Origin of the sequence: Micromonospora sp. NPDC050187, assembly GCF_044459745.1 — a bacterium.
In the GTDB taxonomy this organism is placed as follows: Bacteria; Actinomycetota; Actinomycetes; order Mycobacteriales; family Micromonosporaceae; genus Micromonospora.
This window is the reverse complement of record NZ_JBITJH010000005.1, coordinates 111,548-222,861: the sequence shown is the minus strand read 5'-3', so window position 1 is coordinate 222,861 and position 111,314 is coordinate 111,548. Positions and strand designations below refer to the sequence as shown.

Below are 111,314 nucleotides of genomic sequence, written 5' to 3'. Positions count from 1 at the left end.
CCAGCAGTGCGACAGCGCCAACCCGCGCCGCCGACACTCGGTTACGGAAGATCATTGAGGTGTTCCCCCATGGAAGACGGGAAAGAATGCGTCCGGGCGCGACGTTCACCCGGCACCGCCGACCGGGACGTTAGCGGTCCACGGTCGCCCCCGCCACCCCCTCGGGAGACCCGGGGTGAGCTGCTCGGCTAAGAATCACTTAAGGATTGTCCGAATTGATGCGCTTGCGGGGCGGAACCGCAGGTAACACTGGCCCCAATGGTTACCGCGATCAGCCCGCCCGCCGGACAACCATTGCCCGTTCGGTCGATCCTGCAATAACGACGATGATTACCGACCGTTTACTGAACATCCACCAAAGGCAGTGAACGGCCGACTCCGCCGCCCGGAATCGCGATCGACGAGAAGTGCGAGACGACACGGTCGTCGGTCGGGTCGTCGGCCGGCGTACGGTGCACCGCCAGGTGGCGGTAGAGGGTGTCCCGCTGGGCCGGGATCCGGTCGGCCGAGCGGATCATCGCGATCAGCTCGTGCAGGTTGGAGCGGTGCCGGGCACCGGCCGAGGAGATGACGTTCTCCTCCAGCATGATCGAGCCGAGGTCGTCCACCCCCATGTGCAGGGCGAGCTGGCCGACGTCCTTGCCGGTGGTCAGCCAGGACGCCTGGAGGTGCGGCACGGTCTCGAAGAAGAGCCGGGCCACCGCGACCAGGCGCAGGTACTCCAGGGTCGTCGCCTGGGTGCGCCCCTTCAGGTGGTTGTTCTCCGGCTGGTACGTCCACGGGATGAAGGCGCGGAAGCCCTTCGTACGGTCCTGGACGTCGCGGATCATCCGCAGGTGCTCGATCCGCTCGGCGACGGTCTCGCCGGTGCCCATCATCATGGTCGCGGTCGACTCGACCCCCTGCCGGTGGGCCAACTCCATGACCTCCAGCCAGCGCTCGCCGGACTCCTTGAGCGGTGCGATCGCCCGCCGCGGGCGCTCCGGCAGCATCTCCGCCCCGGCCCCGGCGATCGAGTCCAGCCCGGCGGCCTTGATCCGCGTGATCGCCTCGGCCAGGCCGACGCGAGAGACCTTCGCCATGTGCAGGATCTCGCTCGGCCCGATCGAGTGGATGGCGAGCTGCGGGTACGCCTTCTTGACCGAGGAGAACAGCTCCTCGTAGTACTCCACGCCGTAGTCGGGGTGGTGGCCGCCCTGGAGCATCACCTGCGTCGCGCCCAACTCGACCGCCTCGCCGCAGCGGCGCAGGATCTCCTCGGTCGGATGGGTCCAGCCCTCCTTGTGCTTCGGCGCGCGGTAGAACGCGCAGAACTTGCACGCGGTGACGCAGACGTTGGTGTAGTTGATGTTGCGGTCGATGAGGTACGTGACGATGTTGTCCGGGTACCGCCGCCGCCGCACCGCGTCGGCCGCCTCACCGAGAGCGTGGAACGGCGCCTCGGTGTAGAGCAGCAGCGCCTCCTCGGGCGTGATCCGCCCGCCGTCCGCGCCGCGCTGCAGGATGTCGTCGATCTCCCGGCTCACACTCACACCTGCGAGCCTACGTCGGTCGTTCGATCACCGGCACGCCCCTCCGACCAGGTGACGCAGACCGCACCAACGGGCGTACGACATCGCGTAACCAAGCGGCGGGCACCTGGCGTGGTCCGACCTGATCTGCTGGACCGCCCACCTCCGCACCGACGAGCTGGTCGCCGAAGCGCACCGGGTGGGTGTCCAGGGAGGCCCGCACGCGCGCCCCGACTGACACCTGTTCCACCAAGGCATTGATCGATTACGATCGCCGGCATGCCTGCCGAACGATCCGCAGCCGCCCGTCCCGCTCCTCCCGGCCGCCGTTGCCGACCGTCAGCCACCGGCGGAACCGCCCCGATGGACGTGGCCTGATGGCGACCATTCCCTGGCTCGCCGACGTGCTCCGCGCCGCCGGGGTCCGCGTGGTCGAGCACGGCAACTGGCTCGACCGGGTCGCCGGCAGCTCGTTCAACCCGATCGGCGTGCTCTGGCACCACACCGCGGCGACCTCCAGCGCCAGCAACCCGCACCCCGCGCTGAACATCTGCATCAACGGGCGGTCCGACCTGCCCGGTCCGCTCTGCCAGGCGCTCGTCGACTACCACGGTGTCTTCCACGTCATCTCCGGCGGCCGGGCCAACCACGCCGGAGCCAGCCGGGGCAGCGGACCGATCCCGGCCGGCGACGGCAACACGATGCTGGTCGGCTGGGAGATCGACTACAACGGGGTCAACCAGGCCATGACCCCCGCCCAGTACTCCGCCTCGGTGCTCGCCACCGCCGCCGTGCTGCGGCGGCTCGGCCGGGACGCCAGCCACGCCCGGGGCCACCGGGAGACCAGCACCAGCGGGAAGATCGACCCCTCCTTCATCGACCTCGACTCGATGCGCGCCGACGTGGCCCGTCAGCTCACCGGTAACCCACCCCTCGACCTGTGGAAGGACGACATGAAGCTGATCCAGTCGCCCGGCCGGGGCATCGCCCTGGTCGGTCCGGGCTACTTCCGGCAGTTGCGCAACGACGAGGAGGTGCACGCCGCCGTCGCCCTGGCCGGCAGCCCCCTGGTCGGCAACGACCGCCAGTTCGACCTGTGGCGCAGCATCGCCTACGACGGCCAGGTCAAGGCTCCGAGCTGACCGACCCGGCCGGAGCGCGGGGCTCCCTTCGCCACGGTCGACCCGACGCAGCGGGTCCCGACAGTCCCCTCACCCCCGACTCGTCGATCATGGTGTTGTGGCGCCTGACTAGTGGCGATTGTGAGGCTTGAACGGTGCCCAAAGTCCATGATCGACGGGGTGGGCGGGTGGGGGCATAGCAGGGGTGGGGGTGATCAGGGGGTTTTCCACAGGGGGCGGAGTTGTCCACAGGTGGAACGTGGCGCCGGTGACCGGTCGGCGGCAGGCGATTTGGCCTCAGGCGTCGTAGTCGACGACGAGTTGGTCGGTGGTCGGGGAGGACTGGCAGGTCAACACGTAACCGGCGGCCACCTCGTCCGGTTCGAGGGCGTAGTTGCGAGCCATCGACACCTGACCCGAGACCACCTTCGCCCGGCACGTCGAGCAGACCCCGCCCTTGCAGGCGTACGGCAGTTCACCGCGCACCTTCAGGGCGGCGTCGAGCACCCGCTGCTCGCGGCCCATGGTGAAGGTCGACGCCCGGCCGTCCAGCAGGATGGTGACCTCGGCACCGGTCCCCGGCGCGTCGGCCGGTCGGCGCGGCGGCTCCGGCGGCGCGTCGACGTGGAACAGCTCGGTGTGCACCGCCGACGCCGGGACGCCCCGGTCGGCCAGCACCGCCTTCGCGTCGACCACCATCGCGTACGGGCCGCAGAGGAACCACTCGTCGATCGCCGCCCCGGGCACGACCGTGTCGAGCAGCCGGCCCAGCCGGTCGGCATCGACGCGGCCGGAGAGCAGGGGCGACTCGCCCGGCTCCCGGGAGAGCACGTGCACCAGGTGCAGCCGGGTGGGATGACGGTCCTTCAGGTCGGCCAGTTCCTCGGCGAACATCACGGTGTTCGCCGTGCGGTTGCCGTACACCAGGGTGAACGTGCTGGCCGGTTCGACGGCCAGCGCGGTCGCGACCAGCGCGAGCACCGGGGTGATCCCCGACCCGGCCACCACCGCGCCGTAATGGCGGACCCGGTCCGGCGCGAACGCCGTGGTGAAGTGCCCCAGCGGTGGCAGCACCTCGACGGTGTCGCCGGAGCGCAGCGCGCCGCAGGCGAAGGTGGAGAACGCCCCGCCGGGGACTTCGCGCACGCCGATCCGCAGCCGGCCGTGCCGGGCCACGTCGTCCGGCGTCGAGCAGATCGAGTACGACCGGCGCACCTCGGTGTCGTCGGCTCCGCCACCCGGTAGCCGCACGGTGAGGTGCTGGCCGGCACGGAACGCGAACGTCGCGCGCAGTTCCTCGGGCACGGCGAAGGTGATCGCCACGGCGTCGTCGGTGAGCCGGTCGACGGCGGCGACCGGCAGCGGATGGAAGACCGGCCGACGACGGACCGGTCGGGTGATCGTGACAGTCACAGCGCCTTCAGGTGGTCGAAGGGTTCACGGCAGGATCGGCACCGCCACAGTGCCTTGCAGGCGGTGGAGCCGAACCGGCTGACCTGCTCGGTCTCCGGCGAACCGCACTGCGGGCAGCGGACGGCCAGGGTCAGCGGCACAGCGTCGGCGGCCCGGGTCGGGGAGGGCGGGGCGATGCCGGCGGCGGCGAGCTTGGCCCGCCCGGCCTCGGAGATGAAGTCGGTGCTCCAGGCGGGGGTGAGCACCGTCCGGACCTCGGCGTCGGGGTGTCCGGCGGTGACCAGCGCGCGGCGGATGTCGGCGCGGATGACGTCCATCGCCGGGCAGCCGGTGTAGGTGGGGGTGATGGTGACCACCACCCGGCCGGTGGCCGGGTCCTCCTCCACCGAGCGCAGGATGCCGAGGTCGTCGATGGTGACCACCCGGATCTCCGGATCCACCACCGCCGCCACCGCCTCCCGCGCCCTCAACGGTGTCGCCTTCCGTTCGCGACTGCGGGGCTCCGCTGCGCTGCACTCCTCGCGCTCACCAGAGCCGCCTTCCGTTCGCGACTGCGGGGCTCCGCTGCGCTGCACTCCTCGCGCTCACCAGGTCGCCCCCGGGTGGGCGCGGTGCAGCACCTGCATCTCGGCGAGCAGGTAGGACAGGTGCTCGGTGTGCACGCCGTCGCGACCGCCGGACGGGCCCCAGCCGTCCGCCGGGCGCTTCAGCGTCGCGTCGGCGAGCACCGCCTCCACCGTCTCCAGCCACTGCTCTCGCAGAGTCGACGGGGCGACGGCCAGCCCGGCCGCGTCCAGCCGGGCGGTCAACTCGTCGGCGGCGAACAGCTCGTGGGTGTACGGCCAGACCTCGTCCACCGCGACCTGCATCCGCCGGTGCGACTCCTCGGTGCCGTCGCCGAGCCGCCGCACCCAGAGCCCGGCGTGGTCGAGGTGGTACGCGGACTCCTTGCGGGCCTTCGCGGCGATCGCGTGGATCCGCTCGTCGGTGGACGCGACCAGCCACTCGTAGAGCAGGTGCTGGTAGGCGGCGAGGAAGAGCAGCTTCGCCATGGTCACCGCGAAGTCGCCGTTGGGCAGCTCGACCAGGAGGCAGTTGCGGAACGCCCGGTCGTCACGGAGAAACGCCAAGGCGTCCTCGTCCCGCCCGGCACCCTCCAGCTCACCGGCGTAGGTCAGCAGCAGCCGGGCCACGCCGAGCTGGTCGAGGGCGATGTTGGCCAGCGCGACGTCCTCCTCCATCTCCGGCGCGCGGGTGCTCCACTCGGCGAGGCGCTGGGCGGCGACCAGGGCGTCGTCGCCCAGCCGGAGCGTGAACTCGTGCAGGTCGCGGTTCACAGGTGGGCCACCCCGTCCGGCACCTGGTAGAAGGTGGGGTGACGGTAGACCTTGTCGGCCGCCGGGTCGAAGAAGGCGTCCTTCTCGTCCGGGCTGGACGCGGTGATCGCGCCGGCCGGGACCACCCAGATCGAGACCCCCTCCTGCCGCCGGGTGTAGAGGTCCCGGGCGTTGCGCAGGGCCACCTCGGCATCGGGGGCGTGCAGGCTGCCGACGTGAGTGTGCGACAGCCCGCGCCGGGCACGCACGAACACCTCCCACAGCGGGGACAGTTCCTGGCTCATGCCGCGATCCGCTCCTTCTTCCGCTCCGCCTGCTTGGCCGCGTACGCCGTGGCGGCCTCGCGCACCCAGGCCCCCTCGGTGTGGGCGCGGCGGCGGTGTTCGATCCGCTGCCGGTTGCACGGCCCGTCGCCCTTGATGACCCGCATCAGCTCGGCGTAGTCCGGCTGGGTGAAGTCGTACGCCTGCCGCTGCTCGTTCCAGCGCAGGTCGTCGTCGGGCAGGGTGAGGCCGAGGATCTCGGCCTGCTGCACGCACATGTCGACGAAGCGTTGGCGCAGCTCGTCGTTGGAGAAGCGCTTGATCTTCCAGGCCATGGACTGCGCGGAGTGGGTGGAGTCGCCGTCCGGCGGACCGAACATGGCCAGGGACGGATACCACCAGCGGTCGACGGCGTCCTGCGCCATGGCCTTCTGCTCCGGTGTGCCGTGCGCGAGGGTGTGCAGGATCTCGTAGCCCTGCCGCTGGTGGAAGGACTCCTCCTTGCAGACCCGGATCATCGCCCGCGCGTACGGGCCGTAGGAGCAGCGGCACAGCGGCACCTGGTTGACGATCGCCGCGCCGTCCACGAGCCAGCCGATCGCGCCGACGTCCGCCCAGGTCAGCGTCGGGTAGTTGAAGATCGAGCTGTACTTCTGCCGGCCGGAGAGGAGCATCTCGACCAACTCGTCCCGGCTGACGCCGAGGGTCTCGGCGGCGGCGTAGAGGTAGAGCCCGTGCCCGGCCTCGTCCTGGACCTTGGCCAGCAGGATCGCCTTGCGCTTGAGCGAGGGGGCGCGGCTGATCCAGTTCCCCTCCGGCTGCATGCCGATGATCTCGGAGTGGGCGTGCTGGGCGATCTGCCGGACCAGCGTCTTCCGGTACGCCTCGGGCATCCAGTCGCGGGGCTCGATCTTCTGGTCGGCCCCGATCACCTCGGCGAAGTACGCCTCCAGGTCGGTCCCGGGTGGGGCACCGTCGGGACGCCCCCGGGCGGCGGCCTCCCGCAGGGCCGCCTCCGCCGCCTCGACCTGATCGAGCAGACCCCCGCCGGGGGCCTCGTCCGGGTTCGCGAAGTCGTTGCCGTACACGGTCCAAGTGTTACAGCTCCCCGCAGTGGGCGCTAGAGGGATGTAACAGCGATCAGGATCGGGCGACAGTCGACCGGCCGACCACCTCCAGCGAGATCCGGTGGGACGACCGCCAGACAGTGCGACATGTCACACTCAAGAACCTGGGCAAGGCGGGCCAATGCGTCGTATGTCCTAGTTTTCCGGCGCGCCGACCGACGACGGATTCTGGCGCGTCCCGGTTCCGGACGTAGACTTTGCCGGTCACACCGATCGGCTCCGGGCGATCGCCGTTTTCCCCGACCGGCCGCATCCCCCGGCCCGGCCCCGGCCGCCCCGCCGACGTACATCGGAAAAGCTGGTCCCCCGGCCCTGACTTCTGGGAGTTCGCCCGCTCATGCGTCCCCGCGTGACCCTGGTGCTCGCCATCCTGGCGGTGCTGCTCGGCGCCGGCATGCTGGTCCCCGCCGCGTACGTCCGTCTCGCCAGTGACAGCAGCAGCTCGGGCGACGACCCGGAGAGCGTCGCGGCCCCGCCGCCCGTCGCGCCCCAGCCGCCCACCCTGACGAACACCGCCGTGTCGGTGCCCTTCGACGGCAGGTACTTCTCCTGGGCGCTGATGGACCGGGAGACCGGCACCATCTCGGGCGCGGAGAACCTCACCACCACCAACTCCACCGAGTCGATGATCAAGGTCTGGATCGTCGCCGACTACCTGCGCCGCCTCGGTGACAAGCCCCTTCCCGCCGAGCAGCGCAAGCAGGCCGTCACCGCCATCCGGGACAGCAACGACACCGCCGCCCAGTCGCTCTACCGCGCCGGCGGCAGCCGCGCCGTCGTCGAACGGCTGATCAAGATGTGCAAGCTGACCGACACCCGGATCGACCCGCAGGGCTGGGCGTACACCCAGATGTCGCCCCGGGACGCGGTCCGGATGGGCGACTGCATCGCCGACGGCACGGCCGCCGGCCCGAAGTGGACGTCGTTCCTGATGAAGGAGATGGCCAGCGTCCGGGGCACCACGGCCCCCGAGGACCAGCAGCTCAAGCAGGGCGGCGGCCGGTGGGGGATCATCGACGGCCTGCCTCCGTCGATCACCGCCCAGGGGCCGGTCGGCATCAAGAACGGCTGGACGATGCTCTGGGCCGACCTCCAGTGGCACCTCAACTGTCTGGCCGTGACCGACAAGTGGAGTCTCGCGGTGATGATGCGGTACCCGAAGGACCACGGGCTGGACTACGGCGCGCAGGTCTGCCAGAGCGTGACCACCCAGCTCGTCACCCCGCAGCCGGGGGCCGCGCTCAAGGTCCCGCAGCCGATGGCGAAACCCTGATGGCGGGCAACCGCCGGGCCAACCGGTCGGGCGGCGGCGATCCCTCGCCGCTGCGGTTGATCGGCGTCGCCGTCGTCCTGATCGGGCTGGTGCTGGTCGCCCTCCGGCTGCTGCCCGGATCGCCGTTCGAGTCGGACGTCGCCGCCCGCTGGGGCGCCAGCAGCGACCCGGCCGCCCGGGTCGCCGACGGGGCCACCGACCGCAGCACGCGTAGCACCCCGACCCCGACCCCCTCGCCCGAGCCGCCGCCGCTGCCACTGCGCGCGACCGAGGTCACGCTGGACGCCGAGGGCTGGTGGAGCTGGAGCCTGCTGGACACCCGGACCGGCGAGATCGCCGGCTCGGCGAACATGAGCGAGACCAACACCACCGCCTCGCTGATCAAGGCCTGGATCGTCGCGGACTACCTGCGCCGGGCCGACGAGGCCGACCGCACGGTGAGCGAGGCGAAGCTCGCCGACGCCACCAAGATCATCCGGGACAGCGACAACACCCGGACCCAGCAGTTCTACAACACCCTCGGCGGCGAGTCCTCGATCAAGCGGCTGATCGCCACGTGCAAGCTGACCGACAGCAGCCCGGCCGCCGACGGGGGCTGGAGCCGGACCAACCTCTCCGCACGCGACACCGCCCGGATGGGGGCCTGCATCGCCGACGGTCGGGCCGCCGGCCCGGAGTGGACCGACTGGCTGCTCAAGGAGATGAAGTTGGTCCGGGGCGCCGGCGACTTCGGCATCCGCAAGGCGTTCCCGACCGCCGAGCAGAAGCAGATCGCCATCAAGAACGGCTGGGTCGACCGGACCCGCGAGCAGGAGATCCATGTCAACTGCCTGGCCATCGGGGACGGCTGGACCATGGGTGTGATGGTCCGCTACCCGATCGGCCTGGGCTACGAGTACGGCATGGACAACTGCGAGAAGGTCGCCGAGCAGCTCCGGACAGCCGCCACCTGATCTCGTCGGGTCAGCCGGCGAAGAACTCCGGGCCGCCGGCCGGCAGCGCCGGGGCCTCGCCAGCCTCGGCAGCGCGGCGGGCGAACTCCCGCAACCCCGCGACCTGGCGCTCGCCGAGAGAGAAGTCCAACACCCGGAAGTACGACGCCAGCGTCTCCGCGTCGAACGGCTCCCACCGGGCGGCGGAGGCCGCGACCTCGTCCAGCTCGGCCAGGCAGAGGTCACGCGAGCGCAGGAACGCCTCGTGCACCTCCTTGACCAGACCCGGGTGGGCGGCGGCGAAGTCCCGGCGTACCGCCCAGACGGCGAAGACCATCGGCAGGCCGGTCCACTCCCGCCAGGCCTGCCCGAGGTCGGTCACCGCCAGTCCCCGGCGCGGGGCCTCGTAGAGGGCGCGCAGCGCCACGTCGCCGATCAGCACCCCGGCGTCGGCCTCCAGCAGCATCTGGGTCAGGTCGGGCGGGCAGCGGAAGTACTCGGGTCGCACCCCGTACCGTTCGCCGAGCAGCAACTGGGCCAGCAGCACCCCGGTCCGCGAGGTGGAGCCCAGCGCCACGCGGCGGCCGTCCAGCTCGGTCAGCGGGCGGGTCGAGACCACGTTGACCGAGAGCACCGGGCCGTCGCTGCCCACCGCCAGGTCGGGCAGGAGCAGCAGGTCGTCGGCGTGGCGCAGGTACTCCACGTGCGAGATGGGACCGATGTCCAGGTCACCGGCGACCAGCGCGGCGCTGAGCCGGTCCGGCGAGTCCTTGTGCAGGTCGACGTCGATCAGCGCACCGGAACGCATCAGGCCCCAGTAGATCGGCAGGCAGTTGAGGAACTGGATGTGCCCGACCCGGGGGCGTGCGACGCGGTCAACCATGCCCCGACCGTATCCCCGCCGGGACCGGACGGCTCACCGGGCGGGGGTGGGAGTGGCCAACCCCGCATCGGCGGCACCGTCCCCCACCTCGCCGGCCGGGTCCGGCACGGCGACGGGCGGACCGCCCGGGACCGGTCGGTGCCGCCGGTCGGCCCGCACCGCGCGGGCGACCGGCACCACGAAGACGGCGACCACCAGCAGGCCCGCCACACCGCAGGCGGCGACCAGCGGACGGGGCGTGGCCACCTCCATCGCCAGCCCACCGATCAGGTAGCCGACCATCGCGGCACCCTGGGTGGCCCCGCCGAAGACCGCGAAGGCCCGGCCGCGGGCCGCCTCGGGCACCCGGCGGGCCAGCAGGAGGTTGTTCAGCACACTGTCGCCGCCGTTGGCCACCCCGCCCAGCAGCCAGCACGGCACCACCAGCAGCGCGACCGGCATCACCGCCCCGACCAGGACCATCAGGCAGCAGCCGGCCAGCAGGACCAGCCCACCCCAGAGCAGCGTGGCGTCGTCGGTGAGCCGGGAGGCCAGCCGGGCCAGCAGCCAGGCCCCGGGCAGGATGCCGAGCGGCCAGGCTGCGGTGACCACGCCGAACACGGTCGCGGACGCGTCCAGGGTCTCCCGGAGGTAGAAGACCTCCACCACCCCGAGCGCGCCGAGCGCGCCGACCACCGCGGCCATCGTGGCGACCATCGCCACCAGCAGCGGATCGCTGCGCAGTCGCCAGGCCGGTGCCGGACGGCCGCCGCCGGACGTCGCCGGCCCGGCGACCCGGGAACCACCCCGGCGGGTACGGATCATCAGCCCGGCCAGCACCAGCGCGAGGTAGCTGGCGGCGTCGACGAGCAGCGGCAATCGGGTGCCGAACTGTCCCACCAGCAGCCCGGCCAGGGCCGGCCCGCCGAGCATCCCGATGGTGGCCGCGGTCTGGTTGAACGCGCTGGCCCGGGGCAGGTCCTCGGCGCGGACCATCGCGGGCAGCAGCGCGGCCAGCACGGGCTGGGTGACCGCGAGACCGCTGGCGAGCAGCGCCACCAGCGTGACGATCACGACCGGATGCTCGGCGTACGCGAGCGCCAGACAGACGGCCGCCTGGGCGAACCCGGCACCGACCAGCAGGGTGCGGCTGTCCACCCGGTCGGCCAGCCGCCCGGTCAGCGGGGCGAGGAGCACCAGCGGCAGGGACGCGGCGAGCAGCAGCGCCGACACCGCCAGCCCACCGGCCCCGGCGGACTGGAGCGCCAGGGCCAGCGCCGTGGCGGCGAGGAAGTCCCCGCAGGTGGAGACGGATCGGGCGACGGTCGCGAACCCGACGTCGGACCACCGGGAGGCGGGCGGGCAGGCCGGCAGGGCGGAGGCGGAGGGCATTTCGCGGAACGTAGTTGCGCGCCTCCGGCCGGCACAACCGGTTAATCCACGACGGTCTGCCGGCGCCACGGGCGAAATATCGGCCGCCGTGCCGGGCGGCGGGGCGTAAACTCTTCGTTCCCGCCTGACGGCCGCGGTGATCGAGCACCGCAGCGGACGTCCCGCGCCGGCCCACACGGTCGGAAACGCGAGCGGCAGTGTCTTCTCCCCCGTGTCGAGGAGTACGTCGGATGTCCCTGCGCGCCCCCGTGTCCCTGGCGGACGAACTCGCCGCCGAACAGTCCCACCTGGCCGCGTCCCGCACGGCGCTGCGCCGGATGCGCGAACGCGCCGAGGTCCTCTTCGCCGGTGGCGACAAGGTCGCCGGTGACGCCTACACCGCTGAGCAGCTCGGGCGGCACATGGCCCGACGCGTCGCGGAACTCGCCGACGACCCCACCACCCCGCTCTTCTTCGGCCGGCTCGACTTCGGCGAGACGGCCGACGGACAGCACAGCGGCGAGGCGGCCGACGGACAGCACAGCGGCCGGGCGGCCGACCCGGACCATGCCGGGCACCGCTACCACGTCGGGCGGCGGCACGTCACCGACGAGGCCGGCGAGCCGCTGGTGCTGGACTGGCGGGCCCCGGTCTCGCGGTCGTTCTACCGGGCCAGCGCCCGCGACCCGCAGGGCGTGGCGACCCGACGCCGGTTCGGCTTCAGCGGGGGAACGCTGACCAGCTTCGAGGACGAGCACCTCGACCGGGGCGAGGAACTCGGCACCACCAGCCGCATCCTCACCGCCGAGATCGAGCGGCCCCGCGTCGGCCCGATGCGGGACATCGTCGCCACCATCCAGCCCGAGCAGGACGAACTGGTTCGGGCCGACCTGGCCGACTCGATCTGCGTGCAGGGCGCGCCGGGCACGGGCAAGACGGCGGTCGGCCTGCACCGGGCCGCGTACCTGCTCTACCTGCACCGGGAACGGCTGCGCCGCTCCGGCGTCCTGATCGTCGGGCCGAACCGGGCCTTCCTGTCGTACATCGCGGCGGTGCTGCCGGCGCTCGGCGAGGTCGAGGTGGAGCAGGCCACCGTGGAGGACCTGGTCGACCGGGTCGCCGTCCGGTCGGTCGACGACCCGGCGGTGGCGACGCTCAAGCACGACGCGCGGATGGCGGAGGTGCTGCGCCGGGCGGTCCGGTCGCACGTGGGTGAGCCGACCGAGCCGATCGTGGTCTCGGACGGGTCGTTCCGCTGGCGGATCGGGCTGGATCCGTTGCACCGGGTGGTCGAGGAGACCCGCCGGGAGGGGCTGCCGTACGCCACCGGGCGGGAACGGGTCCGGGCCCGGGTGGTCGGGCTGCTGCAACGGCAGGCCGAGGCCCGGCGGGCCGAGTCGCCCGGCGACGCCTGGCTGCGCCGGATGGGGAAGGCCCGGTCGGTCACCGCGTTCCTCGACGCGGTCTGGCCGGCGCTCACCCCGGAGGGGCTGGTGCACCGGCTGCTCGCCGACCCGCAGCTGTTGGCCGAGGCGGCCGACGGCCTGCTGTCCCCGGTCGAACAGGCGCTGCTCATCTGGACGAAGCCGGCCCGGACCCCGAAGGCGACCCGGTGGAGCGCCGCCGACGCGGTCCTCGTCGACGAGGCCGCCGGCCTGATCGAACGACCGGCCGGCTACGGACACGTGGTGGTCGACGAGGCCCAGGACCTCTCCCCGATGCAGTGCCGGGTGATCGCCCGGCGCAGCGAGCACGGCTCGATCACACTTCTCGGCGATTTGGCCCAGGGCACCGCCCCATGGGCCGCCACGGACTGGCGGGAGAGCCTGGCCCACCTGGGCAAGCCGGACGCGGCGGTGGTCCCGCTGACCGTCGGGTTCCGGGTGCCGGCCGTGGTGGTGGCGTTCGCCAACCGACTGCTCCCGGCGCTCGCCGTGGACGTACCGCCGGCCGAGTCGCTGCGCCGCGACGGTGCGCTCGACGTGCGTACCGTGACCGATCTGGCGGCGGCGACGGTGGCCGAGGTGCGCGCGGCGCTGGCCCACGACGGTTCGGTCGGGGTGATCGCCGCCGACGACGCGGTCGACGGTCTGCGCGCCGCCCTCGACGCGGCCGGCGTGCCGACCGGCGGCGCGGACGACGTCGAGGCCGCCGCGAGGGTCACCGTCGTCCCGGCTACCCTGGTCAAGGGCTTGGAGTACGACCACGTGGTGGTCGTCGAGCCGACGGCGATCGTCGCCGCCGAGCCGCGTGGCCTGCACCGCCTGTACGTGGTGCTCACCCGGGCGGTCTCCCGCCTCGCCGTCCTGCACACCACCCCCCTGCCCGTGCCCCTCACCGAAGCGGCGTAGCGCGCGGGCGTTCTGGCCGGTTCCCCGGACGAGGCGCGCCCGCCGGTGTGAGGATGCCGGCAGGGCGTGCCGCCGGGGTACGCCCCGGCGAGAGGGGGTCCGGTGCACGGCACCGTTCCGCCGGGTACGCCCTGCTGGACCGACCTGGCCACCCCCGACCTGGCGGACACGCGGCGCTTCTACCCGGAGCTGTTCGGCTGGACGGCGCACGTCTCGCCGGAGCCCGACGCGCACGGGTACACGATCTTCCGGCACGACGGCCGGGCGGTCGCCGGCGCGGGGCCGCCGGCCGCACCCGACCAGGTGCCGATCTGGTCGACATACGTGGCCACGGACGACGCGGACCTGGTCGCGGGGCGGGTCACCGCAGCTGGCGGCCGGGTGTTCGTCCCGCCGTTCGAGGTATTCGACCAGGGCCGGATGGCGGTCTTCAGCGACCCGGCGGGGGCGGCGCTGTCGGTCTGGCAGCCGATGGCGATGCCCGGCGCGGAGCTGCTCGGCGCCCCGGGTGCGATGGCCTGGAACGAGCTGGTGACCCCCGACCCGGAGGCGGCGAAGGTCTTCTACGAGCTGGTCTTCGGCTGGCACCCGGAGGAAAAGCCGACGGACGGTCCGTACACCGGCTGGCGGCTCGGGGACCGGATCGTCGCGGGGATGATGCCGCCGCTGGGGGACGGCTTCCCGGCCGGCCTTCCGGCGTACTGGGCGGTGTACTTCGCGGTCAGCGACGCCGATGCCGCAGCCGACCACGCGGTACGGCTCGGCGGGGAGGTGCTGGTGCCGCCCCGGGACAGTCCGTCCGGTCGGTCCGCCGCCCTCCGCGACCCGCAGGGCGCCCTCTTCTCCGTCGTCGCGGCGGCCGGATGACCGTCAGGGCGTGATGAAGGGGCAGCTGCCAGAGCGCGGTGGACGGATGGCTGTCAGGGCGTGGTGGACGGATGGCGGATGGGACGGACCGGCACCACCAGCGGACCGTGGGTGCCGTCGACCACCCGGACCCGGGCCCGGTAGTGAGTGGCGAGCAGTTCCTCGGTGAGCACCTCGCGCGGGGTGCCGGTGGCGACCGCCCGGCCGTCGGCGACCAGCACCAGCCGGTCGGCGTACTCGCCGGCGACAGTCAGGTCGTGCATGGTGGCGAGCACGGTCAGCCCGTGCGCGTGCCGGAGCTGGTCGACCAGCTCCAGCACCTCCTGCTGGTGACCGATGTCCAGGGCGCTGGTCGGCTCGTCGAGCAGCAGCAGCGTGGCCCCCTGCGCCAGCGCCCGGGCCAGGAAGACCCGCTGCCGTTCCCCGCCGGAGAGGGTGGCCAGCTCACGGCGGGCGAAGCCGGCCAGGTCCAGCCGGTCGAGCACCTCGTGCACGGCGGCCAGGTCGGCGGCGGACTCCCGGCCCAGGGGCGGGATGTACGGGGTACGCCCGAGCAGCACGTAGTCGAAGACCGACATGCCGGCCGGCACCGCCGGGGACTGGGCGACCGTGGCGACCACCCGGGCCCGGTCGCGGCGGCGCAGGGCGGCGCTGGGCGTACCGAACAGGGAGATCGCGCCGGACGCGGACAGCAGGCCGCCGACGGCGCGGAGCAGGGTGGACTTGCCCGCGCCGTTCGGACCGATCACGGTGACCCACTCCCCGACGGCGACGGTCAGGTTGACGCCGGTGAGGATCGGGACGCCGTCCAGACTGACGTGCAGTCCCCGGATCTCGACGGCGGGGTCGCCAGCGCCCGCCGCGTGGTGGGCGGTCACGTCAGCACCCGGACGGTGTGCGGTCACGTCAGCACCCGCCGGGCGGTGCGTAGCACCAGCACGAAGAACGGGCCGCCGAGCAGGGCGGTGACCACGCCGATCGGCACCTCGGCGGGGGCGGCGGCGGTCCGGGCGACCACGTCGGTCAGCGCCAGGAACGCCCCGCCGAAGAGCATCGACAGCGGCAGGATGGCCCGGTAGCTGGAGCCGGCGAGCAGCCGTACGGTGTGCGGCACGATGATCCCCACGAAGCCGATCAGGCCGGAGGCGGAGACTGCGGCGGCAGTGCCGAGTGAGGCGGCGGCGACCAGCAGGTACCGGGAGCGCTGCGGGTGCAGGCCGAGGCTGCTCGCCTCGTCGTCGCCGAGGGCGAGCACGTCGAGTTCACGGCGGTGCAGGAGCACCACCCCGGCGGTCAGCGCGAAGTAGGGCAGCACCAGCAGCACGTCGTGCCAGCCGGCGGTGGCCAGCCGCCCGAGCAGCCAGGAGTAGACCTGCTGGATGTCGTCGGAGTTGCGTTGCAGCAGGTAGGTCTGGCCGGCGGAGAGGAAGGCCGAGACCGCCACCCCGGCCAGGATCAGGGTCGCCGGGGAGCGGTCGCGTCCGCCGGCGGCACCGAGCAGGTACGTCATCGCCACCGCCCCGAGCGAGCCGACGAACGCGGCCAGCGGGATGGTGAACGGCAACTGGCTCAGCACGCCGTCGGTGCCGCCGAGGGCGATCACCGCGGTGACCGCCAGACCCGCGCCGGCCGCCACCCCCAGCAGGTACGGGTCGGCCAACGGGTTACGGAAGACGCCCTGGTAGCAGCCACCGGCCAGGGCGAGCAGCCCACCGACGAGCAGGCCGAGCACGGCGCGGGGCAGGCGCAGCTCGGTGACGATGGCGATCTCGCGTTCGGTGAGCCCGCTGTCGAGGCGTACCCCGGGGACGAGGTTGAGCAGTTCGATGGCGACGCTGCCGGGTGGCAGGCTGACCGCGCCGAACGACACCCCGGCGATGAGCGCGACGAGCACCGCGAGGATCCCGGCGGCCAGCCAGGGCAGCCGCAGTCCGGCCGGCCGGGCCCCCGCCCGACCGGCCAGGGCTGTTCCACCCGCCCCGCCCAGGTGTGAGGAGGGGTCCCCTGTTACCGCTTTTTGCATAGGAGGGGACCCCTGCTACCAACTCGGCACGGTCACGCGACCGGGGCCTTGGCGACGGCGTCCACGATCGCGCGGAGCAGGTCGACCACGCGCGGACCCCACCGGGAGGCGACGTCGTCGTCGAGCGGGACTACCTGGTTGTTCTTCACCGCGGTGATCCCGGCCCAGCCGCCGCGCGCGCCCACCGTCTGCGCGCTCTGCTGGCAGCACTTGGTGTCGGCCAGGAAGATGAAGTCCGGGTCGGCCTTGACGATGATCTCCTGGGAGAGCTGCGGATACCCGCCGCTCTTGCCGTCGGCGTCGGACGCGTCGGCGATGTTCTCCAGCCCGACCAGGGCGTACAACGAGCCGATGTACGTCTTGCTGGTCGCGGTGTACAGCTCCGGGCCCAGCTCGTGGTAGTAGGTGAGCTTCTCGGCGCGCTTCGGCAGGTCCGCGACCAGCTTGGTGATGTCGTCCTTCATCCGCCGGTTCAGGTCGGCCGCCCCGTCGACCTGACCGGTGAGCTGGCCCAACTCATCGATCTGCCGGTAGGTGTCGTCGAGCGTCTGTGCCGCCGGAACGAGGTGGACCGGGATCTTCAGCGCGGTGAGCTGGTCGACGATCTTGTTCCTGTCGTCGGAGAGCACGACCAGGTCCGGACCCTTCGCGGAGATCGCCTCCGCGTTCGGCTGGAAGCCGGACAGGTCGGTCTTGGGTGCCTCCGGCGGGTGGTTCGACTGCTCGTCGACGGCGGTGACCTGCGAGCCCGCACCGATGGCGAAGAGCATCTCGGTGGCAGTTGCGGAGAGCGAGACGATCTTCTCAGGCCGCTTCTCCAGGGTCAGTTCGCCCACCGTGACCGGGAACTGGCCCGCCGCGCCGCTCGCGCCGGGGGTCGGCTCGTCGTCGTCCGGGTCGGCGCAGGCACCGAGCGCGAGCGCGGTGACCGCGAGCGCCACGGTGAGAAGTCGAGGGGTGCGTCGTGTCATCTGGCCTCCTGTCGGTCGAGGAGTGAGCTTCGCCGACAGGGGCCACGGCCCGACCGCCCGCGAGGCGCCCTTCCTCGAGAGCGCGGGTCGCGACCCTCCGCAGGCGGCCTGGCTCGTCCTCCCGCCCGGCTCGGGCCGGTGACCCGGCGTGGAGCGGCGCCCCGGCCCGGGAGGCCGGAACGCCCCCGGCCGGAGGGCCGGGACGGAAGGCGTCACAGTTGCGGGACAGCGCCGGGTTCGGACCGGCTTCGCTGCGGGTGGTCCGGGGGAACGGTAGCGCAACACAGACGGTGAGGGCGGACCGGTGGTCGGCCCGCCCTCTCGACGTCCCTGGTCAGAGCGTCACTAGCAGTAGGTGCCCTGCTTGCCGATCGCCCGGTACGGGCAGTCGGCGTACTCGCTGAGCAGCAGGACCGCGTCCTTGTTCCGGGTGGTCTCCCGGCCGATCACCTCGTCGGGCGGGTAGAAGCCGCCGCCGGCGGCACCACGCGGGTACATCTCGAAGGTGTACGCCCAGATCTTGTGCTGCCCCCACATCCAGTCGATGCTGTCGCCGTCGGTGATGTAGAGGTCACTGGACTGCTGCGGGGTGTAGCCGTTCAGGTTCGCCATCTGCTGGCCGATGGTGGCGAAGGTGTTGTACTGGTCGGCGGTCATCCCCGGGGCGGTGTTGTTGTACGTGTAGCCGAACGGCCAGAGCACCAGCTCCGAGTACGAGTGGAAGTCGATGTTCGCCTTGATCTGCTGGACCCCACCGATCACCCGGCTGTTGACGAAGTTGCGGAACGCCGCGGTCTCCGGGGCGGAGAACGCCGACGGGCCCCGGTAGGTGTCCGACGAGGGCGAGCCGGACGAGCCGCCGCAGCAGCCCCACTGGAAGGCCCAGTTCCGGTTGAGGTCGGTGCCGACGTACCGCGAACCGGTGTTCGGCTGCCGGTTCTTCCGCCAGGAGCGGTACGAGCCGGTGGCGATGTCGTACTCGCTGCCGTCCGGGTTCACCGTCGGGATGATCCACAGTTCCCGGCTGTTCACCACGTTGGTGACCCGCGAGTCGCTGCCGTAGCTGTCGGTGAAGAGGTTGAGCAGGTAGATCGCCATCTCGACGGTCAGGTGCTCCCGGGCGTGCTGCTGGGAGTTGAGCACGATCTCCGGCTCGTTCTCGTCGGTGCCGACGTTGTCGGAAATCTTGACCGCCATCAGGTCACGGCCCTCGTACGACCGGCCGATGCTGATCTTGCTGGCGATGGTCGGGTGGTCGGCGACCACCTTGTTGACCACTGCGGTCAGCTCGGCGTAGTCGTGGTAGTTCGAGTCGGCGGGCGGGAAGGCGGCGGGGCCGACGTCCGACGAGTCGTGGGAGTGGTCGTGCGGGTCGGTCACCGGCGCGAGCGTGAAGCCGAGCTTGGTGATCGCGGCGGCCTCGGCCGTCGTGGCCGAGATGATCAGCCGGCCGTGGTCGACGTCGTCGATGGACGCGCCGGTACGGGCCACCGCCGTGCGATCGGCCAGGGTGCGCGGGCCGAGCACCTCGTACTGCGCGGCGGCCGGTTCGGACCGGTCCGTGCGGGGTTCCGCGGACACCGGTCCGGAGACGACGGCGAAGAGCCCCACCGCGGCACTGACGGCGAACACCACCCCACGACGGAGTGTGACGGATTTTCGGAAGGCCATGCCAACCTCCTGACGACGCGGAGTGTCTCCGCTGGTGGATCACACTTCACCACCGGCTACATGGTCATATCAATATTGACAGCGATCTCTTTCATGCCAAGCGCATCCTCGCATCGGCAAAAATTTTCCCCGCACTGGACATCTGGCGAAACTTCCCACCGAACGGGATAGTGAAAGTTGACGATGCACCATCTCCTACCAGCAGCGGAGCTTCCATGGCCGGACCACGTCTGCGCGCGGTCGCCGTCGTCGGCGTCACCGCGTTCGCCCTCCTCGCCACCACCGCCACCGCCACCGTCGCGTCCCCGGGTTCCGACCGGAAGGGCCAGTCCACCCACGACGAACAGATCACCTGGCAGGACTGGACCGGCCGGGGCGAGTGGCGGCGGGGCACGACCGCCGGCACGGTCGTCGCCCCGGCCGGGCTCACCCTCGGCAGGCCGGCCGGCACCACCACCTACCAGGATCCGCACACCGGCGTCACCCGCACCTGGGCGTACGGCACGTGGACCTCGCCGGTCACCCGGATCGGCTTCGACGCGAGCGAGATGATCGCCTCCTGGAACGCGGCGACCCCGGCCGGCACCTGGATCCAGGTCGAGGTGCAGGGCCGCTACACCGACGGCGTCCAGACCCCGTGGTACGTCATGGGTCGCTGGGCCTCGGGGGACGCCGACATCCGGCGGACCACCGTCGACGACCAGGGGGACGGGCGGTCCGACGTCTGGACCGACACCCTCTCCGTCCGGAACAAGACGGCCGGACCGTTGCTGCGCGAGTACCAGCTCCGGCTGACCCTGTACCGGGCGACCGACCAGTTGGACCCCCCGGTGGTCCGGATGGTCGGCGCGATGAGTTCACACGTCCCCGACCGGTTCACCGTCACCCCGAGCGCCGGGGGCATCGCCTGGGGCGTCGAGCTGCCGGTGCCCCGTTACTCGCAGATGGTGCACTCCGGCCACTACCCGGAGTACGACGGCGGTGGTCAGGCATGGTGCTCACCCACCTCGACCGAGATGGTGGTGGAGTACTGGGGACGCCGCCCCAGCGCCGAGGACACCGCCTGGGTCGACCCGACGTACCCGGACCCGACGGTCAACCACGCCGCCCGGTCGGTCTACGACTACACCTACTCCGGGGCCGGGAACTGGCCCTTCAACACCGCGTACGCGGCCAGCTTCCGTGGTCTGGAGGGGCGGGTCACCCGGCTGCACTCGCTGGACGAGCTGGAGCGCTTCATCGCCGCCGGCATCCCGGTGGTGACCAGCCAGTCGTTCCTCGCCAGCGAACTCGACGGGGCGAACTACGGCACCTCCGGCCACCTCTTCGTGGTGGTGGGCTTCACCGCCGACGGCGACGTGATCGTCAACGACCCGGCGTCGTCGAGCAACGACGTGGTGCGCAACGTCTACAAGCGGGAGCAGTTCGAGCAGATCTGGCTGCGGACCAAGCGGACCACGGCCAGTGGTGGCGTAGCCGGCGGCCCGGGGGGCGTCGTCTACCTGATCAAGCCGGTGGACCGCCCCTGGCCGGACCGCCCGGCCGGCTCCACCAACTGGTAGTCCGATCCCGTCGTGACCGGGGCCCCGTCCGGTCCGGTTCGCCGGTCACCGACAGGGCCCCGTCCGAACCGGCCGGTAGGACACCGACGGCGTCCCCGCCGGTACGCGTCAGCGGCGGGGCCCGTCGGCGGGCGGGGCCTCGGGCCCCGGCGCGGCGTCGGTCTGGTCGTCGCCGGCCAGGGCGGAGCGGAGCCGCTCCTTCTCGGTCTGGCGGCGATCGGCCGCGACCGCCATCTCCTCGGCCATCTCGTCCCGCCAGCCCCGCAGCAGGAAGAAGGAGAGCGCGGCGGAGAAGGCCAGCGCCACCATCAGCTTGATGAAGATGTTCAGCTCGACCGGCCAGAGGGCGAGCAGCACGACAGCGAAGAGCCCGATCCTGCCCAGCGTGTACTTGACCGCCGCGCTCACGTTCCCACTCCGTTCTCCCGCGCCGGACGGGCGCCCGGCGAGAGGTCTCGGCCCGTCCGCCGGGCCGGTGTCCGGGCCGCCCGACGGGCCAGCTGTCCAGCCCGCACGCGGGCCGGCGGTCAGCCCGTCCGCCGGGCCAGCCAGTGCACGCCGTTGAACCAGACGGTGGCGTAGACGACGGTGAAGACCGTCGCCGCCAGGGTGCCGGAGGCCAGCGGCGGCAACCCGTCGGCCAGCCCCGCCACCAGCAGGCCGCAGGCCACTCCCAGCAGCACGGCGACCAGCGCGGCGGCCGCCCGGGCGGCCCCGAAGCTCCAGGCGCGGAAGTCCTCCAGGAAGAGCCAGGCCGGCAGGATCACCGCGAGCCAGCCGTTGGCCTGGCCGAAGTCCCCGGAGCCGATCAGCTCGAACGTCCAGTCGAACAGCACCAGGGCCAGGGCCCCGATGACCACGCCGGCCAGGGTCACCCCGAGCAGGTCGCCCAGGGCGACGACCCGCCCCTCGGCGTCCCGCCGGGGAAAACCGCCCGGTGTCTCGTTGCGTTCGCTCATGACGCTTGCAGGGTACGTGAGCAGGCGGACCGCCCGACGGCGACCGGCCCGGCGCCGGTCAGGCCCACACCTGCTGCGGCTCGGAACGCCGCTCGGCCAGTGACGGAGCCGGATCGTACTCCTTGACGACCTCGTAGCGGGTGTTCCGCTCGACCGGGCGGAACCCGGCGTCCCAGATCAGGTGGAGCAGGTCGTCGCGGTGCATGGTGTTCGGCGTGCCGTAGCTGTCCGCGTCATGGGTGATCTTGTATTCGACGACCGAGCCGTCCAGGTCGTCCACGCCGAAGTTGAGCGACAGCTGCGCCACCGAGAGCCCGTGCATCACCCAGAAGCACTTCACGTGCGGGACGTTGTCGAAGAGCAGCCGGGAGACCGCGAACGTCTTCAACGACTCGGCCGGCGAGGCCATCGTCGTCCGCTCCTGGATCCGGTTACGGATCTTGCCGTCCGCCGAGTCGACGAAGTCGTGCTGGTAGCGCAGCGGGATGAAGACCATGAAGCCGCCGGTCTCGTCCTGGAGTTCGCGCAGCCGCAGCACGTGGTCGACCCGGTGCCGGGGCTCCTCGATGTGGCCGTAGAGCATGGTGGACGGCGTCCGCATCCCCTTGCCGTGGGCCAGCCGGTGGATCCGGGACCAGTCCTCCCAGTGGCAGGCGTGGTCCACGATGTGCTGCCGGACCTCCCAGTCGAAGATCTCCGCGCCACCGCCGGTCAACGACTCCAGCCCGGCGTCCATCAGCTCGTCGAGGATCGCGTCGGCGGGCAGGCCGCTGATCTTCTCGAACCACTGCACCTCGGTCGCGGTGAACGCCTTGAGTTTGACGTTCGGCAGCGCCGCCTTCAGCTCGCGCAGCACCTTCGGGTAGTAGCGCCAGGGCAGGGTCGGGTGCAGGCCGTTCACGATGTGCAGCTCGGTGAGCTGCTCGTCCTCCATCTCCTTGGCCTTGCGGACGGCCTCGTCGATCCGCATCGTGTAGGCGTCCTTCTCGCCCGGCTTGCGCTGGAACGAGCAGTACGCGCAGGAGGCGGAGCAGACGTTGGTCAGGTTGAGGTGCCGGTTGACGTTGAACATCACCCGGTCGCCGTTGAGCTCGGTACGCCGGTGGTGGGCCAGGCGGCCCAGCCAGGTGAGGTCGTCGCTGTCGTAGAGGGCGATGCCGTCCTCCCGGGTCAGCCGCTCACCCGCGTACACCTTGGCTTCGAGCTCGCGCTTGAGTCCGGCGTCCATTGAAAAGCCCGTCCCTTCCACCTCGGTCCGGGTCGAGCCTACGTCGCGGCCTCCCCCCACCGTCGAGGGCGGGCATCAGCAGCGACGTACTTCACCGGACTCTCAGGCTGTCGTTACCACCGCACCATCGACACAGCCGAAACATTGAGGTAAGACAAAGTAGGACGTGCAACATGGCGTCCGGACGCCGCGCTCCGGGAGGGCGCGGCTTCACCACGCCGGCCGGGGAGCGGGATGACCGACAGCAAGCGCACGCGACAGCCGCGACGGAGGACACCGCTGGTTTCGCCGGTCCTGCGTCCCAAGCTCTGGTCCGCGCTGCTCGGCATGGTCGCCGCGGCGGCCATGGCCACCCCGGTCTTCGCCGACCCGGCCCTGCCCCAGACCGTTCCGGACACCGGTGCCCGTCCGGTCCTGGCCGGGCCGCTGCACCTGCCCGGCGGGGCGCCCGGCGGCAACGGCCCGCTCGGCACCACCCCGATCGCCCCGGTCGGCACCGGCCCGCTCGCCGCGCAGATCGCCGCCGCCGAGGCGCAGGTCGGACTGCTCGGGCAGGAGCTGCTCAAGCTCGAACAACTGCAGGCCGAGGCGAAGACCCAGCTCGCCACCGCCGACCGCGACCTGAAACTCGCCCGGGACACCCTCACCGTCGCCCAGCGGGAGGCCGACGCCGCCGCGGCCGAGGCGATCAAGACCGCCGCCAAGCTGCCCCCGGGCGGCCTCGCCGCCGACCTGCACGGGCTGAGCGTGCTGGAGCGGATCTACCGGGGCGAGGAGGTCGAGGGCACCACCACCGCCGCGACCGGCGAGCTGAACCGGGCCCGCACCACCGAGCAGGCCGCCCAGCAGGCCTACACGGCGGCGGAGGGCCGGCTGCGGACCGCGACGGACCAGTTCACCGCCACGCAACGGACCTACCGCACCCAGGAAGCGGCCCTGCTCAAGCTGCGGCAGGACAACGCCGCCCAGCTCGCCGAGATCGAGCGGCAGCAGGAGGCTGCCGAGCAGCAACTCGGTGAGCAGTACATCCAGGGCGCGACGGCCAACGGGCTCACCTCCCACCCGCGTGCCATGGCCGCCGTCCGGTACGCCCTGGCGCAGCTCGGCGACCCGTACCTCTGGGCGGCCGAGGGGCCGGACCGCTTCGACTGCTCCGGCCTGGTCTGGGCGGCCTACCGGTCGAAGGGCGCCGACTACTCCGGCCTGCCCCGGGTCTCCCGCGACCAGTACAACGCCACCAGGACCAGGACCGTCAGCCGGAGCGCCCTGCTCCCCGGCGACCTGCTCTTCTATGCCTCGGGCAGCAGCTGGACGACGATCCACCACATGGGCATGTACATCGGCAACGGCAAGATGGTGCACGCCCCGACCACCGGCGACGTGGTGAAGATCTCCACCGTCCGCTGGTCGCGGCTGTACGCGGCCACCCGGGTCATCGACGCGGTGCCGGCACCCGGGGCCACCCCGTCGCCCACGCCGACCCCGACCAAGTCGCCCACCCCCACCAAGTCGCCCACCCCGAAGCCGACCAACTCGACCACGCCCAAGCCCACCGGCAGCGCGACCCCGAAGCCCACCGGCAGCACGACCCCGAAGCCGACGGGCACGCCGTCCACGACGCCCGACCCCACGCCGTCGGCCACCCCGACGCCGAGCACCACGAGTCCGGAGCCGAGCACCAGCAGCACCGGGGGTGGCGAGCCGAGCGCCTCGGCCAGCGGCACCGGCGAGCCCAGCGGCAGCCCGGCACGGAGCGGGTCGGCGAGCCCGAGCACCGGTGGCTGACCGGTAACCCAACTCCGGCTGTGCGGCCGGACCGGAATATGGCACCGTGAGAGCCAGGCACTCCCGGCGCGGCGCCACGGGTCCGGGTGCGAGCACGGAGGACGAACATGGGCGAGCAGCAGGGTCCGGCTGAGACCGTCGAGCCCGGTGCCGGGTCCCGCCCGCTGACCGGTCCGCCCGGTGCCGGCGACACCGCGCCGGGCACGTCCGCCCCGGCCCGGGGGCGGGCCAGTATCACCAGCCCGTCCGGGGGTACGCCGGACACGCCCGTCGTCCCGGCCCAACGCGGTCCCGCCTCGCCGGCCCGGGCCAGCGCCACCGTGCCGGGCCTGCAACGGATGTCGCCGCAGGAAGCCGGGATCGCCGCCGGAGTGCGCACCGGTGGGGCGAAGGTGTACCGGTCCACCGAGTCCACGCCCGCCGGGTCCACGCAGACCACGCCGTCCACGCTCCCCGAAGCCCCGTCTCCCCGGCAGCCGGAACCCGCCGCGCCACCCGTACCGGCAGAGCCGCCACCCCCGCCGGCCCCGGCCCCGACGCCGGTCCCGGAACCACAACCCGAGCCGCTACCCGCTCCCACCCCGGCCCCGGAACCGCGACCCGAGCCGTTGCCGGAACCCCCGGTGCCGTCGCCGACACCGCCCCTGCCGAAGCCTCCGGCACCCGTCCCGCCCGGTCCGGCCCCCACTCCACCGGGTCCGGTACCGCCGACGCCGGGTCCGCCCGCGCCGCCGCCCGGCCCGCCGGTCCCCTCGCCGCCACCACCGCCCGGGCCGATGCCGGCACCGCCGTTCCCGCCGCCCCCGGCCTCCGCCGCTCCGGTCTCGGGTGCCCCCGTCCCCGCCGTTCCGATCCACGACGGCCCGCCCTCCGGTGTCGCCGGCAGCGCCCCGGTCTTCGGCGGTCCGGTCTCCGCCGCCACGGCGTCCGCTCCGGTGCCGGCCCGGGTCACCGGCAGCGCCGCCGTCCCCGGATCGCGCACGCCGCCCGTCGCTCCGGCGACCGTCGATCCGGCTCCACCGACCTCCGGTCCACCCGCTCGGTGGACCCCACCGACCTCCGGACCGGCGGCCACCCCGGCCTCCGGTCCACCGACGGCACCCTTCACCACGCCGACCTCCGGACCGGCGGCCACCCCGCCCTCCGGTCCGCCGGCACCGTGGGCCACCCCGAACTCGGCGGCGGCATGGGCCTCGCCCGCCCCCGGAACGTCGGCACCGCCGGCCGCCCCGACCTCCGGCGCAGCGGCACCGCCGGCCGTCCCGGAGCCGGCCCTGCCGACCTGGCCGCCACCGACCGCGCCGGGCGGAAACGCCGGAAGCGACCCGGGTGGGCGGCCGGCGCCGGCCGGACCGTCACCACTCGCGCCCACCAGCGGCGGGCCGGTGCACAACCTGCCGTCCAACGCGATCCCCGCCGCGCTGAGCACCGGGCACGACGTCGGTGCCGACGACCGTCCGGGCATGTCCGCCCGCTCCGGGACGGTCTACGGAGGCTCCGTCACCGAGGGGCCCGGCTTCGCCACGGTCGCCCTGCCCACGGGGAACCCGGTGGAGAACACCGGCTCCCTCACCGGGCACATCCTCGCCCAGGGCTGGGCCGACACTCCCGCCGAGCGGTCCCGCACGACCCGGGTGGTGATCGTGCTGGTCGCCTCGCTCGGGCTGCTGGTGGCGATCAGTGTGGTGGTGGCGCTGATGGCGAACGACGCGATGGGTGGCCTGATGGAGAACCTGCTCAACGGGTGAGCCGCCGTTCCGGCGCCGGCACCCGAGCCGACCGGGCCGGGGTGAGCCCGCCCACTACCCCGCCGCGGCGCGGTTGCCGACCGTGCGGGTCGCCGTACACTGTTATTGATCACTGACCCGGTGCGCGTCGTCGCGTGCCCATGGGCGATCTTGCGGGCGAACCGGCGGCGTCACCTTCCGCGGCGGGCCATCGCGAAGATGCGCCCCGCTGGAGAGGTATTTCTTGACGACCTTTGCTGACCTCAGCACGTTCCCGTCCGCCATCGACACCCCGCTGGTGACCACCGGCGACCAGACCGCCGACGGCGGCGAGCACGTCGACTTCGCCACGCTGGGGCTCCCCCAGCCGCTCGTCCGGGCCCTCGCCCGGCAGAACATCACCACCCCGTTCGAGATCCAGCGGGCCACCATGCCGGACGCCCTCGCCGGGCGGGACGTCCTCGGCCGGGGCCAGACCGGCTCCGGCAAGACCCTCGCCTTCGGCCTGCCGCTGCTTGCTCGGGTCGCCGACGGTGGCCGGGCCCGGCCGCTGCGCCCCCGGGCCCTGGTGCTCGTGCCCACCCGGGAACTCGCCATGCAGGTCAACGACGCGCTCGTGCCGCTGGGCAAGGCGGTCGGAGTGTTCCTCAAGACCGCCGTGGGCGGGGTGCCCTACGACCGTCAGATCGACGCCCTCCGGCGCGGTGTGGAGATCATCGTGGCCACGCCGGGGCGGCTCGGCGACCTGATCTCCCGGCAGGTGTGCCACCTCGACGACGTCGAGGTCACCGTCCTGGACGAGGCCGACCAGATGGCCGACATGGGCTTCCTGCCGGAGGTCACCGAACTGCTGGCGAAGACGCCGGCCGACGCCCAGCGGCTGCTCTTCTCGGCCACTCTGGACAACGACGTGGACTCGCTGGTCAAGCGGTTCATGACCGACCCGGTCACGCACTCCACCGCCCCGGCTACCGCTGCCGTCTCCACGATGGACCACCACCTGCTGCTGATCCCGCCGCACGACAAGTTCGCGGTGGCGGCGTCGATCGCGGCCCGCCCCGGCCGGACCATGATGTTCGCCCGTACCCAGCTCGGCGTGGACCGGCTGGTGGAGCAGCTCGGCGCGGTGGGCGTCCGGGCCGGCGGCCTGCACGGCGGCAAGACGCAGCGGATGCGTACCCGCACGCTGGCCGAGTTCCGCGAGGGACGGGTGAACGTGCTGGTGGCCACCGACGTGGCCGCCCGTGGGATCCACGTCGACGGCGTGTCGCTCGTGGTGCACATCGACCCGCCCAAGGACCCGAAGGACTACCTGCACCGGGCCGGGCGTACCGCGCGAGCCGGCGAGTCCGGCGCGGTGGCCACGCTGGTCCTGCCGAAGCAGCGGCGGACCACCCTGGCCATGATGGAGAAGGCCGGTGTCGAGCCGGGCGAGCTGCGGGTCCGGGTTGGTGACCCGGAGCTGACCGAGCTGACCGGTGCCCGGCAGCCGAGTGGGGTGCCGGTGTCGAACGAGCCGCAGGAGCCGCGCCGGTTCGGCGACCGTCCCGGCGGGCCCCGGCGGTTCGGCGACCGCGACGCCCGGGGCGGCCAGCGGTTCGGCGACCGCGACGCCCGGGGCGGCCAGCGGTTCGGCGACCGGAGCGGACAGCAGTTCGGGGGCGACCGGACCGAGACCCGGTACACCGGGCGCGACGAGCGACGCTTCGGTGACGAGCGCCCGGGCCACCACGCCCGCACCGACGAGCGCTCCGGCTACCGCAGCCGGAGCGACGACCACCGGGGCCACCCGGGTCGGAGCGACGACCGGCGCGGGTTCGCTGGCCGGAGCGACGACCGGCGTGTTGGGTACGGCGGCCGGAGCGACGACCGGCGTGTTGGGCACGGCGGACGGGCTCCCGCGCGTACCTACTGAGGCACATGACCACTGAGTCAACCGGACGCCGCCGTGGTGCACCTCTGTCACCACGGCGGCGTCCGTGCGGTGGCGGTGGCCGTGGCGGTGGCCGTGGCGGTGGCCGTGGCGGTGTCCCACGACCCGGGTGCCGGCGGTGCTGGCCTGCCGTAGTGTCCGGCTCATGCCGACCATGCCGAAGTCGCTGTTCTGGAACCGCACCGACACCGCCGGCTGCGAGCACACCCTGCTGGACGACACGAACGGCCTCACCGCCCGAGGCACGGCACAGGCCGTCGACACCCTCCCGTACACCTGCCGGTACACCCTGACCACCACGCCCGAGTGGGCGACCGCCCGGCTGGAGGTCGAGGTCGAGGGGGCGGGCTGGTCGCGTGGGGTCCGGCTGGAGCGGCAGCCGGAACGTTGGCGGGTCGTGACCAGCGAGCAGGGCGACCTCGACGCCGCGCTCCGCGCGGCCGGGCGGCCACCGGTCGGGCTGCCCGGCACCGACGACCCCGACCGCCTGGTCGACGCGGTCGACGTCGACCTGGGCGGGTCACCGCTGTTCAACAGCCTCCCGGTACGCCGGCTCGGGCTGCGCGACGCCGCGCCGGGCACCGAACGGCGGATCGAGGTCGTCTGGGTGCTGGTGCCGAGCCTGCTGGTGCTGCCCGCCGAGCAGACGTACACGGCGCTCGACGGTGGTCGGGTCCGCTTCGCCAGCGGCGACTTCACCGCCGACCTGGACCTCGACCCCGACGGCTACGTCCGGCACTACCCGGGACTCGCCGACCGGGTCGTCCGGGAGCGCTGACCGGGTCACCCCGTCACGGCCTAGTCGACGGGCCACACCCCGGTGCTCAGGAAACGCTCGACGGTGGCCAGGTGCGGGGCCAGGTCCAGCCCCTGCGCGGCCACCCAGTCGTCGGCGTAGTACGTGTCGACGTACCGGTCACCGGCGTCGCAGATGAGCGTCACCACCGACCCGGTCCGCCCCTCGGCGAGCATGGCGGCGATCAGCCCGAAGGCACCCCAGAGGTTGGTGCCGGTCGAGCCACCCACCCGTCGGCCGAGGACCGCCGAGCCGGCCCGCATCGCGGCCAGCGAGGCGGCGTCGGGGACCTGCACCATCCGGTCGACCACGCTGGGCAGGAACGACGCCTCGACGGTGGGCCGGCCGATCCCCTCGATCCGGGAGCCCCGGCCGGTGCGGACGGACCAGTCGGCCGCCTGCCACGCGGGGTAGAACGCGGAGTTCTCCGGGTCGACCACGCAGAGCTTGGTGGGCAGCCGGCGGTACCGGGTGAACCGGCCGATGGTGGCACCGGTGCCGCCGGTGCCCGCACCGACCACGACCCAGGCGGGCACCGGGTGCCGTTCCAGGGTGAGCTGGGCGTAGATCGACTCGGCGATGTTGTTGTTGCCCCGCCAGTCGGTCGCCCGCTCGGCGTAGGTGAACTGGTCCATGAAGTGTCCGCCGGTGTCCTCGGCCAGCCAGCGGGCCTCCACGACCACCTTGGCCGGGTCGTCGACCAGGTGGCACCGGCCGCCCTGGAACTCGATCTGGGCGATCTTCTCCGGGGAGGTGGAGGCGGGCATCACCGCGATGAACGGCAGCCCCAGCATCCGCGCGAAATACGCCTCGGAGACCGCGGTCGACCCGGAGGACGCCTCGATGATCGTGGTGTTCGGGCCGATCCAGCCGTTGCAGAGCCCGTAGAGGAAGAGCGAGCGGGCCAGCCGGTGTTTCAGCGAGCCGGTCGGGTGCACCGACTCGTCCTTGAGATAGAGGTCGATGCCCCAATCCCTGGGGAGTGGGAACGGCAGCAGGTGGGTGTCGGCCGACCGGTTCGCGTCAGCATCCACCGCGGCGATCGCCTCGGTCACCCACGCCCGGACAGCCTCGTCGCACCGGTCGAGATGAGTCACGCCGAGAAACTAGCAATCTTCGCGTCCGGACGGTACCGACCGATTCACGTACCGTCGACCCGCCGGCGCTGGCGGCGCTGCCCGGCCCGGCCGACGGCGCGGACCAGCGGGGCCAACCGGAGGGCCAGCCCCGGCAGCGCGTCGAGCAGCCGGACCTGCGCGCCACGCCAGCGGGGCAGCGTGACCACCGGTCGGGGTCGCCGGGCCAGCCGGGCGGCCTGCCGGGCCACCCGCTGCGGTGACAGCAGCGTCCCGGTGAAGGACGCCACCGCCCCGGGGTCGTCCAGCCGGTCGTGCAGCATCGGCGTCCAGATCCCGTCCGGGCAGAGACAGGAGACGTGTACGTCCCGGTGCCCGGCCAGCCGCAGGTCGGCGAGGGTGCCGAGGCTGAAGGCGAGCAGGGCGTGCTTGCTGGCGGCGTAGACGGTCTCGCCGGGCGGGGCGACCAGCCCGGCGAGCGACACCACGTTGAGCACGTGCCCGCTCCCCTGGCCGCGCATCACCGCCAGCGCGGCCAGGGTGCCGTTCATCGCGCCGAGGGTGTTCACCTCGACCACCCGACGACGGGTGGCCGCGTCGTGACTCCAGGACGGGCCGGTGACCAGGAGGCCGGCGTTGTTCACCCAGAGCCCGAGGCCACCGGCGCGGGTGGTGGCCTCGGCGGCCACCGCCGCGCAGGCCGCCTCGTCGCGGACGTCCAGCGGTCGGGACCAGCCACCGAGCGGACCGGCGACCGCGGCCACGGCCGCGGCGTCCAGGTCGGTGAGGAGCACCTGCCAGCCGTCGGCGTGCAACGCGACGGCGATGGCGCGACCGAGCCCGCCGGCCGCACCGGTCACCACCGCCGTCCCGGGAGCCCGATCCACCGCCGCACGGTACCCCGCTCGGCCCGGGTAAGCGGGGCGGCTCAACTGCGGGCGGGGCGGCTCAACCGATGGGCGGGGTGCCCGGCTGTGGGCGGTTCTCCCACTTCGTCGACAGGGCGATGCCGGTGCGGGTGGAGGCCACCCCGGGGGTGCGGTTCAGCCGGACGATGAGCCGCTCCAGCTCGGCGATCGTGGGCACCCGGGCCTTGAGCAGAAAGGACTCCACCCCGGCCATGAAGTAGCAGGACTCGATCTCCGGCATCTGCCGCAGCGCGTCCAGCACGTCGTCGGTGTCGGCGGCGGAGTCCTCGACGATACCGATCAGGGCGGTGACGGCGAGTCCGATGGACTCGGGCTCGACCTCCGCCCGGTACGCCCGGATGACTCCGCCCGCCTCCAGCTTGCCGACCCGTTCGTGTACGGCGGGAGCGGAGAGACCCACCTGCCGGGCCAGTTCGGCGTACGACAGACGGGCGTTGCCCCGCAGCAGCTCCACGAGCCTCAGGTCGATGGCGTCCACGGACTGTAGACCCTAGTCGTCGAAGGGTGCCCGGAACCGGCGGGCGTCCGGCATTCTGGCCTCACGTGTCCGTACGGCAATCGCAGGCGTCGGGCGGCCTCGGGCGTCCCACCGGTCCTCCGTTCCCAACCAGTGCTTTTTTCGCGTTTGGCGGACCGCGTCACCTCGCCGGTGCTGTAATTGCCATACGTCCCTCATGACGGCTCTGGGCTCGCACCGGCCGGGGGCAGTGTGGTTCAGCCGAGGGCTTCGTCGACGCGAGGAGGGGGCTGTGGACACTGGAGATCGCCTGCTGACACCGGGCGAGGTGGCCGCGCTGTTTCGGGTGGACCCGAAGACCGTGACGAGATGGGCGGCCGCTGGCCGGATCGGCAGCATCCGGACTCCAGGCGGGCATCGCCGTTTTCGGGAATCCGAGGTGCGGGCGCTGCTCGAGGGGGAGGGGATGCTCGACGAGGGCGAGGACGTGGCGAACCGGCCACGCAACGTCGGACCGACGGCTTCCACCGGCCCGGGTCCGGCCAACGCCGGCATGTACTGACGGGTGACGGGTCACGCGGACCGGGCGCAGGACGCCGGTCCGTGTCCCGTCCCACGGACGTCGGTGGGTCAGTTCAAGGTCGCGCCGAGTTCCCCGGACCACCGGCGGAACAGCGTGTGCGGTACGCCCAGCGCGTCCAGCACCTTGCCGGCGACGAAGTCGACCAACTGTTGGGCGGAGGCGGACGCCCCGGCACCGTAGAAGCCGGGGCTGGCGGGCAGCACCACCGCCCCGGCGTCGTGCAGCGCGATGAGATGTTCCAGGTGGCTGCGGGTCACCGGGGTCTCCCGGGGCACCACGACCACCGGCCGCCGCTCCTTCAGGTTGACCTCGGCGGCCCGCTGCAACAGGTCCTTGGATAGGCCGATGGCGATGCCCGCGCAGGCCGCGGTGCTGGCCGGCACCACCGCCATGCCGCGCACCCGGTAGGAGCCGCTGCTCGGGCCGGCGGCCAGATCACCGGCGGACCAGTACCGCAGGTCCGCTCCGTCGAGGTCGCGCCCGAGCCAGTCACCCAGGTCGTCGCGCCAGTGCCCGTCCCGGAACGGCCGGCCGGTCTCGTCGAGGACGGTCAGCCGGGCCGCCCGGGAGACGATCAGGTCGACGGCCGCCCCGGCGTCGAGCAGCCCGCGCAGGACCGCCGCCGCGTACGGCGTACCGGAGGCTCCGGAAACCCCGACCACCCATGGTTCGCGCATACCGACAAGCGTGCCTGCTCGCCCACCCGGAGTGTCCACCGCCCCCGGCTGCCTTGGTTGCAGGGGTCCCCTGCTACGCAAAAAGCGGTAGCAGGGAACCCCTGCAACCACATCAGCCCCCGCTCCACCGCCGGGGCCGGATGCCGGGAGAGCGTTTGCACCTGGCATGCTGCGGGTGCATAACGTACAGCGGGGAAGGAATCGGTGATGACCGGCGGATCCCTCGGATCGCCACCGTTCGACTGCCCCGTTCCGCCCCGGCTGTCGCCGCACGCCGACGCGACGCAGGAGTGGCTGTCCTCCTGGGTCGCCCGGTTCGACCTGCCGCTGGACCGGATCGCCCTCGAACGGCTGGACCGGGCCGCCATCGCCCGGTACGCGGGCCGGATCTACCCGGACGCAGGCGAGACCGACCTGCGCACCCTGGCCGCCCTGTTCACCTGGTTCTTCCTGGTCGACGACTTCTGCGACGGCCCGCGCCGCTCCACCCCAGAGGAGGTCGACGGGCTGCGGCAGGGGGTGCTGAGGCTGCTGCGGACCGGGCCGCGCTCGCGCCACCCCGGTTTCACCGGTCCGCTGCGCCGGATGCTGGTGGACGCCTGGCGGGCGCCCCGGGCGCGGATGCCCGCCCGTTGGCGGATCCGCTTCACCGACGCGATGGCCCACCATCTAAACGGAGCGTGGCGTGAGGCGGTCAACAAGGCCGCCGGCCGGGTGCCGACGGTCGACGAGTACGTGCCGCTGCGCCGGGCCACCTCGGCGGCGTACGTGTCGTACACGCTTGTGGAGTTCGCCACCGGACAGGTCCTGCCGGACGCCGTCTACCACCACCCGGCGCTGGTCCGGATCGCCGAGACCGCGAACGACCTGCTCTCCTGGTTCAACGACGTGATCTCGCTGGAGCGGGACCGGGCCGGTGCCGGTGGGCACAACCTGGTGCTGGCCACCGCCCACGAGCGCGGGGTGCCGGTCGAGACCGCGGTCGCCCTGGTGGCCGACCGGTGGCGGGAGACGATGGACCGGTTCGTGGCGCTGCGCGCGGCGGTGCCGTCATTCGGCCCGGAGCTGGACGGGGCGGTCGCCGTCCACCTGGACGCGATGGCGAACTCCGTACGCGCCACCATCGACTGGTCCCGGGAGAGCGCCCGTTACCCGGTGCCCTGACCGGCCGTGGCGGTTTGCTCAGGCCCGCAGGTCCAGCCGGAGCACCAGGTCGAGCAGGGCGAAGAGGAAGAGGGCGATGCCGACGAACCCGTTCGCGGTGAAGAACGCCCGGTTGACCCGGCTCAGGTCGGTCGGGCTGACCACCACGTGCTGGTAGCCGAAGGCGAGCGCGGTGAGCACCAGTCCGGCCCACCACGGCCAGCCGAAGCCGACCAACGCCCCGAACCAGACGAAGAGCGCGAAGGTCACCACGTGCGCCACCGTCGAGGCGTGCAGGGCGAAGCGCAGCCCGTACCGGGCCGGGATGCTGCGCACGCCGATCTCCCGGTCCACCTCGGCGTCCTGGCAGGCGTAGATCAGGTCGAACCCGCCGATCCACAGGCCCACCGCGACACCGAGCAGCCAGGCCGGCCAGGAGCCGGCGAAGGTGCCCGTGACGGCGAGCCACGCGCCGACCGGCCCGACCGCCTGGGCGACCGCGAGGATCGCGTGCGGCCAGTCGGTGAACCGCTTGCCGTACGGGTAGACGACCAGGGGCACCACGGCCAGCGGCGCGAGCACCAGGCAGAGCGGGTTGAGCAGCGCGGCGGCGGCGAGGAAGACCACCAGCGCGACCACCGCACCGGTCCAGGCCGTCCGCACGCTCACCGCCCCGGTCACCAGTTCCCGCCCCGCGGTACGCGGATTCCGCGCGTCGATCCGCCGGTCGATGATCCGGTTGGCGGCCATCGCGAACGTCCGGGCCCCGACCATCGCCACCGTGATCAGCAGCAGGTCGACCCAGCGCACCCGTCCCCCGTCGACCCGCATCGCGGTCAGCGCGGACAGGTACGCGAAGGGCAGCGCGAAGACCGAGTGCTCGATCGCGACGAGCCGGAGGAACGACTTCACCCGACCGGGCCGTTCGGTGACCACGGTCATCGGACGCCGTACTCCTTCCAGCGCTTGTCGACCAGCGCGACGACCTCGGGCGACATGGTCATCTCCTCGGGCCAGCCCCGGGTGTAGCCCTCGGTGGGGAGCTTGCGGGTGGCGTCGACGCCCGCCTTGCCGCCCCAGAACTGCTGGTACGACGCGTGGTCCAGGTGGTCCACCGGCCCCTCGGTGAGCAGCAGGTCACGCGAGTAGTCCACGTTGCCAAAGGCCCGGAACGCGACCTCCTGGTAGTCGTGCACGTCGCAGTCCTCGTCGACGATCACGACCAGCTTGGTCAGCGACATCATGTGCGCGCCCCAGATCGCGTTCATCACCTTCTGGGCGTGCTTCGGGTAGCGCTTACGGATCGACACGATCGCGCAGTTGTGGAACACGCCGGCCGAGGGCAGGTTGTAGTCGACGATGTCCGGGATGAGGAACCGCAGCAGCGGGGCGAAGATCCGCTCGGTGGCCTTGCCGAGGCCGTGGTCCTCCTGCGGCGGCTTCGAGGTGACGATCGAGTGGTAGACCGGGTCGCGCTGCATGGTCATCGTCTCGACGTGCAGGACCGGGAACGGCTCGACCGGGGTGTAGAAGCCGGTGTGGTCGCCGAACGGTCCCTCCGGCAGCCGCTCGCCGGGCTCGATGTAGCCCTCCAGCACCACCTGCGCGTGCGCCGGCACCTGGAGCGGCACGGTCAGACAGTCGACCATCTCGACCCGTTCCCCGCGCAGGAACCCGGCGAACAGATATTCGTCGATGTCGGCGGGGAGCGGGGCGCTGGACGCGTAGCTGACCACCGGGTCGCAGCCGATCGCGATCGCCACCGGCAGCCGCTGCCCGAGGCGCTCGGCGACCGCGTGGTGCGCGGTGGAGTTCTTGTGGATCTGCCAGTGCATGCCGAGCGTGTTGTGGCTGTGCTGCTGGAGCCGGTACAACCCGAGGTTGCGCTTGCCGGTCTCCGGGTGCTTCGTGTGGGTCAGTCCGAAGTTGTGGAAGATCCCGCCGTCACCGGGCCACACCTGCAACCCCGGCAGCCGGTTCAGGTCGACGTCGTCGCCCCGGTAGACGACCTGCTGGCAGGGGGCGGTCCGGACCTTCTTGGGCGGCATCGACTTGAGCTGCATCACCTTGCCCAGGCCGCCCATCATGCCGGAGAAGCCGATCGGCAGTTCCGGCTTGAGCATCTCCCCGATCCGGTTGCCGATCTCGTCCAGCGACTCGACGCCGAGCGCCATCGCCATCCGCTTCTCGGTGCCGAAGAGGTTGACCGCCACCGGCATCTCGCCCCGGGTGGGCCGCTCGAAGAGCAGCGCCGGCCCGTCCGCCCGGACCGTCCGGGTGACGACCTCGCTGATCTCCAGCGTCGGGTCCACCGGCACGCTCACGCGCCGCAGTTCCCCCTCGCGCTCCAGCGTCTTGAGGAAGTCCTTGAGATCGGTGTACGGGAAGCCACGAACCGCCATACCCCCAGTCTCCCGCACCAACCTGGGTCCCCTACCACCCGGTCCCACCGGACGCCCTCTCGTGATCCACTCCTCTTCGGCGATATCGCGGTATCCAGTTCGCGGGACACCGCCGTATCGGCGAAAGTCCGACGGCGTCGCCGGACATCAGGGCCGGGCCGAGGGAAGCCGGCGCGAGTTCGGCCGGTACTGCCGCCCGTTCCGCACGGGCGTCCCGTGCTGAGCGGGTGGCGCGTTCTGGATGGGCGGCACGTTCCGGGTGGGCAGGGCGGGGCGGGGTTGCGGCACCACCCGGAGCCCGGCCCACTGGACGAAGACGCTCCGACAGGTGTCGGTCCGGCGTGACGTACGCAGCGGGCATCTGTCTGGCCAGGAACTCGGTCAGGATGTCGAGTGCGCCCCTGGTAGCGGCAGCGGCTCGACGACCGCGCCCTCAGCGGGGACGCCGTACTCCCTGGTGTGGAACTGCCTCGCGCCGCGCGGCCGTTCGCGGAAGTGTCGGAACGCCATCGGGAGGCCTCGGGCGACGGAGAGATCCTGGGTCTCCATGACCTGTATGTGCAGATGCGGCTCGGTCGAGTTGCCGGAGTTGCCACAGGCCGCCACGTGCTGCCCCGCCGTCACCTCCTCCCCGGGGGTGACCCGGATGGAACCGGCCCGCAGGTGGGCGAGAGCCACGAACGCGCCGCCGGGGAGCGCGATGATCAGGTAGTTGCCGGCCACCGCACGCACGCCCTGCCGGACCCGGGCCGCCTGGCCCAGCGCGTACGGCACGAGAGCAAGCTGTGAGCGCCGCCCGGCGTGGTCGATCTCGCCGTCGTGCACCTCGACGACGGTGCCGTCGGCGGGGGCCAGGATCGGTCGGTCGTAGGCGAAGAACCGGTCGGCCGGTTCGGTGGCGAGGAAGGTCCGCCAGTCGCGGCGGTCGGCGGTCCGGCGGCGCTCGTCCACCCCGACGAAGTCGATGGCGTACCGCTCGCCGAACAGGTCCGTGCCGTGACTCGGGATCCGTCGGGCCGGACTGTTCCGGGCCAACCACAGTCCCGTGAACGGCAGCGAGAGCGTGACCTCCGGATGCACCGGACGCCCCGAAGACCGCTGCTCGCCCACGAGGCGAGCCTAGCCAGACCGCGCCAGGTCTCTTCCGCTACTGACCACCCCCCTCGCGTCGCACCGTCCCCATAGGATTCGGTCCGCCGCTCGGGCCGGGCAGTCCGACCGGATCATCCTCCTGAAGGAGTCCCATGACACCTGTACGCGTTACCCGCACGTTCCAGGTCGGCGCGGCGGCACTCGCGGCGGCAACCCTGGTCGGCCTGGCGGCGAACCCCGCATCAGCGGAGGACGATCCCGGCTGGGTGCATGGTTGGCTCAACGACACCACCATCGGTGCCGCCGGTGCCCCCGGCCGGACCACTGTTCTCAGCCTGGTCAGCAACGGAGCGACCAATCCCCGGGTCGTCCTCGACCTGAGCGGACTGGCCGGAGTCGCCACCGCCACCTTCCCGGATTGGTGTGTCACCGCCGGCGCCGGGGTCACCTGCCCGATGCCGCCCACCGCCACCCCGGACGAGCTCGGCATGCTGAACGGCAGCGTGCCCGTCGTGCTGCGGGCCGTCCCCGGCGCCGCCGACGGCGCGGTCGGGACGATCGGCTACACCGTGCTGGCCGACGGCGACAACGACGGGGCCCAGCAGGCCGCCGTCTCGGTGCACGCCGGGCCGGACGCGGTCAGCCTGGTCGACGAGTCCGTCGACGGCGTCGACACCGGCGACACCCTCGCCATGCCGGTGGCCCTGATCAACGCCGGCAACATGTCGATGTCCGGTCTCCGGCTCACCATCCGGTTCCCGGTCGGGCTGGAGCCCGCCGCCTACCGCAACTGCCGCTACGGTGCCGGCGGCCAGCTCAGCACCATCGCGGTCTGCGCCTTCCCGGGCACGTTCTCGCCCGGGCTGAGCTACCACGTCCCGGGCGGCTTCGCCACCACTGTCGGCCCGGCCGCCCTCGGCGCCAAGCAGATCGTGCAGACGGTGGAGCCGGCCACGACCGCCGGCCCGCCGCCGGCGGGCGTGGTGCTGGAGCGGCGTCCCGCCGACCGCACCCTCCGGCTCCGCCAGGTGGGCGCCCCGGTCGACGTCCTCGACGCCGACCACCAGTCCTCGTCCGGCTGGTACTACCTGCGCGATGTCCCCGGCGCGTTCGACGTGGTGACGCTCGGTGCCGCCACCACCGGTTCGGTGGGTGACACGGTGACGGTCCGGGTCGGCATGCGCAACGACGGTCCCGGCGTCCCGGACAACACCATCTCCGGTGGGGATCCGGGTCAGTTCGCCTTCGTCCCGCCGGCCGGCACGGTCGTTGCCAACTGGCCGACGGGCTGCTCGTCCACGGGCGGCGACGACGGCTTCGAGGGGCCGGTGACCTGGTACTGCACCAAGCCGGGTGGCATCTTCGCGGCCGGCGAGAACTTCCTGGTCGACTTCGACCTGCGGATCGACGGTCCACTCGGCGCCCCGGGCGAGGTCCGGATCCCGTACAGCTACCCACGGACGGACGACGACCCGACGAACGACAGCGCCCCCGTGACCATCTCCTGATCCCGGAACGACGCGACCGCCGGCTGCCCGTCAGGGTGCCGGCGGTCGTCGTCCGCAGGGGGCGGGGTGGGGTCAGTCGAGGCCACCGTACGAGTGCAGGCCCTCGAAAAAGATGTTCACGCCGAAGAGGTTCATCAGCATGGTCAGGAAGCCCAGCACGGCGATCCAGGTGGCCACGTTCCGCTTCACGCTCGGGGTGGCCCGGGCGTGCAGGTAGCCGGCGTAGATCACCCAGGAGATGAACGACCAGGTCTCCTTCGGGTCCCAGCCCCACGGCCGGCCCCAGGACGCCTCGGCCCAGATCGCCCCGGCGATGACCGCGAAGGTGAAGACCGGGAAGGCGAACGCGTGCAGCACGAAGGTGAGCCGCTCCAGGCTCTCCGCCGCCGGCATCCGCTTCGCCAGCGTGTACGGGAAGCTCCGCTTGCCGCGCTCGTACCCGGCGCGCATCAGGTAGGTCACCGCCGGCACCGAGCCGAGCAGGAAGAGACCGGAGGCGAAGACCACCGTCGAGACGTGGATGACGAACCAGTACGAGTTGAGCGCCGGCACCAGCGGCACTACCGGCACGTAGAGCACCAGTTCGGCGGTGGCCAGCAGGAGCACCATGACCAGCGTCAGGAACAGCCCGAGGCGGCGCAGCGACGGGCGCTTCCAGAGCACCGTGAGCCAGCCGACGACCCCGATGAGCGAGACCGTCAGCACGTACTCGTACATGTTGCCCCAGGGCATCCGGTCGGCGGCGATGCCCCGGGTGACCAGGCCCGCGAGGTGCAGCAGGGTGGCGACCACGGTGGCGACGACCGCGACCCGGCCGGCGAGCCGGGCCCGCCCGTTCGGGCGTGCCGGCAGCTTCGCACCGGTGTCCCCGCCAGCCGGGGCGTCTCCGCCGACCAGGGCGTCCGTTCCGGCCGGGCTTCCGCCGGACCCGCCGACCCCCGCGCCGACCAGCTCGCGGGCGGGCGTCGCGGCCACCGCCCGGGTGCGGGCGTTGCCGAGGGCGTACTCGACGGCGTGGCAGATCATCGCGACCAGGTACGCGAGGATCGCGAAGGTCACCAGCTGATCGGAGAGCGCGGACATCACTCGGTCCCTTCTCGCGAGCCCGGGGCGGCCCGGCCGGCGGCACCGGCCCCGCCGGTGCCCCGGATCTCGTCGACGAGCTGCGCGAACTCGGCGGCGAACCCGGGGTACTCGGTGCGCGGCAGCCCACCGGCCTCCACCAAACTACTACCGTCCGTCGTGGATGCACCGGCCGGGTCGGCGGCAACGCCCGGGACCACCCGGAACCACACCCGGCGCCGCCGGCCGAAGAGCGACCCCATCAGGCCGAGCAGCAGCACCCCGCAGCTCACCAGCATCAGCGTCGAACCCGGGTCGTACCGGACGGAGAGCGTGATGAACGGCTCGGTGCCGAGGAACTCGACCGTGGTGCCGTCGTCGAGCGTCCACCTCTCCCCCGGCTTGAGCAGCTTGGCGTCCCCGAGCTGGGTGAGCTTGCCGTTGCGGACCTGCCGCTGGTCGAGCTGGTACACCGAGCCGGGGATGCCGGCGTCCATGCCGAGGTTCCCCCGGTACGCGATCAGGAAGACCGCCGGGTTCCGCTCGGTCGGGTGTTGCGACCGCACGTACGGCGGCGCGTCCGGCGCGGTGGGCAGGTAGAGCCCCTCGAAGGCGATCTGGAGGTTCGGGTCCCGCTTCCCGGTCGCCGGGTCGACGTTGATGTCCGGGAACAGCGCCACGCCCTCACCGGTCAGGGTGTTGTCCGTGGTCAGGAAGGGCACCGCCGAGGTCTGCGAGTCGCCGTTGCGGTCGGTGTACCGGATGATCGGCGCGTAGCCGTGGCCGAGCAGGTAGGCGTTCGCCCCGTCGAGCCGCAGCGGCGAGTTGACCGAGAACTCCTCCCGGCGCGGCTGACGCCCGTCCTCGGTCACCGTCACCGTGGCGTTGTAGAACTCCGGCTGGCCGGACTCCAGGAAGCGGGCCTCGAACTCCTCCAGGGTCATGCAGAACGGGGGCAGGTCCGGGCTCTGCACCCGGGAGCCGAACTTCGACTCGGCGTACTGGAACTGGGTGTTGCAGAAGGCGTTGTCCGCGCCGGCCACCAGGAGGCGGTTGCCGGTCCAGCCGTACCACGAGCCGACGGCGACTCCGATCAGCACGGCGATCATCGAGGTGTGGAAGAGGAGGTTCCCGGTCTCCTTGAGGTACCCCTTCTCGGCGGAGACCTCGTTGTCCCGGACCACCACCCGCCACCGGCGGCGACGCAGCACCGCCGCGATGGCCTCCGGGCCGCCGTCGTGGTCGGTCAGGACCGCGTGCTGCGGCAGCCGTTCCAGCCGCTTCGGCGCCGCCGGCGGTACGGACCGCAGCGCGCGCACATGGTCGCGGAGCCGGGGCACGATGCAGCCCACCAGCGAGGTGAACAGCAGCAGGTAGATCGCGGAGAACCAGACCGAGCCGAAGACCTCGAACCCGCCGATCCGGTCCACCACCGGGGCCAGGTCGGGGTGCTCGACGAAGAAGTCGTCCACGTCCTCCGGGTTGACCCCGCGCTGCGGCAGCACCGAGCCGGGGACGGCGGCGACCGCGAGCAGGAAGAGCAGCACCAGCGCGGTACGCATGCTGGTGAGCTGCCGCCACGAGTTGCGCAGCAGGGCCAGCAGCGGGTTGGGCCGACGCGGGGTCGGTGGGGACGGCGTCGCGGGCCGGTCGTCGACGGCCGTCATCAGATGCTCACCTCGCCCACCCCGATGGTGGTCTGCAACCAGATCACGAAGCTCCGCCAACCTCCGGTGACCAGGGCCAGGCCGATCAGGAGCATCAACGCCCCGCCGGCCCGGGTGACCCAGCGGCTGTTGCGCCGGATCAGCCGGAAGACGCCGAGCAGCCGCTGGAACGCCAGCCCGAACACCACGAACGGCACGCCCAGCCCCAGGCAGTACGCCACGGCGAGCACCACCGCCCGGTCGGTCTGGCCCCCGGCGGCGGCCATGCCGAGCACCGCCCCGAGGGTCGGCCCGGTGCAGGGCATCCAGCTCAGCGCGAAGACCGCACCGAAGACGGGTGCGCCGAGCAGGCCGGCCGACGGCAGCCGGTGGATCCGGAACTCCCGTTGCAGGCCGGGCAGCACCCCGACGAAAGCCAGCCCGAGCACGATGACCAGGGTGCCGATGCCGATCTCCAGCGCCCGCTCGTACGCGAAGAGGACCTTGCCGACGCTGGCGAAGAGGATCGCGGTGGCGGTGAAGACCGCGGTGAAGCCGCCGATGAACAGCAGCGTCCCGGCGAGCACGCGCCCCTTGACGGCGGCAGTCGACGCCCGCTGCCGCTGCCGCACGGCGAGCGCCGTGCCGCCGCCGGCCGGGGTGGTGCCGCCGTCGGCCGTGCCCACGCCGGCCGGGGTGGTTGCAGGGGACCCTTCCTCGGCAGAATCCGGTAACAGGGGTCCCCTGCTACCACCTCGGCCCTCCAGGTCGGCGCCGGCGAGGCCGGTGACGTAGGAGAGGTAGCCCGGGACGAGGGGCAGCACGCAGGGCGAGAGGAAGCTGACCAGCCCGGCGAGGGCCGCCGCGCCGATCGCCAGCAGCAGCGGACCGCTCTCGGCGAGAGTGCGGAACGTCTCACCCATCAGCGGGCGTCCTCGGCGGCGATCCGCTCGACGACCGGTTGCAGGGCCTCCTGGACGACCGCGCCGCGACGCACCACCGCCACCCGGCCCTCCCGGTCGAGGACGATGGTCGCCGGGATCGCGTTCGGCGCGATCTCGAAGTCCAGGGCGGTACGGCCGGGCGGGTCGAAGAGGCTCGGGTAGGTGACCTTGTAGGTCTTCTCGAACGCCTTCGCCTTGTCCCGGCTGTCGGTCACGTTGATGCCGACGAAGGTCACCCCGGCCGCCTTGGTCGCCTGGTAGGTGTTCTCCAGGTCGTCGGCCTCGGCCCGGCAGGGGTTGCACCAGGAACCCCAGAAGTTGATCACGACGACGGTGCCCCGGTCCCGGGCGACGTCGTAGCTGCTCCCGTCGAGCAGTTCCCCGGAGACCTTCGGTGCCGTGCCCCGCTGGTCGGGGGCGCACTCCAGGAAGCCGTCCCGGGTCACGCAGCGCTGCTCGTCGCCCCCGGTGGTGCAGCCGGCCAGCGCCACCGCAGTGACGGTGGCGAGCAGGGCGGCGGTCCACCTCCGGGCGTTCATCAGGCTCCCTTGGCTGTCCTGGCGGTCGGCGACATGGCGATCAGGTGGGCGGCCGGCTCGGAGTACCCGACGCCGACGATCTTCGCCCCCTCGAAGTGGAACGAGGTGAGGCTGGCCAGCCCGCACTGCCGGCGACGCGGGTCGTGCCAGAGCCGCTTGCGCTCGACGTGCCGGCGCAGCGTCCAGATCGGGAGCTGGTGGGAGACGCAGACCGCCTCGCGCCCCTCGGCGGCGACCCGGGCGGCGTGCAGCGCGGCGAACATCCGCTCGGCGATCGTCCGGTACGCCTCGCCCCAGGACGGGGTGACCGGGTCCCGCAGCACCCACCAGTTGCGCGGGTCCCGGAAGGAGCCGTCACCGGGCGAGACCTTCTTGCCCTCGAACCAGTTGGCGCTCTCGATCAGCCGCTCGTCCACCCCGACCGGGAGGCCAAACTGCGCGGCGATCGGCTCGGCGGTCTGTTGGGCGCGCTCCAGCGGGCTCGCCACCACGTGCACGACGTCCCGGTCGGCCAGGCCCTGGGCGGCGGCCTTGGCCATCTGCACGCCCAGTTCGGAGAGGCGGAAACCGGGCAGCCGGCCGTAGAGGATCTTGTCCGGGTTGTGCACCTCGCCGTGCCGCAGCACGTGGACCACCGTCTTGCTGCTCACCGCACCTACCCCCCGTGGCCTGCCGCTGCCGCCGCCTTCGCCGCGCCCGGCAGGGCAGCGGCGATCTGCTCACAGGCGGCGTCGTCCAACGCCGCCGACACGAACCATGCCTCGAACGCGCTCGGCGGCAGGTAGACCCCGGCGGCCAGCATCGCGTGGAAGAACGCCGTGAACGCCGGCACGTCCTGGGTGCGGGCGCTGTCGTAGTCGCGCACCTCGGCGTCGGTGAAGAAGATCGAGAACATGTTGCCCGCGTACGACAGCCGGTGCGGGACCCCGGCGGCGGCCAGCGCATCGCCGGCCAGCTTGCCCACGACGGCGGCCGTCTCGTCGAGCCGGCGGTAGACGGCGTCGTCGGCCAGGCGCAGGGTGGCCAGGCCGGCGGCGCAGGCCAGCGGGTTACCGGAGAGGGTGCCGGCCTGGTAGACCGGGCCGGCGGGGGCCAGTCGGGCCATGATCTCCGCGCGCCCGCCGAACGCCGCCGCCGGAAGCCCACCCCCCATGACCTTCCCGTACGTGAACAGGTCGGCGTCGACCGCGTCGAGGCCGTACCAGCCGGAACGGGAGACCCGGAACCCGGTCATCACCTCGTCGACGATCAGCAGCGCGCCGTGCGCGTGCGCGATCCGGGCGAGCTGGGCGTTGAAGTCGTCGCGGGGGGCGATCACGCCCATGTTGCCGGCGGCGGCCTCGGTGATCACCGCCGCGATGTGCGGTCCCTCGGCGGCGAAGGCCTCCTCGACAGCGGCGAGGTCGTTGTACGGCAGCACGATCGTCTCGCCGGCCGCCGCGCCGGTCACGCCGGGCGAGTCGGGCAGGCCGAGGGTGGCCACGCCGGACCCGGCGGCGGCCAGCAGCGCGTCCACGTGGCCGTGGTAGCAGCCGGCGAACTTCACGATCTTGGACCGGCCGGTGAAACCCCGGGCCAGCCGGATCGCCGACATGGTCGCCTCGGTGCCCGAGTTGACCAGCCGGACCTGCTCGACCGGGGTCCGGTCGACGATCTCGGCGGCCAGCTCGACCTCACCCGGTGTCGGGGTGCCGAAGCTGGTGCCCCGCGCGGCGGCGGCCCGGACAGCCTCGACCACCCCGGGGTGCGCGTGCCCGAGGATCAGCGGCCCCCAAGAGCAGACCAGGTCGACGTAACGCCGGTCGTCGGCGTCGTACAACCAGGGACCCTCCCCCCGGACCATGAAGCGCGGGGTGCCACCGACGGCACGGAAGGCGCGTACAGGGGAGTTCACCCCGCCCGGCACGATGGCGCGGGCGCGGTCGAACAGGGCCTCGGAGGCCGGTGCGTCGGCCGGGTAACGGCCGGATCCGGCAGGGTACGTATCCGTCACGATGCGGCCATTGTGTCAGCGCCGGGGGGCCGATCGACAACCACCCCTGGTCAGGGTTACCAGACTCACCCCGCCCGGCCCGGTCACCGCTCCGACGGGGGCCAGATCGGCCTCGGCAGGCCAGGTCACCCGGTTCGCGCTAGGCTGACCGGGTGGATCGTGCCGAACTGTCCATCACGGTACACCGGACGGCCGACGAAGTGGTGTTGAGCCTGGTCGGTGAGATCGACATGCTCACCGCAGCCCAGCTCTCCAGCGCGGTGAACGAGATCCTCGCCGATCCACCACCGCGCATCGTCCTGGACCTCGGGGGTGTCACCTTCTGCGACTCGCAGGGGCTCGGCACCCTCGTGGTGCTGAGCCGCAAGGCCAGTCACGCGCAGAGTCTGCTGGTGCTCACCCACGTCGGCGACTTCCTGCTGCGCGTCCTGGACATCACCGGCCTGCGCTCCGCGCTGATGATCCGCAACAACCACTCCCCCCTCTGAGGCTCAGAGGGGGCTGCCCCAACGCGCCTGCTCCAGCAGCTCGACGGCGCGGTCCCCGGCGTCCGGGTCGTCGGAGCGCAGCAGCGCGGTGGCCTCGTCGACCGCGTCGGTGAGCACCCGCCACTGCGACTCTCGCTCGCGGACCAGCTCGGACTGGGCAGCGAGCTGCCGGGTCTTCGACCACAGGTCGACGAAGACCGACACCTTGGCCCGCAGCACCCACGGGTCGAACGGCTTGGTGAGGTAGTCCACCGCGCCGACGGCGTACCCGCGCAGGGCGAGTTGGGCGTCCCGGTCCGCGGCGGTGAGGAAGATGATCGGGATGTGCCGGGTCCGCTCCCGGCGTTTGATGTGCCCGGCCGTCTCGAAACCATCCATGTCCGGCATCTGGGCGTCCAGCAGGATCACCGCGAAGTCGTCCACCAGGAGCTGTTTCAGGGCCGCCTCGCCGCTCTCGACGGCCACCGACTGCACCGGGAGGCCCTGGAGGATCGCCTCCAGGGCCATCAGGTTCTCCCGCCGGTCGTCCACCAGCAGCGCCTTGGCCATCTGGGTCACTGGTTCTCCTCGCGTCCGCTGCTGCGGCTGATCCAGGACGACATCAGCTCGATCAGCTCGTCCAGGTCGACCGGCTTGGTGATGTAGTCGCTGCCGCCCGCCGCCAGGGCGGACTCCCGGTCCCCGGGCATCGCCTTCGCGGTCAGGAAGACGATCGGAAGGTCCGCGAAGCGGTGGTTGCGCCGGATCGAGCGGGTCGTCTCGTACCCGTCCTGGTCGGGCATCATGGCGTCCATCAGCACGATGCCGACCTCCGGATGCTCGGCGAGCAGCCGGATACCGTCCGCCCCGTTGTCCGAGTAGAGCACGGTCATGCCGTGCAGCTCCAACGCGCTGGTCAGGGCGAAGACGTTGCGGACGTCGTCGTCGACGATCAGCACGGTGGTTCCCTCCAGCCGCCGCGTCGTCGGGGTCTCCGGCGGCTTGGGCATCTCCGGCGGAGGCATCAGCAGCGACGAGGGCAGCCCGGCCCGGGCCGGCGAGGGCGGCAGTGGGGCGACCACCGCGTCCGGGGCCAGCACGTCGGGCACGAAGAGGGTGAACGTCGACCCCTGTCCGGGCGCGGAGGCGACGGTGATCGTGCCGCCGAGCAGGCGGGCCAGGTCCCGGCTGATGGAGAGCCCGAGGCCGGTGCCGCCGTACCGGCGGCTGGTGGTCCCGTCGGCCTGCTGGAACGCCTCGAAGATCAGCGACAACTTGTCGTCCGGGATGCCGATCCCGGTGTCGACCACCGTGAAGGCGATCACCTGCCGGGCGTTGGTCAACGCCGGTACGTCGAAGACCACGTTCTCCGCCGCCGGCCCGATCCGCAGGGTGACCGCCCCCGCGTCGGTGAACTTGACCGCGTTGGAGAGCATGTTGCGCAGGATCTGCTGCAACCGCTGGGCGTCGGTGACCACGGTGTTCGGCAGGTCCTGGGCGATCTCGACCTGGAAGTCGAGCCCCTTCTCCTCGGCCTGCGGCTTGAACGCCTGCTCGACGTACCCACGGATGTCGGCGAAGCGCACGTCGACCGGCTGGACGTCCATCCGACCGGCCTCGATCTTCGACAGGTCGAGGATGTCGTCGATCAGCGAGAGCAGGTCGGAGCCGGCGCTGTGGATCGTCCGGGCGAACTCGGTCTGCTTCGGGGTGAGGTTCTGCTCCGAGTTCTCGGCGAGCAGCCGGGCCAGCAACAGCAGCGAGTTCAGCGGCGTCCGCAGTTCGTGGCTCATGTTCGCCAGGAACTCCGACTTGTACGCCGAGGCGCGGGTGAGCTGCTGCGCCTTCTCCTCCAGGCCGAGCCGGGCCAGCTCGATCTCCCGGTTCTTGGTCTCGATGTTGCCCTTCTGCTCGGAGAGCAGCTGGGCCTTGTCCTCCAGTTCGGCGTTGGTGCGCTGCAACTCCGCCGACTGCTCCTGCAACTCCAGGGCGAGCCGCTGCGACTGGGCGAGCAGTTCCTCCGTACGCCGGTTGGCCTGGATGGTGTTGACCGCGATGCCGATCGTCAGCACCAGCCGCTCCAGGAAGGAGAGGTGCAGCTCGGAGAAGGTCGCCACGCTGGCGAACTCGATGACCCCGAGCAGCTCCCCCTCGAAGAGCACGGGGAGGACGACCAGGTCGGCCGGGTTCGTCTCGGCCAGCCCGGAGCGGAGGGTGATGGTGCCGTCCGGCACCGCGCTGACCCGGATGGTGCGGCGGGACAGGGCGGCCTGCCCGACCAGGCCCTCCCCCGGACCGAAGGTGACCTCGTGCCCCCGGGCGACGTACCCGTAGGAGGCGGTGAGCCGCAGTCGCGTGACGCCGTCCGAGGTCTCGGCGAGGAAGAAGGCGCCGAGCTGGGCGTCGACCAGCGGCGTCACCTCCATCATGATCATGCGGCAGACCTCGCCGAGGTCGCGCTGACCCTGGAGCAGACCGCCGATCCGGGCCAGGTTCGAGTCCAGCCAGCCCTGTTCGGCGTTCTTCTTCGTCGTCTCCCGGAGGGTGACGATCATCTGGTTGATGTTGTCCTTCAGCTCGGCGACCTCGCCCTGCGCCTTGACCGAGATCCGCTGGGTTAGGTCGCCACGGGTCACCGAGGTGGAGACCTGGGAGATCGCCCGGAGCTGGGTGGTGAGGGTGGAGGCGAGCTGGTTGACGTTCTCGGTGAGGTCCCGCCAGGTGCCGGAGACCCCCTTCACCTGGGCCTGACCACCCAGCTTGCCCTCGATGCCGACCTCGCGGGCGACCCGGGTCACCTCGTCGGCGAACGACGACAGCTGGTCCACCATCGTGTTCACCGTGTTCTTCAGCTCCAGGATCTCGCCCTGCGCGTCCACGGTGATCTTCTGGCCGAGGTCGCCCTTGGCCACGGCGGTCGTGACCGAGGCGATGTTCCGCACCTGCGACGTCAGGTTCGACGCCATCGAGTTCACGTTGTCCGTGAGGTCCCGCCAGGTGCCGGAGACGCCCTTCACCTGGGCCTGACCACCCAGCTTGCCCTCGGTGCCCACCTCCCGGGCCACCCGCGTCACCTCGTCGGCGAACGACGACAGCTGGTCCACCATCGTGTTGACCGTGTTCTTCAGCTCCAGGATCTCGCCCTGCGCGTCCACCGTGATCTTCTGCGACAGGTCACCCTTGGCGACCGCGGTGGAGACCTGGGCGATGTTCCGGACCTGGGCGGTCAGGTTCGACGCCATCGAGTTCACGTTGTCGGTCAGGTCCCGCCACGTGCCGGCGACGCCACGGACCTGGGCCTGGCCGCCGAGCTTGCCCTCGGTGCCCACCTCCCGGGCGACCCGCGTCACCTCGTCGGCGAACGACGACAGCTGGTCCACCATCGTGTTCACCGTCGACTTCAGCTCCAGGATCTCGCCCCGGGCGTCCACCGTGATCTTCTGCGACAGGTCACCCTTCGCCACGGCGGTGGTGACCGAGGCAATGTTCCGCACCTGCGACGTCAGGTTCGACGCCATCGAGTTCACGTTGTCGGTCAGGTCCCGCCACGTACCGCTGACGCCCTTGACCTGGGCCTGACCACCCAGCTTGCCCTCGGTGCCCACCTCCCGGGCCACCCGCGTCACCTCGTCGGCGAACGACGACAGCTGGTCCACCATCGTGTTCACCGTCGACTTCAGCTCCAGGATCTCGCCCCGGGCGTCCACCGTGATCTTCTGCGACAGGTCACCCTTCGCCACGGCGGTGGAGACCTGGGAGATGTTCCGGACCTGGCTGGTCAGGTTGCCGGCGAGCTGGTTGACGTTCTCGGTCAGGTCGCGCCAGGTGCCGGAGACCCCGCGCACCTGGGCCTGCCCACCGAGCTTGCCCTCGGTGCCCACCTCACGGGCCACCCGGGTCACCTCGTCGGCGAACGACGACAACTGGTCCACCATCGTGTTGACGGTGTCCTTCAGCTCCAGTATCTCGCCCTGCGCGGCAACGGTGATCTTCTGGGAGAGGTCGCCCCGGGCGACCGCGGTGGAGACCTGGGCGATGTTCCGGACCTGGGCGGTCAGGTTCGACGCCATCGAGTTGACGCTGTCGGTCAGGTCCTTCCAGGTGCCGGCGACGTTCGGCACCTCGGCCTGACCACCCAGCTTGCCCTCGGTGCCCACCTCACGGGCCACCCGGGTCACCTGCTCGGCGAAGAGCCGGAGCGTGTCGGTGAGCCCGTTCATGGTGTGCGCCAGCTCGGCGACCTCGCCCTTCGCCGACACGGTGATCTTCTGCGACAGGTCGCCCCGGGACACCGCCGTGGCCACCTGCGAGATCGACCGCACCTGGTCGGTGAGGTTCAACGCCATGGTGTTGACCGAGTCGGTGAGGTCCTTCCAGGTGCCGGCGACGCCCCGCACGTCGGCCTGGCCGCCCAGCTTGCCCTCGGTGCCCACCTCCCGGGCCACCCGGGTCACCTCGCTGGAGAACGAGGAGAGCTGGTCCACCATCGTGTTCACGGTGCGGCCGATGTGCAGGAACTCGCCCCGCAGCGGCCGGCCGTCCATCTCCAGCGCCATGTGCTGGGAGAGGTCGCCGTCGGCGACCGCCACGATCACCCGGGCGATCTCGGTGGTGGGCCGGCCCAGGTCGTCGATGAGCGAGTTGACCGCCTGCTGGCCCTCCGCCCAGGAGCCGTCCAGCCCCTCCTCGTCGAGCCGCTCGGTGAGCCGACCCTCCCGGCCGACGATCCGGCTGATCCGGCGCAGGTCGAGGTGCTGCCGCTCCTGCAACGACACCACGTCGTTGAAGGCGTCGACCACGTCACCGGCGACGCCCGCCCGCCGGGGCAGGCGCACCTTGAAATCGCCCCGGCCGACCCGGCGCAGCGCCGCCGCCAGCTCGCCGAGGACAGCCTCGTGGTCGGACGTCGCGGAGTCCGCGCCGGCCTGAGTTCTCGCCGTCGTCATCGTTCCTCGCTCAGCTCGGGGGCCTCCAGGCTCGTGCCGGCCATCCCATCATTGTGCCCGCACCCGGCCTGCGCATCTCCACGCCGCTCCCATCCGTCGATGCGTCACCGCCCGGACCGGCGCGACGGGACGGGCCGGAGTGACGCGAGGGGCGCGACGACGCGCCCGGGGCGCGAAAGGGAGTCGACCCGCTTGGCTTCCCGGCAAGGGGGAGGGGAGGATACGAGGGTGGCAACGGAGGCGGGGCCGACGACGACCGGCGGCCCGGACGAGCACGTCCGGCGGGTCCGGCTACCCGCCGACCGCCGCACGCCCGCCACCGCCCGCGCCGTCGTCCGCTCGGTGCTCGCCGAGGCCCACCTGGACGAGCTGCTCAACGAGGCGCTCCTGCTGACCACCGAACTCTCCACCAACGCGGTCGAGCACGCCGGCACCGAGCTGGACATCGAGGTGGTCGCGGACCGGGTGGGGCTGAGCGTGATGGTCTCCGACTTCGCGCCGGGTCCGGTGGACGAGCTGACCGTCGGGGTGCGCAACGACACGGCCGACATCGCCGAGGTCTCCGAGCGGGGCCGGGGCCTGCTCCTGGTCGACCACTTCGCGAGCTGCTGGGGGACGACCTACCTCCCCTCCGGCAAGGGTGTCTGGTTCCGGCTGGACCGCCCGGACGGCGCCCCGCCCCGCCGGGACGCGCTCGCCGAGGGCCGCCGGCTCTCCCCCTGCTCGTCGGGGACCGACGGCGACGGCAACCCGGTGGAGACCACCGGGCCGAGCGCGGCCGCGATGAGCGAGCTGATGCAGACCCGTCCCGACCCGTACGCCGACGATCCGCTCCCCGACTTCGCCACCGACCTGCTCGCCCGGGTCGCCACGATGGTGGGGGCCACCGGTGGGCTGGTCCGGCTGGACCGGGGCGACGGGCAGGGCACCCAGGTGCTGGCCCGGTACGGCCGACCGCCCCGCACCGACAGCGAGCTGCTCCGGGTGCGGCTGGCGGTGCAGCGGCCGTACTTTGGTGAGCTGGAGCTGGACGCGGTGCCCTCGGCGTACGCGCGCCCGCTCGCCGCGTTGACCGCCGAACGGCTCTCCCTGCACTTGGAGAACGACCGGCTGCGCCGGGCCGACATCCGCCGGCAGGCCTGGCTGACCTTCCTGGCCGAGGCGAGTGAACTGCTCGCCCAGTCCCTCGACGTCGAGTTGACCATGGCGCTCGTCCCGCAGCTCGTGGTGCCCCGGCTCGGGCAGTGGTGCGCGGTGCACATCACCGACGAGTGGGGGCGACTCAACCTGGCGGCGGCCAGCCACGCCGACGAGTCGGTCCTGCCGCACCTGCACAAGGTGCTCCGGGAGACCGGCCAGGACTCGATCCAGGCCCGGCTGCGCGAGGCGATCCGGCTCGGCTCGCAGGTGCCGCTCAACGGCCCGATGGAGGGGTTCGCGGTGCCCCTGGTCGCCCGGGGGCAGCGGCTCGGCACCCTCGCGGTCGGCCGGCACCAGCGCCACCGGCACGACCCGGACGAGGTCGCCGTGCTGGAGGACGTGGCCCGACGCGCCGCGTTGGCGATCGAGAACGCCCGCATCCACGCCGAGCGACGCCGGGTGGCGCAGACCCTGCAACAGTCGCTGCTGCCGCCGGTGCTGCCGGTGATCGAGGGCATCGGTTTCGCCGCCGAGTACGTCCCGACCGGGGACGACGCCGAGGTCGGGGGCGACTTCTACGACGTGCTGCCGTTGCCGGACGGCCGCTGGCTGGTGGTGATCGGGGACGTCTCGGGCAAGGGTGTCCAGGCCGCCGCGGTGACCGGGCTGGTCCGCGACGTGATCCGGGTGCTGGTCGGCGACGGCAAGCCGCTGCCGGAGGCGCTGACCCGACTCAACGAGACGCTGGTCGAGCGGGGCGGGGGACGGTACTGCACGCTCGCGCTGGCGGCGGTCGGGCCGGGCGAGGGCAACCAGCTCGACGTGTCGCTGCACCTCGCCGGGCACGACCGACCGGTGCTGCTGCGCAGCGCGGGCGGGGCGTCCTTCGTCGGCGCCGGCGGGACCGCGCTCGGCCTGCTCGACACGATCACCTCGCCGACGTCGGTGGTCCCGCTCGATCCCGGCGACGCGCTGATCTTCTACACCGACGGGGTGACCGAACGGCGACGCGGCCGGGAACTCTTCGGCCCGGACCGACTGCGGGAGGCAGCTGCCCCGCTCGCCGGCTACTCGGCGGACGTGGTCGCCGCGCGGCTGCGCTCCACCGCGATCAACTTCTCTCCCGAGCCGCCCCGGGACGACATCGCCGTACTGGTCATCCGGAACGACGCGGTCTGAGCCGGTCGGCTGAGCCCGGCCCTGAACCGGTCGACGGGGTCAGAGGCCGCCGGGGAGACGACCGGGAGCGAGCCGGTGGTGCGGGTCGAGGTGCTGCTTGGCCGCGTGCAACCGGGGCAGGACCGGCAGGTCACCCCAGAGGTCGACGCCCTGCCGGACGGCGGTTGGCGCGGCCAGCACCACGCAGCGGCCCTCGCGGGCCAGGAGCACCTGCCGGACCGCGGTGAGGATCGAGGCCACCCGGTCCACGGGTGTGCCGCCGGGCAGCACGGCATGGGCCACGCCGAGGCCGACCGAGCCGCGTACCGGCACCGGGGCACCCACCGCGTCCCGCAGCGCGTAGATGGCGGCGTGCAGGTCGGTGAGGGGGACGTCGACCCGGAGCGCGATGTCGTCCGGCCGGAACGGATAGTGCCGCCACCACTCGGGTGGGGAGTCGGCGACGGTGGCCCCCTCACCGAGCAGCCTGGTCAGGTGGCGGGCCCGCTCGGCCACGTCGGCCGGGCCTCCCTCCAGGAGCATCACCAGGTCACCGGCGGCGGGTGGGGTGGACCGCCCGGTCCTGGGCATCGGGCCGGAACGCGCCGAGCCGGCCGGATGGGCGGCCCGTCCGGAACCGGCCGGGTGCGCGGCTCTGGCCGAGCCCGCCGGGTGGCCCGACCAGGCGGGGCCGGAGACGGGGGTACGGGGTGTCGGCGGCCGGCGCACGGCGGGCAGGTCCAGCTCGATCGCGGCGGGGCGGAGCCCGGCCGACAGCACGGCGCGGATCAGCTCGTGCACCTCCAGCGGCGTCCAGACCGGCCGGGTGACCCAGGCACGGCGGGGCGGCAGGGGCCGGGCCCGCAGGGTGGCCGAGACGAGCACGCCGAGCCCCCCGTGCGATCCGCAGAGCAGCCGGGCCAGCTCGGGGCCGGCCTCGTCGCCGCCGGCCTCGACCAGTTCCCCGTCGGCGGTCAGGTAGCGCAGGTCGACGAGTTGGTCGCCCGGGGTGCCGTACCGCAGGCGCAGCGGACCGGCCTCGTCGGCGGCGAGCACACCGCCGACGGTCGCCCCGGGCGACGGGGCGTCCAGCGCCAGGCGCCGGCCCGTCCGCTCCAGCGCGGCCTGCACGGCGCGCAGCGGGGTGCCCGCGCCGATCTCGACCACCGATCCGGACGGGTCGGAAACGCTCTCGCCCCGGCGGTGCCGGCCTTCGGCCCGCCCGACCGGCCGGCCGGCTCCGGCGGGCCCGGACCGGGCGGGACCGGTCGTCCCGTGCCAGCCGGGGCCGCCCGGCGAGCGGATGCCGGCGAGCCGGCCGGTGTCGAGCATGATGTCCACCCGCTCCGGCGGGGCACCCCAATCGATCTTGGTGCCGGCACCCCGGGGCACGACGGTCAGGTCGTGCGTGGCGGCCAGCCGCAGCACCTCGGCGGCGGCGCGGGCGTCGCCCGGCACCGCCACCCAGCCGGCCAGCCGTCCGGCGACCTCGTCGGCCGGGCCGGCGGGACGGGCGAAGGACGGACCGCAGATCTCGACGAGCCGACGCGTGATGTCGGTCGAACCGGAACGGTGGGCCGAAGGCAGGGATCCCGACATGGCGGCAATCGTACATGTGTACGAACACTCGTGGGGCGAAACCGGGCATCGGCGCGTGACCCGGTCCCGGCATCCCGGCCGGTAACGTGGCGGAGTGACCACCGAGACCCCCGCGCCCGTCGCCAAGCGCGTCCCCACCGAGCGTGTCCACCACGGTGACACCGTCGTCGACGAGTACGCCTGGCTCGCCGACAAGGACGCGCCGGAGACCATCGCCCACCTGACCGCCGAGAACAGTTACACCGAGGCGCGCACCGCCCACCTGGCGGACCTGCGCGCCGCCCTGTTCGAGGAGACCCGGCGGCGCACCCAGGAGACCGACCTCTCGGTGCCCGCACGCAAGGGCGGGTACTGGTACTACAGCCGCAGCGTCGAGGGCCAGCAGTACGGCATCCAGTGCCGCCGGCCGGTCCGCGACGGCGAGACCGAGCCCCCGGTCAGCGTCGACGGCGCGCCCCTGGAGGGGGAGGAGGTGCTGCTCGACGGCAACCAGCTCGCCGAGGGGCACGACTTCTTCTCCCTGGGCGCGTACGACGTCAGCCCCGACGGGCGCTGGCTGGCGTACTCGACGGACTTCGCCGGGGACGAGCGGTACACGCTGCGGGTCAAGGACCTCACCACCGGCGAGGTGCTCGCCGACGAGGTGCCGGACACCTTCTACGGCACCGCCTGGTCCGCCGACGCCTCCGTCCTCTTCTACGTCACGGTGGACGAGTCGTGGCGGCCGAACCGGGTGTGGCGGCACACCATCGGCACCCCGGCCAGCGAGGACGTCGTCGTCCACGAGGAGCCCGACGAGCGGTTCTGGGTGGGCGTCGAGCTGACCCGCTCCGAGCGGTTCATCCTGATCGACATCCACAGCAAGATCACCAGCGAAGTGCTGGTCATCCCGGCCGGCAACCCGACCGGTGAGCCCGCCGTCATCGCCCCGCGCCGGCAGGGCGTCGAGTACTCCGTCGAGCACCACGGGCACCGTTTCCTGATCCTGCACAACGACGGCGCGGAGGACTTCGCGCTGGCGTACACCTCGGCGGACGCGCCCGGCGACTGGGTGCCGATGATCGAACACGCCCCCGGCACCCGGCTGGAGTCGGTCGACGCCTTCGCCGACCACCTGGTCATCTCGCTGCGCAGCGACGGGCTCACCGGCCTGCGCGTGCTCACCGACGGCAGCACCGACTGGTACGACATCGACTTCCCGGAGCCGCTCTACAGCGTCGGCCTCGACGCGAACCCGGAGTACCGCACCGGACGGATCCGGTTCCGCTACAGCTCGCTGGTCAGCCCCGACTCGGTCTACGACTTCGACCTGGTGACCCGCGAGATGATCCTGCGCAAGCGGAAGCCGGTGCTGCCCGGCCCGGACGGACGGGAGTACGACCCGGCCGAGTACGAGCAGCACCGCGACTGGGCCCTCGCCGACGACGGCACCCGCGTCCCGATCTCGCTGGTCTGCCGGGCCGGCACCCCGAAGGACGGCTCCGCCCCCTGTCTGATCTACGGATACGGCTCGTACGAGGCGAGCATCGACCCGTGGTTCTCCATCCCCCGGCTCTCCCTGCTGGACCGGGGCGTGGTGTTCGCGGTCGCGCACATCCGGGGCGGCGGTGAACTGGGCCGACGCTGGTACGAAGAGGGCAAGCTGCTGGCCAAGAAGAACACCTTCACCGACTTCGTGGCCTGCGCCCGGCACCTGGTCAAGGCGGGCTGGACGGCTCCGGACCGGCTGGTCGCCCGGGGCGCGTCCGCCGGTGGCCTGCTGATGGGCGCGGCGGCGAACCTCGCCCCGGACGCGTTCACCGGCGTCGTCGCGCAGGTGCCCTTCGTGGACGCGCTCACCAGCATCCTCGACCCGTCGCTGCCACTGACCGTCACCGAGTGGGAGGAGTGGGGCAACCCGCTGGCCGACCCGGAGGTGTACGCCTACATGAAGTCGTACACCCCGTACGAGAACGTCGCGCCCGTCGACTACCCGGCGATCCTGGCGGTGACCAGCCTCAACGACACCCGGGTGCTCTACCACGAGCCGGCCAAGTGGATCGCGCGACTGCGCGCGGTCGCGCCGCAGGGCGACTACCTGCTCAAGACCGAGATGGGTGCCGGGCACGGCGGCCCGAGCGGACGGTACGACGCCTGGAAGGAGGAGGCGTTCATCCACGCCTGGATCCTCGACCGCCTCGGCCGCCGCTGAGCTGTCAACAGCCGAGCAGGACGGGGGGCCGGGCGGGTGCGCTCCTACTCAGGTGGGGCGGAGAGTGCGGTGGTGAGCACGTCCGGGTCGACGTTGCCGCCGCTGACCACCGCGACGGTCCGACCGGCCGGCAGCTCGTCGGCGTGGAACAGCCGGGCGGCGAGCGCCACCGCGCCGCTCGGCTCGGCCACCAGCCGGGCGTCCCGGGCCAGCCGTCCCATCGCCGCGCGGATCTCCTCCTCGGTGACCGTGAGGATGCCGTCGAGGCGAGCCCGCAGGTGAGCGAAGGTCAGCGGGGACAGCGGCAGCCGTAGCCCGTCGGCGCAGGTCCGGTAGGTGCGTTCCTCGCCCCAGACCACCACCTCGCCCGCCGCGAGCGAGTCCCGCGCCTCGGCGGCCAGCGCCGGTTCCACCCCGACCACCACGGCGGACGGGCGCACCGCGCGTACCGCCGTGGCGACCCCGGAGGAGAGTCCACCGCCGCCCACCGGCACCAGCACCACGTCCACGTCGGGCAGGTCCTCGACGATCTCCAGCCCGACCGTGCCCTGACCGGCGATGACCCGCCGGTCGTCGAAGGGCGGCACCAGCACCGCGCCGGTCGCGGCGGCGATCCGGTCGGCCTCGGCGCCCCGCCGTTCCCGGGGTACGAGCACCACCTCGGCCCCGAGCGCCCGCATCTGGTCGACCTTGACCGTGGGCGCGCCCTCCGGCACCACCACGATGCAGGGAACCCCGGCCGCCCGGGCCGCGTACGCGAGGGCCTGGCCGTGGTTGCCGGAGGAGTGGGTGACCACACCGCGCGCCCGTCGGGCAGGGTCGAGGCAGGCCACCGCGTGCGCCGCGCCCCGCAGCTTGAACGAGCCGACCGGTTGCAGGCTCTCCGGCTTCAGCCACAGCCGGTCGTCCCACCGGGTGGGCAGCAACGGGGTACGCAGCACGGTCGGCGCGATCGCACGGGCGGCGGCGCGGATGTCGGCGAGCGAGACCAGGTCCATCCCGCCATCCTGCCCGGTGGACGGGCTACCCGGGTCAGCCCACCGACGGCCAGGCCGGGTCGCGACCGGTCAGACCGAGCAGGCGGGCGAGGTCGTCGCCGGTGTCGGCGGGCTCCACCACCGCGCCGAACACGCCCCGCTCGCGGGCAGTCGGCGCGAGCCGGGCGACCAGGCCGAGCAGTTCGGCCACCACGGCGGGATCGGCCTGGTACGGCTGGCCGGTCGACCGGGCCAGGTCCCACCCGTGCACCGTCAGGTCGAGCAGCAGCATGCCCCCGACGACCTCCTGCGGCATGCCCATCCCTGGGGACACCCCCTCCAGGGCGGACGGCTCCGACCAGGCGCCGATGACGCGCTCGGTCTCGACACCGAACCGGTCCCGCCAGTCGCCGGTGAGCAGGTCCGGCTGCTCCGACCAGTCGGCGGGGCGTCGGGCGGCCAACTCCTGGAAGTTGACCACCACCTGGAACAGGTGGCCGAGCAGGTCGCGTACGGCGTACTCCCGACACGGGGTGGGCAGGTCGAGCTGGTCGTCGGAGATGCCCCGGACCACCGCCACGGTCTCCGGGGCGGCGGCGGTCAGCAGGTCACTAGTCTTTGTCGCCATACGGGCAGCGTATGAGGGTGGTCTTGAAGGAATGCGACACGAGCCACGGAACGACAGCCGGGGCATCCTCGACCCGGACCGGCTCCGCCGCGAGCTGCGTTTCCGCCGGCACCTGCCCGCCGCTCCGCTACGCCGGTACGTCGAGCACTACTGGTTCGTCGACTGGGCGGTGACCGGGGCGTTCGAGCAGCGGGTGGTACCGCACCCGGCGGTGAACCTGGTGTTCCGGCAAGACGACGGCGAGGACTCGGACGGCTCCGACGGCGGGGGTTCCGGCTCGGTCGAGGTCGCCGGCGTCGGGCAGCGCCTCTTCTCGATCACTCTGACCGGCGCCGGCCGGGTCTGCGGCGTCCAGTTCCGGCCGGGCGGGTTCCGGCCGTTCTGGCGGCGACCGGTCGCCGAGCTGACCGACCGTCGGCTTCCCCTCGTGCCGGCACCCGACCCGCTCGGAATCTGCGCCGGCGATGACGACGACCGACGCCGGGCGCTCGACGAGTTCCTCCTCGGCTTAGCACCGGAGCCGGATCCGTCGGCCGACGAGGCGATGCGCCTGGCCGACGAGATCCGTACCGACCGGGGCATCCTCCGGGTGGACGACCTGGCCCGCCGGCACGGTGTCTCCACCCGCCGCCTCCAGCGCCTCTTCCTCGAGTACGTCGGTGTCGGACCGAAGTGGGTGATTCGGCGCTACCGGCTACAGGAGGCGATCGAACGGGCCGCCGCCGGCCCGCCGGACTGGTCGACGCTCGCCGTCGACCTCGGCTACAGCGACCAGGCCCACCTGGTCCGCGACTTCACCGCCGTCACCGGCGTCAGCCCGACCGCCTACGTCCGCTCACTGCACACCGGATAGCAAGGGCCGGGCGGTTGCAGGGGTCCCGTCCTACCGCCTGGTGATGAGCAGGGGTCCCCGGCTACCACAAAACGCCGTGCAGGGGTCCCCTGCCACCACACGATGCCACCCTCAGTGGCGGCGGCGGAGGGCAAGCACGGCGACGTCATCGTGGATCTCCGAGGGGGCGAGTTCGCGCAGCAGGCGGGCGCAGAAGGCGTCCAGGTCCGGCTCGACCCGGGCGGCTTGCGCGGCCAGGGCGGCCAGTCCCTCGTCGATGGTGGTGTCCCGGCGCTCGATCAACCCGTCGGTGTAGAGCACCAGCGTCGCCCCGGCCGGCACCACGAACTCCAGGTCCGGCGGGCGGGCTGCCCGGACCCCGAGCAGTGGGGCGGTGTGCTGGAGGAACTCCACCCGCCCGTCCACCGCGAGCAGCGGTGGCAGGTGGCCGGCGCTGGCCATCCGGACCTCACCGGTGTCCGGTTCCAGCAGCAGCACGCAGATGGTGGCCAGCTCGTACGGGAGCAGTCGCCGCATCAGCTCGTTGACCCGGTGCAGGATCTCCCCCGGCTGGTGTCCCTCGACCGCGTACGCGCGCACCGCGTGGCGCAGTTCGGCCATCACCGTGGCGGCGTGCAGCGAGTGCCCGGCGACGTCACCGATCGCCATCAGCAGGTGCCCGTCGAGCATCACCAGTTCGTAGAAGTCGCCGCCCACCTCGGTCTGCGCGCTCGCCGGCTCGTACCGCACGGCGAGGTCCAGGCCGTCGATCGTCGGAATGCGGCGCGGCAGCAGGCTGCGCTGGAGGGTGACCGCGATGCGGTGTTCCTCGTCGTAGGAGCGTTGCGCCTCGACGGCCGCCGCCACCGCCTGGGCGAGTTGCACCAGCACCGGCATGCCCGGCACCTGCACCCCGGCCGGCACCACCACGTAGAGCGGGGCGCGGTCCTCCCGCAGCCGGGCCGCGGCGACCGCCAGCCGGTCGTCGGCCGGCCAGGCGGTCAGGTCCCAGTCGGACGGCTCGTCGATGCGCACCGTCGTGCCGGTCGGCACCCCGGTGTCGTCCACCGTCCACGGGACGACGCTGCCCGCCCCGCCGGGGCCGGGGCAGACCCCGGCCATGCAGTCCCCGTCGAAGGTCTCGGCCACCACTGCGGCGGGGGTACGGAAGATCTCCGCCGCGCCCACGGCCGCCTCCTCCAGCAGGCGGGTGAAGGTCGGCGCGGCGTGCACCGCGACGGTGGTCTCGGCCAGCCGGGCGAGCCGCTCGGCGAAGAGTTCGGCCCGTCGGCGGGCCCGGTAGTAGCGCAGTACCGCGTGGGCGGTGGCGACCAGTTCGTCCGGTTCGATCGGCTCGGCGAGGTACGCGTCCGCGCCCCGGGTCAGGCCCTGTGCCCGGTCGACCACGTCGATGGCGTGGGCGGAGACGTGGATGACCGGCAGGGCCGGCTGGCTGGCCTTGATCCGTTCGCACACCTCGAACCCGCTCATGTCGGGCAGGCGTACGTCGAGCACCACCAGTTCGACCGGGTCGTTCCCGACCCGCTCCAGCGCCTCCTTGCCGGTCTCCGCCTCCCGCACCTCGAAGCCGGCCCGGGTCAGCCAGCTCACCAGCAGGTAGCGCTTGGTGCGACTGTCGTCGACCACCAGCACTGTCGCGGGACCGCCGTCCACCGTCACACCCCGTCCACGGGGAGGTCCAGGGTGAACGCGCTGCCCCGGCCGGGCTCGCTGGTCACGCCCAGGCTGCCGCCGAGCAGCATGGCCAGCCGCCGGGCGTACGGCAGGCCGAGGCCGGTGCCGACGCCGCTGGCGCTCCCGGGCACCTGGTAGAACTCCTCGAAGATCCGTTCGTGCTGGTCCGGCGCGATGCCGACGCCGGTGTCCGAGACGACGATCCGCCACCGGCCGTCGACCAGGTCGGCGCGCATCCGCACCTCGCCGGTCTCGGTGAACTTGAGCCCGTTGTGCAGCAGGTTACGCAGCACCCGGGTCAGCAGGGTCTCGTCCGACCGCAGCGTCGCCGGGGCCGGCGGCTCCTCGACCACCAGTTCCACCCCGGGCCGGTTGGCCAGCGCCCGCAGCGTGCCCCGGAGCTGGCCGAAGACCACCCGCAGGTCGACCTCCGTCCAGTCCGGCTCGATCCGGCCGGACTCGGCCTTGGCCAGGTCCAGCAGGTCGTTGACCAGGACCAGCAGGTCGGTGGCGGAGGAACGGATCAGCCCCACCTGGCGGGCCTGCTCACCGGTGAGCGGGTCCGAGGCCGAGTCGGCGAGCAGCCGGGCCAGCCCGATGACCGCGGTGACCGGGGCGCGCAGCTCGTGGCTGACGTTGGCCAGGAACCGGCTCTTCGACTCGCTGGCCGCCTTGAGCTGCGCCGACTTCTCGTCCAGTTCGGCGTAGAGCGCCACCACGCCCCGGTTGGTCTCCTCCAGCTCCTCGGAGAGCTGGTTGTAGAGCGCGAGCACGCCCCGGTTGGTCTCCTGGAGTTCGTCGTTGAGCACGGCCAGCTCGTCACGATGGCTGCGTACCTCGTCGAGGGCGGCGATGAGCTGCTCGTTCTGGAGGGTGAGTTCGTCCAGTGCGCTGACCGGCGCGCTCTGCGCGAGCTGGGCACGCAGTTCGGCGAGACGCTGCGGGGTCAGCGCCTCCGCGTTCGCCGGGATGCGTCGGGACATCCTTATGACGGTAACCCCATCGGCCGGTGTCAGCTCCAGAGTGTCGACCAGCCGGGCCACCGAGCCGGAGGTCGGCTCGTACCCGGCCGGGCCGAACGGTCGCAGCGGGGCGAGGTCGACCCGCAGGACCCGGCGCCCCTCGTCCATCCCGACGACGTAAAACGCGACGTCCGCGCCGGTGACGCTGTGCACCAGGTCCCGGGCGACCTCGCTGAGCGCGGTGGCGAGGCGGATCTGGTCCTGGTACTCCAGACCGACGGCGGTGGCCACCTCCCGGCCCCGTTGCCGCAGCACGAAGATGTCGGGCTCGGCGCGGAGCGCCATCTGCAACAGCGGGGCGGTGAGGGGACTGGTCATGCCGGGGTCCGGACGACGAGGACCCCGGCGTCGTCGCGTCGTACGCCGTAGTCGCGCAGGATGGTGGCGGCGGTCAGCAGCGGGGCCCGGTCGGTGAGCCCCGGGTACTCGGTGAGCTGCCAGCGGTCGGTGATCCCGTCGGTGTGCATGACCAGCAGGGCGTCCCCGCCGAACGGGTACTCGTACTCCCGAACCGTGGGGCGCTGGTGGCCGGCGATGCCGGGAAGCGAGACCAGCCCGCGTCGCCGGCCGTGCTCGACCACGGCGGCGGCGATGTTGCCCAGTCCCGCGTAGCGCAGCTGCCCGGCCGACGGCTCCAGCTCGGCGACGGCGAGCGCGGCGCCCCGGGTGTGCGACATCGACCGGTGCAGGTGCTCCACCACGGCCTTCGGCGATCCGGTGGGTGCGGAGCGGAAGGCGGCGACGGCGGCCTCGGACGCGGCGGCGGCCAGCGGACCGTGTCCGAGCCCGTCGCAGAGCAGCACCTGCGGACGCCCGTCGGCCAGCCGCACGGCGAAAGCGTCGCCGCACCGCTCCTCCCCGGTCAGCGGCCGGGTGATGCCGGCCGCCCATCCGGGGGACGGTACGGCCGACGGCCAGACCTGCACGGCGAGCACCGTGCCCCGGCCGGACCGCGAATAGCCGTCGTACCAGCTGGCCTGCCGGGCGATCGCGCCGAGGCCGATACCGAGGGTGCCGGTGGTGGAGTGCCCGTCCCGGGAGGAGACGGTCAGGTCGGCCATGCCGGGCCCGGAGTCGACGGCGACCATTTCCACACCGGCCTCGCCGCCGCGCCGCGCCGGACGGAGCAGGAGCACCCCGTCCTGGGCGTGCTTGACCAGGTTGCTGGTCAGCTCGGCGGCGACGATCGCCAGGTCGGCGGTGCGCCGGGCGCCGAGATGCAGCTGCCCGCCGAGCCGCTCGGCGGCCCGGCGCACCGCGCTGGCCGCGCTGCTCGTCTCCACCCGGAACCAGAGGCCCTGGTCGGAGACGGGTTCCGTGGTCATCGGGACCACTTGGTCACGGTGATCCGCGTGCCCTTGCCCACTGCGGTCTGGATGTCGAACTCGTCGACCAGGCGGCGGGCCCCGCTGAGCCCGAGCCCGAGGCCGCCGCCGGTGGTGTAGCCGTCGGTGAGGGCCAGGTCGAGGTCGGCGATACCCGGACCGGAGTCGGCGAAGACGATCCGCACCCCGCGTCGTACGCCGTTGTCGACGCATGTCACCTCGACGTCGCCGCCACCGCCGTAGACCAGTGTGTTGCGGGCCAGCTCACTGGCGGCGGTCACCAACTTGGTCTGGTCGACCAGGGAGAGCTTGACGGCGACCGCCACGGTACGCACCAGCTGGCGGACACGGACCACGTCCTCGTCGCTCCGGATCGCCTGCGCCTGCGGGCGGCCCAGGTCGATACCGGTGGTCATGGTGATGTCGCCGGCTCGGTGTCGGCGGCATCGAAGCCGAGGTCGTCGTCCTCGGCCCGGGCCGCCGCGATGAGTTCGATTCCGCGTTCGACGTTCAGCGCGGTCCGGATGCCGTTGAGGGACAGGCCCAGCTCCACCAGGGTGATGGCGACCGCCGGGCGCATCCCGACCACCACGGTCTCGGCGTCGAGGACCTTGGAGATGGACGCGATGGTGGAGAGCATCCGACCGATGAACGAGTCGACGATGTCCAACGCGGTGATGTCGATGATCACCCCGTGGCAACCGGTCTCGACGATCCGTTCGGCCAGGTCCTCCTGTAGTTGCAGGGCGGTCTGGTCCTCCATGTCGACCTGGATGGAGACCAGCAGGATGTCACCGATCTTGAGGACCGGCACCCGCTCCATCAGGCCTCCCGGCGTACGCGGCGGTTGGCGGCGTTGTCGACGCCGGAGAGCCGCAGCACGTGGCGCAGGGCGTCGGCGAGACTGGCCTTGGTGGCGATGTCACCGAACTCGATGCCGAGCGCCACGATGGTCTGGGCGATCTGCGGCCGGATACCGGAGATGATGCAGTCCGCCCCCATCAGCCGGGCGGCCACCACGGTCTTCAGGATGTGCTGGGCGACCTGGGTGTCCACCGCCGGCACGCCGGTGATGTCGATGATCGCGTACGGCGAGCCGGTGTCGACCAGGGTCTGGAGCAGCCGCTCCATCACCACCTGGGCTCGGGCCGAGTCGAGCGTGCCGACCAACGGCACGGCGACCACGCCCTCCCAGAGCTTGACCACCGGGGTGGAGAGTTCGAGGAGCTGCTCGGCCTGGTCGGCGATCAGGCTCTCCCGGGTGCGGACGTAGCTCTCGAAGGTGAACAGCCCCATCTTGTCGATGAGATTGGAGAAGTCCACGAAGTCGCGGAGCCGGGTGCCGTCGTCGGGGAGGCCATCCATCAGCTCCAGCAGCACGTCCTTGAGGGCGTAGATGCTGACCGCCGTCTCGGTGGCGGTGAAGCCCTGCCGGGCGCGGCCCCGGGACAGCTCGGCGAGCACGGCCCGCAGCTCGGCGGCCCGCTCCGACTCCAGGTCGATGACACCGCCCTCGCCGGCGACGACCATGCCACGGTGCAGGTCCTGCACCTGGCTACGGAGCTCCGCATGGCTGAGGCGGCCCCGCAGCGAGGCCGCGATCGCCTCCGTCCAGCGCTGCGTGAGCTGCTCGGCATGCTCCGTGAGCAGGCCGGCGAGCCGTCCGCTTGCTTCCGTGCTCAGCGCCATCGGACTCCCCCTCCACCCAAACCGGGCGGACTCTATCACCGGACCTGGTAAGACTAGTTGTCGCAGAGCAAAGAACTGACGCCCGCCCCTGCGGAACGGCTCCCGTTCTGCGTGGCACCCCGCCGGTGGGATACGGTTCCACCGACTACAGGAGGTCTGGCGGATGTCGTTGACGGTGCACACGGAACAGCGCGGCGACGTGGTCGTGGTGTCGGTCGCGGGCGAGCTGGACATGGCAACCGCCCCCCAACTCCAGGACCAGATCACCGACCTGCTCGACAAGGGGCGCAGCCGGCTGGTGTTCGACCTGGCCGAGGTCTCGTTCTGCGACTCGACCGGGCTGTCGGTGTTCGTACGCGCCAAGAACAACTGCGACGAGGCCGGTGGCGAGGTGCGACTCGCCGCACCGCAGCGCGGTGTGCTGCGCATCCTCGAGGTCAGCGGACTGGTCGAGGTGCTGCAGACGTACCCGACGGTCGACGAGGCGGTGGCGGGGGAGCCGACCCCGGCCTCCTGAACCACCACCACCCCGCGCGCCATCCGTCGACTCACTCGTCCTCGATGTAGCGGGGACGGGCGATCGCCAGTCCGGCGACGGTCTGCACGACCAGGGCGACCAGCAGGAAGGCGATCGGCACCTGCCAGCCCCCGGTCGCCTCGTAGAGGATGCCGACGAGCAGCGGGCCGAGCCCGGCCATCACGTACCCGGTGCTCTGCGCGAACGCCGACAGCTGCACCGTTCCCTCGGCCGTGCGCGCCCGCAGGCCGATAGTGGTCAGGATCAGCGGGAACGCGCCCTGGCCGATGGCCAGGAGGAGCACCCAGAGCAGCGCCAGGTCGTGCGGCGCGAACGCCAGACCCAGGTAGGACAGGGTCGCCGACAGGGACAGGAAGAGCACCAGCGGGCGCAGGGTGCGCAGCCGGGTGGCGATGGCGGGCATGACCAGGGCCACCGGCACCCCGAACGCGGTCACCCCGGCGAGCAGCAGCCCGGCGTCCTGCGGCTGGTAGCCGGCGTCCCGGAAGAGTTGGGCCAGCCAGCCCATCACCACGTACCCGCTGAGCGACTGGGCCCCGAAGTACACCGCCATGGCCCACCCGAGCCGGGTGCGTTCCGGCCGGATCCGCGACCGGGCGGACACCTGCGCCGTCCGTCCCGCCCGCCGCGCGGCGGCCCGGGCCCGCAGCGCCAGCGGCACCCACGGGAGTACGGCCACTGCGGCCAGCCCGGCCCAGACCCCAAGGCCGACCCGCCACGACCCGAACGCGTGGGCCACCGGCACCGCCGAGGCGGCGGCCACCGTCGTGCCGAGGGTCAGGGCCACCGTGTACGCCCCGGTGACCAGCCCGGTGCGATGCGGGAAGTACTGCTTCACCAGCATCGGCAGCAGGATGTTCGCCACCGCGATCCCGGCCAGCGCGAGCGCGCTGGCGACCAGGAAGACCAGGGCCGAGCCGGTGAGGACCCGCAGCAGCTGCCCCAGGGCGAGGGTGATCATCGCCACCACCAGCACCCGGGCCGGAGCGACCCGCCGGACCAGCCACGGAGTGAACGCGCCGAACACGGCGAACGCGATGGTGGGCAGCGTGGTCACGAACCCGGCCATCGCGCCGGAGAGCGCCAGGCCGGTACGGACCTCGTCGAGGAGCGCGCCGAGGCTGGTGATGGCGGCCCGCAGGTTGAGCGCGACCAGGAGCATCCCGGCGAGCACCAGCAGCCCGCCGGTCCCGGGCCGGGCCGGGGTGGGGGCGGGAACGGCGGCCGGTGCGCCGGAAGTCCGGTCGGCGGGTGTCGCCGGGGGGATGTCGGAGGCCACGTCGGGTCCCGCGAGGGCGGCTGTTGGCGGGGTCATGAGCTCGAACCTACAATCATGGGATGAATTTCCGGCGTGGGTTGTAACCAGTGACACCGTCCGGCCATTCCCCGCCCGTGCCGCCGCGCGGCCGGCGGGTGAGCGAAACGATCGAGCAGCTCAGGGCTCGGATCCTCGGCGGGGAGTGGCCACTGGGCGGACGGATCCCGACCGAGCCGCAGCTCGTCGCCGCCCTCGGTGTGGGGCGGAACACCGTCCGGGAGGCGGTCCGCGCGCTGGTGCACGCCGGGGTGCTGGAGCCCCGCCAGGGCTCCGGCACGTACGTGGTGTCGACCGACGAGCTGGCCCCGGTGGTGGCCCGCCGACTCACCGACGACCGGATGGCGGAGGTGGTCGAGGTCCGCCGCGCCTTCGAGGTGGAGGCCGCCCGACTGGCCGCGATCCGGCGTACCCCGGAGGATCTGGCGGCGCTCGACGCGGCGCTGGCCGAGCGGGAGGCGGCCTGGCACGACGGCCGGTTCGAGGAATTCGTCGAGGCCGACGCCCGGCTGCACGTCGTGGTGGTGGCCGCCGCCCACAACGCCATGCTCGCCGAGCTGTACGCCTCGGTGGGCGCCGCGATGCGGGCCTCCGTCGCCCAGGCGATCGGCGCCCTGGAACCCGATCGGTACGTCGACCACAGTCGCCTGGTGGCGGCGATCCGGGCGGGCGATCCGGCCCGGGCGGCGCACGAGGCGGGCGCGTTCCTGGAGCGCCGGGCCAGGGCATAGGTTGTCCGGGATCGAGCACCGGACAGCGGGAGTGGCAGATGTTCAAGGGGTTCAAGGACTTCATCATGCGCGGCAACGTCGTCGACCTGGCGGTCGGCGTCGTCATCGGCGCCGCGTTCACCGGCGTGGTCACGCAGCTCACCAAGTCGTTCCTGGAGCCCTTCGTACGGGTCCTCATCGTGCTGATGACCGGCAACGAGAAGGGCATCGAAGGATCGACCGCAAAGTTCCGGGGCATCGAGTTCGACTACGTGGCCTTCGTGAACGCCCTGATCACGTTCCTGCTCACTGCGGCGGCGCTCTACGTCCTCGTGGTCTACCCGATGAACAAGCTCGCCGAGCGGCGCAAGCGGGGCGAGGAGCCGCCGCCGAAGGCGCCCAGCGAGGAGGTCAAGCTGCTCACCGAGATCCGGGACGCCCTGCTCGCCGCCGGGCACACCACCCCCGGGCAGCAGCGCGGCGCGCTCGACGACGTGCTCGGCCGCCGGCCGGAGCCGCCGACCGCACGCTGATCCGACCACGCACACCGGCCCCCGCGGGATTCCCGCAGGGGCCGGATCCTTTCGTACGCATGTTCGATACAGTGCCGCCATGGAGCAGCGAAAGCACTGGTGGAACGGCAGGTGGGGGCGGCTGGCCCGACGGGACGTCTTCCTCCGGGTGGACGCCGACCGGTGGCACGTCGAACAACGCGCCGGCGGCGCCGAGGGCGTCTCCCGGTTCTACGAGTACGACAGCGCCGAGGAGGCGGAGGAGACGGTCCGGGCCCTGCTCGACGGCACCGACACCTGGCGGGAGCTCTCCCCCCGTCCGCCCCGCGTTTAGCCGGACGCCGGGCCGGGAACCGCGCCAGCATGACGCGACAGGACACGGACGCGCAGACGGTCATCGGACGGGTCACCACCGGCATGCGGGTCGTCGACGCGACCGGCACCGAGGTCGGCACGGTGGACCTCGTCCAGCGCGGAGACCCGAACGCGGTGACCGTGGAGGCACCGACCGCCGACCCGGGCAGCAGCCTCGACGAGCTGATCGAGTCCGCGGCAGCCGAGGAACCGGACGTGCCGGCCGATCTGGCCGCTCGGCTGCTGCGCAGCGGCTACCTCAAGATCACCACCCCCGGCTGGGCGGTCTACGCACTCGCCGAGCAGATCGCCGACGTCGCCGACCAGCAGGTACGCCTCACCGTCCCCGCCACCGACCTCGCCCGCGAGGAGTAGGCCGCCAGGTCCACCCGTCCGGCAGGTGGGGACTCCGCCACCGGGGACGGGCACCCACCGCATACGGAGTGTCAGGCGGGCGCATGTCACCCATCCGGAGCATCAGGCGGGCGGGCCAGGACATGGGGCACCGCGTCCTTTGGAGCTGCCCGCACAGACGGGGCAGCCGGGCGGAACGCCTTCCGGCCCCGTCCGACCCTGGCCCCATCCGCCTCGGGCCCGCCCGCCCCTGGCCCCGCCCGACTCGGGCCCCATTCGACACTGGCCACGACACCGCCCGGCCCGACGCAGCCCCGACCCGGAAAACGCCTCTGCCCTCGTGCTGGCCCTGGCAGGTCCCGGGCGACCCCGTCGGGCGCCCGTGCAGGCCGGTGCCCTCGCCGAGGTCCGCGCGACCGAGCAGAAATTCCGGTGCCCGTGCCGAGGCCCTACGACCGAATAGGGGCTGGCGGGTGACCGGCTGCGGGCTCAGCGGTTCAGTCGCGCCGTGCCCCGTCTGTGCGGGCAGCTCCAAAGGAGCACTCCGATGCGTCCTCACCCTCCCGCGTCTCCCGCTCCGTCCGCGTTCCCTGCTCCTGACTCTGCCCCGGCCTCGCTACGGTGCCGACCGGACAGCCCGGCGACGTGGAGCGGGGTGAGGACGGGCCCACCTGCGGGGAGGAAGACCGGCCCGCCTGCGGGGAGGTGGCCGGGTCCACCTGCGGGGATCTGGCCGGGTCCACCTGCGGGAGGGAAGACGGATCCGCCGGCTGGGAGGCGGCCTGGTCAGGGGTCTCGCGGTCGGACGGCTCCGACCCGGCAGCGCCGTCGGGGTGCTTCCGCTCTGCGGGACGGCTCTGCGGGACGGGGCGCGCACGCTGGGGGAATGGCCTGCGGCGGAAGAGGAGCCGCATCGCGCCACCGGCCAGCAGCCCCCAGAAGGCACCGCCGATCCCGAGCAGGGTGACCCCGGCGGCGGTGACCACGAACGTGACCACCGCCGCCTCGCGGGCGTCCGGCTCGGCGACGGCCGTGGTCAGGGCCGTGGCCAGTGCGCCGAGCAGCGCCAGGCCGGCGACCGCCTCGATCAGTACCGGGGGCGAGAGCAGGACCAGCGTGGTGGCCACCCCCGCGCCGAGGCCGAGCAGGGCCAGCCCGACGCCGGCGGTGACCGAGGCGATCCAGCGCCGGTCCGGGTCGGGATGGGCGTCCGGGCCGGCGGCGAGCGCGGCGGTGATCGCCGCCAGGTTGACCGCGTGCCCGCCGACGGGCGCGGCGGCCACGCTGGCCAGCCCGGTGACCCGTAGCGCGGAACCGAACGGTGGACGGTAGCCGTATCCGGTGAGCACCGCCATGCCCGGTACGTTCTGCGCCGCCATGGTGACCAGGAACAGCGGCACCGCCAGTCCGGCCAGGGCCGGCAGGCTCCAGGCCGGTGGCGTCGGGTCGAACGCCGGCCAGAGCCCGGTGCCCCCGAGCCGACCGGACGGAGTGGTCAGCGCGATCGCCGCCACCGCGACGACGAGCGCGCCCGGCACCGCCCAGCGGCGGGCGAACCGGTGCAACAGGAGCCAGACCACCACCACCGGCCCGGCGAGCGCGGGCACCTCGACCAACGCCCGGACCGGTGCCGTGCAGAGCGGCAGGAGGACGCCGGCCAGCATCGCGCCCGCGATCGGTTTCGGGATCGCTGCGACCGCACGGCTCAGCGGAGGAAAGAGACCGGCGGCCACGACCAGCAGGCCGGACACCACGAACGCGCCGACCGCCGCCGGCCAGCCACCCGCCACCGGACCGGTCGCCACCAGCAACGCGGCACCCGGCGTGGACCAGGCGACGCTCATCGGCAACCGGTGCCGCAGTCCGAACCAGACGGCGCTGGCCCCGGACACGACGCAGACCGCGAGCAGTCCCGAGGCCGCCTGCGACTCGGTGGCACCGACGGCCCGGAGCCCGGCCAGGACCACGGTGAACGAGCTGGCGAAGCCGACCAGGGCGGTCACCACGCCGGCCAGCACGGGTTGCAGGACGCCGGCCATTCCGTCTCCCTCCACGACCGTTCCGTATACGGAACGGTGGCGTGATGCACGATAGCGGCATGCCGACCGCCGACCGACCACCGGCCCCCCAGCCGGAAGCCGCCGACCCCGGGCACCCCGAGGAGGGTGCCGCCGCCATCGGCCGCCGGGTCCGGCTCCTCCGGGAGGAACGGGGCATCTCGCTCTCCGCCCTGGCCCGGTCGGCCGGGGTCGGCAAGGCCACCCTCTCCGGGCTGGAGAACGGCACCCGCAACCCCACCCTGGAGACGCTCTACGCGGTGACCGCGCAGCTCGGCGTACCCCTGGGTGCGGTGCTGGCCGGACCGGCGAGCGCGCCCTCGGTGCGCGGCGCCGCGGTGCGCGCCACCCTGCTCGAAGTGTTCACCGAGGCCGGGGCGACCTACGAGCTGTACCGGATGCGGGTCGCTCCCGGCCCGGGCCAGGTCTCACCCCCGCACCGGCCCGGGGTCACCGAGCACGTCACGGTCTTCGCGGGCGTGCTCCGCGCGGGCCCGGTGGACGCGCCGATGACCGCCGCCGCAGGCGGGCATCTGCGCTGGACGTCGGACGTACCGCACTGCTACGTCGCGGTCGGTGACGAGGAGGTCGCCGCTGGCCTCCTGTTGCGTTACCCCCGCGACTGACCCCGGCGCGGCTCCGCAGTCCGTCCAACCTGGATCTCGGACGGCGCGCCGAGGACCTGACCGGGCGCCCCCGGCCAGGTCCGGCTCCGCTCGGCGACGCCACGCCGTTGGAGGGCGGCAGTGGGTGGAGACGTGGATGTGGTCTTCTTGGCAGACTTCACCTATGACGCTGATCCTCCGCTCGGCCATTCTGAACGACGTCGGCCTGGTCCGGGCCAACAACGAGGACTCCGCCCTCGCCGGGGAACGGCTGGTCTCGGTGGCGGACGGGATGGGTGGACTGCCGGCCGGGGAGGTCGCCAGTGAGATCGTCATCCGGATCCTGGACGAGCTGATACCCCCAGAGGCGCCGGACGAGGCGGAGAACGCGCTCCGCGCCGTCGTGCAGACCGCCAACCAGCGCATCCGTGCCGCCATCGACGCCGACCCGGCGCGCGAGGGCATGGGCACCACGCTGACCGCCGCGCTGCTCGCGGGGGACGTCCTGGTCGTCGCCCAGGTCGGCGACTCCCGGTGCTACCTGCTCCGGGAGGGGGCGCTGCACCAGCTCACCAAGGACGACACCTTCGTCCAGGCGCTCGTGGACCAGGGGGCGCTGACCCCCGCCGCCGCCCGCCAGCATCCGCAGCGTGCCCTGGTCACCCGGGCGGTCCAGGGGGTCGACGCGCCCCCGTCGGTCGCCCGGTACACCGTCCTGCCCGGCGACCGGCTGCTGCTGTGCAGCGACGGGCTCTCCGACTACGTCGACGACGGCACGGTCGCGAACACCGTGTTCACGTACGGGGACCGGCAGCAGTGTGCCGAGCAGCTGGTGAAGCTGGCCCATCAGGCGGGCGCACCGGACAACGTCACGGTCGTGGTCTCCGACGTCACCGAGGTCTGAACCGGCGACGGGGCGAATCGAGTTGCGGGGCTCCGGGACCGGGGTTGGGATGGACGGATGAATATCCGCCGTCTCACCCCCGGGGAACGCCTGACCACCAGCTTCCCGCTCCAGGCGTACTCCTTCGACGAGACGCCCCGCCCGGCGGACGACGCCGAGTCGATGCGGGACTGGCTGCCGTACCAGGAGGGCAACCGCACGCTCGTCGCCGAGACGGACGGCACCACCCTGGCCTGCGCCTCCGCCATCCCCATGCGGCAGAACCTGCGCGGCACCGTACTGCCGATGGCCGGGGTCGCCGGACTTGCCAGCCACCCGCTCGCCCGCCGTCAGGGACACGTCCGGGAGCTGATGCACCAACTGCTCGACGAGATGCGCGACGAGGGGCATGTACTCTCCGCGCTCTACCCGTTCCGACCCTCGTTCTACGGACGGCTCGGCTACGTCGGCCTCCCCGCGCCGCGTACCGCCATGTTCCCCCCGGACGACCTCGCCGAGCTGCTACGCGTGGAGCTGCCGGGCGAGCTGGTCTGGCAACGGACCGGCGCCGGGTACGACGAGTACGCCGCCTTCCACGACCGCTGCCTGGTCCAGCGGCACGGCTTCGCGGTCCTTCCCGAGTACCGCCGGGTCCGGGTGCGCGAGGACGACAACCGCTGGCTGGTGACCGCGCGGGTCGACGGGGTGACCGAGGGCCTGCTCACGTACCGGATCGACGGCTACGGCGGCACCCTGGAGGGCGGTCATCTGCTCGCCGTCAGTCCTCTCGCCCGCGCGCTGCTGTTGCAGTTCCTCGCCCGGCACGTCGACCAGGTGGAGCGGGTGAGCGTGGTGGTCGCCCCGGACGACCTGCCCGAACTCTGGGCCACCGACCTGGGGGTGGTCTGCGAGACCCGGGTGACCCGCCCGGACGAGTCCGCCCCGATGGCCCGGGTGCTCTCGATGGACGCGCTGGCCGGCCTGCCAGCCGGAGCCGGGTGCTGTCGGGTGGAGCTGACCGGGGACCGCTGGCTCGCCGGGACGTACCTGCTGGACGGGACGACCGGGCAGATGGAGATCCGGTCCGGGGCGTCCCTCGGCGCGGTCGACCCGCCGTCCGCCACGCTCACCGCCGCCGGTCTCTCCGCCCTGGCGTACGGGGCGCTCGACCCGGCCGAGGTGGTGGTGCGGGGGCTCGGTGACATGCCGATCGACGCGATGCTGGAGTTGCGCCGCCTCTTCCCGCGCGAGCTGCCGTACCTCTGCGCCGGCTTCTGACCCGTTCCGGCACCCGCCCGACGGGGCAGACCGGACGGGTGCCGGAATGGTCGCAGGCGGGTGGCTGGGGACTCCTGGCGACCGCCGCCCTCACCGGCTGATGCCCAAGCCGGCATTCCAACCACGAACACGGGCCCGAGCGGCTACCGTTCGCAGGTTTTGTCCTTAATGGCCATCTCTTTGTGCAAAAGTCCGATTAAGGATACCTGCACTTCCGTGTGACTTCGGCCCGCTGTCGTGGCGGCGCCGCCGGAGACGCGCCATGAGAGGGCCACATCGTGACAGTCACTTCAATCCGTCATCGTCGACTCCGTCTGCGCCGACGCGCCGTACTGCCGGCACTCGCGGCCGTCACCGCTGGCTGCGCGGCCGTCGCCGTGCTGATCTTCAGCGGAACCGGCGCCAACGCGGCGGTAGCGCCGGTCGGCCTGGGCACAGCGGCCGACTTCTCCGTGCTGGCCGGCTCCACCGCCACCAACACCGGCCCGAGTTTCCTGGGGCAGAGCCTCGGCGTCCACCCCGGCGACACCGCCCCAGGCTTCCTACCGATCATGGTCGGCGGCGAGATCCACCTTGGCGACGCGGTCGCCTTACAGGCCAAGGACGACCTGACCGACGCCTACAACGACGCCGCCGGCCGAACCCCGTTCACCAACCTTCCTGCGGAACTCGGCGGAAGCACGCTCCTTCCCGGGGTGTACCGGATCGGCGCCGCCCAACTGACCGGCACCCTGACACTGAACTCCCAGGGCGACCCGGCGGCGGTGTTCATCTTCCAGATCGACTCCACCCTCATCACGGCGGCCAACAGCAGCGTCGTATTCATCAACGGCGCCTCACCCTGCAACGTCTACTGGCAGGTGAGCAGCTCGGCCACGCTCGGCACCGGCACCCGGTTCGTCGGCAACATCCTGGCCCAGACCTCGATCACCATGAGAACCGGCGCGACCCTCCAGGGCCGGGCCCTGGCCCAGACCGGTGCCGTCACCCTCGACACCAACGTCATCACCGCCCCCGTCTGCCTCCAGCCCACCGACGGCCCCACCGGCCAGCCCACCGGCGGCCCCACCGGCCAACCCACAGGAGGCCCCACCGGCCAACCCACCGGCGGCCCCACCGGCCAGCCCACCGGCGGCCCCACCGGCCAACCCACAGGAGGCCCCACCGGGATGCCGGCTCCAAGCCGAACGGCGCTGCCGGTGACCGGCGTTAGCGGCGGCGGTGCGCTGGTACCCCTCCTGACGGCCCTCGGCAGCGTCGCCGTCGCCACCGGCGCGGCCCTGCTTCTCCTCTACCGCCGCAGGACCTCCGAGTCCTGACCGCGAAACCCCGGCGGCCGGTGACCGGCCGCCGGGGTCATCACGGCTGGTGCCACCTCGGGTTGGCGTGTCGTGGGTGGTCGTGCCGGTCCGGTGGCGTCCGCCACTAGTACGGGTTGCCCTGGCCGGCGGGGCGGCCCAGCAGCAGCGCGCCGGGGCGGCCGGCGAGGTCGTTGCGGGCGGACATCGGCGGGCTGGGCGTGTGCCCGCCGTCGGCCATCCCGGCGAAGAGTTCCCGCAGCGCGGTCAGCGCGTCCGTCTCCGGCCGCCAGCCCAGCTCGGTCTCGGCCCGCTCGCTGGACATCAGCGGGACGCTCAGGGCCAGCTGCACCCAGCCCGGGTCGACCGGTTGCAACCGGGCTCGCCAGGTCAGCGCCGCCGCCGTCCGGAGCACCGGGGCGGCCACCGGCACCGTCCAGCCGTGGAAGTGCCGGGCGACCAGCTCCGGGGTGAGCACCGGGTCGGCCGCCACGTTGAACGCGCCGCGCGCGTCGCCCAGGACCACCCGGGCGTACGCGTCGGCGACGTCGTCGGCGTGCACCGCCTGCATGCGCAGCCGGCGGTGCGTGGGCACCAGCGGGAGCCGGCCGTACCGCAGCAGCCGGACCGGCGCGAACGGCCCGAGGAAGTACCGGGTGATCTCGGTGGCCGCGTCCCGCTGGAAGACCAGCCCCGGGCGGAGCCGGACGATCCGCAGTCCGGGATGCTCCCGCTCGACCCGGTCCAGCAACTCCTCCACCGCCGCCTTGTCCCGGCTGTACGACGAGGCGGGCACCCCGGTCGTCGGCCAACGCTCGCTGACCGGGTGGTCCTTCGGGCCCGGCGCGTACGTGCCGACCGACGAGGCGTACACCAGGGCCGGCACCTTCGCCCGGAGCACCGCGTCGACCACCGTACGGCTGCCGCCGACGTTGGTCCGGTGCAGCTGCCGCTGGTCGTGACTGGGCTGGATCTGCCAGGCCAGGTGCACCACCGCGCCCGCCCCGGCGAAGACCCCGGCGAGCTGGTCGGCGGCACCCGGTTCACCGATGTCGCAGGAGTGCCACTCGACCGTGTCGTACGGCGACCCGGCCGACGGGTCGGGCAGACGGCGCGCCACCCCGACCAGTTCCAGCCCCGACTCCCGGCGCAGCCGGCGCAACAGCGCCGTCCCATGGTTCCCGCTGGCCCCCACCACCACGATCCGCATGCCGCTCCGTACCCGGTCCGGCCCGCTCCAACCGTGTCCGGCGTGGTCCCGCCGCTGATCACGGCGTCGCCCGGCCGCTGTACAGGGCATCGCCCGGCCGCTGATCACGGCGTCGCCCGGCCGCTGTACAGGGCATCGCCCGGCCGCTGTTCACGGCGTCGCTCGGCCGCTGTTCACGGCTCAGGGGCCGTGGGGACGTGCTCAGGGTCGCGGCGAGTGGCGGTCCCAGCTCTGCCGGCGGCGTCCGCCCCGCCCACCGGCGGCGGCCAGGCAGCGCGGGCAGATCCGGCCGACCGGGTCGGCTCCGGTGAGCTGGTCGGTCGCCGAGTAGTCGAAGGGCACGTGCGGGAAACGACGCAGTCGGGTACGGCTCAGTGGCAGCCCGCAGAGGGTCTGGTTCTGCCCCGGGAGCCAGGCGTGCACCTCGCCGCCCGGCTGGCGTACGCCGTCGTCCCCGGCCACCTCGCTCGACGCGGCCACGGCGGCGGTCCTGGTCAGTCTCATGCCTGCCACGGTTCCCGGCGACGGCCCGGCGCATGCCCCCGGAGCCTGCCCAGCCGGGGCCGACACCCCACGGGAAGCGACGAGCGATCAGCGCGGGTTGTCCGGTAACCTGAGCGCGCGGGCCGCTAGCTCAATGGCAGAGCTGTGGACTTTTAATCCATAGGTTCAGGGTTCGAGTCCCTGGCGGCCCACTCCTCCCCAGGTCAGCGCCCCCTCGTGGGGCCGTTTGAGCCGCGCTCTCGGCTCGTACAGCACCGGAGTTAGCAGTACCCGTGGGTGCACCGCCAGGTCGGCCAGGAGTGATATGCAGGCCCACCTGAGGTACAGTTTTCTGTACTTGCCTCGGAGGTGGTCATGCGCACCGTGAACTTCACCCAGCTACGACAGAACCTGGCCGCCGAACTCGACAGCGTCATCAACGACGCGGAGGAGGTGGTGGTGACCCGGTCCGGACACGAGCCCGTGGTGATCGTGTCGCTCGCCGAGTACGAGTCGATGAAGGAAACCGAGTACCTCCTGCGCAGCCCGAGCAACGCCGCAGCTCTGCGCCGATCGATCGCGGAACTTGAGCAGGGCGACACGGCCGAGCGGGATCTGGTCGACCCGGCCACCGTCCGGGACGTCGCGTGAGGCTGGTCTTCACCGCGACAGCCTGGAATCAGTACCTCAGCCACACAGACCGCAAGCTGGTCAAGCGCATCAACGACCTCGTCGCGGACGTGATGCGCAACGGGTACGAGGGCATCGGCAAACCGGAACCCCTTCGGGGAGAGCTGTCCGGCTTCTGGTCCCGCCGGATCGATCGCGAACACCGGCTGGTGTATCGGATCACCAAGAACGACGTCGAGATCATCGCCTGCCGGTACCACTACGTCGACCGGTAGCGGACCGACTGGAACCAGAGGCGTCGGCCGCCCCGCCCGAATCAGTACGTCCTACCGGTCCAGCGCGCTGCCGAGCCGCTTGAGGGCGTCGCGGGTGGCCGCCGAGGAGACCACCGTGTAGATCTCCATGGTGATGGCGAACTGCGCGTGCCGGAGTATCTGCATCGCCACCCGAGGGTGCACGTCCAGGTCCGCCAGGAGCGAGGCGCAGGTCCGCCGGGCGTCCCGGACGGTGATCCGCCGGACGCCGGCCGCGTCGCAACGCCGGTCCCAGAAGCGGTTGACGTTGCGCGGCTCGACCGGCCGCCCGTACCGGGTGGTGAAGATCAGATCCGGCGGCTGCCAGGCCGGGCCAGCGGCATCCCGGGGGGGGCGGTCTGCGCGGCACGGCGGCGGTCGAGCGCCACGGTGCAGATGTCCGGCAGCGGCAGGGTGGCGTCCGAGGCGGCCGTCTTCGTCTCCCGGTGCAGCAGTTCGGCACCGACCCGCTGAAGCTGCCGGTCGACGGTCAACTCCCCCGCGTCGAGGCCGACGTCCGACCAAGAGAGCCCCAACATCTCGCCCTTGCGCAGACCGAGCACCAGGACCAGGACGTACGCGGCGTAGAGCGGATCGTCGTCGGCGCGGGCCGATTCCAGGAAGCGCCGCGCCTCGTCGCTCGTCGAGTCGCCTACTGGCGGGCTCGGCGGAAACTGTCGCAGCAGGTGCTCGCCGATCGGCTCGGCAAGTCGAAGGGTTGGGTGGACAAGGTCGAGCGGGGTGTCCGGTCGCTGGACAAGGTGTCGACGTACTGCCGGCCGACCGCCTGATGCGGGAGGTCGCACATGTGTGGACCACCTTCCAGCACGCCCGCTACCCGCAGGTCGTCGACCTGGTGCCGGAGTTGGCGGCCGACGCGCAGCGCACCCACGCCCAGGATCCCGGAGCGGGTCGGGTGCCGCTGGTGGAGGCGTACCGGGTGACCGCGTCGCTGCTGGTGAAGCTCGGTGCCCCCGATGTGGCGTGGTTGGCGGTCGACCGGGCGATGATCGCCGCTACGGGTGACCGGGTATCGGTGGCTGCCGCTGCGGTGCAGCTCGGGCAGGTGTTGCGTGAATCGGGGCGGGCGCGGGTGGGGAAGTCGGTAATGCTGGCCGCCGCGCACCGCATCGCCCCACCCGTGATCGAATACGGCACCCCGGCCGAGCTGTCCCTCTGCGGCACCCTGGTGGCCCAGGCCGCCTTGGCCGCTGCCCGTGACGGAGACGACCGCACCGCCGCCGAGCTGATCAACGAGGCCGCCGACATGGCGGCGCGGGTAGGGGACGGTCACGACCACCATCGCACCGGATTCGGGCCGACAGCGGTTCAGCTCGCCCGCGTCGCCGCAACGGTGGAGTCAGGCGACGCAGAGGAAGCCGTGGCCTGGCATGAGAAAGCGACCACGCGGGAAGGGTGGCGGTGGCTGCCTGCCGAGCACCGCGCCGTTCAGGGTTCGAGTCCCTGGCGGCCCACTCCATTCCAGGTCAGCCGCCCTGACCGAACTGTCCGTTACCGCGACCGTCCTCGGCGGCCAGCACCTCGGCGAGGAACCGTAACCGGATCTCGTCCTGCACCGACTCACCGCCTTCGTGTCCGTTGAACGGATACACCTCCATCCGGCGCGGGCCGGCATAGTGGTGGTAGGCACCGAACACCGTCGACGCCGGGCAGCTGGTGTCCATCAGCGCCACGCTGAACAGTGCCGGGCAGCGTCCCCGGGTGGCGAAGTTGACCCCGTCGACATAGCTCAACGTGTCGAAGACCTGTTCCACGTTGCCCCGATGGACCTTCAGGTAGTTGACGATCTCCTGGTAGGGGCCGGTGGTGGCCCGCTCGGCACCACGCCGGAAGTCACAGAGGAACGGCACGTCGGGCGCGACGGCACGCAGCCGGGGATCGAGGGCCGCGACCGCCAGCGACAGCCCGCCACCCTGGCTGATCCCGGTGGCCACAACCTGGTCCGGGTCGACCAGCGGGTGCGCCCGGGCTGCCTGCACGGCGCGCACCGCGTCGGTGACCACGCGCCGGTAGTAGAGGGTCCGGGGGTCGAGCACGCCCCGGGTGACGAAGCCGGGATGCTGCGGGTTGCCGCCGGCCGGTTCGTGGTCGGGGGTCGCGCCGGCGCTCCACCCGCTGCCCTGGCCGCGTACGTCCATGAACAGGTGGGCATAGCCCGAGGCGGCGTAGAGCAGGTTCTCGTGGGGCAGGCCCCGGCCGCCGCCGTAGCCGGGAAACTCCACCACGCACGGCAGCGGCTCCTCGGCACCGGCCGGGACGGCGAGCCACGCCTTGACCCGGTCACCGCCGAAGCCACTGAACGTCACGTCGTGGACGGTGATCACCCGCAGCGGCGAGTCGACCGGTTCGAAGGTGGCGTCCAGCTCGTGCCGGGCCGCCTCGGCCAGGGTGTCGGCCCAGAACTCGTCGAAATCGGCGGGCTCACGGCGCACCGGCCGGTAATCGGCGAGTTCGGCCAACGACAGGTCGGACAGCGGCATGGCGCACCCCATCTCATCTGGTCACGTCGGCCGACCCGAACCAGCCGCGGTGACGCTGAGTGTCGACTGACGTCCGGCATGGGACAAACGGGTACCGGCCGGGTGCCATCCTTGGCTGCGGCGGGCAGCCGGGTCAAGGGCCCGAGCGCCGGTCCCGACAACCGGGAAGTGCGCCGATAATCCGTATTAGCTTCTTGACTCGGCGGATCGCCCGAGACCAGACTCAGCAATCGGATCGGCCAGACACCCACCACACCCTCCGTCACTGATGATCTCGGGTGCCCGTGCCCCGACGCCGCCTCGCCGCGACTGCCCGTCGGTCCCCCGCGCCTCGTCCGAGTCGCCGATTCCGCTCCGACCTGCCTGCCCGTTCCGACAGGAGGACCATCATGGCCGACGACCCGACCCCGACCCCGACAGTGTTCAGACGCCGAGCGTTGCTGGCCGCCGCAGCGGGCGGAGCAGCAATGCTCGCCGTACCGTTCCGGGCGCTCGCCGGGACGTCGCAGACCATCGCGTCGGGCCTGCCACTGCTCGCCCCGCTGCCGCCCGGAGCACCGGACCGGAGCCTGTTCGCCCCACTGGAACAGCGGTTCGCCGGTTACCTGGCAATCCTGCCGGCGATGACCAACGACATCGACGACACGGCCAACCGCGGGTTCATGGGCGGCGGCTGGTGGCGCTCCCCGAACGTGCCGTACAACGCCCGGGTGCAGGAGCACGTCTACACGTTGAGCTGGTTCCACGCCAACCAGCGGCCGTGGAACCCGTACGCCGGCAACGGGGCGCTGGCCGGGCGGCTCGACGCGGCGCTCGGGCACTACCTCGGGCTCCAGCACGACGACGGGTCCTGGCCGGAGTACAACCGCAACGAGCACGCGCTGGCGGCCACCGGATTCGGCCTCGGTTACCTGGCCAAGACCCTGGCCAACCTGCGGCAGTCGGCCGCGCTGCCGCAGCGGCGGACGGAGATCGAACGGGCCCTGCGCACCGGCATGGGCTGGCTGCTGGATCCGGCCAACGGCATCTGGCGTACCCCGGTCCAGTGGACCAACCAGGTCGCCGGCGGCCTGGCCGGCGCGGCCCTGGCGCTGCGGCTCGACCCGGACGCCACGCTGGCCGCCCGGCTCACCGAGCGGATCGACTTCCTGGCCGAGCACGGGGTGAGCCCGGCCGGCTTTTTCTACGACCCGACCGGCATGGACATCAACTACAACTTCGAGGTGATGCTGCCGGAGCTGGCAGAGATCTATCTGCTCACCGGCAACCGGGCGGTGCTGGGGATGGCCCGCCGGTTCACCGAGTGGTTCGGCTACAACCTGCTCCGCGAGCCGGACGGCTCGGGCTGGCTCACCTACTACGCCATGTCCGCCCGGACCAGCGTCGCCTACTACGACAACGTGATTCCCGACCCGGACCGCAGCAACCTCGGCTCGATCTTCGTCCCCGACCTGCCGAAACTCGGCGCGTTCTTCACCTCCAGCGAGGACCGGGCCGCCGCCCGCGCCGACTGGGCCGCCGAGCCGGGTCCCGCCCCCGGGCCGGCCAAGCAGGACACCTCGCCTCGGATCATCGCGCACGTGCCGTACGGGGAGACGCTGCCGAGCAACGCCGAGAAGAAGCGGGCCATCGCGGCGCTGCCCTACCTGCGGCGGCCGGAGTTCGCCGAGCTGCGCCGCGACACCGCGTTCAACCAGGACTACCTATACGTCAAGCGGCCGAGGCTCTATTTCGGGGCGTTCTTCGGCACCCGGCCGACGAGCACGGTCCGCAGCGGACCGGGTTTCCTCTGGCACCCGGCGGCCGGCACCATCGTGCACGCCCAGCAGACCGACACCGGCTGCTGGTCGACGCTGCTGCCCAACGGCAACCCGGACGGCCGGAGCAACCTGGTCGCCGATTACCAGGTCGGTGACCGGGAGTGGGACGGGAAGTCCCTCTCCCCCGGCAGCGCGCCGGTGCGGGTGCGCTACCGTCTGCCGGACTCGCGGATCACCACCGAACTGACCGTCACCCGGGACAGCGTGATCCGCTCGGTGCGGGTCACCTCGACGGGGACCGAGCAGATCCCACTGGTGCTGCAACCGGAGGACGTCGTGGCGTTCGCCGACGGCACCCCGCTCGCCTACGGCGCCAACGCGGCTGCCAGCACCGACGGCCTGACCATCCGTCGCGGCGGCACCGTCATCACGATCAGTTGGGACAGCGTACGGCGGGCCACCGTGACCGGCACGTCCCGGACCTACCTGCGCGACGCCCGGCGACGGGTGCACACGCTACGGGTGCCGCACGACGGCCGGATCGAGGTACGCATCGCCCTGTCCTGACCGTGCGCTCCGGTGTCGACCAGCTGGCGCGGGGGCGGACGCCATCCACGGCACATCGATTGGGATAGCGTGTCCGTCGGTCCGGGATGCTCCCGGCGTCCTACGGGGAGAAGTTGTCACATGTCACTGTGGAAGAAATCCACTGTTCTCGCGGTCACCGCGGTCACCGCTTTCGCAGTTGCCGCCTGCGGCTCGACGCCCGGCTCGTCGGATGCTCCGCAGCAGCCGAGCGTGCTGAAGTTGCTCGCCAGTGATCTCAAGGGTTCGTTGCAGAAGACGCTCAACGCCACCGACAAGGCCGAGTCCGTGACCGTGTCGATGGAGGGCACGGTAGCCAACGAGAAGATGACGATGCAGGGCGTCATCGACCTGCGCGACCCGATCAAGTTCGAGATGTCGGTGCCGGGCGAGGACGGCAAGCCGACGACCGTCCGGATGATCGGCACTGCGGTCTACACCCAGGTGCCGGAGGCGGAACGGGCGAGCACGGACGGCAAGAGCTGGCTCAAGATGGACCTGTCCGCCGTGGGTGAGATGGCGGGCATGGACGTCACCAAGCAGTTCGACGACATGGACCCGACCAAGCAGGTCAAGACGCTGCTCGCCACCGAGGGGGTCACCGCCGTCGGTGAGGAGACGGTGAACGGGGCGGCCACGGTCCACTACACCGTCACCTCTCCGCTGGCCACCTACCTCGGTCAGCTCGACGCGGAGATGCGGAAGGGCGTCGAGCAGGAACTGGCCAAGAACGGCGTCAAGGAGGTCAAGATCGACCTCTGGGTCGACGAGCACTACCAGCCGCGTCGGGCGCGCATGGTCATGGGCACGATGAGCGACCTGACGATCGACTACACCGACTACGGCAAGCCGGTCACCATCGAGACCCCGGCTCCGGCGGACACCACCGACCTGATGGAGATGTTGAAGGAGTTGCAGGACCTGTCCAAGGAATCCTGACCAGAGCCAGGGTGCGCCCGGCCGGTGGACTCCGTCCCGGCCCGGGGCATCGCCCGGCCTGAGGAACCGCGAAGGGCGGATCGCTCGTACGACGAGCGGTCCGCCCTTCGGTCTGCCGTACGCCAACGCCTCCCGCCCGACGGTGCCGCCGGCCTGGTCTTCTCGACCATGCATCACACCTTCGGCGCGCTGATGGGGGCTTTCGCCAAGAGCAACGCGGACGTTCGCAGACTCACCAATGGCGTAACCGGAATCGCCTGGTCGCAGTCGTTGCAGCTGCTCCGTGACAATCCGGCGCTGGGCAGCGGATGCCGGACCGGAAGTTGCGGGGACGAAGGTGGAGACGGGTCACTGCCCGTGGAGCGCGTTGGGACGGTCGCCGAGGCGGCTGAGTTCCTCCCAGCGCGCGTACTCGGCGGCGCGTGCCGCCTCCATCTCGCGGGTCAGGTCGAACGCCACACCGCCCAGGATGATCCGCTTCGGTGGGTCGGGCAGTGCCACCACCCGCATGACCACGTCTGCGGCGAGTGCCGGATCGAAGTCCTCGGCCCCGCTCCACATCTCGTTCAGCTTCGCGCGCAGCGGATCGTACGCCGGGTGGGGTGCGGTCTGGGTGAGCCCCTTGGTGAACAGCCCGGTCTCGTATCCACCGGGGCTGAGGATGGTGACCCGGACCCCGAACGACTCGACCTCCATCGCGAGGGCTTCGCTGACGGCGTCGAGGGCCGCCTTGCCCGCGCTGTAGAGGCCCGTCGAGGCGAATCCCCCGGAGGCACCCAGCGACGAGACCTGCAACAGGTGCCCGCTGCCCTGTTCGCGGAGCACCGGCAGCACGGCCTGGCTGACCCAGAGCGCGCCGAAGAAGTTCACGTCGAGGTGCGCGCGGGCCTCTTCCTCGGTGACCTCCTCGACCATGCCGAGCAGCGCGCCGCCGGCATTGTTGACCACGACGTCGAGCCGTCCGAGTTCGTCGCTCACCCGCCGCACCCCGGCGAGGACGGCGGCGCGGTCGGCGACGTCGAGGGGGTAGGCGACGAGACGGCCGTCCGTTGCGGCGATCAGGTCGTCGAGCGGGCCGACGTCCCGCGCGACGCCGACCACTCGGTCCCCGGCCGCGAGTGCGGCCTCGGTGAACGCGCGACCGAGGCCACGGGAGGCGCCGGTGATGAACCAGGTTCGCATGATTCTCCTCAACGAGACGGACCGGAGCGTCTCGTTGAGAACTGTCCCCGCAACCTGGCTCCCTGTCAAGACGGACCGTCTCGTCTCGGGATATGCTCTGGCCATGCCCCCCGATGCCGCCCGCCGCAGTGACCGGTCCCGCCTGGCGATCCTGGCCGCCGCCCGCGATCTCGTCGTCGAGGTCGGTTATCCCCGGATGTCGATCGAGGCCATCGCGCGCCGGGCCGGCGTCGGCAAGCAGACCATCTACCGTTGGTGGCCGTCGAAGGGCGCGGTGGTGTTCGACGCCGTACGCGCGTTGAGCGAGGACGAGGCGGGCGCCATCACCCTGCCCGACACCGGCGACCTGGAAGCCGACCTGAAAACGGTGCTGCGGGCCACCGCCGTGGAGTTCACCGACCCGACTCTGTCAGCCCTGCTGCGCGCCCTGTACGCCGAGATCGCGGTGGACCCGGAGTTGGCCACGCTCTACCAGGAGAAGGTCGAACGCCCGCTCACCGAGGCCAAGCTCGACCGACTGCGTTCCGCCCAGCGCGCCGGCCAACTCGACCCGGACGCGGACCTCGACCTCTGCCTCGACTTCCTCTACGCCCCGTTCACCCAACGCTGGCTGAGCCGGACCGGACCGCTCGACGACGCCTACGCCGACGCGCTGGTCGAGGCCACCCTACGGGCCTTCGCCCCCACCGCTCGTGGCTAGCGGCACATCGATTCGATCAGGCGGTCGAAGCCGGGAAACTCCTCCCGCGCCGAGGTGATGATCTCGACTGCGGACGCGCGACACGACGGCGCCCAGCGCTCGGCGATCTCCGCCCGGCGCGCGTCCGGACGGGCGGCATGTTCGTCCGGGGCGTACATGGTCGCCTCGAAGGGGCCGACCCCGGCGGCGAGCAGCCACAGGTAGGACCCCAGATCCCGCGCCACGACCCCCTTCTCGCCCTCGGAACCGAGGAACACCACCGGTTGCCGGTCGAGCGGCTCACCCGGCCGCGCCAGCCAGAAGGCGGCCATGCCCCCGGTGCCGTCCTGCCCGAAGACCCGGAACTCGGCTCCGTCGAGCGCCGTGTTCCCCGTCCAGGCCCGCCACCACTCGGCGGTCTCGCGTGCGTCGAGGAGTTCGGTGTACGGCTCGAAGTCGATCCCGGCCCCGTCGTCGTAGTCGAAACCCTCCCGATGGGCCTCGGACAGCGGCGACGGCAGGCTACGGCGATCATCGTCCACGGCAGCACCGTAGCCCAACTTCGTCGATCATGAAGTAATGGTGCCCGAGCAGTGGCAATTGCGGGATTTGAGTGGTGCTCAAAGCCCCTGATCGACGGGGTGGGGCGGGTGCCCGGAGGACGGTCGCCTAGGGTGCCGGCATGGCAACGCTGAGGTTCGCGCCGATGACCGAGGAGCAGTACGACCGGTACCGGCAACAGGCGGAAATCAGGTACGCGCGGAACATCGCGGCCTCCGGCGCCATGCCCCTGCCGGAGGCCCAGGAGAAATCACGGCGGGACCACGAGACGCTGCTGCCCGACGGCCTGGACTCGACGGACCACCATCTCTGGATCGCCTACGACGGCGACACCGAGGTCGGCATGTTGTGGCTGCACGTGGAGCCGAAGTCGGACGGCCCGCACGCCTTCGTGTTCGACATCGAGGTGCGTCAGGACGTACGCCGGAAGGGCTACGGCCGCGCGATCCTCGAGACCGCCGAGGAGTGGTGCCGGGCGCGGGACGTCGTCTCCATCGGCCTGAGCGTGTTCGGGTTCAACCTCGCCGCCCGCAGCCTGTACGAGCAGTTGGGCTTCGAGACGACATCCCTTCAGATGCGTAAACACCTGTAGTTCCGTCGCAGGCGAGACCTTCACCCGGCTCAGAAGTACTCTTCGTCCTAGCCCGTGGTCGCACGCTGAGAGGTGGTAGTGCACGAAGCCGATGAGACCTCCGGTTCTCACGGTTGGACCATCTCGACCTGCCATGGCTCGACGCCGAACGAGCGGTCCTCATCGCGGTCGACAGAACCCAGAGTGCCGGTGTGAGCATGGAGGAGAACGATGAGTTCGAGGAGGTTGCGAATGTCCTCCGAGGACGAGCGGTCGTTGACGCGGAGCTTCGCCCGGCGCTCGATGCGCTCGAGGCTCAACTCGGTCAGCCCGTTGTTGCCCTTACATGCGGGTGCATGAACTCCGTGGCCGGCCACGGAGTCCCGGGCGTGGAGGTTCCGACCATGACCGCCTGGGTACGTGGCGCGGCACTCGACCATGAACGCCGCCTGCAGGCGGACCGCGTCTTTGATCAGATCGTTGCCGATTTTGGTCCGTGGCGGTGGCGGCAGTTCACGGCACGGGCGTTGCGGGTTGGGAACCTTCCACGTTCGCGGGCCCGGCGCATCGCGGCACTTGCCGGCATCGAGTACGTAACTGATCCGATTCTGGGCGGGCTGGGGTACTTCGATGAGGAGGCCACGACACGCGTCATGGCAGCGATACCGCATGAGCGGTGGGACCAGCCCCGCGATGACTGGGGAGCCAGCGTCTGGACCGTCGCGGTGAACGCGGATCTTCACCGCGTCTCCGTGTTCGTCCACACTGCAGCTCAGGTCGCGCAACTGCAGCAGACACCGCGATGGTACGAGTGGGAACGACAACTCCGCGCCCTGATCGCCGAAGAGGACGAGTTCGGGTCGACCAGCATCATCCCGGTCAATGTCGCTCTCGAGAGCCGGGAATCATTCGAGTCCGACTGCCAAGGAAACTGGAGCTACTACTGGTACTGAGGTTTCGCGCCGCGCTTGCGCTCGCGCCGAGCACAAGCGACGGGCCTGTGGGACAGAACGCCCAGCGGACGCCCTGCACGACCAGGGTCGTCTTCCACCTTCGCCCAGGAGAAGGCCGAACAGGATCAGCGTCGGGATCACCCGGGCCTTTCTCTCCCCAGCGGAATCACCTTCGCCACCGGCTGACCGGCGCGGCTGATGACGATCTCTTCGCCAGTTTCGACCCGGTCGATGATCCTCGACAGGTTGGTCTTGGCCTCGTGAATGTTGAACTGGGCCGTGGCTTCGCTCGACATCGCGCCTCCCTAGCCAAGAGGTTGGCCCGTCTCGGGTGCGGCAGTCGTCGCCTCTGTGGCTGCCCCCGTGCGGCCCGTCGCTCCCGGGACGTTAGCGTCGGGGGTATGAGCGCGAAGTCCGCGCCGGTGCTGCCGGCGGCCAGCGGGGTGGCCGAGGCCGCCGCCGTCCTGCGGTCCGGCGGGCTGGTCGCCTTCCCCACCGAGACCGTGTACGGCCTGGGCGCGAACGCGCTCGACGCGCGGGCGGCGGCCCGGATCTTCGAGGCGAAGGCCCGGCCCAGCTTCGACCCGCTGATCACCCACCTCGCCGACGTCGAGGACCTGGCCGCGCTGGTCGGCGCGCTGCCGGCGACCGTGGCCGCGCTGGCCGAGCGGTTCTGGCCCGGCCCGCTGACGCTGATCGTGGACCGGCCGCCGGCCGTACCGCCGATCGTCACCTCCGGGCTGGAGACGATGGCCGTCCGGGTGCCGGACCACCCGGTCGCCCGGGAGTTGATCCGGCGGGCCGGGCTTCCCGTGGCCGCGCCGAGCGCGAACCGGTTCGGCATGCTCAGCCCGACCCGGGCCGAGCACGTGGTGGCCGGGTTGGGCGACGCGGTGGACCTGATCCTCGACGGCGGGCCGACCCGGTGCGGCATCGAGTCCACGATCGTTGACGCGCGCGGCGACCAGCCGGTCGTGCTGCGGCTCGGCTCGCTGCCGGTGGAGGCGCTGGTCGAGGCGGTCGGCCCGGTCAGCGTACGGCCGGGTAGCTCCGGGCAGCCGGTCGCGCCCGGCACCCTGGCCGCGCACTACGCGCCCCGGACCCCGCTGCGGGTGATCGACGCACCGGCCCCGACCCGGCCGGACGACGGTACGCGCGGGTACCTCGCCCTGCGCGAGGCGCCCGAGGGAGCGTACGGGGCGGTGGAGGTGCTCGCCCCCGACGGCGACCTGACCGGGGCGGCGGCCCGGCTCTTCGACGCCCTGCACCGGCTCGACGCGACCGGGGTGCGTGAGATCGTCGCCGAGCGGGTGCCGGACACCGGCCTCGGCCGGGCGATCAACGACCGGCTGCGGCGGGCCGCCGCCACCTGGCAAACGTCCGGATAGTCCATCACCGGCCGGTCCGGCGCAACCAGGAACGCGACTGACGACGGTCGATTCCGGAAAGCGACGTCCGTCGTTGGAACGGAAAAGGGTTCGAGCCGGAAAAGAGGACCCGCCATGGCCGTTCCGACCGTAACCGTGTCGCTGGACGCGGCGACGTACGCGCCCGGGGACCAGATGCTCCTGACCGTCGCGTACGCCGACACCGACACCCAACCGCTGACCGTCACGATCGCGGTCACCGACGCCCGGGGCAACCACAGCACGCCGGTGACCGTCCCGATCGTGATCGATCCCCTCGCCGTGGCCGTGACCGACGACTCGGGCCGCACCTGGACGCGGGTGTCCGACAGCGGCACCGTCGCCGTGTTCCGGGCGGTGGCCTGATGCCCCGGATCACCGTACGGGTCCGGGACGCCGCCGGGCAGACCGCGACCGCCACCACCGACTACCAGGTCACCACCGTGCTGGGCGGCTACTACCTCGGCGGCAACTCCGACCCGACGGCCGACCTGGCCGGCGGGCGCTTCCGGTCGTTGACCCAGTACCGCAGCCTCGCCGACGGGTACGTCTTTCCCGGCTGGCAGAAGGACTGGCTGCTCACCCTCGGCCGTTCCGGGGTGCGGGTCAACATGGTGCTGGAGCTGAAGCACTACGGCAACGCCAACACCGGCACGCAGACCTTCACGGTCGACGGGGTCACCTACACGGTCCCGGCCCCGTCGATGACGATCCAGCAGCGCCCCGGCACCACCTGGCCGAGGGCGTACGGGTACAGCCAGGTTCTCGCCGGGCACTGCGACGGCCTCCTCGCCCGGGCACTCTCCCAGTACCGGACCATGGGGTTCCCGGTGAACATCCAGTTCGCTTCCGAGCTGGACACCGACCACGAGTTCGGCACCACCGAGGCCGGCACCGCGTACAACTGGGCCGAGTCGGACGTCCGCGCGGTGGCCGCGACGTCCTACGTCGTCGACTGGTTCCGGGCCCGGCCGCTGCCGGTCGGCACCACCTTCTCGGTCGGGGCCGGCGGCTTCGACCGGTCCTGTTTCCGGCGGACCCACCCGGAATCGCTGATGACCCGGCTGGACTTCCTCCAGTGGAACGTCTACGCCACCGATCCGGCACACACCGCGCTGGCCCGGTTCCGCCGGACCAAGGACTGGGCGGTCGCCGACCTCGGGCCGGTGGCGCTCTCCCGGCCGGTGCTGATCGCCGAGTGGGGGGTCCGGAAGGCGGAGTTCCCGGACCAGGCGGCCTGGATCGCCACCGTGCCGGAGGCGATCCGGCGGCTCAACCGGGAGGGTGGTCCCCGGATCACGCGGACGAACTACTTCAACTCGGGCTGGGGCACGCTGGTCCCGAAGGACACCGGGCTGGCCGCCCTGCGAGCCGCCTACGCGACCAGACCGTACGCATAGGCGCTCCGGGGGTGCGGCAAGGGCTCGTTGGGTGGTTGCAGGGGACCCCTGCTCGTCAAGAAGCGGTAGGAAGGGTCCCCTGCAACCACCTGACGCCGTCGGTTCGGCTCAGGCCGTGGCGCGGCGGGTCGGACGGCGACCGGGGGGCGCGGGCGGCTCCGGGCCCGGGTCGGGCGGGGTGGGCAGGGGGCGGACGCAGGAGGTGCCGCCGGTCACCCGGACACGTTCACCGTCGTGCCAGAGGTCGAGCCCCACGTCCGGCCCGGCACCGGGCAGGTCGTAGCGGACCTCGTCGGGCGTGATGGTCACCCGCAGCCGCTGCCCGCGCCAGAGCAGGCTGAACGCGAGCCGGGTGAGCCGCCGGGGCAGCCGGGGCACGAAGGAGAGTTCACCCCGGTCGTCGCGCAGCCCACCGAACCCCTGCACCAGGGCGAGCCACGCCCCGGCCAGCGCGGCGAGGTGCAACCCGTCGGAGGTCTTGTCACCGAGGTCCTCCAGGTCCTGGAGGACCGACTCGGCGAAGTGGTCGTATGCCAGGTCCAGGTGGCCGACCTCGGCGGCCAGCACCGCCTGGCCGGGCGAGGAGAGCGACGAGTCGCGGACGGTGCGTGCCTCGTAGTACGCGAAGTTGCGGGCCTTCTCCTCGGCCGTGAAGTCCCCCGGGCTGCGCAGCATGGCCAGCACCAGGTCGGCCTGCTTGACCACCTGTTTGCGGTACAGCTCCAGGTACGGGAAGTGCAGCAGCAACGGGTAGTCGTCCGCGTCGGTGCCGTCGAAGTCCCACTCGGGGAGATCGGTGAAGCCGGCCGACTGCTGGTGCACCCCGCGCTTCGGGTCGTACGGCAGGTGCATCGCGTCGGCGGCGGCCCGCCAGGCGGCCACCCCGGCGGCGTCCACGCCGAACCGGGCGGCGACCTCCGGGTGGGCCTCGGCGGCGTCGGCGGCGCCCCGCAGGTTCCGCCGGGCCATCAGGTTGGTGAAGACGTTGTCGTCGACCAGGGCGCTGTACTCGTCCGGGCCGGTCACCCCGCGCAGGTGGAAGGAGCCGGTGTCGGACCAGTGCCCGAAGCCGTGCCAGAGCCGGGCGGTCTCCACCAGCATCTCCAGTCCGGCGTCGACGAGAAACTCCTCGTCGCCGGTGGCCGCGACGTAGCGCAGCACCGCGTCGGCGACGTCGGCGTTGACGTGCAGCCCGGCCGTACCCGCCGGCCAGTAGCCGGAGCACTCCTGGCCGCCGATGGTCCGCCACGGGAAACTCGCGCCGGGCAGCCGCAGCTCGGCCGCGCGTTCCCGCGCCTCGGGCAGGTGGGCGTGCCGCCAGCGCAGCGCCGACCGGGCCATGGCCGGGGCGACGTAGGTGAGCACCGGTAGGACGTACCCCTCGGTGTCCCAGAGCACGTGCCCGTCGTAGCCGTTGCCGGTGAGGCCCTTGGCGGGAATGGTCCGGTCGCCCTCGGCCCGCCCCGCCTGGATCAGGTGGAACAGGGCGAAGCGGGTGGCCTGCTGGAGTTCCGGGTCGCCGTCGAGCACCACGTCGGCGGTGGCCCAGGCCGCGTCGAGCCAGGTCCGCTGCTCGGCGACGAGAGCGTCCCAGCCGACCGACCGGGCCTCGGTGGCGGCCTCCACCGCCCGGGCGGCCAGGTCCGTCGGGCTTACCGCCCCGGTTCCCTCCGCGTCGTCCGCCGACCGGTCCGCCGCCATTGCCGGGTCGTCGACGACGTCGGTACGGGTGCACTCGTACGCCGCGAACTTGGTCAGTCGGAGCCGCTGCCCGGGGCGGAGCGGGCCGCTGAGGGCGAGCCGGAACCGGTCGGCCTGGCACCCCGTGTCGGTGGCGGTGGTGTCGGGGGCCTCGACGAGGTGCGCCACGGCGACGGCCACGCGCTGTCCACTGCGGCCGGTGCGGTGCACCAGCACGCCGTCCGGCCCGTCGGACCGGCGGTACTCGGCGACCAGTGGTTCGTCCAGGACGGTGGCGGCCCGGGGATCGTCGGAGCGTTCCGGGACGCGCTGGTTGGCGACCAGGTCGGAGCAGACCCGGACGTCGACCGGCTCGTCGAGCGCCTCCACCTCCCAGCGCACCGCGGCGACGGGGTGGTGGGCGAGCGAGACCAGCCGGGTGCTGCGTACGCGGACCCGGTGTCCGCCGGGGGAGGTCCACTCGGTGTGCCGATCGACCAGACCGGCCCGCAGGTCGAGCACCCGCTCGTGGTGGTGCAGCGTGCCGGTGCGCGCGTCCAGCGGCTCGCCGTCGACCCAGAGGCGGATCAACGCGGCGTTCGGCGCACTGATGACGGTATCGCTGAGCTGCGGGAAGGCGTACCCGTCCTCGGGGTAGCTGAGTTCCCGTCGCTCGTGGAAGCCGTTGAGGTAGCTGCCCGGCATGCCGTACGGCTCGCCCTCGTCGAGGTTGCCGCGCCAGCCCAGCCAGCCGTTGCTCAGCGCGAAGATCGACTCGGTCTCGGCGAGGCGGTCGGCGTCCGCCTCGGTCCGCCGGATCCGCCAGCCGTCGTCCTCGGCGGGGCGGTCGGCCGGCTGGTCGCTGACGGTCGTGTCGGGCACACAACCTCCCCGTACTCAGGTGCGCTGACCATCATCCCAGCACGCCCGCCTGTGCGGCGGCTGAGACGAAAGTCAGGGGTGAGGCCCAACCTTCGCACACTGTGCCGGACTCCGCCCATTTCTACAGTCCGTAAGGGCTGGAGGAGGTATGAGCAGTTGATGACGTCATGGATGGTCGACCCGCAACAGGACGTGCCGCGGGTCAGCGTGGAGTGGTATCGGGACATCGTCGAGTTCGCCGACCGCACCCCGGAGCCGGTGCAGTGGTTCGCCGCGCACTTCACCGAGGGCTCGGTCGTCCTGCTCGGCCTGCTGTTCCTGCTGGCCGCCTGGCGGCGGTTCGGCGGGACGTCCCGCGACCGGGCGGCGGCGCTGGTCGCCCCGGTGGCGGTGGTCCTCGCCTACGGCCTCAGCGAGTGGATCAAGACCCTCGTCGACCAGGAACGACCGTGCCGGGCCCTGACCGAGCTGACCATCGTGGCCGGGCACTGCCCCCCGACCGGGGACTGGTCCTTCCCGAGCAACCACTCCACGATCGCCGGGGCGTTGGCCGCCACGACACTTCTCCTCGGCTTCCGGCTGGGGCTGCTGGCCGTCCCGCTGGCCCTGCTGGCCGCATTCTCCCGCACCTTCGTCGGGGTGCACTACCCGCACGACGTGGTCGCCGGGGTGCTGCTCGGCGCGCTGGTCGGCACGGCGCTGCTGGCGACGCTGACCGGGCCGGTCGCCCACCTGCTGGATCGCCGCCGCACCGGCCCGCCCACGCAGACCCGCACCCCCACCGGAGCCCGGTAGACCCGGCGGCCCGCCGCCGGCCGGAGCACCTCAGCCGAGCAGCGCCAGGGTGAGGGCGGTGCCGAGGATCAGGAACGGCCCGAACGGGAGGTGACTGGTCCAGCTGACCCGCCGGGCGGCCAGCAGGATCCCGGCGACCAGCGCGGAGAGCAGGAAGGTCAGCACCAGCCCGAGCACCGGCGCGGCCCAGCCGTACCAGCCGAGCAGCACGCCCGTGCCGAGCGCCAGCTTGGCGTCCCCCAGGCCGAAACCGCGCCGCCCGAGCAGCAGCGTGGTGGTGGCGAAGCCGCCGGCCAGGGCCAGACCGCAGACGGTGGCCCGGACCCAGGGGCCCGCCCCCGCGCCGGTCAGCGCGGCGGCCCCGAGCAGCAGCCAGGTGCCGGCGGCAGCCGGAAAGGTCAGCCGGTCGGGCAGTCGGTGCACCGCCGCGTCCACCAGGGCCAGCGGCACCGCCCAGCCCAGCCACCAGCCGGCCGCGAGCAGGGCGAACGGGGACAGGTCCAGCGTCACGAGCAGCACCAGTGCGGCGAGCACGGCCGCCTCGACGCTGCCGGGCGGCGGTCCGACCCGGGCCCGGCAGCGCGGGCAGCGGGCCACCGGGGTAAGTGCCGGCACCGGCCGGTCCAGGCGGATCGGGGTGGCGCAGGTGGCGCAGCCGCTCCGCTCGGGCGTTCCCCGCGGTACGGCGTGGCGCAGCGCGGCCAGCCGTAGGGGCGGGGTGAGGGCGAGGACGGCGGCGAGGCGTACCCAGGCCGAACGGGTGGCCGGTGGCCGGGTCAGCGCCATGTGGATCTCCAGGTGCGGGCCGGAGCGGCGAATACGCAAAGTAGTTTCGTCATCTGCGGAGCGACACGTCCGAGGGTCGCCGCCACCCGGCTCACCGGTCGACACCCGGGCCGCCCGACCGACAGGCCCTGCCCACCGCCGGGGCGCACCACGGACGCCGCGACGAGCGGATCCGTTGCCGCGTACCGAAATCCGTGGCGGAGCGTCCGGGCAGCCGTCCCCGCCGCCACCGGACGGCGACACGAGCAGGGTGGCGCACCCCGACGACGACGGCGCCGCCGCTGCATCCCACCACCTTCAATCACGGAGAGTATTCAATCCAATTGCCTCTGTTGCATCGGCCGCCGTCAGCCTATGCTCGCCCCTTGGGTGGGACGCAACCGTCGACGGGACTCGTCGACCGACGATCGGGCATAAGCCCGACGGAAGAATCGGCACATATCCGCAAGAGTAAATAGAGATAGAAGATCAAACGATCCGGACCGGGGCATCCGGAGGCGCTGCCGCACACCCGGAAACCGGCCGGACGGGCTCCGCATCGAGGAGGGCGGCGTTGCGAGCACGGCACCCCCTGCGCTGGACGGCCTATCTCGTCGCGCTCCTGCTCATCGGCACCGGCACCGCCTGCGGGACGGACCCCGAGCCGCCCGGCCGGGTCATGGCGGAACACGAGCCCGTCGCTCCCGAGGACCGGAAAGCGGAGGAGGCGGCGGCCGGAAAGGCGGCTCTCGCGGCGTACGCCGGATATCTGACCGCTTCCCGGGCAGCCAGCGCACGCAGTGATCCACATCATCCCGACCTGGCCAAATACCTGGCAGATCCACTTCTGACCAGGGTCCGGCTGGTAATTCGCGAGGCAAAGGAGCACGGTGCCATGCGTACCGGAAAGCTCGTTTCCGACCCGACCGTCACCGTGGTGAGCCTGGACACCGTCCCGGCCGCCGTGGAGATCCAGGACTGTCTCGACGCGACGGACTACAAGCTGGTCTACGCGAAGACCCGCAAGGTCGTCCCCGGCACCGGGGCGGGACGCCACCTCGCCACGGCCACCGCGACCCGCTATCCGGACGGGCGCTGGCTGATCAGCGCCGGCGTCGCCCACGAGGACCAGCCGTGCTGACCCGGACAGCAACCGCGCCGCGCCGGAAGCGCACCCGGACCGGGGCGGGCCGCGCGCCGGCCGGGACGGTGGGCCGGCTGTTCGCCGCCCTGGTCGCGGCCCTCACCGGGCTCGCACTGACGATCACCGTTCCCGCGCCCGCCGTCGCCGACCCGGGGGCCGAGTGCCCGGTGGGGCAGACCGACTGCAGCGTCTGGGACGACGAACCGGGCACTCCAGGTGGCCCAGGTGGCCCAGGTGGCCCGGGTGGCGGGGACGGCGACGGTGACGACGGCGGTGGCGGCCCGGCCAAGTGCCAGTGGAACGGCAAGCCCATTGCCTGCTACCACGACGTCCTCGGCTGGTTCAACAACAGCGACGGCTGCTACTACAAGATCCAGGAGCCCCAGCCGGAAATCCGCCCGGGCAAGCTTGCGTACCTCCGCACCTGTAACGGCGGTCACCTGGGCTCTCAGCACACCGTCTGGCTGGATGCCCCGCCGCCCGGGTTCGGTGCGCCGCCGGATCCGGAGGAGCTGGCGTTCCGGGCGCTCGCCTCGATCGACCTACTCAAGCCGCACATCTGGGTGGCCCCGCGCAGGAGCCAGGGGCCCGGCCTGGTCGGACTCCCGGTTTGGACGTGGGCCAGCCCCGGCCGGAACTACTTCGGCCCGCTGTTCGCCTCCGCCTCGGAGCGCGGCGTGACGGTGCGCATCACGGCGAAGGTGGACCGGGCCGTCTGGACCATGGGCGACGGCGAGACGTTCGAGTGCACCGGCCCGGGCACGCCCTACTCGACCACCGGCCCGTTCGCCGGGCAGCCCTCCCCCGACTGCGGCTACGACACCGGTTACCGGAAGGCCGGCACGTACCGGATCAGCGTCACCAACCACTGGGTCGTGGAGTGGGAGGGCGGCGATCAGCGCGGCACCATCCCGGTCACCCGGACCAGCGACAGTGCACAGATCCAGATCAACGAACTTCAGGTGGTGACCCAGTGAGCCTGGCGACGCGCAACGGGCCTGGGCCGGTGGACGCCCCGGTCGCCCCGCCCAAGGTGGTCCGGCAACGACGGATGCGGCCCGGCCTGCTCGGCCTGGCGGTGCTCCTGATCGCGCTGGGCGGGCTCGGCGCGGCCTTCGCGGTCACCTCGGTCCGGGCCACCGGCACGTACCTCGCCGTCGCCCGCCCGGTCGGCGTGGGCACCGTGCTCAGCGCGGACGACCTGATATCCGTCCAGGTGGCCGGCGGCCAGGGCCTGAAGCCGGTGGCAGCCAGTGAGATCGACGACGTGATCGGCAAGCGGGCGGCGGTCACCCTCACCCCGGGCACCCTGGTCACCCAGGCCCAGCTCACCGACAAGCCGCTGCTCGGCCCCGGCCAGCAGCAGCTCGCGCTCGGCCTCAAGCCCAGCCAGGTGCCGGCCCGCACGCTGCGCCCCGGCGACAAGGTGCTGCTGGTCAGCACCCCGGTGAAGACCAACGACGGCCGGACGACCACCTCGGCCACCCGGTTCACCGCGACCGTCATCGACAGCGACACCCCGGAGACCAGCACCGTCGTGGTCTACCTTGCGGTGTCCGTCCGGGACGTGCCGGCGGTGGTGGCGCTCGCCGCCGAACAACGGATCGCCCTCGTCCTGACCGGGTCGGTCTGAGCATGGCGATCATCGCGCTGCTCTCGGCGAAGGGCTCGCCCGGGGTGACCACCTCGGCGCTGGCCTGCACGCTGAGCTGGCACCGCCGGCTGGTGCTGGCCGAGTGCGACCCGGCCGGCGGGTCGGTGCTCGCCGGTTACCTGGGCGGGCTGCTCGACGGTGCCCGGGGCCTCGGCGAGCTGGCCGTCGGGGAGCTGCGCGACGGCAACCTCGAGGCGATGTTCTGGTCGCAACTGGTCGACCTGGACGCGCCGAAACGGGAACGGCTGCTCCTGCCCGGCGTGGTCGACCCGGTCCAGGCCGGCAGCGTCACCCCGCTCTGGCAGCGCTTCGCGGACGTCTTCGGCACGCTCGAGAACGGCGTGCCCGCGTACGACGTGCTCGCCGACTGCGGCCGGCTGGCCGTGGTCGGCCCGCCCTGGCCGGTGCTGCGCGCCGCCGCGGTGGTCCTGGTGGTGACCCGGGCCACCCTGCCCGGTATCTCCGCAACCCGCTCTCTGGTCCGGGCCATCGAGCGGGACTTCACCGAGCACCGGGTGGCCCCCGGCTCGCTGCGCCTGCTGGTGGTCGGCGACGGCCACGGCAACAGTGAGATCAGCAAGGCACTCGGGCTGCCGGTGATCGCCCGGCTGCCGGACGACCCGCGTACCGCCCAGGTGCTCGGCACCGGCGGCAACCTCCGCACCAACCGGCCGCTGATGCGCGCGGCCAACGCCTTGGAGGTGCCGGTCGGCGCGCTGCTCGACCGGCGGCGGGCCCGCCTGGGCTGGCCCACCGGCCAGGGGGTACCGCATGCGGTTTGAACCGGTCCAGCACGATCCGCGCACCGCCTCGGCCACGTCGGTCACCCCGCCGCTGGCGCCCGCGAACGGACACCGCCACCCGCCCGGCCCGAGCGGACACCCGCATCCGCCCGCGCCGAACGGGCACCCCCACCCGGCCACGCCGAACGGGCCGAACGGCCGCCACCCCGGCGGGGTGGCCCTGGCGTCGGCCCCCGCACCGACCCCGCCGCCGCGCCCCCGGGTCGACTTCACCGTCGTCCGGGAGCTGCGCCGGGAGCTGAGCGAACGTCTCACCCTCTGGCAACGCGGCCGGGACTTCACCGTCGACGAGGAGGACGTCCAGCGGGCCCGGATCGCCGTCGACGTGGTCGCCGAGTACGCCGACGCGGTGCGCCGGGCCGGCACGCCGATGCCGGCCGACGAGGAGCGGCAACTGCTCCACCAGGTGACCGCCGAACTGGTCGGACTCGGCCGGCTCCAGACCCTGCTGGTCGACCAGACGATCGAGGAGGTGCACATCCTCGGCTGCGACCAGGTGCGCATCACCCGGCGCGGCGGCGGCGTGGACTGGGCCGACCCGATCGCCGACAGCGACGACGAGCTGGTGGAGATCCTTCAGGCCGCCGCCCGCCGGTCCGGGGCGACCGAGCGGTCCCTCTCCACCGCCAAGCCGACCCTGGACCTGCAACTGCCCGACGGGAGTCGGCTCGCCGCCGTCTACCTGGTCAGCAGCCGTCCGTACGCGGTGATCCGGAAGCACAACACCCTGGACGTGAGCCTGGACGACATCGCGGGGTTCCGCGCCGACCTGGACGAGATGGTCGACGTCCTGCTCCGGGACTTCCTCCGCGCGGCCATGCGCGCCGGGCTGAACATCATGGTCGCCGGCCTGGCCGGGGCGGGGAAGACCACCGTGGTCCGGGCGCTGATGGACGAGATCCCGCCGGACGAGCCGTTCGTGCTGCTGGAGGAGAGCCGCGAGCTGCTGCCGGCCCGCCGCCAGCTCCGCCACCGGGCGGTGATGAGCTTCGAGGCCCGGGAGGGGCACGGCGAGCGCGGCCTGGACGGACGGCCGGCCGGTGAGGTGACCATCGCCGACCTGATCCCGGTCTCGCTCCGGATGGGTGTGCTGCGGATCGTCGTCGGCGAGGTGCGTTCCCGGGAGATCGTGCCGATGCTCCAGGCGATGACCACCAGCCGGGGGTCGATGTGCACCATCCACGCCCGGACGCCGGCCGGGGTGACCGAGCGGATCATCGAGTTGGCGCTCTCGCACGGCCGGGAGATGACCGTCGACCAGGCCCGCCGGATGGCCGGCAACGCGCTGGACCTGATCGTCTACGTCAACGTCGAGGACGAGACCGCGATCGGCGGGCGCAAGCACCGCTTCGTCTCGCACGTGGAGGAGGTGATCGGCGCCGGCGAGGGCAACCGGATCACCACCACCGAGGTCTTCGGCCCCGGCGCCGACGGCCGGGCGGTGCCGAAGCACCTGCCCGAACGGGTCCGTCAGCAGCTCCTCCGGGTCGGCTACGACGCCCGGCTGCTCAGCCCGTACATCGAGGCGGGCACCGGCGCGTGGCGACGGCCCGTGCAGACCCGGCTGGGCCGGCGGTGATCCCGATGACCGGACCGGTCGGGCACCGGACGCAGCCGGAGGTGACCCGGTGATCGTCAACATCGAACTGATCGCCATGGTCTCGGGGGCGGCCTGCGTGGCCGGGCTGGTGCTGGCGGTGGTCGCCCTGGTCGGCACCACCCGTCCGCCGGGCCCCGAGTCGGGCGGCGGGACGGGACTGCGCCGACTCTGGCTCGGCTCCGGCAGCCGCCGGGAACAGCGGCGTCACCAGACCCTGCTGGTGGGAGCGGCGGTGGCCGGCGCGCTGGCGTTCCTGCTGACCGGGCTGCCCGTGGTCGGTCTGCTGGTCGCCGTGGCGGTGCCCGGCGCGCCGTGGCTCTTCTCGGTCGGTCAGGCCGAGCAGCGGGCCATCGCCCGGATCGAGGCGGTCGGCGAGTGGACCCGCCGACTCAAGGACATCTCCGCCACCGGTCAGGGCCTCCAGCAGGCCATCGTCGGCACCATCGCCACCGCACCGCCAGAGATCGAGGAGGAGGTGCGCCTGCTCGCCGCCCGGCTCCAGGCCGGCTGGCTGGCCCGTCCCGCACTGCTCGCCTTCGCCGACGACATCGGCGACCCGGTCGCCGACCAGGTGGTGGCGGCGCTGATCCTGCACCTCACCGACCGGGGCGAGCGCCTCGGCGACGTGCTCGGGGCGATCGCCGGGGCGGCGGCGGCCGAGGTGGCGACCCGTCGGGAGATCGAGGCGAAGCGCACCCAGCCCCGGTTCGCGGTCCGCTTCCTCACCGGGATGACCCTGGCCACCCTCGCGTACGGGCTGCTGAACACCGATTACATCCGCCCGTACGGCACCCCGACCGGGCAGGTGGTGATGGTGGTGCTCGGTGCCGCCTTCATCGCCCTGCTGGCCTGGGTGCGGTCGATGAGCCAGCCCCCGCGTCCGGCGCGCTTCCTGCCCGCCCCCGATCCGGAGGACGCGCTCGCATGATCCTCAACTGGCATCTCACCCTGGCCGTCAGTGGCGGCGCGGCGGTCGGGCTGGGGGTGTTCCTGGTGGTCCGGGAGATGTTGCCGGCCACCCCGGCGCTGGGGCCGGCGTTGCGCCGGCTGCACCAGCCGCCGACCGCCGCCCGGTCGGTGACCGCGTCCGCCACCCGGAACCCGGAGTGGCTGACCGGGGCGGCCCGCTGGCTGCGCCCGCCGCACCGGCAGCTCGCGCTGATCGGCCGGACCCCCGAGCAGTACGCCCTCTCGGTGCTGCTCTCCGCGCTGATCGGGCTCGCCACGCCGACCCTGGCGGCGGCCTTCCTGGCCGTCCTGGGCATCGGCCTGCCGTTCGTCGTACCGGTGCTGGGCAGTCTGGGGATGGCTTTCCTCACCGCGCTGATCGCCCACCGCTCGGTGCTCCAGAAGGCCGACAAGGCCCGGGAGCAGTTCCGGCTGGCCGTCTGCGCCTACCTGGATCTGGTCGCCCTGCAACTGTCCGCCGCGCACGGGCCGGTGCAGTCGCTGGAACGGGCGGCGGAGGTCTGCGACGGCTGGGTCTTCGACCGGATCCGCGAAGCGTTGCGGATCGCCCAGATGCAGATGCACTCGCCCTGGGACGAGCTGCGCGAGCTGGCCGAGAAGATCGGCATCCCGGAGCTGGGGGACGTCGGGGCGATCATGCGTTCCTCCGGCAGCGAGGGCGCCCAGGTGCACGAGACCCTGCGCAGCCGCGCCGACGCGCTGCGCGACCAGATCCGCACGGACAACCTGGCCCAGGCCGAAGGCGTCACCAGCCGGCTCGACATTCCCGGTTCGCTGCTGGTGTTCGTGCTGCTCGGCTTCATCGTCTACCCGTTCCTGGCCCGCCTGTAGACCCGACACGAGGAGCACCCCGATGGCCGTCATCACCTACCTGCACGTCGTCGTCAGCACCCGGCTGGCCGAGTTGCGCCGCGACGGCGAGCGCGGCGACAGCCCGGTCCCGACCGCCGTGATCATCGCCGGCCTGGTGGTCGCCGCAGCGGCCGTCACCGCGGCCGTCCTCGCCAAGGCGAACGAGTGGATGGCCTCGATCGACGGTCCGGGGGCACAGTGATCCGAGGGGTCCGTGTCACCGGTCGCCGGGCGGTCGCCGCCGTCCGGCGCCGGTTGACGTCCGGCGGGGCCGACCGGGGGGCCAACCCGGTCGAGTTGGCCGTGGTCATGCCGGCGATCCTGCTGCTCCTCTTCGGATCGATCCAGGTCGCCGCCTGGTTCCTGGCCCGGAGCACCGCGCTGCACGCCGCGCAGAGCGGGGTGAACGCGCAACGCGTCCACCAGGCTCCGGCGGGCGCGGGAGCCGAGCGGGCCGATGCCTTCCTGGCCGCCGCCGGGGACTGGCTGGCCGGCGCGAAGTCGAGTTGTGCCACCGGAGCCACCGAGGTCACCTGCACGGTGACCGGCAAGCCGCTGTCGCTCGTACCCGGGATGAGCCTGACCGTGTCGCAGACCGCACACGGCACGGTCGAGCGCTGGACCACGGCGGGCAACCCGTGAACGGGGGGTTCGCCGGACGCCGGTTCCTCGGCCGCCGGGCGGGCGGGCGGGACACCGAGCGGGGATCGGTGTCGGTGGAGGTGGCCGTCCTCGCCCCCGCCTTCATCGCGCTGATGGTGCTGGCCGGGGTGGCCGGGCGTACCGCCGTGGGAGCGGAGGCGATCCAGGCCGCCGCGCACGACGCGGCGCGTGCCGCCTCGATCGCCCGGGACGCCGGCACGGGCCGGGACGCCGCCGTCACCGCCGCCGGCAAACAGCTCGACTGGCAGGGGCTGAACTGCGTCGGCCCGCCGTCGTTCAGCTTCACCGGTTCGGTGGGTGGCACGCCGACCAGCTTCGATACGGCGTACGCGGCCGACCCGGGAGAACCGGCTGCGGTCTCGGTGCAGGTCAGCTGCACGGTGTCGTTCGCCGACATCCACCTGTCGAGCATGCCCGGGATGCCGGCCGGCCGGCTGGTGTCGGCGCGCTTCACCTCGCCCCTGGACAGCTACCGGAGCCGGGGATGAGCCGCCGACGGTTCCCGACCCCCGGGGCGGGCGGCCGACGGGCACCGCAGCCGGGGTCCGGCCGTGGGCGGGGGTTCCGGGGGGACGAGGGCCGGGTGAGCCTCTTCCTCGCGGTGAGCATGACCGGCGTACTCATGATCATCGGGCTCGCCTTCGACGGCGCCGGGCAGCTGCGCACCATGCACCGGGCGGACAACCTCGCCGCCGAGGCGGCCCGGACCGGTGGCCAGGCCATCGACCGGGCGCAGGCGATCAACGGCGGCAAGAAGGAGATCGACGAGGTTGCCGCCACCGCCGCGGTCCAGCACTACCTGGCGGCCGCCGGCGTCACCGACCACACGGTGAGCTTCCCGGTCGTCGACGGCGAGAAGCGCATCACCGTCCGACTGACCATCACCTACGACAGGTACCTGCTCGGCTTGTTCGACCTCACCGACTCCGTGACCGTCTCCGGCGAGGCGACCGCACGCGCCATCACCGGACCGTAGAGAGGAAGGCCGCCATGGCCGCAACCCGTTCCGCCCGGCGGACCGGTCAGGTCCTCACCGGCTTCGGCGCGCTCGTCGTGCTCGGCGCGGTACTGGTCGGGGGGCCGGTCGCCCTCGTCGCCCTCGCCGGCAACCCGTTGCCCGCCGAGGTACCGACGCTGGAGACCGTCGGCACGGCCCTGACCAGTCGGGACGACGGGCAACTCTTCCTCCGGGCCCTGGCGGTGCTCGGCTGGTTCGGGTGGGCGACCTTCGCGTTCTCCGTCCTGGTGGAGTTGTGCTCCCAGGTGCTGCGCCGGCCCACGCCGAAGCTGCCCGGCATGCGCAGCCAGCAACGCGCGGCGGCGGCGCTGGTCGGCTCGGTCGCCCTGATCATCGCGGCCAGTCCGGCGGCGACCGCAGCGACCGCCACGTACGGCATGTCGGCCCCCACCACCCCGTACGCCGTGTCCGCCCCGGTGACGGCGACCGGGCCGGCCACGGCGTCGCTGCCCACCACCGCCACCCCGGTGGCCCGGGGCGTGGCCCCGGTGGCCGGCGCGGTGGAGCGGACCGCGACCACCGACCAGACCCAGGTGTACCGGGTGGCCAAGGGCGACTACCTGGGCGAGGTCGCCGAGCGCTACCTGGAGGACTTCCAGAGCTACCGGGTGCTGGTGAAGCTGAACAAGCTCGGCGACCCGGACCGGATCCACCCGGGACAGTTGATCAGGCTGCCCCACCAGGCCGACGACGGTGGTGCCCGGCCACACGCCACCGGCCGGCTGGTCGACAAGCCGTCCCCGCGCCCGGCCCCGCCGCCGGCCTCCCCCGTCCCGGACGAGGTGCCGGACCAGGCACCCGACCAGGGACCGCGCCAGGTCACGCCGGAGCCGCCGACCACCGACTGGCCGCAGGAGGAGGCCCCGCCGATGACCGTCGGGGCGGCCCGCCCCGGCCAGGAGGACCGGGTCAACCGGCCGTTGGCGGTCTCCGCCGTGGTGGCCGTGGCGAGCATCGTCGGCGCGCAGATCGGGGCCGTGCTCGGCCTGCGACGCCGGCCGGCGTCGTCAGCGGGCAGCCGCACCGCCCTGGGCAGCGGTCGCCACCGCCGCGACTAGGTGGAGACCCGGGCTGGCCGATGTCGAGGCCGGTCACGCGCCTCGCGCACGGTTGGTACCGTGCCGGCGATGCTGGTCGAGGCGGGACCGGGTCGACGACCCGGAGCGGGACGGATCGTTCTCCTGCTCGGCGGGATCCTGATCGTCGGCGCTGCGCTCTGGCTGGTCGCCACCGGGCAGAGCGGCATCCGGTACACCGCCGACCACGACGGCACCGTGCCGATGTGGACGGGGTGGGTGCCCGCGCTGGTCGGCATCGTGGCCGTGCGGCTCGTTCCGCCCGCCGCCTCGCCGCCATGGCCGGGCCGGGTCGCCCCGTACCGCGAGGCCGTGCCGCTGCTGCTGGCCGCCGTCGCCTTCGCGGCCGCCCTGCCGCTGCTCGACGGCGAACCGTGGTACACGCTGCTGAAGGTGATGCTGCTGCTCGGCGTACCGGTGCTGGTCTTCCGGTTGTCGCGACCGACGTGGCCGCCGTCACCCGCGCCCGGGGGCGCCGCCTACCGGTACGGGCCGGCGCTGCCGGTGGCGGTGTGGTTCGTGCTCAGCTACGCCACCCCGCTGGCCCGCCCGGTCAGCGACTACGGCCGGACCGTCGACACCGCCGTGCTGGTCGGCACTCTGGTCGTGGCCTTCCTGGTCAACGCGCTGCTCGAAGAGGTCTTCTACCGGCGGTGGTTGCAGACCCGGTGGGAGTCGATCCTGGGACGCTGGCCGGCGATCGTGCTGGCGTCGCTGTGCTGGGCGGTCTGGCACGTCGGTATCCAGGGCATCGGCCGGCTCGGTGACGACCTGGCGTCGGTCGCGGTCAACCAGGGGGTGACCGGCCTCTTCCTCGGTTACCTGTGGTCACGGTACCGGCGGATGTGGCCGTTGCTCGTCGTGCACGGCGCGGTCAACGCGGTGCCCATCCTGCTCGGGCTCTGACCCTCGTCGCCAGCACGGCTGCGGGCCGGCGGGTCACCGTGCCGTCCGGGACGGGTCAGGCCAGGCGGGTCTGGAGGACGCCGTCGACGACCCGGGTGGCGAGCACCTGCTGGTCGTTGGCGGCCGGCCCGTGCACGACCTTGCCGCCGCTGTTGAGCTGGAAGGTGCTGCCGTGCCAGGGGCAGACGACGCACGGGTGGCCGTCGATCTCCCGTACCTCGCCCTGGCCGAGCGGACCGCTCTGGTGCGGGCAGCGTTCCAGCATGACGGTGACGTCGTCGCCGTGCCGGTAGAGGATCACCGAGACGTCGTCGATCTCACGGGTGACCAGCTCCCGGTCCGGCAGGCTGGCCACGTCGGCGACCGGGTGCCAGCCGTCGCCGATCAGGTGTGCCTCGGACACGCTCTGGTTGACCTGCGCCCCCTGCTTGTACGCCAGGTGCCCGCCGAGGTACGCCCCGGCGCTCGCCGCGCCGAGCCCGAGGTACGCCAGCGTCCGCCCGAGGTTGTGCCGGCCGGTCAACCGGGCGGCGAGCGAGCCGGCGTAACAGGCCAGCCCGACGGTGTTCGAGGCGGCGTGCACCAGCCCCACCCGCCGCTGCTCCCGGTTCAGGGCCGCCCAGTCGTTGAGCCCGGCGACGGCGGCCGGCAGGGCGCTGGCCGTACCGACGGCCACCAGTGCGGTCGCCGCGCGCCGCTGGCCGGGCATCGCGTCGAGGACGGCGGCGCTGATCCACGCGCCGACCGGCACCTGCACCATCGCCGGATGCAGCGGATGTCCCAGCCACACCCCGTGCAGCAGGTCGCGGACGCGCTGCGGTCGGAGGGTGGCCTGCACCGCCCGCTGGAGGCGGTCGCCGACCCGGTCCAGGCCGGCCGACTGCTCGATCTTCATCAGAAGTGCTCGCACCCGTACCGACTTCCCGGTTCGGGAGCCGGCAAACCGGGCGGCGGTGACGAACTCACCGCCGCCCGACATGACCGGGCACCCCCCCTCCCCCGACCCAGCCGCCCCCCGCCCCCCGCGCCCCGACCCAGCCGCCCCGCGCGCCCGTTGATCAAGAGGTTGGCGTCACGACACGCGACAGCTGCTGACGCGAACTTCTTGATCGACCGCGCGAGCCGACCGCGCGAGGCGGGGCGGGGGAGCGGGGCGGGGCGGGGGAGCGAGCGGAAGGGTCAGGGGTGCGGTGTCCAACGGTCGTGGTGGATGGCCTCGGCGAGCGGGCGGGCCTGCCGCCAGCCGTGCCGGGCCAGGTCCGGCACGGTCTCGAAGTGGGTCACCGGACCGAGGCAGAGCCAGGCGACCGGCCGGATGCCGGCAGGGATGCCGAGCAGGTCGGCCAGCCAGGGCTCCCGGTAGAAGGAGACCCAGCCGACGCCGAGTCCCTCGGCCGTGGCGGCGAGCCAGAGGTTCTGGATGGCCAGGCAGGTCGAGTAGAGGCCGGTGTCGGCGATGGCGTGCCGGCCGAGCACCGCCGGCCCGCCCCGCGACTGGTCGTGGGTGACCACGATCGACAGGGTGGACTCCAGCACGCCGTCGATCTTGATCCGGGCGAACCGTTCGGCCGCCTCCCCCGCCAGGGTGGCGGCGAAGACGTCCCGTTCGGTCCGGACGTGCTCGTGGAAGCGGCGCCGGGTGTCGGCGTCCCGCACCACGACGAAGTCCCAGGGCTGGGAGTAGCCGACGCTCGGTGCGGCGTGCGCCGCGGTCAGCACCCGGTGCAGGGCCTCGTCGGGCACCGGTTCCCCGGTGAACTGGGCGCGTACGTCCCGGCGGCGGTGGATGACGTCGTACAGGTTCATGGGCAGGCTCCCGCTGCGCTCGGCCCACCCGGGCAGGGGTGGGCGCGTGACGCGAGGCCGGTCTTCGGACTCCCGGATCGACGCCGTGCCGTCCGCCTTCCCAGCCCGTTGCGGACCAGTGGCTGCGCTGCTCGCGCGTGGACGGTGGCTCCCCGGTCACCGCGGCGGGCCCGTGCCGGATTCGCACCGGCTTCCCGATTCTCCCCGCTCGCGCGGGGCACCTCACTGTGTCGTGCCGCCAGCATGGTAGCCGGCGGACGGGATTCCGGTCGCCCTCCTGACGGATCGCACGACATGCTGCTCCCATGTACGCGCACGCCCTCCGTCCAGAGCCGGTTCCCACCGCCACCGTCGCCCGGCTCGTCGGCGTGGTCGGTCGCCCCGACGCCGTACCGCCGCCGGTGCTGATGCTGCTCGGGATGTTCTCCACCCAACTCGGCGCGGCCGTGGCCAAGCAGCTGTTCGGCACCACCAGCCCCGGTGGCACCACCACGCTGCGGCTCGGCTTCGCCGCGCTGATCCTGCTCGCGATCGCCCGTCCCGGGCTGCGGCTGGGCTGGCGTACCGGCGGCCTGGTGGTCGGCTTCGGCCTGATGCTCGCGTTGATGAACCTCAGCTTCTACGCCGCGCTGCACCGGGTGCCGCTGGGCGTGGCGGTGACCATCGGCTTCGCCGGGCCGCTGCTGGTGGGGCTGGCCGGCAGCCGTCGGCTGCTCGACGCCGGCTGGGCGGTGCTGGCCGGCAGCGGCGTCCTGCTGATCAGTGGCCTGGGCGGGGCGTCGGTCGACGGCCTCGGGCTGCTCTTCTGCGTCTGCACCGCCGTCGGCTGGGCCGGCTACGTGGTGTTCGGCGGGGCGGTCAGCAAGCGGGTCCCCGGCACCCGGGGGCTGGCCCTGGGCATGGCCGTCGGCGCACTCGCCGTGCTGCCGTTCGGCGTCGCGGACAGCGGCACCGCACTGCTCGACCCGTGGATCCTGCTGCTCGGCGTCGGCGTGGCGCTGCTGTCGTCGGTGCTGCCGTACTCGGCGGAGATGTCCGCGCTGCGCCGGATGCCGGCCCGGGTCTTCGCGGTGCTGTTGAGCCTCGAACCGGCGATCGGCGCGCTGGTCGGGCTGGTCCTCCTCGGCGAGCTGCTGGCCTGGCCTCAGTTCCTCGGGGTGGCCTGCGTGGTCGGTGCCGCGCTCGGTGCCACCCTGGTCCGCCCCGACCGGACCTGACGACGGCCCGCCCGGGTCACCGCGCCCGACGACGCGGCGTCGCGTGTCTGGCGCGGCGCGCCAGGGGCCGGCCATCCTGGTCCGATGGGTGTGCGGGTCGAACGCGACGGACCGGTGACCACGGTGATCCTGGACCGGCCGGCGGTCCGCAACGCCGTCGACGGCCCGACCGCCCGGGCCCTCGCCGACGCGTTCCGCGCCTTCGACGCCGACCCGACCGCCGCCGTGGCCGTGCTCTGGGGAGCGGGCGGCACCTTCTGCGCCGGTGCCGACCTCAAGGCCATCGGTACGCCGAGCGGCAACCGCGTGGAATCCGAGGGGGACGGCCCGATGGGTCCGACCCGGATGTCGCTGACCAAGCCGGTCGTCGCCGCGATCTCCGGGTACGCCGTGGCCGGCGGCCTGGAACTGGCCCTCTGGTGCGACCTGCGGGTCGCCGAGTCCGACGCGGTGCTCGGGGTCTTCTGCCGACGGTGGGGCGTGCCGCTGGTCGACGGCGGAACGGTACGCCTGCCCCGGCTGATCGGTGAGAGCCGGGCGATGGACCTGATCCTCACCGGCCGACCGGTGCCGGCGGACGAGGCGTACGCCATGGGGTTGGTGAACCGGCTGGTCGCGCCCGGCACGGCCCGCGCGGAGGCCGAGCGGCTGGCCGCCGGGATCGCCCGCGCGCCGCAGCGCTGCCTGCGCAACGACCGGGCCGCGGTACGGGCCGGCGCGGGTCGCCCGGAAGCCGAGGCGATGGCCGTCGAGCTGGCCTACGGCGTCGACTCCCTCGCCGAGGCGGCCGACGGCATCGCCCGCTTCGGCGGCGGAGCGGGCCGGCACGGCACTCCGGTCCACTGAGCACCGGCCCGGCCAGCCGCACCGCGACTCGTGCTGGCACCCGGTCCCCCGGTGCCGGCCGACCACGACGACCCCGGGACCGACCCCGCCACACTCACCGTCAGCCGAGGTCGTCCAGGGCGGTCCGGATGGCGCGGTGGAAGGTCGGATACGCGTAGATCATGTGTCGGAGCCGGCCCACCGGGACCGCCGCGTGCACCGCGACCACCAGCGCGGACAGCACCTCCCCGCCGGCCGGGCCGACCGACGTCGCGCCGACCAGCACACCCCGGTCGGCGTCCGCGACGAGCTTAATGAACCCCTCGTCGCCGACCCGGTGGATCCAGCCCCGGGTGGACGAGGAGAGCGGCGCGAAGCCGACCTGGACGTTGATCCCCCGGTCCCGGGCCTGACGTTCGGTCAGCCCGACCGCCCCCACCTCCGGATCGGTGAAGGTGACCCGGGGCAGCGCCCGGTAGTCCGCCCGGGGCACCGTGCCGGCCGGGTCGGGGCCGGAGCCGTCGCCGCCCGCCCCGGCGGCACCGACCGCTCCGCCGATCGAACTGGCGGTACCGCTGGCGTCCGGGCCGCCCCGCTGCCGACCGACGTGGTCGAGCAGGTCGCGGACGACGATCTCCGCCTGGTACATCGCGATGTGGGTGAACGCCCCCTCGCCGGTGACGTCGCCGACCGCCCAGATCCCGTCGCCGGCCCGCAGCCGGTCGTCGACCGGCAGGTAGCGCTGCCCGGCGTCGAGGCCGACCGTCTCCAGCCCCAACTCGTCCAGGTGGGCCCGGCGGCCGGTCACCACCAGCAGCCGCTCGGCGCTGAACCGGGCACCGTCACCGGCCCGCAGGGTGAACCCGGCGTCCTCGTCGTGGTCGACCCGCTCCGCCCGGACGCCGGTGTGGATCTGCACCCCGTCGGCACGCAGGGCGGCCGCCGCCACCTCGGACGCCTCCGGCTCCTCGACGGCGAGCACCCGGTCGGACGCCTCGACCACCGTCACTCGGACCCCGAACCGGGCGAACACCTGGGCCAGCTCCAGCCCGATCGCCCCACCCCCGAGAACCAGCAGCGACGCCGGCAGCTCGGCCACCTCGATCGCCTCGCGGTTGGTCCAGTAGGGCGTCCCGACCAACCCGTCGACCGGCGGCACCGACGGCCGGGTGCCGACCCCCACGACGATCCCGTACCGGGCCTGGAAGACCTGGTCGCCGACGGCCACCCGCCCCGGGCCGGCCAACCGGCCGGTTCCCCGGACGAAGTGGCCGCCCTTTCCGGTGAACCGTTCGACGGCGGCGGTGTCGTCCCAGTTCGCGGTCGCCTCCTCACGGATCCGGCGGGCCACCGGAGCCCAGTCCGGCCGGACCTCGGCGGAGCCGGCGAGCCCGTCGACCCGCCGGGCCTCGGCCAGCGCGTTGGCCGCCCGGATCATCATCTTGCTCGGGATGCAGCCCCAGTACGGGCACTCGCCGCCGACCAGTCCCCGCTCGACGCCGACGACGTCGAGACCCGCCTCGGCGAGCCGCCCGGCCACCTCCTCGCCGCCCACCCCGAGTCCGACCACGACCACGTCCACCTGCTGCGGCTCCGTCATTCCGACAGCATCCCCCACCACCCGGCCGGACCACCGCGAGGGCGGACGACCGCACACGTGCTCCCGGTCTCCGGGTGCGGTGGCCGCCGGAGCCGCCCGGCCGCGGTAACCAGGTCGAGCCGGTCGTGGGTGGCCGGTAGGGTCCGCCCATGCCACCCGCACCCGAGCCGCGCCTTGAGAAGATCACGCCCGGCACCGTCGACGCGGCCTGCGACCTGCGGGTACGCCCGGATCAGGAGCACCTGGTCGAGCCGGTCGCCCGGTCGCTGGCCGAGGCGTACGCGTGGCCCGACATCGCCTGGCCCCGGCTGATCTACGACGGCGACGAGCTGGTGGGCTTCCTGATGGGCTTCTTCCGGATCCCCTGGCGCGAGGACGACCCGGACGACCTGCGTTCCGGCCTGTGGAGACTGAACATCGCGGCCGACCGGCAGGGACGCGGCTACGGACGGTTCGCCGTCCGGGCGGTCGCCGGCGAGGCGTGGCGACGCGGGGAGCGGCGGATCCACACGACCTGGGAGCCCGGGGGCGACGGACCGGAGCGGTTCTACCTGCGGCTCGGGTTCCGGCCGACCGGGGAACTCAGCGGCGGACAGACCGTCGGCGCCCTCGACCTGTCCGCGCCGGACACCGACGTCCGCTGACAGCCGGGGACGACAGACCGTGCGACTGGTTCTCACCTGCCGCCTCGGCGGGCCGGAGCACTCTTTGGCGACGACCGTCACGCTGCGGCGGGCGCTGAAGGCGTCGTTCGAGCGGGTCGAGGTCGACGGGCTCGACGAGGTCGACGTCCACCTCACGCTGGGCGGTACGGTCACGAGCGCCGAGGGCCACGGCGGGGTGCACCACCTCCGGTACTCGGCCGCCCGGCGGCGACTCACCGTCAACGTGGTCGTACCGGCCTCCGAGGTCGCCCGGTCCTCTCCGGCCGGCGCGCTCGCCCCGCACCTCGACACGATGAGCCGCCGGATCGCCGCACGGTGCGCGCCCGACGACGCGGCGGACGCGGTGGCCCACACGCTCGCGGTCGCCTGTCGGGAGGCGGTCGACGCGCTGCCGGGGTCCGGGTGAGCACCGGGTCGACTCCGGCGCGGGTCGAGGCGGCCACCGCCCAACCCGCGCGCCGGTAATCCCGACGCGGAACCGGGGCGGCACCCCCTACCGTGGCCCGATGCGCGCACGCTTCGCGGCGGTCCACG

Annotated in this window: 107 protein-coding genes, 1 tRNA gene, 3 pseudogenes and 1 riboswitch (2 of these 112 running past the window's edge); of the genes and pseudogenes, 56 read left to right on the top strand and 55 right to left on the bottom strand. The window is 72.6% G+C overall.

Annotation, left to right across the window (positions count from 1 at the left end; all coding sequences use genetic code 11):
• Positions 1-55, bottom strand: partial view of an LPXTG cell wall anchor domain-containing protein gene (locus ACIBJE_RS10760; RefSeq protein WP_396746187.1) — the 5' end (the start) only. 1,142 nt of this gene lie to the left of the window's left edge; 55 of the gene's 1,197 nt are visible here — the first part of the coding sequence; the start codon lies at positions 53-55; its stop codon lies beyond the left edge, outside the window.
• 286 nt (positions 56-341) lie between these two features.
• Positions 342-1,532 (bottom strand): cyclic dehypoxanthinyl futalosine synthase, encoded by a 1,191-nt coding sequence (gene mqnC / locus ACIBJE_RS10755; RefSeq protein ID WP_396746184.1) that lies wholly within the window; start codon positions 1,530-1,532, stop codon positions 342-344.
• A gap of 356 nt (positions 1,533-1,888) precedes the next feature.
• Between mqnC and ACIBJE_RS10750 the strand changes: the two genes are divergently transcribed.
• A complete protein-coding gene (locus ACIBJE_RS10750) occupies positions 1,889-2,653 on the top strand; it encodes an N-acetylmuramoyl-L-alanine amidase (RefSeq protein ID WP_396746181.1) in 765 nt (254 codons plus the stop codon).
• A gap of 276 nt (positions 2,654-2,929) precedes the next feature.
• Here ACIBJE_RS10750 and paaE read toward each other — a convergent pair whose 3' ends face one another.
• From paaE to paaA, 5 genes are all read right to left on the bottom strand, one after another.
• On the bottom strand, positions 2,930-4,045 hold the full coding sequence (gene paaE / locus ACIBJE_RS10745) for a 1,2-phenylacetyl-CoA epoxidase subunit PaaE (protein ID WP_396746178.1): 1,116 nt from the start codon (positions 4,043-4,045) through the stop codon (positions 2,930-2,932).
• On the bottom strand, positions 4,042-4,515 hold the full coding sequence (gene paaD, locus ACIBJE_RS10740) for a 1,2-phenylacetyl-CoA epoxidase subunit PaaD (protein WP_396746175.1): 474 nt from the start codon (positions 4,513-4,515) through the stop codon (positions 4,042-4,044). The genes paaE and paaD overlap by 4 nt, the downstream gene beginning before the upstream one ends.
• 114 nt (positions 4,516-4,629) lie before the next feature.
• Complete coding sequence (paaC, locus tag ACIBJE_RS10735) at positions 4,630-5,382, bottom strand: 1,2-phenylacetyl-CoA epoxidase subunit PaaC (protein ID WP_396746172.1); 753 nt, start codon at positions 5,380-5,382, stop codon at positions 4,630-4,632.
• Positions 5,379-5,666 (bottom strand): 1,2-phenylacetyl-CoA epoxidase subunit PaaB, encoded by a 288-nt coding sequence (gene paaB / locus ACIBJE_RS10730; protein ID WP_088981097.1) that lies wholly within the window; start codon positions 5,664-5,666, stop codon positions 5,379-5,381. Before paaB ends, paaC begins: the two co-directional genes overlap by 4 nt.
• Entirely contained in the window at positions 5,663-6,733 is a 1,071-nt protein-coding gene (paaA, locus tag ACIBJE_RS10725) for a 1,2-phenylacetyl-CoA epoxidase subunit PaaA (protein ID WP_396746169.1), read from the bottom strand. The genes paaB and paaA overlap by 4 nt, the downstream gene beginning before the upstream one ends.
• A gap of 376 nt (positions 6,734-7,109) precedes the next feature.
• Between paaA and ACIBJE_RS10720 the strand changes: the two genes are divergently transcribed.
• Complete coding sequence (locus tag ACIBJE_RS10720) at positions 7,110-8,045, top strand: hypothetical protein (protein ID WP_396746166.1); 936 nt, start codon at positions 7,110-7,112, stop codon at positions 8,043-8,045.
• The gene (locus ACIBJE_RS10715) at positions 8,045-8,998 is read left to right on the top strand and encodes a hypothetical protein (RefSeq protein WP_396746163.1); all 954 of its coding nucleotides are present in this window, start codon (positions 8,045-8,047) and stop codon (positions 8,996-8,998) included. Before ACIBJE_RS10720 ends, ACIBJE_RS10715 begins: the two co-directional genes overlap by 1 nt.
• 10 nt (positions 8,999-9,008) lie before the next feature.
• On the opposite strand, the gene ACIBJE_RS10710 is transcribed toward ACIBJE_RS10715, so the two are convergent.
• Together ACIBJE_RS10710 and ACIBJE_RS10705 are read right to left on the bottom strand one after the other, a co-directional pair.
• Complete coding sequence (locus ACIBJE_RS10710; RefSeq protein ID WP_396746160.1) at positions 9,009-9,860, bottom strand: menaquinone biosynthetic enzyme MqnA/MqnD family protein; 852 nt, start codon at positions 9,858-9,860, stop codon at positions 9,009-9,011.
• Positions 9,861-9,893: 33 nt separating this feature from the next.
• Complete coding sequence (locus ACIBJE_RS10705; protein WP_396746158.1) at positions 9,894-11,231, bottom strand: MFS transporter; 1,338 nt, start codon at positions 11,229-11,231, stop codon at positions 9,894-9,896.
• Between the two features lie 230 nt (positions 11,232-11,461).
• Here ACIBJE_RS10705 and ACIBJE_RS10700 point away from each other — a divergent pair, with 230 nt between their 5' ends.
• Together ACIBJE_RS10700 and ACIBJE_RS10695 are read left to right on the top strand one after the other, a co-directional pair.
• The gene (locus ACIBJE_RS10700; RefSeq protein WP_396746155.1) at positions 11,462-13,561 is read left to right on the top strand and encodes a HelD family protein; all 2,100 of its coding nucleotides are present in this window, start codon (positions 11,462-11,464) and stop codon (positions 13,559-13,561) included.
• Between the two features lie 102 nt (positions 13,562-13,663).
• A complete protein-coding gene (locus tag ACIBJE_RS10695) occupies positions 13,664-14,428 on the top strand; it encodes a VOC family protein (RefSeq protein ID WP_396746152.1) in 765 nt (254 codons plus the stop codon).
• Positions 14,429-14,481: 53 nt separating this feature from the next.
• Here the strand turns inward: ACIBJE_RS10695 and ACIBJE_RS10690 are convergent, their stop codons facing one another.
• The 4 genes and pseudogenes from ACIBJE_RS10690 to ACIBJE_RS10675 all read right to left on the bottom strand — a co-directional run.
• Complete coding sequence (locus tag ACIBJE_RS10690) at positions 14,482-15,306, bottom strand: ABC transporter ATP-binding protein (protein ID WP_396746692.1); 825 nt, start codon at positions 15,304-15,306, stop codon at positions 14,482-14,484.
• A 23-nt stretch (positions 15,307-15,329) separates the two neighbouring features.
• Positions 15,330-16,451 (bottom strand): FecCD family ABC transporter permease, encoded by a 1,122-nt coding sequence (locus tag ACIBJE_RS10685; RefSeq protein WP_396746149.1) that lies wholly within the window; start codon positions 16,449-16,451, stop codon positions 15,330-15,332.
• A 32-nt stretch (positions 16,452-16,483) separates the two neighbouring features.
• Entirely contained in the window at positions 16,484-17,422 is a 939-nt protein-coding gene (locus ACIBJE_RS10680; protein WP_396746146.1) for an ABC transporter substrate-binding protein, read from the bottom strand.
• Positions 17,423-17,770: 348 nt separating this feature from the next.
• Positions 17,771-19,093: pseudogene (locus tag ACIBJE_RS10675) on the bottom strand (M14 family metallopeptidase); the annotation flags it as partial.
• Positions 19,094-19,308: 215 nt separating this feature from the next.
• Between ACIBJE_RS10675 and ACIBJE_RS10670 the strand changes: the two are divergent.
• Entirely contained in the window at positions 19,309-20,655 is a 1,347-nt protein-coding gene (locus ACIBJE_RS10670) for a C39 family peptidase (protein WP_396746143.1), read from the top strand.
• A 108-nt stretch (positions 20,656-20,763) separates the two neighbouring features.
• Here the strand turns inward: ACIBJE_RS10670 and ACIBJE_RS10665 are convergent, their stop codons facing one another.
• From ACIBJE_RS10665 to mqnE, 3 genes are all read right to left on the bottom strand, one after another.
• Positions 20,764-21,063 (bottom strand): DUF4229 domain-containing protein, encoded by a 300-nt coding sequence (locus tag ACIBJE_RS10665; RefSeq protein WP_396746140.1) that lies wholly within the window; start codon positions 21,061-21,063, stop codon positions 20,764-20,766.
• 119 nt (positions 21,064-21,182) lie between these two features.
• Positions 21,183-21,614, bottom strand: coding sequence for a hypothetical protein (locus ACIBJE_RS10660; protein ID WP_396746137.1), 432 nt, complete (start codon positions 21,612-21,614; stop codon positions 21,183-21,185).
• A 58-nt stretch (positions 21,615-21,672) separates the two neighbouring features.
• Positions 21,673-22,842, bottom strand: coding sequence for an aminofutalosine synthase MqnE (mqnE, locus tag ACIBJE_RS10655; RefSeq protein WP_396746134.1), 1,170 nt, complete (start codon positions 22,840-22,842; stop codon positions 21,673-21,675).
• A 234-nt stretch (positions 22,843-23,076) separates the two neighbouring features.
• On the opposite strand from mqnE, the gene ACIBJE_RS10650 reads away from it, so the two are divergent.
• The 4 genes and pseudogenes from ACIBJE_RS10650 (at position 23,077) to ACIBJE_RS10635 (ending at position 29,065) form a co-directional block, all read left to right on the top strand.
• Positions 23,077-24,627 carry a C40 family peptidase gene (locus tag ACIBJE_RS10650; RefSeq protein WP_396746131.1) on the top strand — a complete coding sequence of 517 codons (1,551 nt, stop codon included), beginning with the start codon at positions 23,077-23,079 and terminating at the stop codon, positions 24,625-24,627.
• Positions 24,628-24,734: 107 nt separating this feature from the next.
• Entirely contained in the window at positions 24,735-26,375 is a 1,641-nt protein-coding gene (locus ACIBJE_RS10645) for a hypothetical protein (protein WP_396746128.1), read from the top strand.
• A 274-nt stretch (positions 26,376-26,649) separates the two neighbouring features.
• A pseudogene (locus tag ACIBJE_RS10640) lies at positions 26,650-28,067 on the top strand (DEAD/DEAH box helicase).
• Between the two features lie 365 nt (positions 28,068-28,432).
• Entirely contained in the window at positions 28,433-29,065 is a 633-nt protein-coding gene (locus tag ACIBJE_RS10635; protein WP_396746125.1) for a putative glycolipid-binding domain-containing protein, read from the top strand.
• A 20-nt stretch (positions 29,066-29,085) separates the two neighbouring features.
• On the opposite strand, the gene ACIBJE_RS10630 is transcribed toward ACIBJE_RS10635, so the two are convergent.
• The 3 genes from ACIBJE_RS10630 to ACIBJE_RS10620 form a co-directional block, all read right to left on the bottom strand.
• Positions 29,086-30,180 (bottom strand): PLP-dependent cysteine synthase family protein, encoded by a 1,095-nt coding sequence (locus ACIBJE_RS10630; RefSeq protein ID WP_396746122.1) that lies wholly within the window; start codon positions 30,178-30,180, stop codon positions 29,086-29,088.
• A gap of 44 nt (positions 30,181-30,224) precedes the next feature.
• Positions 30,225-31,046 carry an SDR family NAD(P)-dependent oxidoreductase gene (locus ACIBJE_RS10625; protein WP_396746119.1) on the bottom strand — a complete coding sequence of 274 codons (822 nt, stop codon included), beginning with the start codon at positions 31,044-31,046 and terminating at the stop codon, positions 30,225-30,227.
• A gap of 61 nt (positions 31,047-31,107) precedes the next feature.
• The gene (locus tag ACIBJE_RS10620) at positions 31,108-31,566 is read right to left on the bottom strand and encodes an Lrp/AsnC family transcriptional regulator (RefSeq protein WP_396746116.1); all 459 of its coding nucleotides are present in this window, start codon (positions 31,564-31,566) and stop codon (positions 31,108-31,110) included.
• 271 nt (positions 31,567-31,837) lie between these two features.
• Between ACIBJE_RS10620 and ACIBJE_RS10615 the strand changes: the two genes are divergently transcribed.
• Positions 31,838-32,107 carry a BldC family transcriptional regulator gene (locus ACIBJE_RS10615; RefSeq protein WP_088981116.1) on the top strand — a complete coding sequence of 90 codons (270 nt, stop codon included), beginning with the start codon at positions 31,838-31,840 and terminating at the stop codon, positions 32,105-32,107.
• A 68-nt stretch (positions 32,108-32,175) separates the two neighbouring features.
• On the opposite strand, the gene ACIBJE_RS10610 is transcribed toward ACIBJE_RS10615, so the two are convergent.
• Positions 32,176-32,805 carry a UbiX family flavin prenyltransferase gene (locus ACIBJE_RS10610; protein WP_396746112.1) on the bottom strand — a complete coding sequence of 210 codons (630 nt, stop codon included), beginning with the start codon at positions 32,803-32,805 and terminating at the stop codon, positions 32,176-32,178.
• A 207-nt stretch (positions 32,806-33,012) separates the two neighbouring features.
• Between ACIBJE_RS10610 and ACIBJE_RS10605 the strand changes: the two genes are divergently transcribed.
• Positions 33,013-33,969, top strand: a complete 957-nt coding sequence (locus tag ACIBJE_RS10605; protein ID WP_396746109.1) for a terpene synthase — start codon at positions 33,013-33,015, stop codon at positions 33,967-33,969.
• Positions 33,970-33,987: 18 nt separating this feature from the next.
• Here the strand turns inward: ACIBJE_RS10605 and mqnP are convergent, their stop codons facing one another.
• The 3 genes from mqnP to ACIBJE_RS10590 all read right to left on the bottom strand — a co-directional run bounded on the left by mqnP (position 33,988) and on the right by ACIBJE_RS10590 (position 37,460).
• Positions 33,988-34,890, bottom strand: coding sequence for a menaquinone biosynthesis prenyltransferase MqnP (gene mqnP, locus ACIBJE_RS10600; RefSeq protein ID WP_396746106.1), 903 nt, complete (start codon positions 34,888-34,890; stop codon positions 33,988-33,990).
• A complete protein-coding gene (locus ACIBJE_RS10595; RefSeq protein WP_396746103.1) occupies positions 34,887-36,350 on the bottom strand; it encodes a menaquinone biosynthesis decarboxylase in 1,464 nt (487 codons plus the stop codon). The genes mqnP and ACIBJE_RS10595 overlap by 4 nt, the downstream gene beginning before the upstream one ends.
• A 381-nt stretch (positions 36,351-36,731) precedes the next feature.
• Entirely contained in the window at positions 36,732-37,460 is a 729-nt protein-coding gene (locus tag ACIBJE_RS10590) for a M23 family metallopeptidase (protein ID WP_396746101.1), read from the bottom strand.
• A gap of 134 nt (positions 37,461-37,594) precedes the next feature.
• Between ACIBJE_RS10590 and ACIBJE_RS10585 the strand changes: the two genes are divergently transcribed.
• The gene (locus ACIBJE_RS10585; protein WP_396746098.1) at positions 37,595-38,950 is read left to right on the top strand and encodes a hypothetical protein; all 1,356 of its coding nucleotides are present in this window, start codon (positions 37,595-37,597) and stop codon (positions 38,948-38,950) included.
• Positions 38,951-39,022: 72 nt separating this feature from the next.
• Here ACIBJE_RS10585 and ccsB read toward each other — a convergent pair whose 3' ends face one another.
• From ccsB to hemL, 6 genes are read right to left on the bottom strand one after another with little or no spacing between them, the layout of a single operon-like run.
• Complete coding sequence (gene ccsB / locus ACIBJE_RS10580; RefSeq protein WP_396746095.1) at positions 39,023-40,033, bottom strand: c-type cytochrome biogenesis protein CcsB; 1,011 nt, start codon at positions 40,031-40,033, stop codon at positions 39,023-39,025.
• A complete protein-coding gene (locus ACIBJE_RS10575; protein WP_396746092.1) occupies positions 40,033-41,679 on the bottom strand; it encodes a cytochrome c biogenesis protein ResB in 1,647 nt (548 codons plus the stop codon). The genes ccsB and ACIBJE_RS10575 overlap by 1 nt, the downstream gene beginning before the upstream one ends.
• Positions 41,679-42,581, bottom strand: coding sequence for a cytochrome c biogenesis CcdA family protein (locus ACIBJE_RS10570; RefSeq protein WP_396746089.1), 903 nt, complete (start codon positions 42,579-42,581; stop codon positions 41,679-41,681). The genes ACIBJE_RS10575 and ACIBJE_RS10570 overlap by 1 nt, the downstream gene beginning before the upstream one ends.
• Positions 42,581-43,141: a TlpA disulfide reductase family protein gene (locus tag ACIBJE_RS10565; protein ID WP_396746086.1), complete on the bottom strand. Its 561-nt coding sequence runs from the start codon at positions 43,139-43,141 to the stop codon at positions 42,581-42,583. Before ACIBJE_RS10565 ends, ACIBJE_RS10570 begins: the two co-directional genes overlap by 1 nt.
• Positions 43,141-43,776 (bottom strand): histidine phosphatase family protein, encoded by a 636-nt coding sequence (locus ACIBJE_RS10560; RefSeq protein ID WP_285788678.1) that lies wholly within the window; start codon positions 43,774-43,776, stop codon positions 43,141-43,143. The genes ACIBJE_RS10565 and ACIBJE_RS10560 overlap by 1 nt, the downstream gene beginning before the upstream one ends.
• A 20-nt stretch (positions 43,777-43,796) precedes the next feature.
• Positions 43,797-45,134, bottom strand: coding sequence for a glutamate-1-semialdehyde 2,1-aminomutase (hemL, locus tag ACIBJE_RS10555; protein WP_396746083.1), 1,338 nt, complete (start codon positions 45,132-45,134; stop codon positions 43,797-43,799).
• A gap of 152 nt (positions 45,135-45,286) precedes the next feature.
• Here hemL and ACIBJE_RS10550 point away from each other — a divergent pair, with 152 nt between their 5' ends.
• Positions 45,287-45,622: an STAS domain-containing protein gene (locus tag ACIBJE_RS10550; RefSeq protein WP_396746080.1), complete on the top strand. Its 336-nt coding sequence runs from the start codon at positions 45,287-45,289 to the stop codon at positions 45,620-45,622.
• Positions 45,623-45,625: 3 nt separating this feature from the next.
• Here the strand turns inward: ACIBJE_RS10550 and ACIBJE_RS10545 are convergent, their stop codons facing one another.
• Both ACIBJE_RS10545 and ACIBJE_RS10540 read right to left on the bottom strand, forming a co-directional pair.
• Entirely contained in the window at positions 45,626-46,180 is a 555-nt protein-coding gene (locus ACIBJE_RS10545) for a two-component system response regulator (RefSeq protein ID WP_396746077.1), read from the bottom strand.
• Positions 46,177-50,547 (bottom strand): HAMP domain-containing protein, encoded by a 4,371-nt coding sequence (locus ACIBJE_RS10540; RefSeq protein ID WP_396746074.1) that lies wholly within the window; start codon positions 50,545-50,547, stop codon positions 46,177-46,179. Before ACIBJE_RS10540 ends, ACIBJE_RS10545 begins: the two co-directional genes overlap by 4 nt.
• Before the next feature lie 228 nt (positions 50,548-50,775).
• Between ACIBJE_RS10540 and ACIBJE_RS10535 the strand changes: the two genes are divergently transcribed.
• The gene (locus ACIBJE_RS10535; protein ID WP_396746071.1) at positions 50,776-52,866 is read left to right on the top strand and encodes a SpoIIE family protein phosphatase; all 2,091 of its coding nucleotides are present in this window, start codon (positions 50,776-50,778) and stop codon (positions 52,864-52,866) included.
• Positions 52,867-52,905: 39 nt separating this feature from the next.
• Here ACIBJE_RS10535 and ACIBJE_RS10530 read toward each other — a convergent pair whose 3' ends face one another.
• Entirely contained in the window at positions 52,906-54,444 is a 1,539-nt protein-coding gene (locus tag ACIBJE_RS10530) for an FAD-binding protein (RefSeq protein ID WP_396746068.1), read from the bottom strand.
• A gap of 94 nt (positions 54,445-54,538) precedes the next feature.
• On the opposite strand from ACIBJE_RS10530, the gene ACIBJE_RS10525 reads away from it, so the two are divergent.
• Positions 54,539-56,635, top strand: a complete 2,097-nt coding sequence (locus ACIBJE_RS10525) for a S9 family peptidase (RefSeq protein ID WP_396746065.1) — start codon at positions 54,539-54,541, stop codon at positions 56,633-56,635.
• Positions 56,636-56,679: 44 nt separating this feature from the next.
• On the opposite strand, the gene ACIBJE_RS10520 is transcribed toward ACIBJE_RS10525, so the two are convergent.
• Both ACIBJE_RS10520 and ACIBJE_RS10515 read right to left on the bottom strand, forming a co-directional pair.
• Positions 56,680-57,633: a threonine/serine dehydratase gene (locus tag ACIBJE_RS10520; protein ID WP_396746062.1), complete on the bottom strand. Its 954-nt coding sequence runs from the start codon at positions 57,631-57,633 to the stop codon at positions 56,680-56,682.
• Positions 57,634-57,667: 34 nt separating this feature from the next.
• On the bottom strand, positions 57,668-58,240 hold the full coding sequence (locus ACIBJE_RS10515) for a TIGR03086 family metal-binding protein (protein ID WP_396746059.1): 573 nt from the start codon (positions 58,238-58,240) through the stop codon (positions 57,668-57,670).
• A 31-nt stretch (positions 58,241-58,271) separates the two neighbouring features.
• Between ACIBJE_RS10515 and ACIBJE_RS10510 the strand changes: the two genes are divergently transcribed.
• The gene (locus tag ACIBJE_RS10510) at positions 58,272-59,093 is read left to right on the top strand and encodes a DUF6597 domain-containing transcriptional factor (RefSeq protein WP_396746056.1); all 822 of its coding nucleotides are present in this window, start codon (positions 58,272-58,274) and stop codon (positions 59,091-59,093) included.
• 111 nt (positions 59,094-59,204) lie between these two features.
• Here ACIBJE_RS10510 and ACIBJE_RS10505 read toward each other — a convergent pair whose 3' ends face one another.
• The 6 genes from ACIBJE_RS10505 to ACIBJE_RS10480 are packed head-to-tail and all read right to left on the bottom strand — an operon-like array spanning position 59,205 to position 64,803.
• Positions 59,205-60,746, bottom strand: a complete 1,542-nt coding sequence (locus tag ACIBJE_RS10505; RefSeq protein WP_396746053.1) for a SpoIIE family protein phosphatase — start codon at positions 60,744-60,746, stop codon at positions 59,205-59,207.
• Between the two features lie 2 nt (positions 60,747-60,748).
• Positions 60,749-62,107 carry a sensor histidine kinase gene (locus tag ACIBJE_RS10500; RefSeq protein ID WP_396746050.1) on the bottom strand — a complete coding sequence of 453 codons (1,359 nt, stop codon included), beginning with the start codon at positions 62,105-62,107 and terminating at the stop codon, positions 60,749-60,751.
• A complete protein-coding gene (locus ACIBJE_RS10495; protein WP_396746047.1) occupies positions 62,104-63,114 on the bottom strand; it encodes a SpoIIE family protein phosphatase in 1,011 nt (336 codons plus the stop codon). Before ACIBJE_RS10495 ends, ACIBJE_RS10500 begins: the two co-directional genes overlap by 4 nt.
• The gene (locus ACIBJE_RS10490; protein WP_396746044.1) at positions 63,111-63,530 is read right to left on the bottom strand and encodes an ATP-binding protein; all 420 of its coding nucleotides are present in this window, start codon (positions 63,528-63,530) and stop codon (positions 63,111-63,113) included. The genes ACIBJE_RS10495 and ACIBJE_RS10490 overlap by 4 nt, the downstream gene beginning before the upstream one ends.
• Positions 63,527-63,937 carry an STAS domain-containing protein gene (locus ACIBJE_RS10485; protein ID WP_396746041.1) on the bottom strand — a complete coding sequence of 137 codons (411 nt, stop codon included), beginning with the start codon at positions 63,935-63,937 and terminating at the stop codon, positions 63,527-63,529. The genes ACIBJE_RS10490 and ACIBJE_RS10485 overlap by 4 nt, the downstream gene beginning before the upstream one ends.
• The gene (locus tag ACIBJE_RS10480) at positions 63,937-64,803 is read right to left on the bottom strand and encodes an STAS domain-containing protein (protein WP_396746038.1); all 867 of its coding nucleotides are present in this window, start codon (positions 64,801-64,803) and stop codon (positions 63,937-63,939) included. The genes ACIBJE_RS10485 and ACIBJE_RS10480 overlap by 1 nt, the downstream gene beginning before the upstream one ends.
• 163 nt (positions 64,804-64,966) lie before the next feature.
• Between ACIBJE_RS10480 and ACIBJE_RS10475 the strand changes: the two genes are divergently transcribed.
• Complete coding sequence (locus ACIBJE_RS10475) at positions 64,967-65,320, top strand: STAS domain-containing protein (protein ID WP_396746035.1); 354 nt, start codon at positions 64,967-64,969, stop codon at positions 65,318-65,320.
• A gap of 31 nt (positions 65,321-65,351) precedes the next feature.
• On the opposite strand, the gene ACIBJE_RS10470 is transcribed toward ACIBJE_RS10475, so the two are convergent.
• Positions 65,352-66,656, bottom strand: coding sequence for an MFS transporter (locus tag ACIBJE_RS10470; protein WP_396746032.1), 1,305 nt, complete (start codon positions 66,654-66,656; stop codon positions 65,352-65,354).
• A 50-nt stretch (positions 66,657-66,706) separates the two neighbouring features.
• Here ACIBJE_RS10470 and ACIBJE_RS10465 point away from each other — a divergent pair, with 50 nt between their 5' ends.
• The 4 genes from ACIBJE_RS10465 (at position 66,707) to ACIBJE_RS10450 (ending at position 68,607) form a co-directional block, all read left to right on the top strand.
• Positions 66,707-67,387 carry a FadR/GntR family transcriptional regulator gene (locus tag ACIBJE_RS10465; protein WP_396746029.1) on the top strand — a complete coding sequence of 227 codons (681 nt, stop codon included), beginning with the start codon at positions 66,707-66,709 and terminating at the stop codon, positions 67,385-67,387.
• Positions 67,388-67,425: 38 nt separating this feature from the next.
• A complete protein-coding gene (gene mscL / locus ACIBJE_RS10460) occupies positions 67,426-67,899 on the top strand; it encodes a large conductance mechanosensitive channel protein MscL (protein WP_396746026.1) in 474 nt (157 codons plus the stop codon).
• A 79-nt stretch (positions 67,900-67,978) separates the two neighbouring features.
• Positions 67,979-68,212 carry a hypothetical protein gene (locus ACIBJE_RS10455; protein ID WP_396746023.1) on the top strand — a complete coding sequence of 78 codons (234 nt, stop codon included), beginning with the start codon at positions 67,979-67,981 and terminating at the stop codon, positions 68,210-68,212.
• 29 nt (positions 68,213-68,241) lie between these two features.
• Positions 68,242-68,607: a hypothetical protein gene (locus ACIBJE_RS10450; protein ID WP_396746020.1), complete on the top strand. Its 366-nt coding sequence runs from the start codon at positions 68,242-68,244 to the stop codon at positions 68,605-68,607.
• Positions 68,608-69,083: 476 nt separating this feature from the next.
• On the opposite strand, the gene ACIBJE_RS10445 is transcribed toward ACIBJE_RS10450, so the two are convergent.
• A complete protein-coding gene (locus tag ACIBJE_RS10445; protein WP_396746017.1) occupies positions 69,084-70,640 on the bottom strand; it encodes a benzoate/H(+) symporter BenE family transporter in 1,557 nt (518 codons plus the stop codon).
• 44 nt (positions 70,641-70,684) lie between these two features.
• Between ACIBJE_RS10445 and ACIBJE_RS10440 the strand changes: the two genes are divergently transcribed.
• From ACIBJE_RS10440 to ACIBJE_RS10425, 4 genes are all read left to right on the top strand, one after another.
• Entirely contained in the window at positions 70,685-71,269 is a 585-nt protein-coding gene (locus tag ACIBJE_RS10440; RefSeq protein ID WP_396746014.1) for a helix-turn-helix domain-containing protein, read from the top strand.
• A gap of 163 nt (positions 71,270-71,432) precedes the next feature.
• Positions 71,433-72,152, top strand: coding sequence for a PP2C family protein-serine/threonine phosphatase (locus tag ACIBJE_RS10435; RefSeq protein ID WP_396746011.1), 720 nt, complete (start codon positions 71,433-71,435; stop codon positions 72,150-72,152).
• Between the two features lie 57 nt (positions 72,153-72,209).
• A complete protein-coding gene (gene eis / locus ACIBJE_RS10430; protein ID WP_396746008.1) occupies positions 72,210-73,409 on the top strand; it encodes an enhanced intracellular survival protein Eis in 1,200 nt (399 codons plus the stop codon).
• A 278-nt stretch (positions 73,410-73,687) separates the two neighbouring features.
• Positions 73,688-74,728, top strand: a complete 1,041-nt coding sequence (locus ACIBJE_RS10425; RefSeq protein ID WP_396746005.1) for an ice-binding family protein — start codon at positions 73,688-73,690, stop codon at positions 74,726-74,728.
• 106 nt (positions 74,729-74,834) lie between these two features.
• Here the strand turns inward: ACIBJE_RS10425 and ACIBJE_RS10420 are convergent, their stop codons facing one another.
• Together ACIBJE_RS10420 and ACIBJE_RS10415 are read right to left on the bottom strand one after the other, a co-directional pair.
• Positions 74,835-75,917 (bottom strand): NAD-dependent epimerase/dehydratase family protein, encoded by a 1,083-nt coding sequence (locus ACIBJE_RS10420; protein ID WP_396746002.1) that lies wholly within the window; start codon positions 75,915-75,917, stop codon positions 74,835-74,837.
• Positions 75,918-76,118: 201 nt separating this feature from the next.
• On the bottom strand, positions 76,119-76,421 hold the full coding sequence (locus ACIBJE_RS10415) for a hypothetical protein (protein WP_396745999.1): 303 nt from the start codon (positions 76,419-76,421) through the stop codon (positions 76,119-76,121).
• A gap of 119 nt (positions 76,422-76,540) precedes the next feature.
• Here ACIBJE_RS10415 and ACIBJE_RS10410 point away from each other — a divergent pair.
• The 3 genes from ACIBJE_RS10410 (at position 76,541) to ACIBJE_RS10400 (ending at position 77,305) form a co-directional block, all read left to right on the top strand.
• Positions 76,541-76,612, top strand: a tRNA-Lys gene (locus ACIBJE_RS10410).
• A 163-nt stretch (positions 76,613-76,775) separates the two neighbouring features.
• Positions 76,776-77,051, top strand: a complete 276-nt coding sequence (locus ACIBJE_RS10405) for a type II toxin-antitoxin system prevent-host-death family antitoxin (protein WP_357137661.1) — start codon at positions 76,776-76,778, stop codon at positions 77,049-77,051.
• Positions 77,048-77,305 (top strand): Txe/YoeB family addiction module toxin, encoded by a 258-nt coding sequence (locus ACIBJE_RS10400; RefSeq protein ID WP_396745996.1) that lies wholly within the window; start codon positions 77,048-77,050, stop codon positions 77,303-77,305. The genes ACIBJE_RS10405 and ACIBJE_RS10400 overlap by 4 nt, the downstream gene beginning before the upstream one ends.
• A gap of 51 nt (positions 77,306-77,356) precedes the next feature.
• Here the strand turns inward: ACIBJE_RS10400 and ACIBJE_RS10395 are convergent.
• From ACIBJE_RS10395 to ACIBJE_RS10385, 3 genes and pseudogenes are all read right to left on the bottom strand, one after another.
• Positions 77,357-77,967: pseudogene (locus ACIBJE_RS10395) on the bottom strand (site-specific integrase); the annotation flags it as partial.
• Between the two features lie 190 nt (positions 77,968-78,157).
• Positions 78,158-78,592, bottom strand: a complete 435-nt coding sequence (locus ACIBJE_RS10390) for a hypothetical protein (RefSeq protein WP_396745994.1) — start codon at positions 78,590-78,592, stop codon at positions 78,158-78,160.
• A gap of 218 nt (positions 78,593-78,810) precedes the next feature.
• Positions 78,811-79,824 carry an acetylxylan esterase gene (locus tag ACIBJE_RS10385; protein ID WP_396745991.1) on the bottom strand — a complete coding sequence of 338 codons (1,014 nt, stop codon included), beginning with the start codon at positions 79,822-79,824 and terminating at the stop codon, positions 78,811-78,813.
• 389 nt (positions 79,825-80,213) lie between these two features.
• Here ACIBJE_RS10385 and ACIBJE_RS10380 point away from each other — a divergent pair, with 389 nt between their 5' ends.
• Both ACIBJE_RS10380 and ACIBJE_RS10375 read left to right on the top strand, forming a co-directional pair.
• A complete protein-coding gene (locus ACIBJE_RS10380; protein ID WP_396745988.1) occupies positions 80,214-82,151 on the top strand; it encodes a hypothetical protein in 1,938 nt (645 codons plus the stop codon).
• A gap of 120 nt (positions 82,152-82,271) precedes the next feature.
• On the top strand, positions 82,272-83,108 hold the full coding sequence (locus tag ACIBJE_RS10375) for an LppX_LprAFG lipoprotein (RefSeq protein WP_396745985.1): 837 nt from the start codon (positions 82,272-82,274) through the stop codon (positions 83,106-83,108).
• Positions 83,109-83,456: 348 nt separating this feature from the next.
• Here the strand turns inward: ACIBJE_RS10375 and ACIBJE_RS10370 are convergent, their stop codons facing one another.
• Entirely contained in the window at positions 83,457-84,290 is an 834-nt protein-coding gene (locus tag ACIBJE_RS10370; protein ID WP_396745982.1) for an SDR family NAD(P)-dependent oxidoreductase, read from the bottom strand.
• 103 nt (positions 84,291-84,393) lie between these two features.
• On the opposite strand from ACIBJE_RS10370, the gene ACIBJE_RS10365 reads away from it, so the two are divergent.
• Positions 84,394-84,990, top strand: coding sequence for a TetR/AcrR family transcriptional regulator (locus ACIBJE_RS10365; RefSeq protein WP_396745979.1), 597 nt, complete (start codon positions 84,394-84,396; stop codon positions 84,988-84,990).
• Here the strand turns inward: ACIBJE_RS10365 and ACIBJE_RS10360 are convergent.
• Positions 84,987-85,511 carry an SMI1/KNR4 family protein gene (locus ACIBJE_RS10360; RefSeq protein ID WP_396745976.1) on the bottom strand — a complete coding sequence of 175 codons (525 nt, stop codon included), beginning with the start codon at positions 85,509-85,511 and terminating at the stop codon, positions 84,987-84,989. The genes ACIBJE_RS10365 and ACIBJE_RS10360 overlap by 4 nt on opposite strands.
• A gap of 140 nt (positions 85,512-85,651) precedes the next feature.
• On the opposite strand from ACIBJE_RS10360, the gene ACIBJE_RS10355 reads away from it, so the two are divergent.
• Both ACIBJE_RS10355 and ACIBJE_RS10350 read left to right on the top strand, forming a co-directional pair.
• A complete protein-coding gene (locus ACIBJE_RS10355; protein ID WP_396745973.1) occupies positions 85,652-86,122 on the top strand; it encodes a GNAT family N-acetyltransferase in 471 nt (156 codons plus the stop codon).
• A 113-nt stretch (positions 86,123-86,235) separates the two neighbouring features.
• Positions 86,236-87,054, top strand: coding sequence for a hypothetical protein (locus tag ACIBJE_RS10350; protein WP_396745970.1), 819 nt, complete (start codon positions 86,236-86,238; stop codon positions 87,052-87,054).
• Positions 87,055-87,191: 137 nt separating this feature from the next.
• Here the strand turns inward: ACIBJE_RS10350 and ACIBJE_RS10345 are convergent, their stop codons facing one another.
• A complete protein-coding gene (locus tag ACIBJE_RS10345) occupies positions 87,192-87,350 on the bottom strand; it encodes a type II toxin-antitoxin system Phd/YefM family antitoxin (RefSeq protein WP_396745967.1) in 159 nt (52 codons plus the stop codon).
• Positions 87,351-87,479: 129 nt separating this feature from the next.
• Here ACIBJE_RS10345 and ACIBJE_RS10340 point away from each other — a divergent pair, with 129 nt between their 5' ends.
• The 3 genes from ACIBJE_RS10340 to ACIBJE_RS10330 all read left to right on the top strand — a co-directional run bounded on the left by ACIBJE_RS10340 (position 87,480) and on the right by ACIBJE_RS10330 (position 89,860).
• Positions 87,480-88,442, top strand: a complete 963-nt coding sequence (locus ACIBJE_RS10340; protein WP_396746689.1) for an L-threonylcarbamoyladenylate synthase — start codon at positions 87,480-87,482, stop codon at positions 88,440-88,442.
• A gap of 114 nt (positions 88,443-88,556) precedes the next feature.
• Complete coding sequence (locus tag ACIBJE_RS10335) at positions 88,557-88,826, top strand: hypothetical protein (protein WP_396745964.1); 270 nt, start codon at positions 88,557-88,559, stop codon at positions 88,824-88,826.
• Positions 88,826-89,860, top strand: a complete 1,035-nt coding sequence (locus ACIBJE_RS10330; RefSeq protein ID WP_396745961.1) for a hypothetical protein — start codon at positions 88,826-88,828, stop codon at positions 89,858-89,860. Before ACIBJE_RS10335 ends, ACIBJE_RS10330 begins: the two co-directional genes overlap by 1 nt.
• Positions 89,861-89,968: 108 nt before the next feature.
• Here ACIBJE_RS10330 and ACIBJE_RS10325 read toward each other — a convergent pair whose 3' ends face one another.
• Positions 89,969-92,422 carry a glycoside hydrolase family 65 protein gene (locus ACIBJE_RS10325; RefSeq protein WP_396745958.1) on the bottom strand — a complete coding sequence of 818 codons (2,454 nt, stop codon included), beginning with the start codon at positions 92,420-92,422 and terminating at the stop codon, positions 89,969-89,971.
• A gap of 159 nt (positions 92,423-92,581) precedes the next feature.
• On the opposite strand from ACIBJE_RS10325, the gene ACIBJE_RS10320 reads away from it, so the two are divergent.
• Positions 92,582-93,217: a phosphatase PAP2 family protein gene (locus ACIBJE_RS10320; protein ID WP_396745955.1), complete on the top strand. Its 636-nt coding sequence runs from the start codon at positions 92,582-92,584 to the stop codon at positions 93,215-93,217.
• Between the two features lie 30 nt (positions 93,218-93,247).
• On the opposite strand, the gene ACIBJE_RS10315 is transcribed toward ACIBJE_RS10320, so the two are convergent.
• The gene (locus tag ACIBJE_RS10315; protein ID WP_396746686.1) at positions 93,248-94,015 is read right to left on the bottom strand and encodes a prepilin peptidase; all 768 of its coding nucleotides are present in this window, start codon (positions 94,013-94,015) and stop codon (positions 93,248-93,250) included.
• A gap of 541 nt (positions 94,016-94,556) precedes the next feature.
• Between ACIBJE_RS10315 and ACIBJE_RS10310 the strand changes: the two genes are divergently transcribed.
• From ACIBJE_RS10310 to ACIBJE_RS10250, 13 genes are all read left to right on the top strand, one after another.
• Positions 94,557-95,123 carry a hypothetical protein gene (locus ACIBJE_RS10310; protein ID WP_396745952.1) on the top strand — a complete coding sequence of 189 codons (567 nt, stop codon included), beginning with the start codon at positions 94,557-94,559 and terminating at the stop codon, positions 95,121-95,123.
• Positions 95,117-96,103, top strand: a complete 987-nt coding sequence (locus ACIBJE_RS10305) for a hypothetical protein (protein ID WP_396745949.1) — start codon at positions 95,117-95,119, stop codon at positions 96,101-96,103. Before ACIBJE_RS10310 ends, ACIBJE_RS10305 begins: the two co-directional genes overlap by 7 nt.
• Positions 96,100-96,759: an SAF domain-containing protein gene (locus ACIBJE_RS10300; RefSeq protein WP_396745946.1), complete on the top strand. Its 660-nt coding sequence runs from the start codon at positions 96,100-96,102 to the stop codon at positions 96,757-96,759. The genes ACIBJE_RS10305 and ACIBJE_RS10300 overlap by 4 nt, the downstream gene beginning before the upstream one ends.
• A gap of 2 nt (positions 96,760-96,761) precedes the next feature.
• A complete protein-coding gene (locus ACIBJE_RS10295) occupies positions 96,762-97,562 on the top strand; it encodes a ParA family protein (protein WP_396745943.1) in 801 nt (266 codons plus the stop codon).
• A complete protein-coding gene (locus tag ACIBJE_RS10290; RefSeq protein WP_396745940.1) occupies positions 97,552-99,162 on the top strand; it encodes a CpaF family protein in 1,611 nt (536 codons plus the stop codon). Before ACIBJE_RS10295 ends, ACIBJE_RS10290 begins: the two co-directional genes overlap by 11 nt.
• A gap of 76 nt (positions 99,163-99,238) precedes the next feature.
• Positions 99,239-100,111 (top strand): type II secretion system F family protein, encoded by an 873-nt coding sequence (locus ACIBJE_RS10285; protein ID WP_396746683.1) that lies wholly within the window; start codon positions 99,239-99,241, stop codon positions 100,109-100,111.
• Positions 100,111-100,983 carry a type II secretion system F family protein gene (locus tag ACIBJE_RS10280; RefSeq protein WP_396746680.1) on the top strand — a complete coding sequence of 291 codons (873 nt, stop codon included), beginning with the start codon at positions 100,111-100,113 and terminating at the stop codon, positions 100,981-100,983. Before ACIBJE_RS10285 ends, ACIBJE_RS10280 begins: the two co-directional genes overlap by 1 nt.
• A gap of 22 nt (positions 100,984-101,005) precedes the next feature.
• Complete coding sequence (locus ACIBJE_RS10275; RefSeq protein WP_396745937.1) at positions 101,006-101,206, top strand: hypothetical protein; 201 nt, start codon at positions 101,006-101,008, stop codon at positions 101,204-101,206.
• Positions 101,206-101,646: a TadE/TadG family type IV pilus assembly protein gene (locus ACIBJE_RS10270; protein ID WP_396746677.1), complete on the top strand. Its 441-nt coding sequence runs from the start codon at positions 101,206-101,208 to the stop codon at positions 101,644-101,646. Before ACIBJE_RS10275 ends, ACIBJE_RS10270 begins: the two co-directional genes overlap by 1 nt.
• Positions 101,643-102,155, top strand: coding sequence for a TadE/TadG family type IV pilus assembly protein (locus ACIBJE_RS10265; protein ID WP_396745934.1), 513 nt, complete (start codon positions 101,643-101,645; stop codon positions 102,153-102,155). Before ACIBJE_RS10270 ends, ACIBJE_RS10265 begins: the two co-directional genes overlap by 4 nt.
• A gap of 119 nt (positions 102,156-102,274) precedes the next feature.
• On the top strand, positions 102,275-102,643 hold the full coding sequence (locus tag ACIBJE_RS10260) for a hypothetical protein (protein WP_396746674.1): 369 nt from the start codon (positions 102,275-102,277) through the stop codon (positions 102,641-102,643).
• A 14-nt stretch (positions 102,644-102,657) separates the two neighbouring features.
• Positions 102,658-103,743, top strand: coding sequence for a LysM peptidoglycan-binding domain-containing protein (locus tag ACIBJE_RS10255; protein WP_396745931.1), 1,086 nt, complete (start codon positions 102,658-102,660; stop codon positions 103,741-103,743).
• 69 nt (positions 103,744-103,812) lie between these two features.
• Complete coding sequence (locus tag ACIBJE_RS10250) at positions 103,813-104,667, top strand: lysostaphin resistance A-like protein (protein WP_396745928.1); 855 nt, start codon at positions 103,813-103,815, stop codon at positions 104,665-104,667.
• A 55-nt stretch (positions 104,668-104,722) separates the two neighbouring features.
• Here the strand turns inward: ACIBJE_RS10250 and ACIBJE_RS10245 are convergent, their stop codons facing one another.
• Both ACIBJE_RS10245 and bluB read right to left on the bottom strand, forming a co-directional pair.
• Positions 104,723-105,577 carry a Rieske 2Fe-2S domain-containing protein gene (locus tag ACIBJE_RS10245; RefSeq protein WP_396746672.1) on the bottom strand — a complete coding sequence of 285 codons (855 nt, stop codon included), beginning with the start codon at positions 105,575-105,577 and terminating at the stop codon, positions 104,723-104,725.
• Between the two features lie 269 nt (positions 105,578-105,846).
• Positions 105,847-106,473: a 5,6-dimethylbenzimidazole synthase gene (bluB, locus tag ACIBJE_RS10240; RefSeq protein WP_396745925.1), complete on the bottom strand. Its 627-nt coding sequence runs from the start codon at positions 106,471-106,473 to the stop codon at positions 105,847-105,849.
• Between the two features lie 49 nt (positions 106,474-106,522).
• Positions 106,523-106,698: riboswitch (cobalamin riboswitch) on the bottom strand.
• Positions 106,699-106,778: 80 nt separating this feature from the next.
• On the opposite strand from bluB, the gene ACIBJE_RS10235 reads away from it, so the two are divergent.
• Together ACIBJE_RS10235 and ACIBJE_RS10230 are read left to right on the top strand one after the other, a co-directional pair.
• On the top strand, positions 106,779-107,690 hold the full coding sequence (locus ACIBJE_RS10235; RefSeq protein WP_396745922.1) for an EamA family transporter: 912 nt from the start codon (positions 106,779-106,781) through the stop codon (positions 107,688-107,690).
• Positions 107,691-107,774: 84 nt separating this feature from the next.
• Complete coding sequence (locus tag ACIBJE_RS10230; RefSeq protein ID WP_396745919.1) at positions 107,775-108,536, top strand: crotonase/enoyl-CoA hydratase family protein; 762 nt, start codon at positions 107,775-107,777, stop codon at positions 108,534-108,536.
• Between the two features lie 100 nt (positions 108,537-108,636).
• Here ACIBJE_RS10230 and ACIBJE_RS10225 read toward each other — a convergent pair whose 3' ends face one another.
• Complete coding sequence (locus tag ACIBJE_RS10225) at positions 108,637-110,115, bottom strand: dihydrolipoyl dehydrogenase family protein (protein ID WP_396745916.1); 1,479 nt, start codon at positions 110,113-110,115, stop codon at positions 108,637-108,639.
• A gap of 149 nt (positions 110,116-110,264) precedes the next feature.
• Here ACIBJE_RS10225 and ACIBJE_RS10220 point away from each other — a divergent pair, with 149 nt between their 5' ends.
• The 3 genes from ACIBJE_RS10220 to ACIBJE_RS10210 form a co-directional block, all read left to right on the top strand.
• Complete coding sequence (locus ACIBJE_RS10220) at positions 110,265-110,759, top strand: GNAT family N-acetyltransferase (protein ID WP_396745913.1); 495 nt, start codon at positions 110,265-110,267, stop codon at positions 110,757-110,759.
• A gap of 19 nt (positions 110,760-110,778) precedes the next feature.
• Complete coding sequence (locus ACIBJE_RS10215; RefSeq protein ID WP_396745910.1) at positions 110,779-111,186, top strand: hypothetical protein; 408 nt, start codon at positions 110,779-110,781, stop codon at positions 111,184-111,186.
• A gap of 100 nt (positions 111,187-111,286) precedes the next feature.
• Positions 111,287-111,314, top strand: partial view of a serine hydrolase domain-containing protein gene (locus ACIBJE_RS10210; protein ID WP_396745907.1) — the start only. It continues 1,085 nt past the right edge of the window; the window shows 28 of its 1,113 coding nt (coding positions 1-28); it begins with the start codon at positions 111,287-111,289; its stop codon lies off the right edge, out of view.

Excerpts from the sequence above, each read along its gene's own strand:
- ACIBJE_RS10230 (WP_396745919.1), top strand. The coding sequence starts at position 107,775 with ATGGGTGTGCGGGTCGAACGCGACGGACCGGTGACCACGGTGATCCTG.
- ACIBJE_RS10475 (WP_396746035.1), top strand. The coding sequence starts at position 64,967 with ATGTCGTTGACGGTGCACACGGAACAGCGCGGCGACGTGGTCGTGGTG.
- ACIBJE_RS10335 (WP_396745964.1), top strand. The coding sequence starts at position 88,557 with ATGGCCGTTCCGACCGTAACCGTGTCGCTGGACGCGGCGACGTACGCG.
- ACIBJE_RS10470 (WP_396746032.1), bottom strand. The coding sequence starts at position 66,656 with ATGACCCCGCCAACAGCCGCCCTCGCGGGACCCGACGTGGCCTCCGAC.
- ACIBJE_RS10485 (WP_396746041.1), bottom strand. The coding sequence starts at position 63,937 with ATGGAGCGGGTGCCGGTCCTCAAGATCGGTGACATCCTGCTGGTCTCC.
- ACIBJE_RS10380 (WP_396745988.1), top strand. The coding sequence starts at position 80,214 with ATGGCCGACGACCCGACCCCGACCCCGACAGTGTTCAGACGCCGAGCG.
- ACIBJE_RS10650 (WP_396746131.1), top strand. The coding sequence starts at position 23,077 with ATGACCGACAGCAAGCGCACGCGACAGCCGCGACGGAGGACACCGCTG.
- eis (WP_396746008.1), top strand. The coding sequence starts at position 72,210 with ATGAATATCCGCCGTCTCACCCCCGGGGAACGCCTGACCACCAGCTTC.
- ACIBJE_RS10570 (WP_396746089.1), bottom strand. The coding sequence starts at position 42,581 with ATGGGTGAGACGTTCCGCACTCTCGCCGAGAGCGGTCCGCTGCTGCTG.
- ACIBJE_RS10585 (WP_396746098.1), top strand. The coding sequence starts at position 37,595 with ATGACACCTGTACGCGTTACCCGCACGTTCCAGGTCGGCGCGGCGGCA.
- ACIBJE_RS10685 (WP_396746149.1), bottom strand. The coding sequence starts at position 16,451 with ATGCAAAAAGCGGTAACAGGGGACCCCTCCTCACACCTGGGCGGGGCG.
- ACIBJE_RS10610 (WP_396746112.1), bottom strand. The coding sequence starts at position 32,805 with ATGCGCGAACCATGGGTGGTCGGGGTTTCCGGAGCCTCCGGTACGCCG.
- ACIBJE_RS10435 (WP_396746011.1), top strand. The coding sequence starts at position 71,433 with ATGACGCTGATCCTCCGCTCGGCCATTCTGAACGACGTCGGCCTGGTC.
- ACIBJE_RS10345 (WP_396745967.1), bottom strand. The coding sequence starts at position 87,350 with ATGTCGAGCGAAGCCACGGCCCAGTTCAACATTCACGAGGCCAAGACC.
- ACIBJE_RS10605 (WP_396746109.1), top strand. The coding sequence starts at position 33,013 with ATGACCGGCGGATCCCTCGGATCGCCACCGTTCGACTGCCCCGTTCCG.
- ACIBJE_RS10645 (WP_396746128.1), top strand. The coding sequence starts at position 24,735 with ATGGGCGAGCAGCAGGGTCCGGCTGAGACCGTCGAGCCCGGTGCCGGG.
- ACIBJE_RS10330 (WP_396745961.1), top strand. The coding sequence starts at position 88,826 with ATGCCCCGGATCACCGTACGGGTCCGGGACGCCGCCGGGCAGACCGCG.
- ACIBJE_RS10370 (WP_396745982.1), bottom strand. The coding sequence starts at position 84,290 with ATGCGAACCTGGTTCATCACCGGCGCCTCCCGTGGCCTCGGTCGCGCG.
- ACIBJE_RS10450 (WP_396746020.1), top strand. The coding sequence starts at position 68,242 with ATGACGCGACAGGACACGGACGCGCAGACGGTCATCGGACGGGTCACC.
- ACIBJE_RS10530 (WP_396746068.1), bottom strand. The coding sequence starts at position 54,444 with ATGTCGGGATCCCTGCCTTCGGCCCACCGTTCCGGTTCGACCGACATC.
- ACIBJE_RS10575 (WP_396746092.1), bottom strand. The coding sequence starts at position 41,679 with ATGACGGCCGTCGACGACCGGCCCGCGACGCCGTCCCCACCGACCCCG.
- ACIBJE_RS10295 (WP_396745943.1), top strand. The coding sequence starts at position 96,762 with ATGGCGATCATCGCGCTGCTCTCGGCGAAGGGCTCGCCCGGGGTGACC.
- ACIBJE_RS10440 (WP_396746014.1), top strand. The coding sequence starts at position 70,685 with ATGCCGACCGCCGACCGACCACCGGCCCCCCAGCCGGAAGCCGCCGAC.
- mqnE (WP_396746134.1), bottom strand. The coding sequence starts at position 22,842 with ATGGACGCCGGACTCAAGCGCGAGCTCGAAGCCAAGGTGTACGCGGGT.
- ACIBJE_RS10385 (WP_396745991.1), bottom strand. The coding sequence starts at position 79,824 with ATGCCGCTGTCCGACCTGTCGTTGGCCGAACTCGCCGATTACCGGCCG.
- ACIBJE_RS10220 (WP_396745913.1), top strand. The coding sequence starts at position 110,265 with ATGCCACCCGCACCCGAGCCGCGCCTTGAGAAGATCACGCCCGGCACC.
- ACIBJE_RS10355 (WP_396745973.1), top strand. The coding sequence starts at position 85,652 with ATGGCAACGCTGAGGTTCGCGCCGATGACCGAGGAGCAGTACGACCGG.
- ACIBJE_RS10250 (WP_396745928.1), top strand. The coding sequence starts at position 103,813 with ATGCTGGTCGAGGCGGGACCGGGTCGACGACCCGGAGCGGGACGGATC.
- ACIBJE_RS10480 (WP_396746038.1), bottom strand. The coding sequence starts at position 64,803 with ATGGCGCTGAGCACGGAAGCAAGCGGACGGCTCGCCGGCCTGCTCACG.
- ACIBJE_RS10235 (WP_396745922.1), top strand. The coding sequence starts at position 106,779 with ATGTACGCGCACGCCCTCCGTCCAGAGCCGGTTCCCACCGCCACCGTC.
- ACIBJE_RS10225 (WP_396745916.1), bottom strand. The coding sequence starts at position 110,115 with ATGACGGAGCCGCAGCAGGTGGACGTGGTCGTGGTCGGACTCGGGGTG.
- ACIBJE_RS10715 (WP_396746163.1), top strand. The coding sequence starts at position 8,045 with ATGGCGGGCAACCGCCGGGCCAACCGGTCGGGCGGCGGCGATCCCTCG.
- ACIBJE_RS10680 (WP_396746146.1), bottom strand. The coding sequence starts at position 17,422 with ATGACACGACGCACCCCTCGACTTCTCACCGTGGCGCTCGCGGTCACC.
- ACIBJE_RS10720 (WP_396746166.1), top strand. The coding sequence starts at position 7,110 with ATGCGTCCCCGCGTGACCCTGGTGCTCGCCATCCTGGCGGTGCTGCTC.
- mqnP (WP_396746106.1), bottom strand. The coding sequence starts at position 34,890 with ATGACCGTGGTCACCGAACGGCCCGGTCGGGTGAAGTCGTTCCTCCGG.
- ACIBJE_RS10405 (WP_357137661.1), top strand. The coding sequence starts at position 76,776 with ATGCGCACCGTGAACTTCACCCAGCTACGACAGAACCTGGCCGCCGAA.
- ACIBJE_RS10520 (WP_396746062.1), bottom strand. The coding sequence starts at position 57,633 with ATGGACCTGGTCTCGCTCGCCGACATCCGCGCCGCCGCCCGTGCGATC.
- ccsB (WP_396746095.1), bottom strand. The coding sequence starts at position 40,033 with ATGTCCGCGCTCTCCGATCAGCTGGTGACCTTCGCGATCCTCGCGTAC.
- ACIBJE_RS10705 (WP_396746158.1), bottom strand. The coding sequence starts at position 11,231 with ATGCCCTCCGCCTCCGCCCTGCCGGCCTGCCCGCCCGCCTCCCGGTGG.
- ACIBJE_RS10455 (WP_396746023.1), top strand. The coding sequence starts at position 67,979 with ATGGAGCAGCGAAAGCACTGGTGGAACGGCAGGTGGGGGCGGCTGGCC.
- ACIBJE_RS10390 (WP_396745994.1), bottom strand. The coding sequence starts at position 78,592 with ATGTCGGCGGCCTCGTTGATCAGCTCGGCGGCGGTGCGGTCGTCTCCG.
- ACIBJE_RS10660 (WP_396746137.1), bottom strand. The coding sequence starts at position 21,614 with ATGAGCGAACGCAACGAGACACCGGGCGGTTTTCCCCGGCGGGACGCC.
- ACIBJE_RS10710 (WP_396746160.1), bottom strand. The coding sequence starts at position 9,860 with ATGGTTGACCGCGTCGCACGCCCCCGGGTCGGGCACATCCAGTTCCTC.
- paaB (WP_088981097.1), bottom strand. The coding sequence starts at position 5,666 with ATGAGCCAGGAACTGTCCCCGCTGTGGGAGGTGTTCGTGCGTGCCCGG.
- ACIBJE_RS10670 (WP_396746143.1), top strand. The coding sequence starts at position 19,309 with ATGGCCGGACCACGTCTGCGCGCGGTCGCCGTCGTCGGCGTCACCGCG.
- ACIBJE_RS10750 (WP_396746181.1), top strand. The coding sequence starts at position 1,889 with ATGGCGACCATTCCCTGGCTCGCCGACGTGCTCCGCGCCGCCGGGGTC.
- mscL (WP_396746026.1), top strand. The coding sequence starts at position 67,426 with ATGTTCAAGGGGTTCAAGGACTTCATCATGCGCGGCAACGTCGTCGAC.
- ACIBJE_RS10420 (WP_396746002.1), bottom strand. The coding sequence starts at position 75,917 with ATGCGGATCGTGGTGGTGGGGGCCAGCGGGAACCATGGGACGGCGCTG.
- ACIBJE_RS10365 (WP_396745979.1), top strand. The coding sequence starts at position 84,394 with ATGCCCCCCGATGCCGCCCGCCGCAGTGACCGGTCCCGCCTGGCGATC.
- ACIBJE_RS10275 (WP_396745937.1), top strand. The coding sequence starts at position 101,006 with ATGGCCGTCATCACCTACCTGCACGTCGTCGTCAGCACCCGGCTGGCC.
- ACIBJE_RS10595 (WP_396746103.1), bottom strand. The coding sequence starts at position 36,350 with ATGGCGGTTCGTGGCTTCCCGTACACCGATCTCAAGGACTTCCTCAAG.
- ACIBJE_RS10635 (WP_396746125.1), top strand. The coding sequence starts at position 28,433 with ATGCCGACCATGCCGAAGTCGCTGTTCTGGAACCGCACCGACACCGCC.
- ACIBJE_RS10495 (WP_396746047.1), bottom strand. The coding sequence starts at position 63,114 with ATGACCACGGAACCCGTCTCCGACCAGGGCCTCTGGTTCCGGGTGGAG.
- ACIBJE_RS10515 (WP_396746059.1), bottom strand. The coding sequence starts at position 58,240 with ATGGCGACAAAGACTAGTGACCTGCTGACCGCCGCCGCCCCGGAGACC.
- ACIBJE_RS10255 (WP_396745931.1), top strand. The coding sequence starts at position 102,658 with ATGGCCGCAACCCGTTCCGCCCGGCGGACCGGTCAGGTCCTCACCGGC.
- ACIBJE_RS10375 (WP_396745985.1), top strand. The coding sequence starts at position 82,272 with ATGTCACTGTGGAAGAAATCCACTGTTCTCGCGGTCACCGCGGTCACC.
- ACIBJE_RS10500 (WP_396746050.1), bottom strand. The coding sequence starts at position 62,107 with ATGACCAGTCCCCTCACCGCCCCGCTGTTGCAGATGGCGCTCCGCGCC.
- bluB (WP_396745925.1), bottom strand. The coding sequence starts at position 106,473 with ATGAACCTGTACGACGTCATCCACCGCCGCCGGGACGTACGCGCCCAG.
- ACIBJE_RS10565 (WP_396746086.1), bottom strand. The coding sequence starts at position 43,141 with ATGAACGCCCGGAGGTGGACCGCCGCCCTGCTCGCCACCGTCACTGCG.
- ACIBJE_RS10540 (WP_396746074.1), bottom strand. The coding sequence starts at position 50,547 with ATGACGACGGCGAGAACTCAGGCCGGCGCGGACTCCGCGACGTCCGAC.
- ACIBJE_RS10700 (WP_396746155.1), top strand. The coding sequence starts at position 11,462 with ATGTCCCTGCGCGCCCCCGTGTCCCTGGCGGACGAACTCGCCGCCGAA.
- ACIBJE_RS10510 (WP_396746056.1), top strand. The coding sequence starts at position 58,272 with ATGCGACACGAGCCACGGAACGACAGCCGGGGCATCCTCGACCCGGAC.
- ACIBJE_RS10260 (WP_396746674.1), top strand. The coding sequence starts at position 102,275 with ATGACCGGCGTACTCATGATCATCGGGCTCGCCTTCGACGGCGCCGGG.
- ACIBJE_RS10320 (WP_396745955.1), top strand. The coding sequence starts at position 92,582 with ATGACGTCATGGATGGTCGACCCGCAACAGGACGTGCCGCGGGTCAGC.
- ACIBJE_RS10285 (WP_396746683.1), top strand. The coding sequence starts at position 99,239 with ATGGTCTCGGGGGCGGCCTGCGTGGCCGGGCTGGTGCTGGCGGTGGTC.
- ACIBJE_RS10290 (WP_396745940.1), top strand. The coding sequence starts at position 97,552 with ATGCGGTTTGAACCGGTCCAGCACGATCCGCGCACCGCCTCGGCCACG.
- ACIBJE_RS10415 (WP_396745999.1), bottom strand. The coding sequence starts at position 76,421 with ATGAGACTGACCAGGACCGCCGCCGTGGCCGCGTCGAGCGAGGTGGCC.
- ACIBJE_RS10490 (WP_396746044.1), bottom strand. The coding sequence starts at position 63,530 with ATGACCACCGGTATCGACCTGGGCCGCCCGCAGGCGCAGGCGATCCGG.